Origin of the sequence: Pectobacterium sp. 1950-15 (assembly GCF_037136835.1) — a bacterium.
GTDB lineage: Bacteria > Pseudomonadota > Gammaproteobacteria > Enterobacterales > Enterobacteriaceae > Pectobacterium.
Genome location: NZ_JBBBQR010000004.1, coordinates 115344 through 230686, shown reverse-complemented (window position 1 = coordinate 230686; position 115343 = coordinate 115344). Strand labels below are relative to the sequence as shown.

Annotated in this window: 107 protein-coding genes, 2 tRNA genes, 1 other RNA gene and 1 riboswitch (2 of these 111 cut by a window edge); of the genes, 73 read left to right on the top strand and 37 right to left on the bottom strand. The window is 53.0% G+C overall.

The annotated features are described in order from the left end of the window. Window positions 1-1193, top strand: the 3' portion of a protein-coding gene (gene ppsA, locus WCT94_RS06820; protein WP_336868721.1) for a phosphoenolpyruvate synthase. The gene continues 1186 nt to the left of window position 1, outside the view; the window shows 1193 of its 2379 coding nt (coding positions 1187-2379); the start codon falls outside the window, past its left edge; it ends in the stop codon at window positions 1191-1193. A 431-nt stretch (window positions 1194-1624) separates the two neighbouring features. Here the strand turns inward: ppsA and apbE are convergent, their stop codons facing one another. The 3 genes from apbE to ydiK form a co-directional block, all read right to left on the bottom strand. Further along, entirely contained in the window at window positions 1625-2671 is a 1047-nt protein-coding gene (apbE, locus tag WCT94_RS06815) for an FAD:protein FMN transferase ApbE (protein WP_336868720.1), read from the bottom strand. Window positions 2672-2762: 91 nt separating this feature from the next. Continuing rightward, window positions 2763-2874: antisense sRNA RprA (gene rprA / locus WCT94_RS06810), an RNA gene on the bottom strand. A 290-nt stretch (window positions 2875-3164) separates the two neighbouring features. Next, entirely contained in the window at window positions 3165-4274 is a 1110-nt protein-coding gene (ydiK, locus tag WCT94_RS06805) for an AI-2E family transporter YdiK (protein WP_336868718.1), read from the bottom strand. A gap of 416 nt (window positions 4275-4690) precedes the next feature. On the opposite strand from ydiK, the gene ydiJ reads away from it, so the two are divergent. Both ydiJ and menI read left to right on the top strand, forming a co-directional pair. Next, a complete protein-coding gene (gene ydiJ / locus WCT94_RS06800; protein ID WP_336868717.1) occupies window positions 4691-7744 on the top strand; it encodes a D-2-hydroxyglutarate dehydrogenase YdiJ in 3054 nt (1017 codons plus the stop codon). After that, a complete protein-coding gene (gene menI, locus WCT94_RS06795) occupies window positions 7744-8160 on the top strand; it encodes a 1,4-dihydroxy-2-naphthoyl-CoA hydrolase (protein WP_010276356.1) in 417 nt (138 codons plus the stop codon). The genes ydiJ and menI overlap by 1 nt, the downstream gene beginning before the upstream one ends. Before the next feature lie 80 nt (window positions 8161-8240). Here menI and WCT94_RS06790 read toward each other — a convergent pair whose 3' ends face one another. Continuing rightward, the gene (locus tag WCT94_RS06790) at window positions 8241-8642 is read right to left on the bottom strand and encodes a hypothetical protein (RefSeq protein ID WP_225084974.1); all 402 of its coding nucleotides are present in this window, start codon (window positions 8640-8642) and stop codon (window positions 8241-8243) included. Between the two features lie 427 nt (window positions 8643-9069). On the opposite strand from WCT94_RS06790, the gene sufA reads away from it, so the two are divergent. From sufA to WCT94_RS06755, 7 genes are all read left to right on the top strand, one after another. After that, complete coding sequence (sufA, locus tag WCT94_RS06785) at window positions 9070-9441, top strand: Fe-S cluster assembly scaffold SufA (protein WP_015840661.1); 372 nt, start codon at window positions 9070-9072, stop codon at window positions 9439-9441. A gap of 13 nt (window positions 9442-9454) precedes the next feature. Beyond that, the gene (sufB, locus tag WCT94_RS06780; RefSeq protein WP_336868716.1) at window positions 9455-10954 is read left to right on the top strand and encodes a Fe-S cluster assembly protein SufB; all 1500 of its coding nucleotides are present in this window, start codon (window positions 9455-9457) and stop codon (window positions 10952-10954) included. A 97-nt stretch (window positions 10955-11051) separates the two neighbouring features. Next, window positions 11052-11798 (top strand): Fe-S cluster assembly ATPase SufC, encoded by a 747-nt coding sequence (gene sufC / locus WCT94_RS06775; RefSeq protein WP_014700368.1) that lies wholly within the window; start codon window positions 11052-11054, stop codon window positions 11796-11798. Further along, window positions 11773-13119, top strand: a complete 1347-nt coding sequence (sufD, locus tag WCT94_RS06770) for a Fe-S cluster assembly protein SufD (RefSeq protein ID WP_336868714.1) — start codon at window positions 11773-11775, stop codon at window positions 13117-13119. The genes sufC and sufD overlap by 26 nt, the downstream gene beginning before the upstream one ends. Next, complete coding sequence (sufS, locus tag WCT94_RS06765) at window positions 13119-14342, top strand: cysteine desulfurase SufS (protein ID WP_336868713.1); 1224 nt, start codon at window positions 13119-13121, stop codon at window positions 14340-14342. Before sufD ends, sufS begins: the two co-directional genes overlap by 1 nt. Before the next feature lie 32 nt (window positions 14343-14374). Next, window positions 14375-14791 (top strand): cysteine desulfuration protein SufE, encoded by a 417-nt coding sequence (gene sufE, locus WCT94_RS06760; RefSeq protein WP_336868712.1) that lies wholly within the window; start codon window positions 14375-14377, stop codon window positions 14789-14791. A 388-nt stretch (window positions 14792-15179) separates the two neighbouring features. Beyond that, a complete protein-coding gene (locus tag WCT94_RS06755; RefSeq protein ID WP_336868710.1) occupies window positions 15180-16202 on the top strand; it encodes a L,D-transpeptidase family protein in 1023 nt (340 codons plus the stop codon). Between the two features lie 180 nt (window positions 16203-16382). Here the strand turns inward: WCT94_RS06755 and WCT94_RS06750 are convergent, their stop codons facing one another. Then, window positions 16383-16619, bottom strand: a complete 237-nt coding sequence (locus tag WCT94_RS06750) for a major outer membrane lipoprotein (protein ID WP_005970385.1) — start codon at window positions 16617-16619, stop codon at window positions 16383-16385. Window positions 16620-16932: 313 nt separating this feature from the next. Beyond that, entirely contained in the window at window positions 16933-18345 is a 1413-nt protein-coding gene (pykF, locus tag WCT94_RS06745) for a pyruvate kinase PykF (protein ID WP_336868708.1), read from the bottom strand. A gap of 644 nt (window positions 18346-18989) precedes the next feature. Here pykF and licT point away from each other — a divergent pair. From licT to WCT94_RS06715, 6 genes are all read left to right on the top strand, one after another. Next, window positions 18990-19853 (top strand): BglG family transcription antiterminator LicT, encoded by an 864-nt coding sequence (gene licT, locus WCT94_RS06740; RefSeq protein WP_336868706.1) that lies wholly within the window; start codon window positions 18990-18992, stop codon window positions 19851-19853. 438 nt (window positions 19854-20291) lie between these two features. After that, a complete protein-coding gene (gene bglF / locus WCT94_RS06735) occupies window positions 20292-22193 on the top strand; it encodes a PTS beta-glucoside transporter subunit IIABC (protein WP_336868704.1) in 1902 nt (633 codons plus the stop codon). A gap of 35 nt (window positions 22194-22228) precedes the next feature. Beyond that, window positions 22229-23623 (top strand): glycoside hydrolase family 1 protein, encoded by a 1395-nt coding sequence (locus WCT94_RS06730; protein ID WP_336868702.1) that lies wholly within the window; start codon window positions 22229-22231, stop codon window positions 23621-23623. Window positions 23624-23899: 276 nt separating this feature from the next. Further along, the gene (locus WCT94_RS06725) at window positions 23900-25540 is read left to right on the top strand and encodes a carbohydrate porin (protein ID WP_336868701.1); all 1641 of its coding nucleotides are present in this window, start codon (window positions 23900-23902) and stop codon (window positions 25538-25540) included. Window positions 25541-25632: 92 nt separating this feature from the next. Continuing rightward, a complete protein-coding gene (locus WCT94_RS06720; RefSeq protein WP_442955482.1) occupies window positions 25633-26817 on the top strand; it encodes an alpha/beta hydrolase-fold protein in 1185 nt (394 codons plus the stop codon). A 112-nt stretch (window positions 26818-26929) separates the two neighbouring features. Then, on the top strand, window positions 26930-27937 hold the full coding sequence (locus tag WCT94_RS06715; protein ID WP_336868697.1) for a nucleoside hydrolase: 1008 nt from the start codon (window positions 26930-26932) through the stop codon (window positions 27935-27937). A gap of 257 nt (window positions 27938-28194) precedes the next feature. On the opposite strand, the gene WCT94_RS06710 is transcribed toward WCT94_RS06715, so the two are convergent. The 5 genes from WCT94_RS06710 to WCT94_RS06690 are packed head-to-tail and all read right to left on the bottom strand — an operon-like array spanning window position 28195 to window position 32343. Then, complete coding sequence (locus WCT94_RS06710) at window positions 28195-28821, bottom strand: tetratricopeptide repeat protein (RefSeq protein WP_336868696.1); 627 nt, start codon at window positions 28819-28821, stop codon at window positions 28195-28197. After that, window positions 28818-29633, bottom strand: a complete 816-nt coding sequence (locus tag WCT94_RS06705; RefSeq protein ID WP_336868694.1) for an SDR family oxidoreductase — start codon at window positions 29631-29633, stop codon at window positions 28818-28820. The genes WCT94_RS06710 and WCT94_RS06705 overlap by 4 nt, the downstream gene beginning before the upstream one ends. After that, window positions 29626-30276 carry a TenA family transcriptional regulator gene (locus tag WCT94_RS06700; protein ID WP_336868692.1) on the bottom strand — a complete coding sequence of 217 codons (651 nt, stop codon included), beginning with the start codon at window positions 30274-30276 and terminating at the stop codon, window positions 29626-29628. Before WCT94_RS06700 ends, WCT94_RS06705 begins: the two co-directional genes overlap by 8 nt. Next, window positions 30273-31715 carry an AMP-binding protein gene (locus WCT94_RS06695; protein WP_336868690.1) on the bottom strand — a complete coding sequence of 481 codons (1443 nt, stop codon included), beginning with the start codon at window positions 31713-31715 and terminating at the stop codon, window positions 30273-30275. Before WCT94_RS06695 ends, WCT94_RS06700 begins: the two co-directional genes overlap by 4 nt. After that, window positions 31696-32343, bottom strand: a complete 648-nt coding sequence (locus WCT94_RS06690) for a thermostable hemolysin (protein WP_336868688.1) — start codon at window positions 32341-32343, stop codon at window positions 31696-31698. The genes WCT94_RS06695 and WCT94_RS06690 overlap by 20 nt, the downstream gene beginning before the upstream one ends. 161 nt (window positions 32344-32504) lie before the next feature. Here WCT94_RS06690 and cybB point away from each other — a divergent pair, with 161 nt between their 5' ends. From cybB to ccmI, 17 genes are all read left to right on the top strand, one after another. Next, window positions 32505-33053 carry a cytochrome b561 gene (cybB, locus tag WCT94_RS06685; protein ID WP_336868687.1) on the top strand — a complete coding sequence of 183 codons (549 nt, stop codon included), beginning with the start codon at window positions 32505-32507 and terminating at the stop codon, window positions 33051-33053. 379 nt (window positions 33054-33432) lie between these two features. After that, complete coding sequence (nrfA, locus tag WCT94_RS06680) at window positions 33433-34809, top strand: ammonia-forming nitrite reductase cytochrome c552 subunit (RefSeq protein WP_336868861.1); 1377 nt, start codon at window positions 33433-33435, stop codon at window positions 34807-34809. 43 nt (window positions 34810-34852) lie between these two features. Continuing rightward, window positions 34853-35422, top strand: coding sequence for a cytochrome c nitrite reductase pentaheme subunit (gene nrfB / locus WCT94_RS06675; RefSeq protein WP_336868686.1), 570 nt, complete (start codon window positions 34853-34855; stop codon window positions 35420-35422). Beyond that, the gene (gene nrfC, locus WCT94_RS06670; protein WP_336868684.1) at window positions 35419-36090 is read left to right on the top strand and encodes a cytochrome c nitrite reductase Fe-S protein; all 672 of its coding nucleotides are present in this window, start codon (window positions 35419-35421) and stop codon (window positions 36088-36090) included. The genes nrfB and nrfC overlap by 4 nt, the downstream gene beginning before the upstream one ends. After that, a complete protein-coding gene (gene nrfD, locus WCT94_RS06665) occupies window positions 36087-37049 on the top strand; it encodes a cytochrome c nitrite reductase subunit NrfD (protein ID WP_336868683.1) in 963 nt (320 codons plus the stop codon). Before nrfC ends, nrfD begins: the two co-directional genes overlap by 4 nt. A 21-nt stretch (window positions 37050-37070) precedes the next feature. Next, on the top strand, window positions 37071-38945 hold the full coding sequence (locus WCT94_RS06660) for a heme lyase CcmF/NrfE family subunit (protein WP_336868681.1): 1875 nt from the start codon (window positions 37071-37073) through the stop codon (window positions 38943-38945). Continuing rightward, window positions 38938-39339 carry a heme lyase NrfEFG subunit NrfF gene (nrfF, locus tag WCT94_RS06655; RefSeq protein WP_336868680.1) on the top strand — a complete coding sequence of 134 codons (402 nt, stop codon included), beginning with the start codon at window positions 38938-38940 and terminating at the stop codon, window positions 39337-39339. Before WCT94_RS06660 ends, nrfF begins: the two co-directional genes overlap by 8 nt. Further along, entirely contained in the window at window positions 39336-40166 is an 831-nt protein-coding gene (nrfG, locus tag WCT94_RS06650) for a heme lyase NrfEFG subunit NrfG (RefSeq protein WP_336868679.1), read from the top strand. Before nrfF ends, nrfG begins: the two co-directional genes overlap by 4 nt. A gap of 507 nt (window positions 40167-40673) precedes the next feature. After that, window positions 40674-41306, top strand: coding sequence for a cytochrome c biogenesis heme-transporting ATPase CcmA (gene ccmA / locus WCT94_RS06645; protein WP_336868678.1), 633 nt, complete (start codon window positions 40674-40676; stop codon window positions 41304-41306). After that, window positions 41294-41950 (top strand): heme exporter protein CcmB, encoded by a 657-nt coding sequence (gene ccmB, locus WCT94_RS06640; RefSeq protein WP_336868676.1) that lies wholly within the window; start codon window positions 41294-41296, stop codon window positions 41948-41950. Before ccmA ends, ccmB begins: the two co-directional genes overlap by 13 nt. A gap of 67 nt (window positions 41951-42017) precedes the next feature. Further along, window positions 42018-42758, top strand: a complete 741-nt coding sequence (locus WCT94_RS06635) for a heme ABC transporter permease (protein WP_336868674.1) — start codon at window positions 42018-42020, stop codon at window positions 42756-42758. Further along, on the top strand, window positions 42755-42976 hold the full coding sequence (gene ccmD / locus WCT94_RS06630; RefSeq protein WP_336868673.1) for a heme exporter protein CcmD: 222 nt from the start codon (window positions 42755-42757) through the stop codon (window positions 42974-42976). The genes WCT94_RS06635 and ccmD overlap by 4 nt, the downstream gene beginning before the upstream one ends. Continuing rightward, window positions 42973-43455, top strand: coding sequence for a cytochrome c maturation protein CcmE (gene ccmE, locus WCT94_RS06625; RefSeq protein ID WP_336868672.1), 483 nt, complete (start codon window positions 42973-42975; stop codon window positions 43453-43455). The genes ccmD and ccmE overlap by 4 nt, the downstream gene beginning before the upstream one ends. Further along, on the top strand, window positions 43452-45407 hold the full coding sequence (locus WCT94_RS06620) for a heme lyase CcmF/NrfE family subunit (RefSeq protein ID WP_336868670.1): 1956 nt from the start codon (window positions 43452-43454) through the stop codon (window positions 45405-45407). The genes ccmE and WCT94_RS06620 overlap by 4 nt, the downstream gene beginning before the upstream one ends. Beyond that, window positions 45404-45961, top strand: a complete 558-nt coding sequence (locus WCT94_RS06615; RefSeq protein WP_336868668.1) for a DsbE family thiol:disulfide interchange protein — start codon at window positions 45404-45406, stop codon at window positions 45959-45961. The genes WCT94_RS06620 and WCT94_RS06615 overlap by 4 nt, the downstream gene beginning before the upstream one ends. Continuing rightward, window positions 45958-46416, top strand: coding sequence for a cytochrome c-type biogenesis protein (locus WCT94_RS06610; RefSeq protein ID WP_332409233.1), 459 nt, complete (start codon window positions 45958-45960; stop codon window positions 46414-46416). Before WCT94_RS06615 ends, WCT94_RS06610 begins: the two co-directional genes overlap by 4 nt. Continuing rightward, a complete protein-coding gene (gene ccmI / locus WCT94_RS06605) occupies window positions 46413-47282 on the top strand; it encodes a c-type cytochrome biogenesis protein CcmI (RefSeq protein WP_336868667.1) in 870 nt (289 codons plus the stop codon). The genes WCT94_RS06610 and ccmI overlap by 4 nt, the downstream gene beginning before the upstream one ends. A gap of 636 nt (window positions 47283-47918) precedes the next feature. Here ccmI and napC read toward each other — a convergent pair. From napC to napF, 7 genes are read right to left on the bottom strand one after another with little or no spacing between them, the layout of a single operon-like run. Further along, window positions 47919-48521, bottom strand: coding sequence for a cytochrome c-type protein NapC (napC, locus tag WCT94_RS06600; RefSeq protein ID WP_015840628.1), 603 nt, complete (start codon window positions 48519-48521; stop codon window positions 47919-47921). An 8-nt stretch (window positions 48522-48529) separates the two neighbouring features. Beyond that, window positions 48530-48967, bottom strand: coding sequence for a nitrate reductase cytochrome c-type subunit (napB, locus tag WCT94_RS06595; protein ID WP_336868665.1), 438 nt, complete (start codon window positions 48965-48967; stop codon window positions 48530-48532). Then, window positions 48964-49827, bottom strand: a complete 864-nt coding sequence (gene napH, locus WCT94_RS06590) for a quinol dehydrogenase ferredoxin subunit NapH (protein ID WP_336868663.1) — start codon at window positions 49825-49827, stop codon at window positions 48964-48966. The genes napB and napH overlap by 4 nt, the downstream gene beginning before the upstream one ends. Continuing rightward, complete coding sequence (gene napG / locus WCT94_RS06585; protein WP_336868661.1) at window positions 49814-50506, bottom strand: ferredoxin-type protein NapG; 693 nt, start codon at window positions 50504-50506, stop codon at window positions 49814-49816. Before napG ends, napH begins: the two co-directional genes overlap by 14 nt. A 5-nt stretch (window positions 50507-50511) precedes the next feature. Beyond that, the gene (gene napA / locus WCT94_RS06580) at window positions 50512-52998 is read right to left on the bottom strand and encodes a nitrate reductase catalytic subunit NapA (RefSeq protein WP_336868660.1); all 2487 of its coding nucleotides are present in this window, start codon (window positions 52996-52998) and stop codon (window positions 50512-50514) included. After that, on the bottom strand, window positions 52995-53315 hold the full coding sequence (napD, locus tag WCT94_RS06575; protein WP_332409240.1) for a chaperone NapD: 321 nt from the start codon (window positions 53313-53315) through the stop codon (window positions 52995-52997). Before napD ends, napA begins: the two co-directional genes overlap by 4 nt. Further along, window positions 53312-53848, bottom strand: coding sequence for a ferredoxin-type protein NapF (gene napF / locus WCT94_RS06570; RefSeq protein ID WP_336868659.1), 537 nt, complete (start codon window positions 53846-53848; stop codon window positions 53312-53314). The genes napD and napF overlap by 4 nt, the downstream gene beginning before the upstream one ends. Before the next feature lie 251 nt (window positions 53849-54099). Here napF and narQ point away from each other — a divergent pair, with 251 nt between their 5' ends. Both narQ and narP read left to right on the top strand, forming a co-directional pair. Continuing rightward, window positions 54100-55818, top strand: a complete 1719-nt coding sequence (gene narQ, locus WCT94_RS06565; protein ID WP_336868860.1) for a nitrate/nitrite two-component system sensor histidine kinase NarQ — start codon at window positions 54100-54102, stop codon at window positions 55816-55818. An 88-nt stretch (window positions 55819-55906) separates the two neighbouring features. Beyond that, window positions 55907-56539, top strand: coding sequence for a nitrate/nitrite response regulator protein NarP (gene narP / locus WCT94_RS06560; RefSeq protein WP_225084935.1), 633 nt, complete (start codon window positions 55907-55909; stop codon window positions 56537-56539). 163 nt (window positions 56540-56702) lie between these two features. Here the strand turns inward: narP and WCT94_RS06555 are convergent, their stop codons facing one another. Next, a complete protein-coding gene (locus WCT94_RS06555) occupies window positions 56703-57038 on the bottom strand; it encodes a DoxX family protein (RefSeq protein ID WP_336868657.1) in 336 nt (111 codons plus the stop codon). Window positions 57039-57294: 256 nt separating this feature from the next. Continuing rightward, window positions 57295-57900 carry a glutathione transferase GstA gene (gstA, locus tag WCT94_RS06550; protein WP_336868656.1) on the bottom strand — a complete coding sequence of 202 codons (606 nt, stop codon included), beginning with the start codon at window positions 57898-57900 and terminating at the stop codon, window positions 57295-57297. A 169-nt stretch (window positions 57901-58069) separates the two neighbouring features. Between gstA (WCT94_RS06550) and WCT94_RS06545 the strand changes: the two genes are divergently transcribed. Beyond that, a complete protein-coding gene (locus WCT94_RS06545; protein ID WP_336868654.1) occupies window positions 58070-59011 on the top strand; it encodes a LysR family transcriptional regulator in 942 nt (313 codons plus the stop codon). Between the two features lie 205 nt (window positions 59012-59216). On the opposite strand, the gene WCT94_RS06540 is transcribed toward WCT94_RS06545, so the two are convergent. Both WCT94_RS06540 and WCT94_RS06535 read right to left on the bottom strand, forming a co-directional pair. Then, window positions 59217-59293, bottom strand: a tRNA-Val gene (locus tag WCT94_RS06540). Window positions 59294-59537: 244 nt separating this feature from the next. Continuing rightward, window positions 59538-60833, bottom strand: a complete 1296-nt coding sequence (locus WCT94_RS06535; RefSeq protein WP_336868653.1) for a cation:dicarboxylate symporter family transporter — start codon at window positions 60831-60833, stop codon at window positions 59538-59540. 607 nt (window positions 60834-61440) lie between these two features. Here WCT94_RS06535 and WCT94_RS06530 point away from each other — a divergent pair. Continuing rightward, entirely contained in the window at window positions 61441-62232 is a 792-nt protein-coding gene (locus WCT94_RS06530) for an HAD-IIB family hydrolase (RefSeq protein ID WP_336868652.1), read from the top strand. Between the two features lie 47 nt (window positions 62233-62279). Here the strand turns inward: WCT94_RS06530 and WCT94_RS06525 are convergent, their stop codons facing one another. Further along, window positions 62280-63053: a DeoR/GlpR family DNA-binding transcription regulator gene (locus WCT94_RS06525; RefSeq protein WP_336868650.1), complete on the bottom strand. Its 774-nt coding sequence runs from the start codon at window positions 63051-63053 to the stop codon at window positions 62280-62282. A gap of 212 nt (window positions 63054-63265) precedes the next feature. Here WCT94_RS06525 and WCT94_RS06520 point away from each other — a divergent pair, with 212 nt between their 5' ends. Both WCT94_RS06520 and katG read left to right on the top strand, forming a co-directional pair. Next, window positions 63266-64396 carry a metallophosphoesterase gene (locus WCT94_RS06520; RefSeq protein WP_336868858.1) on the top strand — a complete coding sequence of 377 codons (1131 nt, stop codon included), beginning with the start codon at window positions 63266-63268 and terminating at the stop codon, window positions 64394-64396. Window positions 64397-64715: 319 nt separating this feature from the next. Further along, the gene (gene katG, locus WCT94_RS06515; protein ID WP_336868649.1) at window positions 64716-66890 is read left to right on the top strand and encodes a catalase/peroxidase HPI; all 2175 of its coding nucleotides are present in this window, start codon (window positions 64716-64718) and stop codon (window positions 66888-66890) included. A 51-nt stretch (window positions 66891-66941) separates the two neighbouring features. On the opposite strand, the gene WCT94_RS06510 is transcribed toward katG, so the two are convergent. Then, window positions 66942-67226, bottom strand: coding sequence for a DUF3861 domain-containing protein (locus WCT94_RS06510; RefSeq protein ID WP_336868647.1), 285 nt, complete (start codon window positions 67224-67226; stop codon window positions 66942-66944). An 81-nt stretch (window positions 67227-67307) separates the two neighbouring features. Between WCT94_RS06510 and WCT94_RS06505 the strand changes: the two genes are divergently transcribed. From WCT94_RS06505 to uca, 8 genes are all read left to right on the top strand, one after another. Then, on the top strand, window positions 67308-67721 hold the full coding sequence (locus tag WCT94_RS06505; protein ID WP_336868645.1) for a MarR family winged helix-turn-helix transcriptional regulator: 414 nt from the start codon (window positions 67308-67310) through the stop codon (window positions 67719-67721). Window positions 67722-67910: 189 nt separating this feature from the next. Further along, a riboswitch (guanidine-I (ykkC/yxkD leader) is annotated at window positions 67911-68012 on the top strand. Window positions 68013-68071: 59 nt separating this feature from the next. Further along, a complete protein-coding gene (locus WCT94_RS06500) occupies window positions 68072-69130 on the top strand; it encodes a putative urea ABC transporter substrate-binding protein (RefSeq protein WP_336868643.1) in 1059 nt (352 codons plus the stop codon). Between the two features lie 23 nt (window positions 69131-69153). Continuing rightward, on the top strand, window positions 69154-69969 hold the full coding sequence (locus WCT94_RS06495) for an ABC transporter permease (RefSeq protein ID WP_336868641.1): 816 nt from the start codon (window positions 69154-69156) through the stop codon (window positions 69967-69969). Continuing rightward, entirely contained in the window at window positions 69966-70757 is a 792-nt protein-coding gene (locus WCT94_RS06490) for an ABC transporter ATP-binding protein (RefSeq protein ID WP_336868640.1), read from the top strand. The genes WCT94_RS06495 and WCT94_RS06490 overlap by 4 nt, the downstream gene beginning before the upstream one ends. Window positions 70758-70770: 13 nt before the next feature. Further along, window positions 70771-71517 (top strand): urea amidolyase associated protein UAAP1, encoded by a 747-nt coding sequence (locus tag WCT94_RS06485; RefSeq protein WP_336868639.1) that lies wholly within the window; start codon window positions 70771-70773, stop codon window positions 71515-71517. Window positions 71518-71528: 11 nt separating this feature from the next. Beyond that, window positions 71529-72164: an urea amidolyase associated protein UAAP2 gene (locus WCT94_RS06480; protein WP_336868638.1), complete on the top strand. Its 636-nt coding sequence runs from the start codon at window positions 71529-71531 to the stop codon at window positions 72162-72164. Beyond that, on the top strand, window positions 72155-72295 hold the full coding sequence (locus WCT94_RS06475) for a hypothetical protein (RefSeq protein ID WP_336868636.1): 141 nt from the start codon (window positions 72155-72157) through the stop codon (window positions 72293-72295). Before WCT94_RS06480 ends, WCT94_RS06475 begins: the two co-directional genes overlap by 10 nt. A 109-nt stretch (window positions 72296-72404) precedes the next feature. Continuing rightward, window positions 72405-76010, top strand: coding sequence for an urea carboxylase (gene uca / locus WCT94_RS06470; RefSeq protein WP_336868635.1), 3606 nt, complete (start codon window positions 72405-72407; stop codon window positions 76008-76010). Between the two features lie 199 nt (window positions 76011-76209). On the opposite strand, the gene WCT94_RS06465 is transcribed toward uca, so the two are convergent. Beyond that, window positions 76210-76286 (bottom strand) — tRNA-Val (locus WCT94_RS06465). Between the two features lie 184 nt (window positions 76287-76470). Then, window positions 76471-77844, bottom strand: a complete 1374-nt coding sequence (locus WCT94_RS06460) for an MATE family efflux transporter (protein ID WP_336868633.1) — start codon at window positions 77842-77844, stop codon at window positions 76471-76473. Window positions 77845-78092: 248 nt separating this feature from the next. Between WCT94_RS06460 and WCT94_RS06455 the strand changes: the two genes are divergently transcribed. Further along, window positions 78093-78728, top strand: coding sequence for a riboflavin synthase subunit alpha (locus WCT94_RS06455; RefSeq protein ID WP_193407583.1), 636 nt, complete (start codon window positions 78093-78095; stop codon window positions 78726-78728). Between the two features lie 60 nt (window positions 78729-78788). Here WCT94_RS06455 and cfa read toward each other — a convergent pair whose 3' ends face one another. Both cfa and purR read right to left on the bottom strand, forming a co-directional pair. Continuing rightward, window positions 78789-79940, bottom strand: a complete 1152-nt coding sequence (cfa, locus tag WCT94_RS06450) for a cyclopropane fatty acyl phospholipid synthase (protein ID WP_336868631.1) — start codon at window positions 79938-79940, stop codon at window positions 78789-78791. A 199-nt stretch (window positions 79941-80139) separates the two neighbouring features. Continuing rightward, window positions 80140-81165: an HTH-type transcriptional repressor PurR gene (gene purR / locus WCT94_RS06445; protein ID WP_225084921.1), complete on the bottom strand. Its 1026-nt coding sequence runs from the start codon at window positions 81163-81165 to the stop codon at window positions 80140-80142. Window positions 81166-81568: 403 nt separating this feature from the next. Between purR and cydH the strand changes: the two genes are divergently transcribed. Then, entirely contained in the window at window positions 81569-81658 is a 90-nt protein-coding gene (gene cydH / locus WCT94_RS06440; protein WP_014915740.1) for a cytochrome bd-I oxidase subunit CydH, read from the top strand. A gap of 110 nt (window positions 81659-81768) precedes the next feature. On the opposite strand, the gene WCT94_RS06435 is transcribed toward cydH, so the two are convergent. Next, a complete protein-coding gene (locus WCT94_RS06435; protein ID WP_336868629.1) occupies window positions 81769-82620 on the bottom strand; it encodes a C40 family peptidase in 852 nt (283 codons plus the stop codon). 342 nt (window positions 82621-82962) lie between these two features. Between WCT94_RS06435 and WCT94_RS06430 the strand changes: the two genes are divergently transcribed. Beyond that, window positions 82963-83313, top strand: coding sequence for a Grx4 family monothiol glutaredoxin (locus WCT94_RS06430; RefSeq protein WP_010276591.1), 351 nt, complete (start codon window positions 82963-82965; stop codon window positions 83311-83313). A 111-nt stretch (window positions 83314-83424) separates the two neighbouring features. Here the strand turns inward: WCT94_RS06430 and rnt are convergent, their stop codons facing one another. Then, on the bottom strand, window positions 83425-84096 hold the full coding sequence (gene rnt / locus WCT94_RS06425) for a ribonuclease T (protein WP_319848008.1): 672 nt from the start codon (window positions 84094-84096) through the stop codon (window positions 83425-83427). Window positions 84097-84243: 147 nt separating this feature from the next. Continuing rightward, window positions 84244-84651 (bottom strand): lactoylglutathione lyase, encoded by a 408-nt coding sequence (gloA, locus tag WCT94_RS06420; RefSeq protein WP_180742737.1) that lies wholly within the window; start codon window positions 84649-84651, stop codon window positions 84244-84246. A gap of 289 nt (window positions 84652-84940) precedes the next feature. On the opposite strand from gloA, the gene WCT94_RS06415 reads away from it, so the two are divergent. Together WCT94_RS06415 and slyA are read left to right on the top strand one after the other, a co-directional pair. Next, window positions 84941-85180: a DUF1289 domain-containing protein gene (locus tag WCT94_RS06415; protein ID WP_180742738.1), complete on the top strand. Its 240-nt coding sequence runs from the start codon at window positions 84941-84943 to the stop codon at window positions 85178-85180. Between the two features lie 227 nt (window positions 85181-85407). After that, window positions 85408-85845, top strand: a complete 438-nt coding sequence (gene slyA, locus WCT94_RS06410; RefSeq protein ID WP_015840595.1) for a transcriptional regulator SlyA — start codon at window positions 85408-85410, stop codon at window positions 85843-85845. A 131-nt stretch (window positions 85846-85976) separates the two neighbouring features. Here slyA and WCT94_RS06405 read toward each other — a convergent pair whose 3' ends face one another. Further along, window positions 85977-86444 carry a glycine zipper 2TM domain-containing protein gene (locus WCT94_RS06405; RefSeq protein ID WP_336868627.1) on the bottom strand — a complete coding sequence of 156 codons (468 nt, stop codon included), beginning with the start codon at window positions 86442-86444 and terminating at the stop codon, window positions 85977-85979. Window positions 86445-86792: 348 nt separating this feature from the next. Here WCT94_RS06405 and anmK point away from each other — a divergent pair, with 348 nt between their 5' ends. The 5 genes from anmK (at window position 86793) to pdxY (ending at window position 91566) form a co-directional block, all read left to right on the top strand. Next, on the top strand, window positions 86793-87905 hold the full coding sequence (anmK, locus tag WCT94_RS06400; RefSeq protein ID WP_336868625.1) for an anhydro-N-acetylmuramic acid kinase: 1113 nt from the start codon (window positions 86793-86795) through the stop codon (window positions 87903-87905). Window positions 87906-88002: 97 nt separating this feature from the next. After that, window positions 88003-88320: an MliC family protein gene (locus tag WCT94_RS06395; RefSeq protein ID WP_336868624.1), complete on the top strand. Its 318-nt coding sequence runs from the start codon at window positions 88003-88005 to the stop codon at window positions 88318-88320. 106 nt (window positions 88321-88426) lie between these two features. After that, a complete protein-coding gene (pdxH, locus tag WCT94_RS06390) occupies window positions 88427-89107 on the top strand; it encodes a pyridoxamine 5'-phosphate oxidase (protein ID WP_336868856.1) in 681 nt (226 codons plus the stop codon). Window positions 89108-89343: 236 nt separating this feature from the next. After that, complete coding sequence (gene tyrS, locus WCT94_RS06385; RefSeq protein ID WP_336868622.1) at window positions 89344-90621, top strand: tyrosine--tRNA ligase; 1278 nt, start codon at window positions 89344-89346, stop codon at window positions 90619-90621. An 84-nt stretch (window positions 90622-90705) separates the two neighbouring features. Further along, the gene (gene pdxY / locus WCT94_RS06380; protein ID WP_336868621.1) at window positions 90706-91566 is read left to right on the top strand and encodes a pyridoxal kinase PdxY; all 861 of its coding nucleotides are present in this window, start codon (window positions 90706-90708) and stop codon (window positions 91564-91566) included. A 46-nt stretch (window positions 91567-91612) separates the two neighbouring features. Here the strand turns inward: pdxY and gstA (WCT94_RS06375) are convergent, their stop codons facing one another. Then, window positions 91613-92221, bottom strand: coding sequence for a glutathione transferase GstA (gstA, locus tag WCT94_RS06375; RefSeq protein WP_336868620.1), 609 nt, complete (start codon window positions 92219-92221; stop codon window positions 91613-91615). A gap of 915 nt (window positions 92222-93136) precedes the next feature. Here gstA (WCT94_RS06375) and WCT94_RS06370 point away from each other — a divergent pair. Continuing rightward, window positions 93137-94441 carry a dicarboxylate/amino acid:cation symporter gene (locus WCT94_RS06370; RefSeq protein ID WP_336868619.1) on the top strand — a complete coding sequence of 435 codons (1305 nt, stop codon included), beginning with the start codon at window positions 93137-93139 and terminating at the stop codon, window positions 94439-94441. Window positions 94442-94883: 442 nt separating this feature from the next. Further along, a complete protein-coding gene (gene acnA, locus WCT94_RS06365) occupies window positions 94884-97556 on the top strand; it encodes an aconitate hydratase AcnA (protein WP_336868618.1) in 2673 nt (890 codons plus the stop codon). Between the two features lie 70 nt (window positions 97557-97626). Here acnA and WCT94_RS06360 read toward each other — a convergent pair whose 3' ends face one another. After that, window positions 97627-98058: a putative T6SS immunity periplasmic lipoprotein gene (locus tag WCT94_RS06360; protein ID WP_336868617.1), complete on the bottom strand. Its 432-nt coding sequence runs from the start codon at window positions 98056-98058 to the stop codon at window positions 97627-97629. Window positions 98059-98060: 2 nt separating this feature from the next. Beyond that, window positions 98061-98591 (bottom strand): type IV secretion protein Rhs, encoded by a 531-nt coding sequence (locus WCT94_RS06355; RefSeq protein ID WP_336868616.1) that lies wholly within the window; start codon window positions 98589-98591, stop codon window positions 98061-98063. Window positions 98592-98884: 293 nt separating this feature from the next. On the opposite strand from WCT94_RS06355, the gene WCT94_RS06350 reads away from it, so the two are divergent. Beyond that, entirely contained in the window at window positions 98885-100519 is a 1635-nt protein-coding gene (locus tag WCT94_RS06350; RefSeq protein ID WP_336868614.1) for an ABC transporter substrate-binding protein, read from the top strand. Window positions 100520-100591: 72 nt separating this feature from the next. On the opposite strand, the gene ribA is transcribed toward WCT94_RS06350, so the two are convergent. Continuing rightward, a complete protein-coding gene (gene ribA / locus WCT94_RS06345; RefSeq protein WP_336868612.1) occupies window positions 100592-101185 on the bottom strand; it encodes a GTP cyclohydrolase II in 594 nt (197 codons plus the stop codon). Window positions 101186-101476: 291 nt separating this feature from the next. Between ribA and pgpB the strand changes: the two genes are divergently transcribed. From pgpB to WCT94_RS06300, 9 genes are all read left to right on the top strand, one after another. Further along, entirely contained in the window at window positions 101477-102253 is a 777-nt protein-coding gene (pgpB, locus tag WCT94_RS06340) for a phosphatidylglycerophosphatase B (RefSeq protein WP_336868610.1), read from the top strand. A 346-nt stretch (window positions 102254-102599) separates the two neighbouring features. After that, on the top strand, window positions 102600-103541 hold the full coding sequence (locus WCT94_RS06335; protein ID WP_010276654.1) for a D-ribose ABC transporter substrate-binding protein: 942 nt from the start codon (window positions 102600-102602) through the stop codon (window positions 103539-103541). A gap of 44 nt (window positions 103542-103585) precedes the next feature. Next, window positions 103586-104218: a DUF2291 family protein gene (locus tag WCT94_RS06330; protein ID WP_317177533.1), complete on the top strand. Its 633-nt coding sequence runs from the start codon at window positions 103586-103588 to the stop codon at window positions 104216-104218. Further along, the gene (locus WCT94_RS06325) at window positions 104218-105771 is read left to right on the top strand and encodes a sugar ABC transporter ATP-binding protein (RefSeq protein ID WP_336868855.1); all 1554 of its coding nucleotides are present in this window, start codon (window positions 104218-104220) and stop codon (window positions 105769-105771) included. The genes WCT94_RS06330 and WCT94_RS06325 overlap by 1 nt, the downstream gene beginning before the upstream one ends. Before the next feature lies 1 nt (window position 105772). Continuing rightward, window positions 105773-106870 (top strand): ABC transporter permease, encoded by a 1098-nt coding sequence (locus WCT94_RS06320; RefSeq protein WP_039481026.1) that lies wholly within the window; start codon window positions 105773-105775, stop codon window positions 106868-106870. A 176-nt stretch (window positions 106871-107046) separates the two neighbouring features. Next, window positions 107047-107877: a transketolase gene (locus WCT94_RS06315; protein ID WP_336868609.1), complete on the top strand. Its 831-nt coding sequence runs from the start codon at window positions 107047-107049 to the stop codon at window positions 107875-107877. After that, entirely contained in the window at window positions 107870-108814 is a 945-nt protein-coding gene (locus WCT94_RS06310) for a transketolase family protein (RefSeq protein ID WP_336868608.1), read from the top strand. The genes WCT94_RS06315 and WCT94_RS06310 overlap by 8 nt, the downstream gene beginning before the upstream one ends. A gap of 2 nt (window positions 108815-108816) precedes the next feature. Then, window positions 108817-110307 carry an FGGY-family carbohydrate kinase gene (locus WCT94_RS06305; protein ID WP_336868853.1) on the top strand — a complete coding sequence of 497 codons (1491 nt, stop codon included), beginning with the start codon at window positions 108817-108819 and terminating at the stop codon, window positions 110305-110307. 99 nt (window positions 110308-110406) lie between these two features. Next, window positions 110407-111405: a sugar phosphate isomerase/epimerase family protein gene (locus WCT94_RS06300; RefSeq protein ID WP_320695935.1), complete on the top strand. Its 999-nt coding sequence runs from the start codon at window positions 110407-110409 to the stop codon at window positions 111403-111405. Between the two features lie 86 nt (window positions 111406-111491). On the opposite strand, the gene WCT94_RS06295 is transcribed toward WCT94_RS06300, so the two are convergent. After that, complete coding sequence (locus WCT94_RS06295) at window positions 111492-112436, bottom strand: sugar-binding transcriptional regulator (protein WP_320695934.1); 945 nt, start codon at window positions 112434-112436, stop codon at window positions 111492-111494. Between the two features lie 251 nt (window positions 112437-112687). Between WCT94_RS06295 and WCT94_RS06290 the strand changes: the two genes are divergently transcribed. The 4 genes from WCT94_RS06290 to yciH form a co-directional block, all read left to right on the top strand. After that, the gene (locus WCT94_RS06290) at window positions 112688-112993 is read left to right on the top strand and encodes a LapA family protein (protein ID WP_320695933.1); all 306 of its coding nucleotides are present in this window, start codon (window positions 112688-112690) and stop codon (window positions 112991-112993) included. A 12-nt stretch (window positions 112994-113005) separates the two neighbouring features. Beyond that, the gene (lapB, locus tag WCT94_RS06285) at window positions 113006-114175 is read left to right on the top strand and encodes a lipopolysaccharide assembly protein LapB (protein WP_336868607.1); all 1170 of its coding nucleotides are present in this window, start codon (window positions 113006-113008) and stop codon (window positions 114173-114175) included. Between the two features lie 183 nt (window positions 114176-114358). Continuing rightward, complete coding sequence (gene pyrF / locus WCT94_RS06280; protein ID WP_336868605.1) at window positions 114359-115102, top strand: orotidine-5'-phosphate decarboxylase; 744 nt, start codon at window positions 114359-114361, stop codon at window positions 115100-115102. After that, window positions 115099-115343: the 5' portion of a stress response translation initiation inhibitor YciH gene (gene yciH, locus WCT94_RS06275; RefSeq protein WP_336868604.1), read on the top strand. It continues 91 nt past the right edge of the window; 245 of the gene's 336 nt are visible here — the first part of the coding sequence; the start codon lies at window positions 115099-115101; its stop codon lies off the right edge, out of view. Before pyrF ends, yciH begins: the two co-directional genes overlap by 4 nt.

Sequence of the window (115343 nt, the reverse complement as noted above, 5' to 3'; positions counted from 1 at the left end):
ACATGACCGACCCGGACTGGGAGCCGATCATGAAGAAGGCGGCGGCGATTGTGACCAATCGCGGCGGACGTACCTGCCATGCGGCGATTATCGCGCGTGAGCTGGGCATTCCTGCCGTTGTGGGCTGCGGCGATGCGACAGAGCGTTTGCGCAAAGGGCAGAAAGTGACCGTCTCCTGCGCGGAAGGCGACACGGGCTATGTGTATCAGGATCTGCTCGACTTCTCTGTGAAGAGTTCACAGATTGATGAAATGCCTGCGCTGCCGTTGAAAATCATGATGAACGTGGGTAACCCTGACCGCGCGTTTGATTTTGCCTGCTTGCCAAACGATGGCGTCGGTCTGGCGCGTCTGGAATTTATCATCAACCGCATGATTGGCGTGCACCCACGTGCGCTGCTGGAGTTCGACCAGCAAACCCCGGAACTGCAACGCGAGATCAAAGCGCTGATGCAGGGCTTCGACGATCCGGTCGAGTTCTACGTCGGTCGTCTGACGGAAGGGATCGCGACGCTGGCAGCGGCATTCGCGCCGAAGCGCGTCATCGTCCGTCTGTCCGATTTTAAATCCAACGAGTATGCCAATCTGGTCGGTGGCGAGCGCTATGAACCGGAAGAAGAGAACCCGATGCTGGGCTTCCGCGGTGCGGGTCGCTATGTGTCGCCGGACTTCAAAGCCTGCTTTGCGCTGGAATGTGAAGCGGTTAAACGTGTGCGTAACGTGATGGGCCTGAAGAACGTGGAAATCATGATCCCGTTTGTTCGTACCGTGGCGCAAGCAGAAGCGGTGATTGCAGAGCTGGCAAGTCAAGGTCTGCGTCGTGGCGAAGACGGCCTGAAAATCATCATGATGTGCGAAATTCCGTCTAACGCGCTGTTAGCCGATGAATTCCTGCAACACTTTGATGGTTTCTCTATCGGTTCAAACGACATGACGCAGCTGGCACTGGGTCTGGATCGCGACTCCGGCGTGGTATCGTCGCTGTTTGATGAACGTAACGAGGCGGTGAAGGCGCTGCTGTCGATGGCGATTAAAGCCGCCAAGAAGCAGGGTAAATACGTCGGTATTTGCGGGCAGGGTCCGTCAGATCACGAAGATTTCGCCCTCTGGCTGATGGAGCAGGGCATTGATAGCCTGTCTCTCAACCCGGACACTGTGGTGCAAACCTGGCTGAATCTGGCTGAGCACAACTAGTGCTGCGATGAATTTTTAGATACCAATGTATTGTTTTTAAAGTTTTTAGTCGCGTAATAATCGTGCTGAGGTGGGAGTGACAGCCGGGTGAGCGGCAAGGACGCCGCGAAAGCCAGTGCCGCGCAGGGAGCGCGTCAATGGCGACCCGAGTTGCGGTCACGAACGCTGAAGGTATCGCATAGCGACACGATTTCGCGAAAAGCCTGGGGTCATGGGGCGGTGGCGATTGAACCGCCCCATGTCGGGCGCGTGCTGCGACAGCTCTAAAAATTGACTGAAGTTAGTGCGCACGAAATTTTCACTGTGGTTACAGAAATTTATTTCCCGGATTTGTGGGGCAACCCTCAATTTATAGGGCTGTATTCACCGCGTCTTTACGATCTATCCATTACCACCGCTCGACCGCTGCTGATCGCAAGCCGTGCTGAAAATCACGGTGCCGCAATCAGGAAGGATTTAAACTGCGGCGTCATTACCGCGCTAAAGCCCTTATCCGTTTTGGTAATCAGATAAACCGCCAACCCCTGCTGTTCCGCCAGTTTCAACGCTTTCTCCGTTCCCAACACCATCAAACCGGTATCCCAGCCATCCGCTTCTAGTGCGGTCGGCGCAATCACGGTCGCAGAAACCAGTTGATGAGTAATCGGTCTGCCTGTCTCGGGATCGATAACGTGAGAGTAGCGCTTGTTGTCCTGCTCAAAATAATTCCGGTAGCTGCCGGAGGTGCTGATCGCGTAACCCTGCAAATTCACCGCTGCCTGTGCCGCGTTTTCCTGGTCGGTTGGCTTCTGAATCGCCACGCGCCACGGCGTTCCTTCTGCATTTACGCCACGGCTGGAAATGGCGCCACCGACGGAAACCAGATAATTGGTGATCCCTTTACGCGTCATTAACTGTGCGAGAACATCTGCGCCATACCCCTCACCCAGCGTGGAGAGATCGACATACAAATCAGGAAGATCTTTCTGAATCCATTCTCCTTTTTCGTCGCCGATCAGTTTCAGGTGACGCAACCCAACGTTTTGCCGCGCTACATCGATCTGCTGTTGGCTGGGAATCCGCGTCGGCTGCTTCTGCGGGCCGAATCCCCAGAGGTTAACCAACGGGCCGACGGTGATATCCATCGCGCCGTGCGTGGCTTTACCGATACGCAGCGCAGCCAGGACGATATCCGCCATGCCGTTGCTGATGGGCTGTGGATCCGTTCCCCGATACTGATTAAAACGCGACAGCACGGAATCGTCACGGTAGGTGGAAATGTCGTTATTGGCCTGTTCCAGCAGGGCATCGATTTCTCGTTGCAGCTGCGTTTTGTCTTCGGCGACGTCGCCGCTAATTTTTACGCTATAAAACGTCCCCATCGTTTTACCTTCAATGGTCAACAAGGGGCGCTGTGTCGTTGGGGCTGGATTATCGCAGGCGGTCAGAAGGCTGAATAAGCCACAGAGTAGTAATCTCTTCGCGGCGAGAGGCGTCATGAAAAACTCCTGAAAAACTGAACTGAGAGTAGGCTGACAGGAGAGTAACAAAAAAGGAATGACGCGTAATTGAATGGAAGAGAAATGAAAGGAAAAAAAAGGCCCATCTCAGGGGATGGGCAAAGACTACACACAGCAATTCGTTACTAACTCTGACGAGGAGGAAACCTCATTGACAAACAGTAGGTTAATACTAGCTCCGGTATTTATCCTATGGATTATGCGCTATTCAGTCATTAAGAATCATCCTAATAGTTAATTATCTTTTAAGAGTTGGTCTCTCAGAGTTTTTATATTGTCAATAATATTGATGCATTAGAGAAATGATATCAAAATTTTTAGGACTAATCCCTAAGAATAGAGGGTTAATCATTAGCTATTTTTACCTATTGAAAGAGTGGGGAAATACGTCGTCACAGAGAAATGATGCTGAGAGTGGGCAATACGTGGGCGGCGTACCGCCCACGGGAAGACGAGACGGTACTTACCGCCGTTATTCTTGATTTGGTTTGCTGGACGTATTAACGGAGAGGATGTTTTGCGGTTCGGGGATTTCACGCATCCAGGCAAACAGCAGACGATAGGAAACAGCGAGGACGACCGGGCCAATAAATATCCCTATCATGCCAAACGCCAGCAAGCCGCCAATCACGCCGGAAAGAATCAGCAACATAGGAAGATCGGCACCCATTTTGATTAATACCGGGCGGATAACGTTATCGATGGTGCCAACGACGCAGCTCCAGACCAGTAAAACGGTGCCCCAGGTGGCATCCCCCGTCCAATATAGCCAGATAATGGCAGGGATCAGTACGGGAAGTGGCCCCAATTGCGCCAGACAAGACAGAAACATCAGCACAGTAAGTAGCGTAGTATGAGGAATGCCAGACAACCCCAGCCCAATTCCGCCTAACACTGATTGCACGATAGCGGTAACCACCACGCCTAGTGCGACAGCTCGAATCGACTGTGCTGCCAGAATGACTGCGGCGTCGCCGCGCTCCTGTCCCAACCGGATAGCGAAATGCCGCACGGCTTTCGCCACCGCTTCCCCTTTGTAATACAACAGGGCACTGAAGATCAGCATCAGGGAGCAGTGCATCAGAAAGCGCCCGATATTGGCCGCTTGTGCCACCAGCCAAGTCGCCGTTTTACCAAAATAGGGTTGCACTTTGGCGAACAGACCGCTGCCACCGCTTTGCAACAGCGCCTGCCAGCTGTTGAATAATTTCTCTCCGACTAAAGGAACTGATGTCAGCCACTCCAGCGTGGGTGGTGAAAAGTTTTCCTGCCGGGCTCCCCAACTCATTAACGCCGAGCTGTTATCCACCACGCTACTGACAAGAACGGCAATCGGGACAATAAATAGCAGAATAAGCAGCAGCGTCATGACGATCACTGCCAGAGAACGCCGGCCCCACAATAGCGCCTGAAATTTAATCAACATCGGCCAGGTGGCAATGACCACCATACATGCCCAGGCGAATCCCAGAATAAAAGGCTGCACCACCCAAAAACAGGCAATAATCATGATGGTAATAAACACCAGACTGAACAGGATTCTGGCCAGATCAAATCGTGGTGGCTGAGAATATTTGCTCAATGAATCGTTCCTCAATAGCAAAAGAAAGGGCTGAAGGCGAGGTAGCTTGGGTGACAGCCTGTGGTCATCTGTCATCATGAGATATTTCCGGGTGTTTTGACAGCCTGTTGAACATTTTGTTGGTGAAACAGCGGTTCACCAACACGCTGTATGTTTTTGCCGATCCGGGAGCGCACACGATTGCGAAATGTGATAAAACGTGATGTCCCCGATGACAGAGCGGCTAATACAAGTGCTAGTCACTTAAGCATGGCTTTAGGGGAAGCACGGTGTGAGGTTCCCGCAGGGATGCCTCACACCGTGGTAGCCCCGGTATCTCTATCCTTAAGCGATCAAGATTAGGCTATATACCGCGCTTCACAGGCATATCACGACATATTGGCAAACACATCATGTACGGACAGGGTCAAAAAATAATGATCCCACAGATCACGCAATCTCCCGGGCTGGTTCAGCCGGTGCTTAATTTTCTGGAAGCATTGAAGAAAAATGGATTTACAGGCGATACGGCGACCAACTATGCCGATCGTCTGACGATGGCAACGGATAATAGCATCTATCAACTTTTGCCGGATGCGGTGGTTTTCCCGCGCTCAACCGCTGATGTCGCTATCTTATCCCGCCTGGCGGGTGAAGCGCGTTTTTCAGAGCTGACTTTTACTCCACGCGGCGGCGGTACGGGAACGAACGGACAGGCGCTGAATCGCGGCATCGTGGTCGATATGTCGCGTTATATGAACCGCATTCTGGAAATTAACCCTGAACAGGGGTGGGTGCGCGTCGAAGCGGGCGTTATTAAAGATCAGCTAAACCAGTACCTGAAGCCCTATGGTTACTTCTTTGCACCCGAGCTCTCGACCAGTAACCGGGCGACGCTGGGCGGCATGATCAACACCGATGCATCGGGGCAAGGCTCGCTGGTGTACGGAAAAACCTCAGACCATGTGCTGGGGCTACGTGCGATCCTGCTGGGCGGCGAGATGCTGGATACGCATGCGATGCCGGTAGAGCTGGCAGAGAAGCTGGCGTTAGAAGATTCTCCCATCGGCCGTATTTACCATACGGTGCTGCACCGCTGTCGCGAACAGCGCGCGTTGATCATCGACAAATTCCCCAAGCTGAATCGTTTTCTGACGGGTTACGACCTGCGCCATGTGTTCAGCGACGATCTCCATACCTTTGACCTGACGCGAATTTTGACCGGTGCTGAAGGCACGCTGGCGTTTATCACCGAAGCGAAGCTCGATATCACGCCGTTGCCAAAGATTCGCCGTCTGGTGAATATCAAGTATGACTCTTTTAATTCAGCGCTGCGCAATGCGCCGTTCATGGTAGAAGCGAAGGCGCTGTCGGTTGAAACCGTGGACTCTAAGGTATTAAACCTGGCCCGCGAAGACATCGTCTGGCACTCCGTTAGCGAACTGATTACCGATGTGCCTAATCAGGAAATGCTTGGTCTGAATATCGTTGAGTTCGCGGGTGATGATGAAACGCTGATTAACGGGCAGGTCGACGCGCTATGTCAGGGGCTAGATACGCTGCTGGCGAGCGGAGAAGGCGGGGTGATTGGCTATCAAACCTGTAACGATCTGGCCGGCATCGAACGTATTTATGCCATGAGGAAAAAAGCCGTAGGCCTGCTGGGCAACAGCAAGGGGCAGGCGAAGCCGATTCCGTTCGCGGAAGATACCTGCGTGCCGCCACAGCATCTGGCGGATTATATCGAAGAATTCCGCGCGCTGCTGGACAGCCATAACCTGACGTACGGTATGTTCGGTCACGTGGATGCCGGCGTGCTGCACGTGCGTCCGGCGCTGGATATGTGCGATCCGCAACAGGAAATGCTGATGAAACAGCTTTCCGACCAGATTGTCGCGCTGACGGCCAAATATGGTGGCCTGCTGTGGGGGGAACACGGTAAAGGTTTCCGCGCCGAGTATAGCCCTGAATTTTTTGGACCGGAACTGTATGCCGAACTGCGCCGCATCAAAGCGGCGTTCGATCCGGATAACCGACTTAATCCCGGGAAGATTTGCGCGCCGCTGGACGTGGATGCGCCGATGATGAAAGTCGATGCGGTCAAGCGCGGCACGTTCGACCGCACGATTCCACTGACGGTGCGTACGGCGTTCCGTGGCGCGATGGAATGTAACGGTAACGGGTTGTGCTTTAACTTTGATGCCCGTAGCCCAATGTGTCCGTCGATGAAAATCAGCGGCAACCGTATTCATTCGCCGAAAGGTCGTGCGACGCTGGTGCGTGAATGGTTACGTCTGCTGGCGGAGCAGGGCGTCGATCCGGTAGCGCTGGAGAAGGCACTGCCGCAGCAGAAGCTGAGCCTGCGTGCGTTTATCCAGAAAACCCGCAATACCTGGCAGGCGAAGCAGGGGGATTACGATTTCTCCCACGAAGTCAAAGACGCGATGTCGGGCTGTCTGGCGTGTAAAGCCTGTTCAACGCAGTGCCCGATCAAGATTGACGTGCCCGGTTTCCGCTCCCGCTTCCTACAGCTTTATCACACACGCTATCTGCGTCCGGTACGTGACTATCTGGTCGCCGGTGTTGAAAGCTATGCGCCGCTGATGGCGCGCAGCCCGAAGACGTTTAACTTCTTCCTGAAAATGCCGTTGCTGAATAACCTGAGCCGCAGCCAGATCGGCATGGTCGATTTACCGCTGCTGTCATCGCCGTCGCTGCGCCAACAGTTTGCCGGACACAGTGGCGTCAACACCACGCTGGAACAGTTGGAACAGTTGCCGGAAGCGGCGCGCCAGCAGTACGTGCTCATCGTACAGGATCCGTTTACCAGCTATTACGACGCGCAGGTGGTGGCAGATTTCGTCCATCTGATTGAAAAGCTGAAGCTGAAACCGGTGCTGTTGCCGTTCTCACCGAACGGGAAGGCGCAGCACATTAAAGGCTTCTTGCAGCGTTTTGCCAAAACGGCGTCGAAGACGGCAGATTTCCTGAACCGCGTCGCTAAACTGGGGATGCCGATGGTAGGCGTCGATCCGGCGTTGGTGCTGTGCTATCGCGACGAATACCGTGAAATTCTGGGTGAGAAGCGTGGTGATTTTCAGGTGCAACTGGTGCATGAATGGCTGGTGACGGCACTGGCAGACAGTACACCGCAGCCTGTCACTGGCGAATCCTGGTATCTGCTGGGACACTGTACGGAAACCACGGCGCTGCCGATCAGCACGAAACAGTGGTCCGATATCTTCTCGCGCTTTGGTGCCAAACTGGAGAATGTCAGCGTCGGGTGCTGTGGCATGGCGGGAACCTACGGCCATGAAACCAAAAACCTCGCAAATTCGCAGGGCATTTATGCACTATCCTGGCAACAGGTGTTGCAGAAGTTACCGCAGAAACGCTGCCTGACCACCGGTTATTCATGCCGCAGTCAGGTGAAACGTATGGAAGGCAGTGCACTACGCCATCCGCTACAGGCCCTGCTGGAGATTATCTGATGCTATGGAAACGACAGGTTACGCTTGAGCAACTTAACGAACCGAGCCAAACGTGCATGGTGGGTCATGTCGGTATCCGCTATACCCATATCGCGGAGGATTATCTGGAAGCCGTGATGCCAGTGGATTCTCGCACGCGCCAGCCGTTCGGCTTATTACACGGCGGCGCGTCCGTCGTGCTGGCGGAATCACTGGGTTCCGTCGCGGGCTATCTGTGTTCTGAGGGCGATCAGCAGGTGGTGGGCCTTGAAATCAATGCCAACCATCTGCGAGCCGTGCGCGAAGGTGAAGTGCGGGGCGTGTGCCGTGCGCTTCACGTTGGGCGCCGTAGCCAGGTGTGGCAGATTGAGATTTTTGATAATCAAAATCGCCTGTGCTGCATTTCACGTCTGACAACATCCGTCATTACGCCGTAAACATGAGGCGCTGAACCAGACTGCTAGCCGGTCTGGTTCTGTTTTTCTGGAATGGCATTATTTTGAAAAGACAGTGCTCTTCAGGGCAGAAAAGGCACACGCTTAACGAAATCGGTCTGAAACGCGGTGGCTTTATCCCATGAGCCTTGCATGCTTAGTTGATGGCAAATTGACTTCAGCGTGTTACGGGCAAAGTAGTAGCTTTGCACGCGAAAGAGATGGCAACGCCCTTCATTATTAATCTCTTTAATCAACCGATTGTGCAGCTTGACCAGCGCATGCAGATAGCTGTCGTCATCGCCATTTCTCAGACAGAGTTCAACCATATCCATGCAGGCGTTATGATAGCGACGTAAATGGTCAATATTGCTTCCAGGACGGTTCAGGCGAGCTTCCGCCATGTAAAAATCAACGGTGGCATCGCGAATCTGAAATTTATATTCGTCAATCTGGTGGTGCAGCCAGGCAGTCACGGAAAGCATGGTGATCGATCCTGAATATGAAATGATAATCATTATCATATTGATAAAAAAGGCCACGATCAATGGGCAAAATGTGCTTTAACGCCAAAAAGTACGATCGGAAGTCACATAAATTTTCATATACCTTCCCTGTTTTATAAATAGGTATCACCGATAAATGTTATAATAATGATAACGAGATGATAATTTTTACCTGACCGCAAGGGACAGGGGTGATGCTATTAATTCATTTATTATCAATTGTTTAGCTGGTTTTTTACTACGTTGTTTGGCGCGCCCGAGACGTGTAAAATGGTGCTATTGGCTTGCTAAAAACTGAAATGTTACGAATAGCCCTGCGAAACAAGAGGTTGAAGCTAGTTTCATTATCACTAACATTAGGGGAAACCAGCCTAAAACTGGTACCACACGTAATGAGGTATTCCATATGCAAGCGGAAAATGTAGGGACGTTTTCACTGGATGAAAATGTCTGGCAGGGATTGACGCTGACAGAAAGCGCCGTGAAGCAGATTAAGAATCTGATGAAGCAGGATGAGGCTGTGCAAGGACTGCGGCTCAGCGTTAAACAATCAGGCTGTGCGGGGTTTGGCTATGTGCTGGATCTGGTACAGGAGTTCGAAACCGACGATCTGGTATTCGAACGTGATGGTGCAAAACTGTATGTCCCACTGAAAGCGATGCCTTTCATTGACGGCACAGAACTTGATTTCGTCCGTGAAGGGCTGAATCAGATATTCAAGTTTAATAATCCCAGAGCGCAGCATGCTTGTGGATGTGGCGAAAGCTTTGGCATTTAAGTGATGAAAAATTATGGCACGTAGCACGGTAGATGTACCTGATGATGTCCAGATCTGGATGGGTGATGGACGCTATAAAGAAGGTTTCTTTACGCAATTGGAAACCGATGAGCTGGCGCGCGGCATCAATGAAGATGTCGTACGGGCGATCTCGGCGAAGCGTAATGAACCTGAGTGGATGCTGGAATTCCGCCTCAACGCCTACAAGGCGTGGCTGGAGATGGAAGAACCGCATTGGCTGAAAGCCCATTACGAAAAACTCGACTATCAGGACTATAGCTATTATTCCGCGCCTTCCTGCGGTAACTGCGACGACAGCTGCGGCTCTGAGCCCGGTGCCAAGCAGCAATCCGGGATTACGGACGTGAATAATTACCTGACCAGCGAAGTAGAGAATGCGTTTAATCAGTTGGGTGTTCCTGTCCGTGAAGGCAAGAAAGTGGCGGTCGATGCGATTTTCGACTCCGTATCTGTTGCGACCACGTATCGGCATGAGCTGGCTGAAAAAGGCATTATCTTCTGTTCATTCAGCGAGGCGATTCAGGAACATCCCGATCTGGTGCGTCAGTATCTCGGTACGGTCGTACCGGCGAACGATAACTTCTTTGCGGCGCTGAACTCGGCGGTCGCTTCTGACGGCACGTTTGTGTACATCCCGAAAGGCGTGCGCTGCCCGATGGAACTGTCGACGTATTTCCGCATCAACGCGGCGAAAACCGGCCAGTTCGAGCGTACGATCCTGATCGCCGATGATGACAGCTACGTCAGCTACATCGAAGGCTGCTCTGCACCCGTTCGTGATACCTACCAGCTGCACGCCGCCGTGGTGGAAGTCATCATCAACAAGAATGCCGAAGTGAAATACTCCACGGTGCAGAACTGGTTCTCCGGTAAAGATGACGCAGAAGGCGGGATTCTGAACTTCGTGACCAAGCGCGCGCTGTGTGCAGGCGAGCATTCAAAAATGTCATGGACGCAGTCGGAAACCGGTTCAGCGATCACCTGGAAATACCCGAGCGTCATTCTGCGTGGCGACTACTCCGTTGGCGAATTCTTCTCTGTTGCCCTGACCAATGGTCGTCAGCAGGCTGACACCGGCACGAAGATGATTCACATCGGTAAAAACACCCGTTCGACCATCATCTCCAAAGGGATTTCCGCCGGACGCAGTGAGAACACCTACCGTGGTCTGGTGAAGATCATGCCGAGTGCGGCCAACGCCCGTAACTTCACCCAGTGTGACTCTATGCTGATCGGCAGCGAGTGTGGCGCGCATACCTTCCCCTACGTGGAAGTGCGCAATAATACCGCGCAGTTGGAGCACGAAGCGACGACCTCGAAAATTGGCGAAGACCAGCTGTTCTACTGTCTGCAACGCGGTATCAGCGAAGATGACGCTATCTCGATGATCGTGAACGGATTCTGTAAGGACGTCTTCTCTGAATTGCCGCTGGAATTTGCGGTAGAAGCACAAAAGTTACTGGCGATTAGCCTGGAACACAGCGTGGGTTAATTCGGCGGTTACCGGGATTTTCACAGACGAATAATGAGAATCATCGGTCCCGGAATTCATTAAGCGCTCGTCGCATTGGGCGTTGGAAGGAATAAGCATGTTAAGCATCGAAAATTTAAAAGTCAGCGTAGAAGGCAAAGAGATCATCAAAGGGCTTAATCTCACCATTAAGCCAGGTGAAGTTCACGCGATTATGGGCCCGAATGGTTCAGGAAAAAGTACGCTCTCCGCGACGCTGGCTGGACGTGAAGAATACGAAGTGACTGACGGTTCGGTGAGCTTCAAAGGGAAAGATCTGCTGGAACTGTCCCCAGAAGATCGCGCGGGCGAGGGCGTCTTCATGGCGTTCCAGTACCCTGTCGAGATCCCCGGCGTCAGCAACCAGTTCTTCCTGCAAACCTCCGTTAACGCGGTGCGTAAATACCGCGAGCAAGAACCGCTGGATCGCTTTGACTTCGCCGACTTTATCGAAGAGAAGATCAAGCTGTTGAATATGCCGGAAGATCTGTTGACCCGTTCGGTCAACGTGGGCTTCTCCGGGGGGGAGAAGAAGCGTAACGACATTCTGCAAATGGCGGCGCTGGAGCCGGATCTGTGCATTTTGGATGAAACCGACTCCGGCCTGGACATCGATGCACTGAAAATCGTCTCTAACGGCGTGAACTCCCTGCGCGACGGCAAACGTTCGTTCATCATCGTTACGCACTACCAGCGTATTCTTGATTACATCAAACCGGATCACGTCCACGTTCTGTATCAAGGGCGCATTGTGAAATCCGGTGATTTCTCGCTGGTGAAACAGTTGGAGGAGCAAGGCTATGGCTGGCTTACCGACGGGCAATAATGTGACGAGCGAGAACGCGACGGGTAAAACTGGCATCGCACAGAAACAAGAGCAGGCGCTGCAGCAATGGCAAGGTCTGTTTGAACGCGATGTGTCGCGCCGTTCTGAAACGGCGAACCAACACTGGCAGGATGTGGTGCGTCTTGGCTTACCGCACCGTAAGCACGAGCACTGGAAATACACGCCGCTGGATGGTTTGCTGAGCAACGAATTTGTCGCACCGCAGGCACAGTCTCTCGATCGTGCGGCGGTGGAGGAACTGACCTTAGCGGTGGATAGCTGGCGTCTGGTGTTTGTTGATGGCGTATTTAATGCTGAACTCAGCGACAGCGCATGGGGACCTTATCAGGTTGATGTGCAGGCATCGCGTGCACAGGGCGTGTTGCCTACGGCTATTCAATCCGAGGTGTTCCTGCATTTGACCGAAAGTCTGGCTGGCGAAAGTACGCTGATTCGTCTGGCTGCCGGACAGCAGGCGGAAAAACCGCTTTACCTATTGCACATCAGCAGCAGCCAGGCGGCGGCATTGAACACGGTTCACCACCGCCATCATCTGAACGTTGAACGCGGCGCGAGTGCGGAAATTATTGAGCACTACGTCAGTCTGGATGAGCATGCCCACTTTACCGGCGCACGCCTGACGGTGAATGCGGCAGAAAATAGCCAGGTTAGCCACTATAAGTTGGCGTTTGAAGCGGCGGCGAGCTACCACTTCGCACATAACGATCTGGTGCTGGCACGCGACGCTCGGGTTCGCAGCCACAGTTTCCTGCTGGGAGCTGGGCTGACGCGCCACCATACCAGCGCTCAGTTGAACGGCGAAGGTACCAATTTATCCATGAATAGCCTGATTCTGCCCGTTGGCAGCGAAGTGTGTGATACGCGAACGTATCTGGAACACAATCAGGGTTATGGTGAAAGCCGTCAGTTGCATAAAGTCATCGTCAACGATCGCGCCAGAGCGGTGTTTAACGGCATGATCAAAGTTGCGCCTCACGCGCTGAAAACTGACGGACAGATGACCAACAATAACCTGCTGTTGGGCAGACTGGCTGAGGTCGACACCAAGCCGCAGTTGGAAATCTACGCGGATGACGTGAAATGTAGCCACGGTGCCACCATTGGCCGTATGGACGAAGAGCAACTGTTCTATCTGCGTTCTCGCGGTATTACGGAGCAAGATGCGCAGCAGATGATCATCTTCGCCTTTGCGGCGGAAGTCACAGAAGCGATTGAAAACGAACCTCTGCGAGATGTGGTTCTGCAACGTATCGCGCAGCGTTTGCCCAACGCGCTGGCGAATGCCGGCAAGGCGGTATGATGAGTTATCCTATTGAACGGGTTCGCGCCGATTTCCCGCTGCTGGCAAGCGAGGTTAACGGCCAGCCGTTAGCCTATCTTGATAGCGCCGCGAGTGCGCAAAAGCCGCAGTCGGTTATCGATCGCGAAGCCGAATTCTATAGCCATGAATATGCCGCGGTTCATCGCGGTATTCACACGCTGAGCGCGCAAGCGACCAGCGCGATGGAAGCTGTGCGCGAGAAGGTAGCCTCCTTTATCAATGCGGCTTCAGTAGAAGAGATTGTCTTTGTTCGCGGGACGACGGAGGCCATCAATCTGGTGGCTAACAGTTATGGTCGCACCTTCATTCAGCCGGGCGATAACCTGATCATCACCGAGATGGAGCACCATGCGAATATCGTTCCCTGGCAGATGCTGGCGGAAGCGCGTGGCGTTGAGGTTCGTGTATTGCCGCTTGCCGAAGATGGTTCACTGGACGTTGCGCAGCTTCCTGGATTACTGGATGAGCGAACTCGTCTGCTGGCAGTAACGCAAATCTCTAACGTACTCGGTGCCCTAAACCCAGTTAAGGCCATGATCGCACAGGCAAAAGCGGCTGGCGCGGTTACGCTGGTCGATGGTGCGCAGTCGATTATGCATCAGACTGTCGATGTGCAGGATCTGGACTGTGATTTCTTTGTCTTTTCAGGACATAAGATCTACGGCCCTTCGGGTATTGGCGTGCTGTACGGCAAGCGTGATCTGCTTCAGGCTATGCCGCCGTGGGAAGGGGGCGGGGCGATGATTCGTCAGGTTAGCCTGCGCACAGGCACCACCTATGCGGATTCGCCGTGGCGGTTTGAAGCCGGCTCGCCGAATACGGGCGGTATCATGGGATTAGGCGCTGCGTTGGACTACGTGACGGCGTTGGGGCGCGAAGAGATTCAACGTTATGAATCCTCGCTGATGAAGTATGCGCTGGAGGCACTAAAGCAAGTGCCCGATCTGACGTTGTACGGCCCTGCTGAGCGTCATGGCGTTATTGCGTTTAATCTTGGGCAGCACCACGCCTATGATGTCGGAAGTTTCCTCGATCGATATGGTATTGCGATTCGCACCGGCCACCATTGCGCGATGCCGCTGATGGAACACTACGGTGTTCCCAGTATGTGCCGCGCCTCGCTGGCCGTTTATACTACACGCGAAGAAATTGACCGGCTGGTTGCCGGATTGCAACGTATCCATCGATTACTGGGCAGTTAAGCGCCACGCGCATCCTGTTCGGGGAGGAAAACATGGCGAGTCTGCCAGAACCGCAGAAACTGGCGCGCAATTTTGCGCGCTGTAATGACTGGGAAGAGAAATATCTTTATATCATCGAGTTAGGGGAGCGTCTTGATCCACTGACTGATGAATGGCGTCATCCGGATAACCTGATTTCGGGATGCCAGAGTCAGGTTTGGATTGTGGCGCAGCCTGATGAGCAGGGGGTTATCGTTCTGCACGGCGACAGCGATGCTGCCATTGTGAAAGGGCTGATTGCGGTGGTTTTCAGCCTGTATCAGGGGCTGACAGCGCAGGAGATAGTTGAGCTGGATGTGCGGCCTTTCTTTGAATCGTTGGCGTTGAATCAACATTTGACGCCATCCCGCTCTCAGGGGCTTGAGGCCATGCTGCGCGCGATTCGTGCGCACGCCGCCGCACTGCTTTAATTCTCTTCCCTGTTTTCTGCTTTCCTGAAGTATAAAAAAAGCGCTGTGACGGAAAAAACGTCCAGCGTTTTTTTGTTTTTTTCATTTACGGTTTTTTACCAACGGTACGTTATTGTTTTCCGGCCTATTTATTAACTCGCTGATATTTCAGAATTCGTCCCGTATATTTATTTCCCGTTAAATTTTATGCTGACTCTGCTTTGTAAAGAATTGAATATCAATGCTTTGATTTTTAAATAAAATATTCTTTTGTTACAACAATGCTAATATATACCCACGTTCGGTGGAGAGTGGCAGTAATAGTCGCATTGACACCAGATCAAGAGGTATAGCCGGATACTGCACTCTGGGTACACAGCCAGATGTTATTGATTGTAGGGAATCTAATATGAAACGCGCGTTAACTTTACTTGGTATGGCTTTCGCGGCATACCTGACCAGCACCACCGCTAAAGCGACGGAATACCCGCTACCGCCACCAAATAGCCGCCTCATCGGCGAGAATATCGCTTATACGGTCCCCAATGATGGGCGTCCGCTGGAAGCTATTGCTGCGGATTTCAAGATTGGTTTATTGGGCATGATGGAAGCGAACCCTGGCGTGGATCCTTACCTGCCGAAAGCGGGTTCCACGCTCACCATCCCAACGCAAATGCTGCTTCCGGATACCCCGCGTGAAGGTATTGTGGTCAATCTGGCGGAGCTGCGCCTCTACTACTACCCGAAAGGGAAGAATACCGTCATTGTGTACCCGATCGGCATTGGTCAGTTGGGGCGCAATACGCCACTAATGACGACCAGCGTGAGTGAGAAGCGTGAGAACCCGACCTGGACGCCAACGGCAAACATCCGCAAGCATTATCTTGAAGAGCAGGGCATTAAGCTGCCAGCTGTCGTTCCGGCCGGCCCGGATAACCCGATGGGGTTACATGCGTTGCGTCTGTCTGCACACGGCGGCGTGTATCTGCTGCACGGTACGAACGCTGACTTCGGCATCGGCATGCGCGTGAGCTCTGGCTGTATTCGTCTGCGTCCGGATGACATTAAGGCGTTGTTCGACAACGTGCCAGTCGGTACGCGAGTGCAGATTGTTAACGATGCGATTAAAACCTCCGTTGAACCGGACGGCAAACGCTACGTTGAAGTGCATCAGCCTTTATCCAAGACCGATAAGGACGATCCGCAAACCATGCCAATTCCGCTGACGGCGAAGACGCAGACGTTTGTTAAAGATGCAGAGACGGACAGTAAAGCGGTTGCTGATGCGATTGTGCGTCGCTCAGGTATGCCAATCGTGGTGAGCGTAGGGCAAGATATCAATACTTATCAGCCACCGGTGGAATCAGCCCCAGAAGCGTCTGGAACGCATCAGGCTGCGCCGATCACGGCTATCAGTACCACCGCTCGGTAATAATGAAATAACGCGGCCAGATGCGTTCAGGCGCATCTGTGCTCGCTCAGGGATAGAGTGGAAGGATGAATAGGCTTGAACAGGCGAAAAAAGGGATTGAAAGGGAAAGCTGAAAGCGTAAAACGCAGGCAAAAAAAATGGCGCACAATGTGCGCCATTTTCACTACTTAACCAGTTCGATTACTTTTTGTAAGTACGAACTTGGTTGTCCAGACGCTGGTTAGCACGAGCTGCGTCGTCTTTAGCAGCTTGTACGTCAGAGCGGATTGCGTTCACGTCGTTGCTCAGTTGGTCAACTTTAGCGTTCAGAGTCTGAACGTCAGAAGACAGCTGATCAATTTTAGCGTTGCTTGAACAACCAGCAAGCAGAGTAGAACCCAGAATTACCGCGCCCAGTACCAGTTTAGTACGATTCATTATTAATACCCTCTAGATTGAGTTAATCTCCATGTAGCGTTACAAGTATTACACAAACTTTTTTCTAATGAGAATAAATTTTTGATGAGAACATGCTTAATTTTGATCGTTCGCTCAAAGAAACAGCGAGTTTTACATATTCATTAAAAAAGTAAGGAAAACAGTGCTATTTTTATCGGATAACTCCGAGGCTTTAGGCTATTAAATGGCATGTTACGCAAACGCATTAATTAGGTTATCGCACTGTAGGAAGTCGTTTCAGAATATAAAAAAAGCGCCATTAAGGCGCTTTTTACCGATCTGATGGTTGGGATCAGAGACGATGTACAGAAGAGGTGTTGGTGGTGCCGCTGGAAACCAGTGCGCCAGAGACCATCACCACAACGTCGCCAGCCTGCGCATAACCGCTGTTCAGCGCCGCTTCTTTACCGATGCGGTAGAAATCATCGGTAGACGCGATTTCTTTCACCAGCAGCGTATCAATGCCTTTGCTCAGCAGCAGCTGACGCGCGGTGACTTCGTTAGTTGTCAGCGCCAGAATACGGGCGTTCGGGAAGTATTTACGGATAGACTTGGCAGACTTACCGCCGCTGGTCGCAACTACAATCAGCGGAGCATCCAGTTTCTCTGCCGTTTCGACTGCACCACGGCAGACAGCTTCAGTGATACGCAGAACCGGAGGAGTCTTGATGGTATCCAGACGGCTTTTCATCACAGAGTCTGTACGCTGACAGATCGTTGCCATGATGGTAACGGATTCCAGCGGGTATTTACCTTTCGCACTTTCGCCAGATAGCATAACGGCATCGGTGCCGTCGATGATGGCGTTCGCCACGTCGCCAGCTTCAGCGCGCGTAGGGCGTGGGTTTTTGATCATGGAATCCAGCATTTGCGTCGCGGTGATCACCACTTTGCGTGCCAGGTTACATTTTTCGATCATCATTTTCTGTGCGAAGATCACTTCTTCAACCGGGATTTCAACGCCCAGGTCGCCACGAGCAACCATGATGCCGTCGGACGCTTCCAGAATTTCGTCGAAATTGTTCAGACCTTCCTGGTTTTCGATCTTGGAGATGATCTGGATGTGCTCGCCACCGTGTGCTTTCAGGTGAGCGCGAATCTCTTCAACGTCTGAACGCTTACGGATAAAGGAGGCTGCAACGAAATCGACGCCTTGTTCGCAACCGAAAATCAGGTCGCGTTTGTCTTTTTCAGCCAGTGCAGGCAGTTGGATAGAAACGCCAGGCAGGTTGACGCCTTTATTCTCGCCCAGATCGCCATTGTTCAGTACTTTACAGACAACGTCGTTACCGTTGATTGCCGTAACCTGCATACCGATCAGACCGTCATCAACCAGAACGGTGTTGCCGACGCTGAGGTCTTCAGTAAAGCCCGCGTACGTGACGGCGACGCGATCTTTGTTGCCCACGATGCTCTGATCGGTGGTGAACGTGAACGTTTGACCCGCGGTCAGTGTTACGTCAGCGCCGTTTTCCAGCTTCATGGTGCGGATTTCTGGGCCTTTGGTGTCAAGCAGGATAGCGGCTTTCTTGCCGGTTTTTTCCGTAACGGCACGCAGGTTCTTGATGCGTTGACCGTGTTCTGCGTAATCCCCGTGAGAGAAATTCAGGCGCATAACATTCATGCCGGCAGACAGCAGGTTGCCAAGCATTTCTTCTGACTCTGTTTTCGGCCCGATGGTACAAACAATTTTTGTCTTTTTCATACGATAGTTTCTACAAGTTGTGATGGATAAAAAAACGAGTGAACCAGTGGCGATGCGAGGCAAGCCGCTGGAAAGAATGTATGAGGAAACAGTATAGAAAAGGTAAGTATAGATGGTCGTAATGAATGGGTGATGAAGTGCGCAACCGCTCGTCGCATAAGATTTGCGGGAGTCGCGTTGGCGATGCCGTTGATAATAATGTTATTGATAGTGGCACGTTGTTTAGCTGAAACCATTCAATTGAAACGACGTTCCGTATTATAGTTATTAAGCGACGAGAAACAAGGTGGTAAAAGGTATGAAATTGAATATTTTGTCGCGTTTACGCAAAAAATTGATCGATTTGGTGTTTTTACCCAAATTTGTTGCGCAACTGCCTAACAAATCCGCGGTATGAATGCGGTATTACGGTGAACGAAGGCAAGTGGGCGATTCTTGTAACGGCTGGCAATAAATAAAGAAAATGCGTGTAAGCTGCACGCTTTTCTATCGATCCGTATCACGTTTTTGTGTCATGCTTCTTGAGAAGATAAAGGTAGATGGTAGTTTACCTGCTATTGCGGATTGTTACTGCGTAAGCAGGCAAAACCAGATGCTCGTTCTTGTTACGGGTGTCTGGTTTTTTTGTTTCCAGGGTTTGAAAAATGAAGATTGCCAAAATACTCAACAATAATGTCGTTACCGTAATCGACGAAAACAATAATGAGTCGGTTGTGATGGGACGCGGGCTGGGCTTCAAAAAGCACTCTGGCGATCTGCTGGACGAAACGCTGATTGAACGCGTGTTTGTGATGAAATCCGGGGAACTGACGTCACGCCTACAGGAGTTGCTGTCAGAGATTCCGATGGATGTCATTACGACAGCAGACAAGATCATCCTGTTGGCCAAAGATCGTTTGCCGGGGAAATTGCAAAACAGTGTCTATATCTCTTTAACGGATCACTGCCATTTTGCGATAGAACGCCATAAGCAAGGGGTGGATATCCGCAATGTGCTGTTATGGGAAATAAAGCGCCTGTATCCAAAAGAGTTCGCTGTCGGTCTGGAAGCGCTGGATATTATTGAGCAGCGCCTGGCCGTGCGCTTACCAGAAGATGAAGCCGGGTTTATTGCTCTGCATTTGGTGAACGCACAGCTCGACAGCGAAATGCCGGAAGTCCTGCAAATTACCAAAATCATGCAGGAAATACTGAATATTGTAAAATATCAGTTGAATCTGGATTATAACGAACAAGCATTAAGTTATCACCGTTTTGTGACGCATTTGAAGTTCTTCGCGCAGCGGCTAATAGGAAAAAGCACAGTATTTAGTGATGATGAATCATTACATGATGTCGTGAAACAACGGTATCAACTTTCTTATCGCTGTGCGGAAAAAATACAGGCGCACATCATTCAAAAATATCACTACACGTTAACGAAAGAAGAGTTGATGTTCTTAACGATTCATATTGAACGCGTGCGAACAGAAGGTCAGGATAAAATAGAATCAGGTGATGGAGAATAATTTCTGCTAATTTGCTTTTCGTCACAAAATAGCCGTGTGATAAGGTAAATATCCTTGCACACGGTGAAAGTGAAAGCATAAAGTATGTGGAAAGCAAATTATCAGATGAAGTACGTTTTTATTGTTAGTGCGTAAGTCGCGCTGACAAACAAGTAGGATTGTTACTGTCAGGCTGGTCTCGGCGGGCAGGCAAAACCTAAATCGTTTTCTCAATGTGTATTGGGAAAAACGATTTAGGTTTTTTTTTGTCTCAAACAGAACTGGCAATCTTAAATTATTGATATTTAAGTCTGTTTATATCCTAAATAATTCGATTTACAGGCAGGCGGCAAGCAAGTGAATCCCGATGAGCTTACTCGGGTAAGTGATTTGGGTGAGCGAACGCAGCCAACGCACATGTAGCTTGAAGTATGACGGATATAGCATTAAGGATAGACGATGGAATACAAAGCATTAGCAAGTGAGATACTCGATGGTGTCGGTGGTCGCGGCAACATCATTAGCGTCATGCACTGCGCAACCCGATTACGTTTTAAATTAAAAGACGACAAAAAAGCGGATGCCGCGGCGCTGAAAGATAACTCAGGCGTGATCATGGTCGTTGAAAGCGGCGGGCAATTTCAGGTCGTCGTAGGTAATCATGTTAGTGATGTCTATAACAGCTTGTTGGATATTTCTGGATTGACCGACAGGACTGATTCCGCGAATCATGAAGACGGCGATGAGAAAGACGGAAATATCTTCTCGCGCTTCATTGATGTTATTTCTGGAATATTCACCCCGTTAATTGGGGTGATGGCCGCATCGGGTATTTTAAAAGGTTTTCTGGCGCTCAGTCTGGCGTGTGGTTGGATGGTTGAAACCAGCGGAACCTATAAAGTGCTGTTTGCGGCAAGCGATGCGTTATTCTTTTTCTTCCCGGTAGTATTAGGCTATACCGCAGGGAAAAAATTTGGTGGCAATCCATTTGTTACCATGGTAATTGGCGCCACGCTGGTGCATCCATCGATGATTGCTGAATTTGGTGCTATGCAAAATGCAGGTTACCAGCAGCTGTATTTCCTGGGCATTCCAATTACCTTCATCAATTATGCCTCTTCCGTTATTCCGATTATTTTCTCGGCCTGGCTTGCTTCACGTCTGGAAAAGCCGCTGAATGCCATATTGCATATCAATATCCGCAATTTCTTCACGCCGCTGCTGTGCCTCTGCATCACGGTCCCCGTCACGTTCCTGCTGATTGGACCGGCGGCAACCTGGCTTGGACATATGCTGGCTAGCGGCTATCAGCTGATTTATGGGCTGAACTCCATGATTGCGGGCGCGTTGATGGGGGCGCTGTGGCAGGTGTTCGTGATCTTTGGTCTGCATTGGGGGCTAACGCCGCTGATGATCAATAACCTCAGCGTATTAGGGCATGACACTATGATGCCGCTACTGGTTCCTGCGGTATTAGGGCAGGCGGGAGCGGTACTGGGCGTGCTGCTGCGTACGCGTGATATGAAGCTGAAAGGAATTTCCGGTTCGGCTTTCTCGGCTGCGATCTTTGGTATTACGGAACCGGCGGTGTATGGCGTCACGCTGCCGCTGAAACGTCCCTTCATTTTTGGCTGTGTTGGTGGCGCGATGGGTGCTGCCATTTTGGGATATTTCCATACCACTATCTATTCCTTCGGCTTCCCGAGCATCTTTACCTTTACCCAGGTTATCCCACCGACAGGTGTCGATAACACGGTCTGGGCCGCCATTATCGGTACGGTGATTGCTTTTACCTTTGCCGCCGCCGCGAGTTGGGCCTTCGGAATTCCGGCGCAGGAGAAGACGACAGAAGCAAATGTTCCTGCGTCAGCAGCACAAGCTACACCGCGCCAGAGCGATGTGACGCGTAAGCAAGAGATAAGCAGTCCAATCGAGGGCTCGGTGCTGCCGCTTGAGCAGGTTGGTGATGAAACGTTCGCCAGTGGGTTAATGGGAAAAGGCATTGCGATTAAACCGCAGACCGGGCGCGTGGTTTCACCGGTGAATGGCACGGTCGCCTCGCTGTTCAAAACTAACCATGCCATTGGGCTTGAATCGGAAGAGGGTGCCGAGGTGCTCATTCACGTCGGCATCGATACGGTGAAATTGGATGGTCAATATTTCACTGCACACATTAAGACCGGCGATGTCGTGAAGCAGGGCGATCTTCTGGTGGAGTTTGATTATCAGGCGATTGAAAAAGCTGGCTATGACACGACAACGCCCGTCATTATCACCAATAGCGAAGATTACGTTGATGTTCTGCCTACCGCCGGAAACACCGTGCAGGAACAGGGCACTTTACTGACGTTAATCCGCTGACATTGAAATTTACGACCCAATTGGGAGGAGAAAAGATGAGCCATCAGTTTCCGAAAGAATTTTTGTGGGGCGGCGCGATCGCAGCCAATCAGGTTGAAGGCGCGTATTTGACGGGCGGCAAAGGGTTATCGACGTCTGATTTACAGCCGCAGGGTATTTTTGGCGAGATCGTCACGCGTACGCCGGGCGACAGCGGAATTAAAGATATCGCGATCGATTTTTATCATCGTTATCCCGAAGATATCGCGCTCTTTGCAGAAATGGGCTTCAAATGCCTGAGAACCTCGATTGCCTGGACGCGTATTTTCCCGCAGGGTGATGAAACCCAGCCGAATGAGGCAGGGTTGGCATTTTACGATCGCCTGTTTGATGAAATGGCAAAGTACGGCATTCAGCCTTTGGTGACGCTCTCCCACTATGAAATGCCTTATGGTCTGGTGAAGAATTATGGCGGCTGGGGAAGCCGTGAAACGATTACATTCTTCGAGCGTTACGCCCGCACGGTATTCCAGCGCTATAAAGACAAAGTGAAATATTGGCTGACGTTCAACGAAATTAACTGCGCATTACATGCACCATTTACAGGAATTGGTTTACCTACCGAGAGTAGTAAGCAGGATATCTATCAGGCGATTCATCACCAGCTTGTTGCGAGTGCCAAAGCGGTGAAGGCGTGTCATGACATCATCCCTGATGCCAAAATCGGCAATATGATGTTGGGTTCCATGTTCTATCCATTAACCTGCAAACCTGCGGATGTCATGGAAACGATGCAGCAGAACCGCGACTGGCTGTTCTTCGGCGATGTTCAAAGCCGAGGATACTACCCGGCGTACATGAAGCGTTTCTTTAAACAGAACGAGATTACGCTGACGGTAACGGAAGACGATCGTCAGTCGTTGAAAGAAACTATCGATTTCATTTCTTTCAGCTATTACATGACGGGCTGCGTGACCACTGATGAAGAAGTGAACCTGAAAGCGCGCGGCAATATTTTGAACATGGTGCCGAACCCGCATCTGGAAAGCTCCGAGTGGGGCTGGCAGATCGACCCGGAAGGGCTGCGCTATTTGCTGAACTACCTGTATGACCGCTACCAAAAACCGCTGTTCATTGTGGAAAACGGTTTGGGTGCCAAAGATAAACTTGAAAGTGATGGCAGCATTAACGATGACTATCGCATCAAATACCTGAACGATCACCTGTATCAAGTAGGTGAAGCGCTGGAAGATGGTGTTGAGGTGATGGGTTATACCTGCTGGGGGCCGATTGATCTGGTGAGTGCATCAAAAGCCGAAATGTCGAAACGCTACGGCTTCATTTATGTCGATCGTGATGATCAAGGGAACGGCACATTAGAACGTCGGCGTAAGAAAAGTTTCTACTGGTATAAAGAAGTCATTTCCTCTAACGGTGAAACGTTGAAATAAACCATCGCATCGATGAGTCATTTACGCATTCATTCTCAGAGCAATAAGATCTGGAATGAATGCGAACTCTATTTTTTTACTATCCATGGGAAAGATGGCAGGGGAATAAAATGAAACGGGAGGGAATGAACTAGCCATTAAATCATATAAACGGTCATGTAGATTTTACAAAAATTTTTATAAATAGGCGGACTTGCGGCTAGCGTCGCGAGAGGGTTGTCTCAACTTAAAACCGCTGTTTCCAATGTTAAAATGTACCCTACTCGGATAATAATCATGCGTAAAAAATTCCCTGTAAAGATGATGGTATTACTGATGTCTTCCGTGTTTTTGTCTAATGGTGCTATGGCCGCAAAATTGACCGTAGAAGAAAGACTGGAACTATTGGAGAAAGAGCTGGCGGCAAATAAAGCTGAATTGCAGTCAACGAAGAAAGAACTGCGCGAATATAAGACGAACGCGGAGAATAAAGCACGTCTTGCAGCAAACTCTGCGGCAAAAGATAAACCGCTGGTTGTTGCTTCTTCTGGCACGTCATCGGCTAATCAGGTGGTTCTTGCACCTGTTGTCCAACCCGCCACAAATACGACTGATGCCGCGACAAGTGCACAACAGAAGCCATTAACGTTAGCTGAAGTGAGTAAATTCGTTAAGGATGATATTGGCTTTAGCTATACGGGGTACTTCCGTTCGGGATGGGCAACGGCCGATCATGGGGCACCAAAATCGTATGCGATTGGTTCATTAGGGCGTTTTGGTAATGAGCACAGTGGTTGGTTCGATCTCATACTGAGCCAAAAAGTGTATGCAGAAGGGAATAAACGTGTTGATGCCGTCATCCAATTGGATGGTAACGTGGGGATGCAGTACAACAGCGCCTGGTTTGGCGAAGACGCCGATAATGAAAATAAACTGCAATTCTCCCAGATGTACGTCAATACGAAAGGGTTTTTACCATTCGCCCCAGAGGCTGATTTTTGGGTAGGTAAAAATACCCTGCCAGTCTATGAAATTCAGATGCTGGACTGGAAAAGCCACCGTTCTGAAGCAGCGGGCGGTGTAGGTATTGAGAACTGGCAGTTGGGCGTGGGTAAACTTGATGTCTCTTTGAACCGTGAAGACGTTAACGCGCGGCGATTCGTATATAATGACCCGAAAAAAGATAAAAATCAGGTTAATACCAATGCGGTTGATATTCGCTATAAAGGTATTCCGTTGTGGGATGATGCAACATTGTCTCTGATTGGTAAATATGCGCAAGCCAATAAGAGCAATGTGCAGAATAATAATGAAATCGATGGTTTATCGTATAAATTGAAAGACGCCTGGACCGCTGGTGTCATTTTACGTCAAGGATTATATAACGGCGGGTTTAATGAATTCACCGTTCAAGGTGCGAGTAATTCTATTGCCAGCGGTTTTGCTAATATCTCTGATGCGAACCCAACGTATAGCCGAAATGGTGATTATTACGGCAACCATTCAGGAAATGCATTTCGTGTGATCTCACAAGGAGAAATGTATCTGCGTGATGATATTATTATGGCGAATGCGTTGGTCTATTCAAAAGGTAATGACATCTATAGTTATGATACGGGTGCAAATACCGATTTCGATAGTATTCGTGCCGTACTTCGCCCTGCTTATATTTGGGATAAGTTCAATCAGACGGGGGTGGAATTGGCGTACTTTAATCAGACCAATAAGGCCAATGGTATGAATTATCATGAGTCAGGTTATAAGACCACGCTGTACCATGCGCTTAAAGTCGACACGAGTATCTTGAATTCTCGTCCAGAGATTCGATTCTATGGTTCTTACCTGAAAATTGAAGATAACGATATCAGCAAGGCCACCTTTAACGACAGTAAGAGCGATCAATTCTCCGTGGGTGTTCAAGCGGAAGTCTGGTGGTAATACCTGTCACCACGTCGGCACCGCTTCGGCGGTGCCGCTACATTTAGCAAAAACAGACTCGATGACGTGATAGTCGGGATGGGATTATGCGAATGAACATGAAGAAAATATCTTTATCATTATTGACTCTGGGTGCATTAACAGGGATTTCTGTCAACGCTTCTGCGCTACCTGCCGATTTTCCTGTTATGCCAGCGGCCACAGTCCCTGTGAGCCAGTATGTCACGGCGGTAAATGCGGACAGCAGCATTACCTTCCGCCTGTTTGCGCCAACGGCGAAACAGGTCAGTGTTTTTACCGGTTCGACGCCCGATAGCATCGTGTCCCATGCGATGATGAAAGATGGCTCTGGCGTGTGGTCGTTCAAGACGCCCGCGCTGGCACCGAACCTGTATGAATATTTCTTCAGCGTGGACGGTTTTCGCACCATTGATACCGGCACGGCGTTGACTAAACCGCAGCGTCAGGTCAATACCAGCCTGATTCTGGTGCCGGGAAGCATTCTGGATGTGCGTCAGGTGCCACACGGCGAGCTGAGAACGCTGACCTATCACTCCAACGCGTTGAAATCTGAGCGTCAGGTGTATGTCTGGACGCCACCGGGCTATAGCGAATCGTCAAAACCATTGCCGGTACTCTACTTCTATCATGGTTTCGGCGATACGGGGGCATCGGCCGTGGTACAGGGGCGGATACCGCAGATGATGGATAACCTGCTGGCAGAGAAAAAGATTGAGCCAATGCTGGTTGTCATTCCTGATACGGAAACGGACGTTCCCGGCATCATCCCGGAAGAATATCCCCCGCAGGAGCGCCGTAAGGTGTTCTATCCGCGCAATGCGCTGGCGGCGGACAGAGAACTTATTCATGACATCATCCCCGAGATCGGCAAACGCTTTAACGTCCGTCAGGATGCAAACGGCCGGGCGCTGGCCGGGCTGTCTCAAGGCGGCTATCAGGCGCTGGTATCCGGCATGAGCCACCTGGATCACTTCGGCTGGCTGGCAACGTTCAGCGGCGTTACCACTGAAACGGTGCCAAACACGGCCGTTGCCGCGCAGCTTGAGCGGCCTGAGCAGATTAATCAGCAACTGAATAACTTTACGGTCGTGATTGGCGGAACCGACAACATCACCGGTAAGGATATTGCGGGTCTGAAAACGACACTGGAGCAGAAGAATATCCGGTTTGACTACCACCATTATCCGAATCTCGGCCATGAAATGGACGTCTGGCGACCGGCGTACAGCGAGTTTGTTCAGAAGCTTTTTAAATAGCGTCTTCGTGCTGCGGGCAGCGTTGTCGTATGCCCGCGTTCTTTGATGGCAGCCTGCATTGTCAGGCTGCCATACCAATGACTGCCAAGCCCCGTTAAGGATAATTACCTCTATGCGCAGATATTTTTCCCGTTTCGCCATGTTGATCGTGGCATTGCCTTTCCTCAGCGCGTTCACCGCGCAGGCGCAAACCTCACCTTTTGACGTGGCCGATCATAAACAGATCCGCGTCATCATCAGCGCCGATGCGAAAAACGAGGCTGATGATGATTTTGCCGTTGCCCATGCGGTGCTGACGCCGACGATGCAGGTGAAAGGGTTGATTGCCGCCCACTACTCCCGTACTGCGCCGTTAATGAAACGCGATGGAGAAAACAGCATGATGGAGAGCTACCACGAGCTCCAGCGGCTGATGAACGTAATGGGAAAAACGGACATTCCCGTTTATCGCGGTGCGACGCAAGCGCTGAAAGCCGACGGTGGCGCGCCTGCGTTGAGTGAAGGGGCGCAAATGCTGATCAAAGAAGCATTAAAAGACGATTCGCATCCGCTGTTTGTGTTAGTCATGGGGCCGATTACGGATATCGCCGCTGCATTGCAGGCTGAACCGACGATTGCCAGCAAAATGACGGTGGTGTGGATTGGCGGCATGCCTTATCCGAAAGGGGGCTGGGAGTACAATATGTTCAACGATCCGGTTGCGGCGAACAGCGTATTCAAGTCTCAGGTGCCTTTGTGGCAGGTTCCACATAATGTCTATATGTCCGTGCGCGTCTCGCTGTCTGAGCTTGCCGTACGCGTGAAGCCGCAAGGGAAGGTCGGAGAGTACCTGTGGCAACAGCTGATCGAGTTTAATCGTGCGATTTCTGAAACCATTAAGGATGTTCCCTGGCCGAAAAGCGAAGTGTGGGTCTTGGGCGATAACCCCTCGGTATCTCTGTTGCTGGATGACCACGAATACCATTACACGCTGGTCAATGCGCCACAGTTAAACGACGATCTAACCTATGCGCCTCAGGAAAATGCTCGTCAAATTCGGGTATATAACGCCGTCGATGCCCGCTTCACGCTGGAAGATTTCTACGCCAAGCTGGCGTTGGCCTATGGAAATAAGCACTGAATCCTGAACGGGAGTGGGTCTGCCTTGCTATAGTGACAAGCAGGCGAGGGGGATTACCTGACGTACATGACACGGTGGTGTGACCATCGAAACGGGGCAAAACTTGTTCAGAGGCTATGTTAAATAGCGTCTTCGGAAGCGGGCTTGAGAAATCATGCCCGCTTCCAATCAGCCCCTGAAGAGAACCAACCGTTCCCTTTACCACAGAAAATGGTTGGTACGGACTCGTGGTTTAACGCTATCTGCCAGCAGGGGCGTTATTGAATGCTTGCCAGCGCGTTTCCTATCTCTCGGCGACGACCATTATCGGCAATGTCACGCCCTTGCCGAGCCGGAGCGTGAAGTGCTTTTTCCAGATAACGTTTCGCCTCACCGACTTTTCCTTCTTTCAGCAGAAAGTCACCATAAAAATAATTGGCATCAATGCCATCAGGACTGAGCGTCAGCGCTTTTTTTAGCATCTCGTCGGCTTTTTTCTTGTCACCAAAACCGACGGGCCAACCGGGAACCTGATAGTAAAGTACCCCGAGGCTCGTCCAGGCCGAACCATCAAGCGCATTGGGGTCAATAGCGATCGCTTTTTCAAGCGATGTGCGAGCCTGTTTAACCAGACTGAGAGCACCCAAGCCGCCTTTTGCGCCAGCCCAACTGCTATCGATAATACCTGACCAAATTAACAGCGTTGCATCGTTATCGTTTTTGGCACGGCTCGCGTCATGCGCTTGCTGGCTTAGTGTGCTAAAACATCCTTCTTTCTGTGCTTCCAGAGTCTGATACTGACAAACGGACCACGTGTTTTGTAATGCACTCAGGGATGTATTTGCTTGCACAGACACTGACACCGCGCTTGCGAATGTGATCACCAGCATATTGCGTGTTCTCATTTATTTCCTCCTCTGACTTTGCCTCGAGCGAACGCCTGAATGACCGGTAATTTTTTGTTCAGTGCTCGGTCAACGAGCGCCGGAAACCAGGCATTCATTTTGACAAACAGCCGTTCCATGACGCCAAAACGGTATCGTTTTTGTTCTGTTTCAAGGAGACGGACAATTTGGGTAGCAACCAAGGCTGGGGAATCGTGACGGTTACCGAGCTTGTGATTCAGTGCATAGACCTCTTCGCTGTTGAGTGCGGTTTCTGTTGCCCGAGGGGCGACATACAGTACAGAAATTCCGCTACCCTGTAACTCGCGGCTTAGGGCTTCGGAAAAACGATGCATAGCGGCTTTTGTGGCACAGTAGACGCTCCATGCGGGATACCCAATTTCCCCAAAGATAGAACCGATATTGAGGACAATGCTTTGTTGACTCAATTTCTTTAACAATGTGCGAGTGAGTAATGTGGGAATTTCAATATTGGTCTGGATTTGTTCACGAATATCATCGAAAGATTGCTGTTCAAACAACGCAAAATGGCTGCATCCTGCATTATTAATGAGGATGTCCAACTTATGGTTTTCATTAAATCTGGCTGCAAGGGTAATGATTTCAATCTCTGAATAGGTTTTCATCAGAGCGATGCAGTGCTGTTCTGGACGGGGCAACTGCTGTTGCAGACGCTGCATCGCCTGTTCATTACGTCCTACAAGGTAGAGGTTTGCCCCTTTTTCCGCTAAGGCGTGTGCGAGTGCCTGACCAATTCCGCCACTCGCGCCTGTCAGCAGTATTGTCTTATTATGCAGGTTCACTTTAGCCATTCCCCAGTTGATTGAGCATCTGTGTGTACAGGTGATAAACGCGGTGAGCCGTGTGAACAATGGCATCATGATCTCGCTTATCCGTGACGGTATTCATCAGCAAGGCAAAAAATTTCAGGTGATCTTGGTCTAGCTCGCCGTGAGAACGCAGATAGGTGGTTGCCTCTTTTGGTAGCCTCAGTGCCTGTTCCACTCGTGTAGCAATGGCGGACGCAATAGACACGCTGGTGCCTTCCAGCACCCACACCATGCCAAAGATGCTCATGGGGTTGACACGTTCAATGCGGTGATAAAGAAAGGCAATCATCATTTCAATGGGCAAGCCGGGCGTCCCTAATCTGACCTTTTCTGCATCTCCGCCACAGGCGCGGATATCATTCAGAATCCACTCCTGATGGCCGTATTCTTCCTCGATATATTCAGAAATTGCACCGCGCATAGATTCATGCGATGGAGGGAGGCGGCTACCTGCACACATCAATAATGGGACGGTATGGCTGACGTGGTAGTACGCTTGAGTCAAAAACTCGATATACATCTCGCGTGAAATGTTGCCATCGAGGCAACGGGCGATAGTCGGAGACGAAAGCAACTGTTGACGTTCAGTCGTTGTTTTATTTTGTAATTGTTGATAGAAGTTCATTGTTGTTCCTCCTCACTACGGGTGAGTATCTGATGTTGTAGGGTTTGCCATATGGCATTGCGGCGAGGACGGCCATTGGCCGTTAACATATCGGGTGATGAAATCGTATGGGTAAACAGTAATCGGTGCAGTTGCGCGTAATCTGGCAACTGTGCAGAAAGAGCCATCAGTTGTTCCCGTGCGAGCTCCTGTTGTCCGTCAAATGCGTCGACCAGTGCCACATTACGCACTAATCCTTCACCGAAAATCACAATGCGGCGGACTGCGGGACAGGCCATGGCCTCCGCTTCTGGCCATTCAGGGGAAAAATTGCGGCCAAAGGCGTTGATTTGCACGTTTTTCATGCGGCCCTGAATATAGATGAAGCCATCATCATCGACGCTGCCGAGATCGCCTGTCGCTACCGTCAATGAAGGTGAGGGCCCCCCCAGATAACCTAGCGCATTGGCTGGACTGGACACGAGCAGTTGCCTGTCACCATCAACCGCCAGTTGGATGCTCGGCAAGGCTTTGCCGACGCTACCCTGCCGTGTGGCGCCAGGTCGATTCAGCGCCACGACGGAACCGCATTCTGACAGTCCATAGCCTTCAAAAATGGGAAGTCCACTCTGGGCTGCAAGTCCCAGTAGTTGGGTTGAGATTTTGCCGCCACCTGCGGCAATGAAGCGCAATGACTGTGTGCTTTCCTGAGCCTGCTGATGCAACTGTAGCAGTACACGCAGTAGTTCTGGCACCAGTACCAGACTCTCAGGGCGCCAGCGTAGTAGCGCCTGTAAAAATTGCGTCGCATTGAACCGACTGGAGCCTTCAAAACCGATGTGTGACGGTGGCAGCACCACGGTTTCAGCCCCCAGCAGCAGCGGGATGTAAATACCACATAGATTCTCAAGCAGAATACTGAGCGGTAATGTCACCAAATGCTTTTGTAAGTGGAGTGAGCGCAATTCACTCGCAAGGGTTTGAGCTGTCCACTCCATGCCGCTTAGGCTTAAGCACACCCCTTTCGGTTCCCCTGTAGTGCCAGAGGTATAGGTGATTTTGGCTGTACCAAAAGGCAGAGAAATCGGTTCATCGACGATTCGGGTTTGCAGTTGCCCTAGAGGGAAATCACAGGTCTGCCACTCTGCCAGGGGCGCGCTACCGATCCGTGCATCAATAGACGCGGACGACATTACCCACGTCTTTTGTCCGACGGTGAAGAAAGGGGGAATGGGGACGATCACAATCCCGCTAACAAGACAAGCCAGATCGATCATGGCCCACTCTGGACTATTTTCTAGTTCAAGTGCTAAGCGCTTTATACCGAGTGACGTTAAGCGCTCTGCAATCGCCATAACGGTTTCATGGTATTGCTTCCAACTCCATGTCCGACCGTCACCTTGTAAAGCGACGGCATCAGGGCACTGTTGGGCGAGTTGTTCAAGCCTGTCCAGAAACATAGGATTCTCCTGCCGTGGTTATCCAAGGAGCATCAGGTAACGTGGTAAACAGGTTAAGCAACATGCTTGTCTGTCTTAACGTGGTTTTTCCGTTTGTGAGTTCTCCGGCCATAACTTGCGGATCATGTTGGTAGTATTCACCCCATTCTTGTGCCGTATCGCCCAGCCGTGCTGCGCTGGCAGGCGTCAGTAGCATGGGGTGCAGATGGAGTCGATGAAAAATGTTGCGAATTTTCCTGGTGCCGGTGAAGACAATCCACGAGTAGTGATATTGGTTGAGTAATAAACAGATGGCGGCATACATAACGCGTGCTGAAGCGCCGTCATGTGCGGTGAAGTTTCCTATTTCGACGATTTTTTCCCGCGAAACGGGGAGGTTAATACGAGCGGACAACATCGTTTCAACGGGAGCATCAAGATATTGCTCCAGGTAAAATACACCTTGTGAAGCCGTCTGGACGCCACAGGCTGCTCTCAGTTCGCCACGGGCATCGTACATGCCGAGAAGCCAGGGCATACAGCGGGAAAGTGAGGCGTTGTAAATCTGATGATAGCTTTCACGTATTGACGTTGAAATATCATTCTGTTCGTATCCGCCATGTAACCATTTTAATGTATAGGGTGACATTATTCGCATAATAGGAGCCTCTGCTGAAAATAAGGTCATCCTGGCAGTGAATTATTATGTCAACCTTAAGAATTTTTTCGGAAATGAAAATTTTTATATTAATGTACGCTTAAGGTTTAGATTCTATAAATGACTTACTGTTAATCGACGGGTATTTGAAAATGAAAAAAACCTATGCGACTAGCCAAATTATTTTTCATTGGCTTGTTTTTATCATGGTAGTGATTACCTATGCTGCGATGGAGCTTAAAGGATTTACGCCAAAAAACAGTCCTGAGCGAGCAACCATGGCGCTGACGCATTATACAGCAGGTTTATGTGTGTTATTCCTTATGTTAATCAGAGTGTTGCTGAAAATGAGGCATAGCGATCCTGCTATTGTCCCACCGCTGCCGCGCTGGCAGCATATAGCGGCGAAAATAACGCACGGCGTGTTATACCTCATGTTTATTTTATTACCGGTTTTTGGGATAGCTTCGCTTTATTACGGGCAGGTGGAATGGTCTTTCTTTGGAATAGCAATGCCTATTACGCACGTTTTGAATGAAAATATTCAGCACAATCTGAAATCGTTACATGAATTGATAGCCAATGCCGGCTATTTTATTATTGGTCTTCATGCTGCGGCGGCGTTATTTCATCATTATATTGTGCGTGATAATACGCTGGACAGAATGTTACCCCTTCGCAAGGGCAGAATGTCCGAGTAGCGTTAGGCGTTTGTCCGGCACCCAGTGGGTGACTATAAGCTTCTGTTTCTGCCACGGGGTATCAGAAAGGAGTCTGGAAGCACCCGTGGCAACCTCTGTTCGCGTTTCACCGTGTACGCCATCCTGCCGTGACTGAGACAATCCTCATATAACTTTCGATACGATTCATTACTTTTCTTTACCTTTGATCAAAAACAATATTTTGAATGCATCTTTTTGTTATTCATAAGGCGAGTAATGTCACGACAGTTGTTGTGGTTTCTGTCAAATGGATAACTAAAATGACCGCCAGTAGGCGGCTTAAATTGGACACAAACGCATGGTCAGGATAAGCACGTCAATCTCCTATCTGTGGGGCATGGTAGCCAGTCTTTTTCTTATGATGCCAGCCTATTCCGCTGAGGCTCCGGCGGCCCCCCCTCCCGCTCCAATAGAAGCAAGAAATTCAGTCTTCACCGCTCAACACCCCGATCAATTCAACTCGTGGAAAGCGACCAGCGAGCAGTCTGAGCGTCACGACGCGTTGGCAGAAGACCCGATGATGGTAGTCCTCTGGGCGGGTTATCCCTTCTCCAGAGACTATAACAAGCCGCGCGGCCATGCCTATGCCATCACAGACGTACGTGAAACGCTGCGTACCGGCGCACCAAAGACGGCAGAAGATGGCCCTCTGCCGATGGCGTGCTGGAGTTGTAAAAGCCCGGATGTCGCCCGCTTGATTCAACAAGAAGGTGAGGACGGTTACTTCAAAGGCAAGTGGGCACGAGGCGGGCCGGAGATTACTAACGATCTCGGCTGTGCGGACTGCCATGAGACCGCACAGCCGGATTTTGCTCAGGGCAAACCGGCGTTGACGCTCTCCCGTCCTTACGCTGAGCGCGCAATGGAAGCGATTGGTAAGCCGTTTGATCAAGCCAGTCGATTCGGGCAGCAGTCAATGGTCTGTGGACAATGCCACGTTGAGTATTATTTTTCTGGTAAAGACAAAGCGGTGAAATTTCCATGGGATAACGGCACGAAAGTCGAAGACATGGAAAAATACTATGACGCCATTTCTTTCTCCGACTGGACTAACACCCTTTCCCGCGCACCGATGTTGAAAGCCCAGCATCCAGAATATGAAACCTGGAGCGTCGGTATCCACGGTAAAAACAACGTGACCTGTATCGACTGTCATATGCCGAAAGTGAAAAACGCAGACGGCAAGCTGTACACCGATCACAAAATTGGTAACCCCTTCGATAATTACGGCGAAACCTGTACCAATTGCCACACGCAGGATAAAGCGGCGATGCAGGCGGTTGTCGCCGAACGTAAAACGGCTATTCATGAATTAAAACTGAAAGCAGAAGAACAGCTGGTTCATGCGCATTTTGAGGCCAAGGCGGCCTGGGATGCCGGTGCAACCGAAGCGGAAATGCAGCCGATTTTGATGGATATCCGTCATGCGCAATGGCGCTGGGATCTGGCGGTTGCCTCTCATGGTATTCACATGCATGCGCCAGATGAAGGCTTACGAATGCTAGGCACGTCGCTGAGTAAATCCGCTGAGGCGAGAACCAAACTGGTACGCCTATTGGCACAAAAAGGCGTGACAGGAGAAGTCAAGCTGCCGGATATCTCGACAAAAGAGAAAGCGCAGCAGGCGATTGGGCTCAACATGCAGCAAATCAAAGCCGAAAAACAGGATTTCCTGAATACGGTGGTGCCGCAGTGGGACGAGCAAGCGCGTAAAGCTGGACGACTGAGCCAATAACCCCATCGCCCGTGGACGCGGGCGAACATAGAGTGGAGTGGATATGAGCGTATTACGTTCGTTATTGACTGCCGGGGTGCTGGTATCAGGCATGCTTTGGGCATTGCCAGGGCTGACGCAGCCCGCACCTCAGGCGGAAAAAGGAGAGCGGTGGGAGGTTATGCCACAGCGCAATCCTGATGAGGCTTGTCTACAGTGTCATAAACCGGAAGAGGATGGCATGCAGGGTAAACATGCTTCCGCCATCAACCCGCATAATCAAAAACAGCTGACCTGTACTAACTGTCACGGCAAGCCGTCACTGCTGCATCGCGAAGGCGTGAAAGATGTCATGCGTTTTAACTTCCCGATGTACAAGGTGGAAGAGCAAAACGGTGTCTGTATGTCATGCCATGCGCCGGAACAGTTGCAGAAAGCGTTCTGGCCACACGATATGCATGTGACGAAAGTAGCGTGTGCCAGCTGTCATCAGTTGCACCCCACGCAGGATAGTATGCAGACGCTGAACGACAAGAGCCGCATCAAGCTGTGTGTGGATTGCCACAGCGACCAGCGTAATAACCCCGATTTTAACCCAGCCTCAGTGCATCTGGGTAATAAGAGGCAGCCATGAGTTGCTCTCGTCGTCAATTTCTTGCCCGTATGGGAGGGCTGATTGCCCTCACCAGCACGGCGGGGCAGGTTGTCGCACAGACGCTGAATATCAACGGCGTCCGCTACGGCATGATCCACGATGAATCGCTCTGTATCGGCTGTACGGCGTGCATGGATGCCTGTCGAGAGGTCAATCAGGTGCCGGAGGGCGTATCGCGCCTGACGATCGTCCGCAGCGAACCAATCGGGACCTTCCCGGACGTGAAATACCGTTTTTTCCGTCATTCCTGCCAGCACTGCGATCATGCACCTTGTGTTGACGTGTGTCCTACCGGCGCGTCATACCGTGATGCGGCAAACGGCATTGTAGATGTGAATCCCGATCTGTGCGTAGGGTGTCAATATTGCATTGCCGCCTGTCCTTATCGGGTGCGCTTTATTCATCCGAAGACGAAAACGGCGGATAAGTGCGATTTTTGCCGCAAGACCAACCTGAAGGCCGGAAAACTGCCTGCCTGTGTGTTGTCTTGTCCGACGAAGGCGCTGACGTTCGGTAACCTTGACGACCCTGACAGCGAGATTTCCCGCCTGCTTCGTCAACAGCCGACGTATCGCTACAAAATCGCGCTCGGCACTCGTCCTAAGGTTTATCGCGTACCGTTTAAATACGGGGAGGTTCATCAATGACGCCCGTGTCTTCAAGCGCATTCCATTTTGATTCGTTGGTCTGGGATTGGCCGATTGCGATTTACCTGTTTCTGGTGGGCATTTCTGCGGGGCTGGTGACGCTGGCGGCCCTGCTGCGGCGCTACCACCCCGAGCAGGCAACTGCCGACAGTACGCTTATGCGCACCACGCTGATTCTCGCACCGTGCACCATCATTTTTGGATTGCTGATTCTGATCTTCCACCTGACGCGCCCCTGGACGTTCTGGAAGCTCATGTTCCATTACAGCTTTACTTCGGTGATGTCGGTCGGGGTCATGCTGTTTCAGGTATACATGGCGGCGCTGGCGGTCTGGCTCGCCAATATTTTCAGCGAGCAGGTTATCGTGCTGCAACAGCGCTGGCTACCGAAGCTGACTCTTGTTCCGAGGGTGCTCGGCTGGCTGGCGCCGCTGCAGAAATCGCTGGATATCGTAATGCTGCTGCTGGCCGTGATGTTAGGGGCTTACACCGGGTTTTTACTGTCCGCGCTGAAGACTTATCCGCTGCTGAATAACCCGATCTTACCCGTGCTGTTCCTGTTTTCCGGGGTATCCTCCGGTGCTGCGGTGGCGCTGATCGCCATGGCCTGCCGCCATCGCAGCAATCCGCATAGCGAAGAAGCGCACTTTGTACACCGTGTTGAAACACCGGTCGTGTGGCTGGAGATCTTCTTGCTGTTCGCGTTCTTTATCGGCTTGGCCTTAGGGGACGATGGGAAGCAGCGCGCGCTGGTGGCCGCACTGGCTGGGGGATTCTGGGCCGTGTGGTTTTGGCTGGGCGTGGTCGGGATTGGACTCGTTATTCCCTTGCTGCTCAAGTCATGGGCTAGCCGACAGCATTCACCTTATGGCGTGTTGGCGGTGTGCGGCCTGAGTCTGGTGGGCGTTTTGCTACTGCGTTTCTTTATCCTCTATGCGGGGCAGTTAACCGTTGTCTAATTCCCAGCAAGAGGCCTGTTGATGTTGTTATTGCCAGAATGTGGGTATGTGGCGCTGTTGCTGGCGATTTGCGTCGGTGTGGCGACGGCGTTGCTGACATTTTCAGGTTACACCCTACGCTGGTCGGGCACGTACCGACTGGCGCGGTGCTGGACGTTGGTGCTGTTTGGTCTGGTGCTGTTCGCGTTTGTCGCGCTGACGCTGAGCGTGGTGCAGGATGATTTTTCTGTTAATTACGTCGCTCAGCATAGCCACCGTGATTTACCGCTGGGGCTAAAAATGGCGGCGGTATGGGGCGGGCATGAAGGGTCGCTGCTGCTGTGGCTGTTATGTTTAACCGGCTGGAGTGCCGCGTTCGCTTGCCGCTACCGTAAGGCGACAAGCGACCTGTTCCCGCTGACGCTGGCGGTTCTGGCCGTGATAGCAACCGCGTTGCTGGTATTCATTGTCTTTTTTTCCGATCCCTTTGTACGTCTCTTCCCGCCAGCGGTGGCGGGGAGGGATCTCAATCCCATGTTGCAACACATTGGCCTCATCCTCCATCCGCCGTTGCTCTATCTGGGCTATGGCGGGTTAACCGTGAGTGCGGCACTGGCGCTAGCCGCCCTGATTCACGGTGAGTTTACGGCACCAGCCGCCTGGATTTGCTGGCGCTGGACGCTGCCCGCCTGGAGCCTGCTAACGCTGGGCATTATCCTCGGATCGTGGTGGGCCTATAACGAACTCGGCTGGGGAGGATGGTGGTTCTGGGATCCGGTAGAAAATGCCTCGCTGCTTCCGTGGCTTACGGCCAGCGCGTTACTGCACAGCCTGTCTGTCACCCGCATGCGCGGTATATTCCGCCATTGGTCGCTGATATTGGCGCTGCTGACGTTCATTTTATGTCTGCTGGGCACGCTGATCGTGCGCTCCGGGATACTGGTTTCCGTTCATGCTTTTGCCCTCGAACATGGCCGCGCGGTGCCTTTATTTATTCTGTTTGCCTGCTTAAGTATGGCGGCGCTGGCGGTTTACGGCTGGCGCGCTCAGCTTGTCCGTTCCGCTGCCCGCTTCTCCGGCTGGTCGCGGGAAATCGTGCTACTGCTGGTGCTGCTGTTATTCAGCGCCGTCGCGCTGGTGGTGCTGCTTGGCACGCTTTACCCGATGATTTACGGGCTGGCGGGGTGGGGAAAGATCTCCGTGGGCGCGCCCTATTTTAACCGTGTGCTCTTGCCCTTCGGCGGGTTGATGCTGTTGCTCATTGGGGTAGCGGCAGGTGGTTATTGGAAACGCAGCGCGCGATGGCCTGTCCGGCGTGTAGTCGTAACGCTGACGGTCGGTGTCGTCACCGCGCTGGTCTTATGGACACATGGGGTCGCCGTCGCACTGGCTGCGGGGCTGATCGGCTGGATGATGGCCGCGCAGTGGTTGCAGCCGCTATCGGCGGTACGTCAGCAGCTTCCTGCACTGCTGGCGCATACGGGCGTGGCGCTGTTTGCCTTGGGGATTGTGTTCTCTGCGGGCAGCAAACAGGAAATCAGCGCCAATGTCGGTCAGAGAGAACAGGTCACGCTGGGCGACTACCATTTTCGCTTTTTACAGCTGGATTTAGTGGCGGCGCAGAATTATACCGCAGAGCAGGCCGTGATTGCGATTTATCGCGGCGATTCGCCAATCGCCCGCGTCATGCCGGAACGTCGTTATTACAACGCACGCAAGCAGCAGATGATTGAACCGGGTATTGCCTGGGGGCCGATCAGGGAATGGTATGCCGTGATGGGAGAGAAAACCGGCGAAAACCGCTACGCCATGCGTTTCTATGTGCAAACCGGCGTCCGCTGGGTGTGGGGCGGCGGCCTGTTGATGGTCGTGGGCGCACTGCTGGGGTGGTTCAGAGGAAGAAAAGCCTATGACTAAACACATTGCGTTTCTTCTTATGCTGCTGACTTTTTCTGTGCAGGCTCAGGTGGTGGATACCTGGGCGTTTTCCAGTCAGGCACAGCGGCAGGAAGCGATGGCGATTGCCGGCGAATTACGCTGCCCACAATGTCAGAACCAGAGCCTGCTGGAATCGAATTCGCCCGTGGCGGTCAGCATGCGCCATGAGGTTTTTTCCATGGTGGAGCAGGGCAAAAATAAGCCAGAAATCATTGCGTTTATGAATCAGCGCTATGGTGATTTTGTTCAGTACAACCCGCCGATGAAAATGCAAACGGGCATTCTCTGGCTCACGCCGCTGTTTTTGCTGTTAGCGATTGCGGTTATCGCGTGGCGGGTGATACGGCGACAGAACCGTGGGGCAAGCCTATGAACCTGTTAAATCTCGTATTCATTGCTGTCGCGACTACGGTTCTGGCTGCCGGGCTGTTATGGCCGCTGTTGCCCCAGCGCAAGCCGGAGGGGGAGGACAAGCTAGCGCGTTTAGCCGAGCGCATCTGGCAGTTTCAGTGCGAGCAGGCAGGGAGGCACCTTTCTGAACATGAAGCCAGAATGCTGGGCCGCGAACTGTCTCACGACCTGCCGTTAACGTCATCCTCTTCTTCTGCACCGCGCCCGATGCCTGTCATCGCCGTAGCGGTCGCGATCGTCGCTATCCTGTTGGGCAGTGCGACGTTCTACATGCTCAGCCAGCGCGCCGAGCTCGTTCAGGTGGAACGCCAGCGGCTGGCCGATCCGCTACACGATTTTAGCGACGCACAGCAGCAGGAAAAACAGCTCGCCACCTTGCAGAGCAACATTCGTAAAACGCCGAGCGACAGCGTCCTCTGGGCTGAGCTGGGTGAATATTATCTTTACCGCAACGCGTATGACAACGCGCTGCGCGCTTATCGGCAGGCGATTGTGCTGAAGGGCGACAGCGCGGAGCTGTATTCGGCACTGGCGACGGTGCTGTATTACCAGGCGGGTCAGGTCGTCACGCCGCCTATGCAGGAAATGGTCGATAAAGCGCTGGCACTGGATGCCAATGAAGTGACGGCGCTGATGCTGCTGGCGTCGGACGCGTTCCTGAAAGCGGACTATGCGCGCGCGATTGCGATTTGGCAGCGCTTGCTGGATACCTATAGCCCGCGGGTTAATCGTGTCCAGTTGATCGAAGCAATCAACACCGCAACGCTGCTGAAGAACAGCCAGAAATAGTAGGTGATAAGTTTCGCTTTAGTGCCTTTGGGGAGTGCTTGTTGTCCGGCGTGAGAAATTATGCTGAGGAGGTAGCTGGCTTAGGATGAGCCGCAGGACGCGGCGAAAGCTTGCGTCACGCCGGGAGCGTGTCGCAAACGGTCCGTAAAGCCAGATACCGACGAAGGCACCGCGCAGCGGCATAATTTAGCCGGAAGCCAGGGTTCGCAGGGCGACGGCGATTGAGCCGCCCTGCGTCGGGCGCGTGCTAAGCGGTAGCATGAAATGAAGGTCTTGTGGCGCACGAAATAGTCTCGGCGGCTGCATAAAAATATGACCAAGAGGCTGTGCTCCAGCACGACTTTTTGCACCGTCATAATGACGAGAATAACCGGAATCACCGGTTTTATTGATCTCAATAAAACAGATTAACTCTTTATGGTTAGGGTCCCCGAGAGGGGGGAGTAAGGGCACCATGTTATTCTATATCCAAGGGTATATGGCATTAGAAAGCAGGAGTACACCCCGATGTTAGAAGCGCGCGATGTGGTTTGCATACGCGATGAGCATGTGCTGTTCAGCGCGTTGTCGTTTACGGCGAGCCCCGGTGAAATGGTACAGATTGCCGGTGCCAACGGCGTGGGAAAAACGTCGCTGTTGCGCATTTTAAGCGGTCTGGCGACGCCTGAATCGGGGGAAATCTGCTGGCAAGGGCAGCGCATCAACCGCATGCGCGAGCAGTTTACTCAGCAGCTTCTGTGGCTAGGTCATCAGGCGGGTATCAAGAGTGTCCTGACCGGTGAAGAAAACCTGCGTTTTTTCTATCCGCACCAGCAGCAGGATGCACTTTGGCAGGCGCTGGCCGCTGTCGGACTGGCAGGATATGAAGACGTACCCGTGGCGCGTCTTTCGGCAGGGCAACAGCGACGTGTCGCGCTGGCGCGTTTGTGGCTTACCGACGTCCCGCTGTGGATTCTGGATGAACCGCTGACCGCGCTTGATGTGGCGGGCGTCGACATGTTGACGCAGCGTATGGAACACCATATTGCGCGCGGCGGCATCATCATTTTAACCACCCATCAGCCGCTGCGTCCGTTCGCCCAGAGCATTCGCTGTATCTCGCTTATTCCAAGTGAGGGAACCCCATCATGCGGCGTCTGATTGCCCGAGAACTGCGCGTCGCGTTGCGCAATAACGCGGAAATTCTCAACCCGCTGTGGTTCTTCCTGATCGTCATCATTTTGTTCCCTTTGGCTATTGGACCGGAGCCGCAGCTATTGATGCGCGTGGCGCCGGGCGTGGTGTGGGTCGCGGCACTGCTCGCGTCTCTGCTGGGGATGGATCGGCTTTTCCGCGACGACTATCAGGACGGATCGCTGGAACAGCTGACGCTGCTGCCGTTGCCGCTGCCGCTAGTGGTGCTGGCGAAAGTTATGGTGCATTGGATGGTCAGCGGGCTGCCGCTGTTACTGCTTTCCCCGCTGGCTGCGCTGCTGTTTGGGCTGGACAGTCACGGCTGGTGGGTGATGGCGTTAACGCTGTTGCTCTGCACGCCCACGCTCAGTTTTCTGGGGGCTATTGGGGCGGGATTAACGGTCGGGCTGCGCCGCAGCGGCGTGCTGTTAAGCCTGCTGGTCTTGCCGCTCACCATACCGCTGTTGATTTTTGCGACGGCGGCGGTCGAGGCCGCCATGATGCAACTGCCGGTGGGCGGGTATCTGGCGATCCTCGGTGCCTTTCTGGCGGGCAGCGCCACCCTGAGCCCGTTTGCCACGGCGGCGGCGTTGCGGGTGAGCATACAATAATTTTCCGATCTCAGGATCGCCTTCATCGTCCCGTTGGGATGAGTTTTACGCAGAGTGAGCACACGTTATGTTGAAAAAGCACTATCAGCTTACGCAGCCGGATCGCCTTTATGGCCTTTGCGGCAGGCTTATCCCCTGGTTTGCCTTGCTTAGCGCGGCGCTGTTGATCGGCGGTTGCCTGCTGGGATTTGGATTTGCCCCCGCGGATTATCAGCAAGGGCAAGGGTATCGCATTATGTACCTGCACGTGCCCGCGGCCGTGTGGTCGATGGGCGTTTATGCCGTGATGGCGATGTTTGCGCTTATCGGACTGATTCGGCAGTCAAAAACGGCAGAGCTTACCGTCGCGGCGATGGCGCCGGTCGGGGCAGTCTTTACCTTCATTGCGCTGACCACGGGATCCACCTGGGGAAAACCGATGTGGGGGACCTGGTGGGTCTGGGATGCGCGCCTGACATCGGAACTCGTTCTGCTGTTTCTGTACGTGGGCATCATCGCGCTCTACAACGCGTTTGACGATCGCCGTCTTGCTGGTCGTGCGGCGGCGATTCTGGTGCTGGTTGGCGTGGTGAATTTACCCATCATCCATTTCTCGGTGGAGTGGTGGAATACCCTGCATCAAGGATCGACAAAAATGCAAAAAACTATCGATCCCGCTATGCGTCTTCCGCTGCGCATCATGATGTTAGGATTTATGAGTCTTTTTGTGACGTTGTCACTCATGCGCTTGCGTAATTTGATACTGGTGCAGCAGCGTCGTGCGCCCTGGGTTGCGGCGTTGCTCAATAAAGGAGGAGTCGCACGATGAACATCGCTTTCACAAGCTGGCAGGATTTCTTTGCGATGGGCGGCTATGCCTTTTACGTCTGGCTGGCCGCGGTGCTCACGCTGTTACCGCTGAGTGCGTTGGTCGGTCATACCCTCTGGCATCGTCGTACATTGATGAACGACATCCGTCGCCAGCAGGCGCGCGAGCAGCGCAAGAGCACGGCCCGTCAGTCGGAAACGATGGAGGTGGTGCAATGAGTGCTCCGCGTAAAACCCGCCTCTATGCCATTCTGGCCGTCATTTGCGGCGCGGTGTTGACGATTGCGCTGACGCTCTATGCGCTGAGTTCTAATATCGACCTCTTTTATACGCCCAGTGAAATTCTGTACGGCAAGAACGAAACGCAGGAAAAACCGGCGATCGGGCAGCGCTTGCGCGTCGGCGGCATGGTGATGCCGGGCAGCGTGCGACGCGACAGCCAAAGTCTGGAAGTCCGCTTCACCGTCTATGATGCGCAGGGTTCCGTCGAGGTGACCTATAACGGGATGCTGCCGGATCTGTTCCGCGAGGGACAAGGTGTGGTAGCACAGGGCATTCTGGACACCGACGATCACATCATGGCGAAAGAAGTGCTTGCCCGACATGATGAAAACTACACGCCACCAGAAATCAAGGCGGCGATGGAAGGACAGCACGGCCATGCACCGGCGGCGGCCACAGAGGGTAAACGGTTATGATGCCTGAAGTGGGCAATTATCTGCTCTGTTTGGCGCTGGGCGTTGCGCTGTTGCTCAGCGTGTATCCGCTGTGGGGCGCGGCGCGTCAGGATACCCGCCTGATGGCATTGGCGCGTCCACTTGCCTGGGCGCTATTTGCATGCATTTTGGCGTCTTTCCTCGTGTTGGTGCATGCGCTGGTGATCAATGATTTCACCGTTCTTTATGTAGCCAACAACTCGAACCGTGCGCTGCCGGTCTGGTATCGCGTGGCGGCAGCGTGGGGCGCGCATGAAGGGTCGCTGCTGCTCTGGGTGCTGCTGATGAGCGGCTGGACCTTCGCCGTGGCGGTATTCAGCCGGGGGATGTCGCTGGATGCGGTTGCCCGCGTGCTGGCTGTCATGGGGATGATTAATGTCGGTTTTTTGCTATTCATCATCCTGACGTCGAATCCCTTTACGCGCACGTTGCCGGATTACCCGATTGACGGGCGCGATCTCAATCCGCTGTTGCAGGATGTCGGGTTAATCTTCCATCCGCCATTGCTCTACATGGGCTATGTCGGGTTTTCCGTGGCATTTGCCTTTGCGGTCGCTTCGCTGCTGGCGGAACGACTGGACAGCGCGTGGGCGCGTTGGTCCCGACCGTGGACGCAGGCGGCGTGGTCGTTTCTGACGCTGGGTATCGTGCTCGGTTCGGGCTGGGCGTATTACGAGCTTGGCTGGGGCGGCTGGTGGTTCTGGGATCCGGTCGAGAATGCGTCATTGATGCCGTGGCTGGTGGGCACGGCGCTGCTGCATTCGCTGTCGGTTACCGAAAAACGCGGCAGCTTCAAGGCCTGGACGGTACTGCTGGCTATCGGCGCGTTCTCACTTTGCCTGCTGGGGACGTTTCTGGTGCGTTCCGGCGTATTGGTATCGGTGCACGCGTTTGCCTCCGATCCGGCGCGCGGCATGTTTATTCTCGCGTTTCTGGTCATTGTCATCGGCGGTTCTTTACTGCTGTTTGCTATCAAAGGCAACCGGGTACGGGCGCGGGTCACGAACTCGCTCTGGTCGCGGGAAACGTTCCTGCTCGGTAATAACCTGATCCTGATGGCGGCGACGCTCGTGGTGCTGCTGGGAACGCTGCTGCCGCTGGTGCATAAGCAGCTGGGCTTAGGCAGCATCTCGATTGGCGCACCGTTCTTCAACACCATGTTTACCTTATTAATGGCACCGTTTGCCTTACTGCTGGGCGTAGGGCCGCTGGTTCGCTGGCGACGCGATGAGCCGCAAAAGCTGCGTAAGCTACTGCTGATTGCGCTGGCCGTGACTGCGGCATTGTCGTTGCTGCTGCCGTGGCTGTTACAGGATTCGCTGGTTGCCATGACGGTGGTCGGTCTGTCGATGGCGCTGTGGGTGTTCTTCTTAACGGTATACGAGCTGCATAGCAATTCCACTCGGCGTCATGGTCTGCTGCGCGGTTTGACCAAGCTCTCACTGAGCCAGTGGGGCATGGTGTGCGGCCATATTGGGCTGGCGGTGACGGTGGTAGGCATCGCTTTCAGCCAGAATTATAGCGTCGAGCGGGATGTGCGGATGCGGGCTGGCGACAGCATCGCGATCCACGATTACCGTTTTACGTTTCAAGGCGTGCGTGATGTCGTGGGGCCTAACTGGCAAAGCGCAAAAGGGACGATTGAAGTGACGCGCAACGGCAAACCGGAAGCGACGCTGAAAGCGGAAAAGCGCTTCTACAACACCAGCGGCGCGATCATGACGGAAGCCGCCATTGATGCGGGTGTGACGCGCGATCTCTATGCGGCCTTGGGTGAAAAGCTGGATGACGGTAGCTGGGCGGTGCGGCTGTATTACAAACCGTTTATCCGCTGGATTTGGTACGGCGGGGGGCTGATGGCGTTAGGGGGCATCCTGTGCATGTTTGACCCGCGCTATCGCCTGCGTCGCGCCGTTCGGGAGACAGCATCATGAGTCGCAAAATTTTGTTAATTCCGCTCGCCCTGTTTTTACTGCTGGCCGTTGCCTTGCTGTGGCAACTGGTGCGCAACAGCGACGGCGATGATCCCATGCGGTTGGAATCTGCTCTGATTGGTAAACCGGTTCCCGCATTTCGTCTTGAATCGCTGGATCAACCGGGAAAGGTTTATAACCAATCTGAGCTGAGTGATGGCAAACCGCTGCTGCTGAACGTCTGGGCGACCTGGTGCCCGACGTGCCGCGCGGAGCACCAGTTTCTCAACACGCTGGCGGCGCAGGGGATTCGCGTCGTGGGCATGAATTATAAAGATGAACGCCCCAAAGCGGTGGAGTGGCTGAAAACGTTAGGCAATCCCTATGCGATGAGCCTGTTTGATGGTGACGGCATGTTGGGGCTGGATCTGGGCGTGTATGGCGCACCGGAAACCTTCCTGATCGACGGGAAAGGCATCATTCGCTATCGCCATGCGGGCGATCTCAATATGCAGGTGTGGCAAGAAACGCTGCAACCGCTGTGGGAGAAATACAGCAAGGAGGGCGGCGCATGAGAGTGCTGAGTTTCCTTGGTGCATTACTGCTGTCGTTCAGCGTGCTGGCGTCCTCCGAGGTATTGCACTTTGACAACGACACGCAGGAGCAACAGTTTCGTGAGTTGACCATGCAACTGCGCTGCCCGAAATGCCAGAACAACAGTATTGCCGATTCCAATTCGATGATTGCGTCGGATATGCGGCAGAAGGTGTACGAGCTGATGCAGCAGGGGCAAACGAAAGAGCAGGTTGTCGATTATATGGTGGATCGTTACGGCTACTTTGTGACGTATGAACCGCCGATCACGCCTTTTACCATACTGCTATGGCTGCTGCCGGCACTGTTTCTGGCGGCGGGCGCATGGATGATTATTCGGCGTGCGCACCGCATCAGAAGTACCAAAGAACCGATGAGCGAACAGGATAAAAAGCGCTTGCAGACGCTGTTGGGACGTGAGGAGAAATCGGAATGATGCTACTGACAGCAACCATTGTGCTATCGCTGATTGCGCTTTCTGCGCTGCTGCTTGCACCGTGGTCGTCACGGGGCGAATATGATCGTGATGCGATCAATCAGGCGCTGTACCGCGACCGTCTGCGTGAGCTTACTGCGGATGTTGCCAATGTGCAGGAGCGCGATCAACTGGTTGAAGAACTCCAGCATACGCTGTTGCAGGATATTCCCGGCGGCGCGAAGGCACAACAGCGCCCGCTAAACCGCTGGGTTTTGCTGCCAGGAGTGCTGTTGCTGGTCATCTTCAGCCTCGGCGTGTTTTGGAAGACGTCTGCGGTTAATCGGGTGCAGGAGTTACAGCAGGTCGTGGCGTTAACGCCGGATCTGATGAAGAGGGCATTGGATCCCGACGCTGAACCACTGACTATTGAAGAGGTCGCGCGTCTCGGTCTGGGGCTGCGTAGCCAACTGGAAGCTCAGCCAGATAATCCACAAGACTGGTGGATGCTGGGGCGCATTGCGGGCTTGCTGAACAACTACGACATGTCCGTGCAGGCGTTTGCCAGGGCGTACCAGCTCGATCCGAAAAATACGGATCTGGCACTGGATTATGCCGATCTGCTGTCGCGTTCCACCGACCCGCGTGATAGCCAGCGCGGTGGAGACATGCTGCGTGAACTGATGAATTCCGGCTCGACCAATGTACGCGTGCTGAGCCTGCTGGCTTTCAATGCCTATGAAGCCCAGCGCTATCAGGACGCGATTGACGCCTGGCAAACGATGCTGATGCTGCTCCCGCAAAACGACACACGCCGTGCGGTCATTGAGCGCAGCGTCGCGCAGGCGAAAGCATCACTGTCGGTGCAGGCGGTCACTGGGAAGTAAATCCTCTTATATCCTCATCATCAATAGCAGAGGGGCGAGATATCGCCCTTTTGTTATCCGACAATTTATCTCTTCCAACTTCGTTGTTTCCGTTCAGACTCGGATGGTTTATCACGGATATGGATTTGGAATCTCAGCCGTTTCTGTCATTAGCGTGGAAGTTTCGTGCGCATTACCTACGGTTTTTTCTGCAACCGTTGCAGCACGCGCCCGACAAGGGGCGGCTAAGGCCGCTCTCAGCACAGACGGAAACATCCGCTTTAAAATGACAATGTACTAAGTTCAATCTTTTGATTTTATGGGGTAAGTTCGCGTAAAGAATTGCGCTGAGGTGAGCGTAGCCGCCGGATGAGCGGCATGGACGCCGCGAAAGTCTGCGCCGTGCCGGGAGCACGTCGCAGGCGGTCCGATCAGCGGATACGAGCGCCGAAGGCACCGCGAAGCGGCGTAATTCCCCGCGAAAAGCCAGGGGGCGCGGGGCGACGGCGATTGAGCCGCCCCGCGTCGGGCGCGTGCGACGCGAGTTGCAAAAAGTCACGGGCTTACTGCGCACGAAACCCTCACGGATTCAAAAAAGTAAAATAACCAGATGTGTCGAGGACGGCATACGCCGTCCCGAGTGTTACGAAGGGGGGGTTATAACCCGCTTTTGACGCCGTGCATGTCCGGCAGTTTGTGGGCGATGCCTTTATGGCAGTCGATACAGGTTTGACCGAGTTTTATTGCTTCGCTGTGTTTTTCCGCCGCGACCGTTTTTTGCCCTGAGAAGTCCATATAGTCAAAGTTGTGGCAGTTGCGGCATTCCTGAGAATTGTTGTTTTTCATGCGCCGCCATTCGTTTTGCGCCATCGTCAGCCGATGAGCTTCAAATTTTTGTGGCGTATCAATCGTGCCCATTATTTTGCCGTACAGCTCTTTACTGGCCTGAATCTTACGTACCATTTTCGGCACAAACTCATGCGGAACGTGGCAATCGGGGCAGGTGGCGCGTACGCCGCTGCGGTTGCTGTAGTGCGCGGTTTCCATATATTCCTGATAGACGGTATTGCGCATTTCATGACAGCTGATGCAGAACGCTTCGCTGTTGCTCATTTCCATGCCTTTCTGGGATGTCGCCAGAAAGAAAATACCGCCCGCGAAGCCGATAATGAGCAACGTTCCCAGCGCCAGCCGACTCGGGCGACGCCACCATTGCCACAGCTGGCGCAACAACCGTCCCACTTTTCCTGGCTGTTTCATAGCAAACCTCACTGTCCAAAGCCTTTAGAAGGGGCGAACGTGTTGCCGGTAATCGGTGAACTGTCCGCTTGCGGCACGTGGCATTGCAGGCAGAAATGGCGCGAAGGGGCGACATTGCTCAGCACTTTGCCGTCTCTGTCGACAAAATGGGTTGGGCTGACGCGGGGGGCGCTGGTGGAACGGTAGCTCTCCACGCCGTGACACTGTAGGCAACGGTTAAAGGTCGGGGTGACCTGATAGCCATCCACGCTATGCGGGATCATCGGTGGCTGGTTGACATAGTTGAGCGCCATACGTTCCTGCTGCTTCGGCATCCGGCTATTGCCCGGCTGCGTCGCAGCGACTTCTGGCGATTGGCTTAAATCGACCTGTGCAGTGGCTATCGCACTGCCCAGTATCGCCAAGGCAGTGATCCAGCGAAACCATCCCATTCTCAGGCTTTTCATGACTTTGCTCCCGATTTCCATCTAAGGGTTATTTTAAAAACGTCTTCAGCGCAGACATCAATACAACGTCCGCATGTTATGCAGTCTCGGTCAGTAACCTGTGCCGGACTGTGTTTATCGAGTAAAGGGGCGCGCAACACCTGTGGCTCTGGACAGACATGAAAGCAGTCCATGCAGCGCGTACAGCGTTCACGCTCAGTGGCATCCACAGCCAGCGCGCCTTTACCGCCAAGCGCACTATACAGCGCGCCGGTTGGGCACAGGTGTCCGCACCAGCCGTGCTCCACGACCCACAAATCAAACAGAAATAGCGCCAGCAGCAGCCAGATACCTGCACCAAACCCGAAAATCAGCCCGCGACCCATCAGTGAAACCGGGTTGACCCATTCCCACAGCAGCCCGCCCGTCAGTGCGCTTCCTGCCAGAATAAGCATCAGCAGCAGATAGCGCAGATTACGAGGGATCGTCGCCGAGGCAGTGATGCCGAAACGACGACGTAGCCAGGCAGCTAAATCGGTGAGCGGATTAACCGGGCAGACCCAGCTACAGAACAGGCGCTTGCCTGCCAGCGCATAGCCCAGCGCGATAATCAGCGCACCGACCAGCGCAAGCGTGGCGGGTAGATGACCGCTAGCCAGACTTTGCAGCACCATCAGCGGATCGCTGAGCGGCACGGTGTCGAGCAAGCGGCTGGCGCTGTAGTTACCGTGCAGGATCCAAAATCCGAAGAGTGGACCGCTGAGGAACATGAGCAGCACCAGAGACTGGGTCAGACGGCGTAAGACCAGCCAGCGGTGGCTGCGCCACCAGCCTTTTTTCGCCCGGGCTTCTCGTCCGGCGTCCTGCTTACGATTTGCCATCGCGTGCCTCCAGCCAACTGAAACGGTAGTGATGTCCGAGTTCGCCTTTTGCCAGCGCGCGCGGTAAGACCTTGATCGCAGGCTGTTCCAGCACGCAGGCTTTTTCACATTTGCCACAGCCGGTACAGACATCGCTGTGCACCGTAGGCAGAAAACGGGCATGTTTTCCGGTGCGGGTATTGCGCTCTGGCTCCAGTGTGATGGCGCTATCGATGAGAGGACAGACGCGATAGCACACATCGCAACGCAGCCCCTGATAGTTCAGGCAGTTTTCTTGGTCGAGCAGCACCGCTAATCCCATGCGGGCGTCATCAATGGTGTCCAGCGGTTGTAACGCCCCGCTGGGGCAGGCGACGATGCAGGGGATGTCCTCACACATCTCGCACGGGATATCGCGTGCGACAAAGTAAGGGCTTCCGGCGGCGGAACCGGAGACCAGCGTTGCCAGTTTCAGTGTGTCGTACGGGCAGGCCTGAACACATTGGCCACAGCGGATGCAGGCACCGGAAAACGCCGCTTCCGACAGCGCACCCGGCGGCCGTAGCCGGATCGCGTCGGCCTGAGCGCGTCGCTGCTGAATGCCGAGTATCGTGACCGCGGCGGATAAACCCGCAACGGCACGGACGGCATCACGCAGAAAGCGACGGCGAGCGGGTGGTGAATGTTCCGGGCGTGCCATGTGCGCTACACCTTAGCCAGCTTGACGGCGCATTTCTTAAAGTCCGTTTCTTTCGACAGCGGATCGGTCGCATCCAGCGTCAGGACGTTGGTCATCTGCGCGGCGTCGAAGAACGGCATATACACCAGTCCACGCGGTGGTTTATTACGGCCGCGTGTTTCAACCACGGAGACGACTTCACCACGGCGCGAGATAATGCGAACTTTCTCACCGCGACGCAGATCGCGCGCTTTGGCATCCTGTGGGTGGATAAACAGCACGGCCTCGGGGAAGGCACGGTGCAGTTCCGGTACGCGACGCGTCATGCTGCCAGTGTGCCAATGCTCCAGCACGCGACCAGTGGAGAGCCAGAGATCGTACTCGTCGTCCGGCGCTTCGGCGGCAGGTTCGTACGGCAGTGCGAAAATCACCGCTTTGCCATCCGGTTTACCGTAAAAACGGTAGGCTTCTCCCGCTTTGACGTAAGGATCGTGCCCTTCGCTATAGCGCCACTGCGTTTCCTTACCGTTAACCACCGGCCAGCGTAGCCCACGAACCTTGTGGTAGTCATCGAACGGCGCCAGGTCGTGACCGTGCCCACGGCCAAACGCGGCGTATTCTTCAAACAGGCCTTTTTGCAGGTAAAAACCGAAGTCTCGGGACTCGTCGTTCAACTGATTTTCCGCTAATTCACTGAGTGGGAAGCGCGTGGTGACATCGTTCGCAAATAGCACGTCGTAGAGCGTCTTGCCACGATAGGCCGGTTTCTGCGCCAGAAGTTCTTCCGGCCATACTTCTTCTACGGTGAAGCGCTTGGCAAAGCTCACCACTTGCCACAGATCCGATTTTGACTCGCCCGGCGCTTTCACCTGCTGACGCCAAAACTGCGTCCGGCGCTCGGCGTTGCCGTAGGCACCTTCTTTTTCCACCCACATTGCGGTAGGCAAAATCAGGTCAGCGGACAAGGCGCTGACGGTCGGGTAAGGGTCGGATACGACGATAAAGTTACGCGGATCGCGCCAGCCCGGCATACGTTCCTGATTGATGTTCGGGCCGGCCTGCATGTTGTTGTTACACATCACCCAATAGGCATTCAGCGTGCCGTCTTTCAGTGCCCTGTCTTGTGCGACGGCGTGCAGGCCGATCTTTTCAGGAATGGTACCGGCCGGTAGCTGCCACAGTTTTTCCGCAATCGCGCGGTGTTTCTCGTTAGTGACGACCATGTCTGCAGGCAGACGGTGGGCGAACGTGCCGACTTCACGCGCGGTGCCGCAGGCAGAAGGTTGACCGGTTAATGAGAACGGTCCGCAGCCCGGCTGAGAGATCTTGCCCGTCAGCAGGTGGATGTTATAAACCAGATTGTTCGCCCAGACGCCGCGCGTGTGCTGGTTAAAGCCCATTGTCCAGTAGGAGATCACTTTCTTCTTCGGATCGGCGTAGAGTTTTGCCAGCGCTTCTAACTGATCGGCGGGAACGCCGCTAATCGCGACCGTTTTTTCCAGCGTATAGTCGGCGACAAAGGCTTTGTATTCTTCAAAACTCATCGGCTCAGACGCATCGGAACCCGGGTTTTTCGCCGCTTTCTCCAACGGGTGTGTCGGACGCAGTCCGTAGCCAATATCGGTCACGCCTCGGCGCAGGTTTACGTGGCGGGTAAAGAAGGCCTCGTTCACCGCATTGTTTTGAATAATGTAGTTGGCGATGTAATTGAGAATTGCCAGATCGGTTTGCGGTGTAAACACCATACCGTTATCCGCCAGCTCAAAACTGCGGTGCTGATAGGTGGATAGCACGGCGACCGTAACATTGCTGTTCGACAGGCGGCGATCGGTGATGCGCGACCAGAGAATCGGGTGCATCTCCGCCATGTTGGAGCCCCACAGCACAAACGCATCGGTCTGCTCGATATCGTCGTAGCAGCCCATCGGTTCATCCATACCGAAGGTACGCATAAAGCCGACGACCGCCGATGCCATACAGTGGCGCGCGTTGGGGTCAATATTGTTGGAGCGGAAACCGGCTTTGAACAATTTGGCGGCCGCATAGCCTTCCCAAATCGTCGATTGCCCGGAGCCAAACATCCCTATCGCGTTCGGACCTTTCTCTTTCAGGGCGGTTTTGAATTTCTCCGCCATGATGTCAAAGGCTTTGTCCCAAGAGATCGGGGTAAATTCGCCTTCCTTATCGAATTTGCCGTCGCGCATCCGCAGCAAAGGCTGTGTCAGGCGATCCTGTCCGTACATGATTTTTGGCAGGAAATAGCCCTTGATGCAGTTTAATCCTCGGTTAACCGGCGCATCGGGATCGCCCTGACTGGCGACGATGCGGCCGTTTTGCGTCCCGACCAGCACACCACACCCTACGCCACAGAAGCGGCAGGGGGCTTTATCCCAGTGGATGGCTTCTGACTGCTCGGTCGCGGAGCGGACCGCGATAGGAATGGTGATGCCCGCGACCGCAGCGGCCGCTGCGACAGCGTTCGCCTTCATAAAGTGTCGTCGACTGAGTTTCATGGTATTTCCTCACCCTGAGCTTGTTGATCAAGAGGTTGTTCATCGAAAGTAAAAGACTGTTCATCACAAGACGGCTCATCAAGCTGGTGATAAACCAGCGAAACCGCCAGTACGCCCGTAAGGTCACGTATTGATGCTATTTGTTTTAACAGCGTGTCTTCTGAATCTGACTCCAGCACCACGGCCATTTTTCCGGTATCGCTATCGCTGGCACCCACCTCGACATTGGGCAGCGTCGCTAATACCTCGCCCACGGCCGCCATCTGTGCCGTATTGACGTGAACCACTACACTGCAAACATGCCAGACTGTGCTCATCGGTTTTCCTGTTGCGTCAGGAGACGCGTTGGTGCGGTGTGATGTCCCGCGGTGATCTTTTTCATCGATAGAGCGCCGACAGGGCACCCGGAAATACAGGCCCCACAGGTGGTACAGGCGTCGTTGTCGATGGTCGGTGCGGCAACGCGCCCAATGGCGGGATGAAACCGTATCGCCCCGGCGTCACACGCATCCTGACAGCTGCGGCATTCCACCTGATGCAGCGATAAACAGGCGTCCTGAATTGTCAGGTGGTATTCCCACGGCGGGGTGTGGCTCTCCGCGAACAGCGCTTGTGGACAGGCTCGCGCGCAGTCGTAACAGAACGTGCATTCGCCGCGCTGAAAATCGATGGTGGGAAAACCGCCCGAACCGCGTTGAATGATCCCCGAATCGCAGGCATCAATGCAGGCGTTACAGCGTATGCACTGGCTCAGAAACAGACTTTCTACGCCGCTCCACGGCGGACGCAACGCGTTGTCTGCCCGCTGTAGGCCACCAGTCAGTAGGGAACGCCGGGAGAGGTTAGTCATGGCAGTTTGTCGCTCTGGCACGCAATGAAATATCCAATAAAAAACACGCTGTTTTTGTAGGGGTTACACTATTCCTCTTAGGCTGTATGCGATAATCACCCTTTAGAGGTAAATGGTGGTGCCGGATCAAGCTTATGTGGGATTCGCGTCTCATTGGCTTGCCTGTTCGGATGGGGATCGCGATAGTGGCGCTGAGATGCTGCTCTACTTATTTAGAGTAGGTATGACGTTAAAGGGGATTGCTCGTTGTGATGGTTAAACGTCCTGTTTCTACCAGCCTGGCTCGCGCGTTTTTTTATATCGCGCTGCTTTCATTCTTGACGACCGGCATTGCACTACTAACGTTGGCCAGCGGTTTACGCGATGCTGAGGCGATCAACGTTGCTGGCTCCATGCGTATGCAAAGCTATCGTATGGGGTATGACCTACAGGGCGATCGCGCAGAATTAGCATCGCATCGCCGCCTTTATGCGCAAACGCTGGATTCCCCGGTTTTTCACCTGTTAGATCGCTGGTATGTGCCGCGCGATGTGCGCGATCGCTACGCTGCGCTGTTGCAAAGCTGGAAAACGATGGATGAGCGCCTGAACGCGGGGGATCGGGCGTGGTATCAGGACAACATTGTTCGCTATGTCACGCAGATCGATCTCTTTGTGCTGGCGTTGCAGCACTATTCTGAACGCAAGATGATGATAGTTGTTGTGACATCAATAATTGGTTCGATCACTATCTATATACTGATCTTCTTTACGCTGCGCCGCATCCGTCGTCAGGTGGTGGTGCCGTTGAATAAGCTCATGGCGGCCTGTGCGTCTATTGAAAAGGGACGTTTTACTCATTCGCGACTGGACGTCAATCTGCCTAACGAACTGGGCTTACTGGCGCAAACCTTCAGTAGCATGACGGATGAACTGCAAAAGCTTTATCGTTCTCTGGAAGACAAGGTACGGCAGAAAACGCTGCGTTTGCAGGAAGTGAACCGCATGCTGAAGGTGCTGTACAACTGCTCTCAGGCGATGAATGTCAGCACCATCGACAGGCATTGCTTTCAGCAGATTCTGCAAATTGTGCGCCGCTATGAAACGGTCGGCTGTCTGGAAATGCGGGTAGGAGAGAATTGGCTGTTATGTGAAGGCCAGCCGGATGAACAGGCTGCGTGGCAGACCTTGCCCATCCGTTTGCAAGAGGTTGAGTTTGGTCAACTGCGCTGGCAGGCATCAACGCAGCAGCCGTCGGCGCAGCTGATGGAAAGCGTTGCCAATATGCTGGGTCGCGGCCTCTATTTTAATCAGGCGCAGAAGCACTACCAGCAGCTATTACTGATGGAAGAACGCGCCACCATCGCGCGTGAACTGCATGACTCTCTGGCTCAGGTGCTTTCTTATCTGAATATCCAGATGACGCTGTTAAAGCGTGCGGTCGCGGAAGAAAATGCGCAGGCTCGACAGATTATCACCGATTTTGAACAGGCGCTCAGTGATGCTTATCGCCAACTGCGGGAACTGCTGGGTACGTTCCGACTGACGCTGCAACAGGCCGATTTGCCTGCGGCAATGCAGGAAATGATTGCGCCGCTGCGTGCGCAGACTCCGGCGGCAATCACGATTGATTGCCGGATTCCTACGCAAGCGCTGGATGCCTCACAGCAGGTTCACTTGCTGCAAATCATCCGTGAAGCGGTGCTGAACGCCATTAAACACGCGCAGGCGACGGCAATTACCGTTAACTGTCGGACACAGCCTGATGGCCGTCATTGTGTGGATATTCGTGATAACGGCTGTGGCATTATCAATCAGGAGGAACCGGCAGGACACTACGGTTTAAATATTATGCAGGAGCGTGCCGAACGGTTAGGTGGAAAGCTCTCTATCGGCCTCCATCCTGAAGGGGGAACGCAGGTTAGCGTCTGTTTTTCGACGCCAACGGCAGCGCGTGAACGCGAGAACACGAACACTCTCTACCCGGAATAAGTCGAGTGGAAAGCACGCTTGAAGTATGACGGGGATAAATCATAGATATAAATAAAATAATAAGATCCATATTACATTGGGGCTGGGCATGTCAGAAAAACCATCTTATCGTGTGCTGATCGTCGACGATCATCCGCTTATGCGCCGGGGAATCCGTCAGCTACTGGCAACCGATGCCATCTTTGACGTGATAGGGGAAGCCAGTAACGGCATGGAGGCGTTGAGCCTCGCGAACCGGGATTCTCCCGATATCATCTTGCTCGATCTCAACATGAAAGGATTGAGCGGGCTGGATACGCTTCACGCGCTGCGGCGCGATGGGATTTGCGCCCGCGTCATCGTGCTGACGGTCTCCGATGCGCCCAGCGATATTTATGCGCTGATGGACGCGGGGGCCGATGGCTATCTGCTTAAGGACAGTGCCCCGGAACACTTATTGGATGCCATTCGCAGCAGTGATGCTTTCAGCGAGCAAGTCAGGGACGTGCTACGCCACCGTATCGCCATACAGGAAACACCGTCGCCTTTTACCGTATTGACGGAGCGCGAACTGGATGTGCTGCAGGAAGTGGCGTCAGGATTATCCAACAAGCAAATCGCAAGTGTGCTGTATATCTCAGAAGAGACGGTAAAAGTGCATATCCGCAACATGCTGCGCAAGCTAAACGTACGCTCCCGCGTCGCCGCCACGGTGTTGTATCTGGAAACGCGCGGCCAGTAGGGCGCTATTCAGATTTGCAGGTTAGTGCCCAAAAAGCCTGTCCCAGTCTGAAATGACGCCCAACGCCACGCTCCAAGGCAGGAACTTGTCGACGGACGTGTACCATTCTGGTGTCGGGCTATTCGTGTTCTCTTTTTAGCATGACAATTTTCTTGAGAAGAGGTCAGTATATGGCCCAGGCCGTGCAAGCGAGCAGTGCCAAGATCACGGCAGGTGCTCCAACACGTGTAATCTCTCGATGCCATAGCACTGTTGCAAGCGCTGCCACCATAACTACGACACCCAAAGCCAAACCTGCCCAACGCGTGGACGAAAAACCAATAAACGCGGCGGCAAGCAGTTCGAGCACCCCAGTGATGCGGTGAAACCAAGCCGGGTAACCCCAGCGGGCGTAATCATCGTGGATGGATGGCGGGCATCGGAAATTGACGATGGCACCAACCAGAAAGAAAGCGGTCAATCCCCATACTAAGACGTTGGCAATACTTACTACACTCATGAACGAATCTCCTGTCAGACGATACAGGGAAGCGCTGGGGAGAGTGGAATATTGCCCCAGGCCATCCCTGGAACAATATTCCCAAAGAGGCCGAGGCTTTATGTAGAATCTGACCGAGCGGAGCGGCCAGACGCAGGAGACACCACCCTGCTACTCTATTTTCGACGCCGCACTTATATCATGCGAAATCCCTGATAGCTAGATGCTTGTGAAGCGTTTTCCTGATACGGTTTCTAAAGGGGGAAGTCCCTGATCCTTACAGAAGGCCTTCTGTGCGCAGTGCGCGCTCTACCGCTGGTCGCTTGGTGACACGCGTCATGAACGCTTGTAACGGATCAAGACCAGAGAGATCCAGATTAACCCAGGCAGCCCAGCGGGTGACAGCGTACAGGTAGGCATCTGCAATGGTAAAAGTGTTACCTGTCAGATATTCTTGAGCACTCAGGTTTTCGGAAATCCACTTGAATTTCTTGAGCAATGATTCAGCAAAAATGTTCTTGCTACTGACGTCTACCTCAGGATGGAACAATGGGATGAATGATTTGTGGATCTCGGATGAGATGTAGCTTTGCCATTCCAGGACGCGATAGCGTGCAAGCGATCCATCAACAGGTAACAGACTGGAGTCAGGGGCCAAATTGGCCAGATATTGGCAAATCACCGGCCCTTCGGAAAGCGTTTCACCATTTTCCATTTCAAGCAAAGGCACATAACCTTTGGGATTGATGAGGAAAAAATCTGCGCCATTGACCAGTTTATGACTGTGGGTATCCACCTGAACCAGATCAAGATGAAGGCCAATTTCCTGAGAAATGATATGTGGAGCGAGTGAGCAAGCTCCGGGTGAATAGTAGAGTTTCATATTAAATGAATCCTATTTATTGGTTTTTTGAAAGTGCAATGGAAAAACCTTGCGAAGGGCTTTCAAGATTTAAAAATTACCGAATCCAGTTTGCCTAAGAATTATCTGCTCATGAGGATTCAATTTGTACTATTCACCGTGAATTTCACTTTTTACATTATGGGTGGTAATGAACAGATCGCTTGATGACATCAGCATTGGCACTATCGGCGTTTTTTGCCTGGTCGCTGAAAGGAATGGCTTTACTCAAGCTGCCAAGATAGCAGGTTTGACCCCAGCAGCAGTGAGTCGTGCGATGAGCCGCCTTGAGGAAAAACTTGGTGCTTCGCTATTTGTACGCTCTACTCGCCATGTGCGTCTCACTGAGAGTGGGCAAAGGTATTACCAACAGTGCAGGATCGCAATGGACAGCCTGGCGTCGGGGGAACTTGCTCTTCATGGCGAGCTGGAATCATTGAAAGGACGAATCTCGTTGAGTATGCCAACGTCGTACGGGCATTATCGAATCATTCCTCTCATCGCTGAGTTCCAGGAGAAAAATCCAGATGTTGAAATAGTGGCTCACATAGAGAACGATAATGCTGATCTCATCGCTAGAGATTTTGATTTTGTGATAAGAAGTGGGGAAGCGCCCGACTCTGGATTAATCGCGCGGCCGTTGGAAAGGCCGGAGTTAGTTGTCGTCGCAACGCCAAGATATCTCCAGAAATTTGGGATGCCGCAGTCATTGGATGATTTGGAAAAACATCAATGTCTATCATTCTCTCTACCCAGAACGGGACGTATTGTGCCCTGGAGATTTCGTCTGGAAGGCAAGGATGTAGAGATGTCCCTGTCTGGTCGTACTCATTGTCATGGCGATGTTCTTGGTCCGGTATCTCTGGCCCGGCAAGGCGCAGGAATAACCCAAACGTATTTCTATGTTGTGGAACGTGACTTGCAGGAAGGGAGCCTGAAGGTTGTTTTAAAAGACTATGGTGGCAGGCGTGGGTTGATGTCAGTGATGTACCCAGCTCATCGTCACATGCCAGTTCGAGTGCGAAAATTCATTGATTTTCTGATAGAAAAATTATTGCTTAATAAGCCTTTTATAAAAAAAGAATCAAATTAATGAAATGATATTTCTCTTATGGGAAAACTCAATGAGTTCGATTGGTGAGAGGAACGTTACTTGACAGTGAAAATCGTGAAATTAAGCCAATTGTGTTCAAATGAACCCAAATATTTACTTGAGCATTATTGGATTTGAATAATTCTTCGCTATTTTTTACTGCAGGAGACGAATAGATATAAAAACATATCTATATAGCATGAATTGGTACGACCGAGTGGACTCGAACCACCGACCCCCACCATGTCAAGGTGGTGCTCTAACCAACTGAGCTACGGTCGTACAGTAGATAACATTTTAATCAGTAACATTTTGATTAGAATGCTTTTCTTCATTCCAGCGTTTGGAATGGGCGCTATTATGGACGGCTCCGACGCTGGTGGCAAGCGCTTTGTTTATCATCTTCTTCCAAGTGTCGAATGTTTAGCCGGATTTGCGTCCTGAGGTTAACTATTCAGCCAGAATCCCTGTGAGTCGTCCTGGCTGATACCTGTGATGCTCCATTCTTGCCGCGTTTGGCTTGCTATTAGCGAGCGGGGCGGGTCTCCTGAGTGAGGCGTGTATTGTCCAGTGCATTGTCAGGCTGAGGTGAATATTCACCGCACCATTTTGCAACAACGATAGTGGCCACGCTGTTTCCGATCGTGTTGCACAACGCAATCGCCATAGACATAAAGCGATAGACACCGAAAATTAACGCCAGTCCTTCTATCGGCAGATTACCCACCGTTGCCACCGTTGCCGCGAACACCACGAAGCTGCCACCAGAGACGGCTGCGGCGCCTTTTGATGTCACTAGCATGATGAGCAAGATGCCCATTTGCTGTTGCCAGCTCAGGTCGACGCCATAGGCATTGGCGATAAACAGCGTACACATCGACATGTAAATACTCGTGCCGTCGAGGTTAAATGCGTAGCCTGTCGGGAGAATCAGCCCCACACTTTGGCGTGAACAACCAAAACGTTCCAGTTTCTGTAACAGCCGAGGTAAGGCACTTTCGGACGAGGCCGTACCCAGCACGATGACGATCTCATCGCGGATGTATTTAAGAAAGCGAGTCAGGCTGAACCCGGCAAATCGGCAGATAGCGCCCAGGATAACAATGATGAAAAAGGCGACGGCGGCATAAAACATCAATACCAGATTCAGTAACGAAAGCAGCACGCTACTGCCGTTACTTCCTACGGCGTACGCTACGGAACCGAAAGCACCAATCGGGGCTAATTTCATGATTAAATTGATGAACTCGAAGAAGCACTCTGAGATACGGTTCATGCCATTTTCAATCACGCTGCGTTTTTCGTGAGGGAGCGCAAGTAAAGCGAAACCGAAAATCAGTGAGACCACCAGTACCTGTAAGAGCTGCCCGCCAGCAAAGGCGCCGATGAAGTTATCAGGGAAAATACCGTAGATAAAATCCATGGTGGTGGTAGGCATGTGGCCTTTTGCTATCGCAGAGTCAACGGCGGCATTAGCTGTCTGACTGATACTCCCGGCATGAATGCCTGAACCGATATCAATGATGTTTGCCCAGCCGAGACCGAGTGCGAGTGCGAAGGTAGACACCAGCTCAAAATAGATCAGCGCACGCACGCCGATTTTTCCTACTTTCTTGATATCCCCAGCGGAGGCGATGCCGTGTACCACCGTAAAAAAGATGAGCGGTGCGACGGCGGTTTTGATGAGTTTTAGAAAGATGTCACCGAGGATTTTAAACTTTGCGGCCAATTCCGGCGCGGCAAAACCGAGGGCAATGCCCAGAGCCATCGCGGCCAGAACCTGAAATGTCAGACCTTTCCAGATAGGTGTTTTTGTCGACATAGTGTTGATCTCTTGTAGGTTGAACAGTACGGATAAAGGCTGAACCAGCAAAACTCGCCATCATGCAGTGAATGTCCCTAACGACATGAACTAACAAGATTTTTTTATTTTTAGCGATACAACCCGCGTGATGAGTCATGTGTCGTAGCCGCTGCCATATTCATATGTACGGACATTTTAACTTGTACGTACATATGAATATGGCGTTACAGTAATATTGTCAACGGTGGGATTTAATGAAATGTGAATAACATGATCTCGGTTGGATATTTAACTGTTGCGAAGATCGTTAGCGGTTCTGCCACGGTTTTATTCCTTTTGTGCTCATTATTGATTGATTTTGCTTCTTGTTGCTTGTTGTCAATAAGTGCTATGCTAATCCTCGCGTAATATCTCAATGAATCTGGCGTAACGTGATCCTCATCGTGCGCTACGTGCTCTTTTGGGTGTGTTTTACTTTTTATCGAGCTAGATCGAGCATTGGCGTTGCATCACCGCGTCAATCGCCTAACACACCGCACAAAATCGATATTTTCTTGGTTCAGGCAGGCTGTTACAGCCTGACTCACGGCTATCTGTATACGTACAATCTGAAAGGGGGAGTGGAATGATCAAGTTGGTAATTACCGATCTGGACGGCACGTTTCTTCACAGCGATGGCGATTACAACAGGACCCTGTTTGCTGAGGTTTATGCGTTAATGAAAAACAAGGGCGTGCAGTTTGCTGCCTGCACGGGTAAGCAGTGCGAGCGGGTCGAAGCGCTTTTTGGTGATGCTGCAAAAGACATCTGGATTCTGGGAGATAGCGCGACGCGCATCAAATATCAGGGAGAGTACGTTTACCAATCGCTTATCAAAAATCGTCTGGCCTTGAGCCTGATTGGCGTGCTGGAAAGTGTAGACGATCGGCACGTGGTCATCGGTTGTACCCCACATGGCGCAATGGTCAAGGAAACGATCGACTCGGCTTTACTGGAAAAGGTAAAGAAGTCGTACACCAACGTAACGCTGATCCCCAGTTTTGCCGCCGTGACCGATGATTTTGTGAAAATCACGGTTTATGACCCGGAAGGGCACTGTCATGAGACGGCGAAGTATCTCGATGCCTTTCACGACCATGTCTATATTGTGGTCTCTGAAGCGGCCTGGATCGATATTGCTAATGTCGGCGTGCACAAAGGGCACACCGTAGACATCCTGCAGGACAAATTGGCGGTGACGGCAGAGGAAACGATGGTGTTCGGCGACGGCTATAATGATATTGAGTTAATGGGTCGCGGGGCTTACAGCTTTGCGATGCGCAATGCGTTTGAGGAAACCAAAGCCGCGGCGAACTTTGTTGCCCGTAGCAATGACGACGATGGGGTACTCAATACGATAAAGCTGCTACTTTCATGAATCGAGCCGCATGAAACGGGTCGGCAGCCGTTGAGGCTACCGTCGTGCTATCTGGCAATAATCAGGTCCAGGTTTTTTTCGCTTAATGCGTCCTGACAGGCAGGGGCGATTTCATCATCGGTCACCAGTGCGGTAATATCCTCACACCCAGCGACGCGATAGCGAGCCAAAGTGGAGATCTTATTGGCGGTCAGCGCGACGATCACTTCGCTGCTGCGGGTGACCAGGCACTTTTTGAACTCTGCATCGTCATATTCAAAAACGGTCAGGCCTTCATTGGCGTCAAAGGCACAGCCTCCCAACAGGCATTGATCGAAATACATCTTCTCTAGCTGCCTGAGCGTATCGATACCAATCGCGCCGCCGACCTCTCTCTGGATCCTTCCGCCAAGAAAGATCACTTCTACATCCTGATGTTGCATCAGTTCTGTCGCGATAATGGGCGAATTGCACACGGCGGTAAACTTCAGTCCCTGCGGGAGCTGCTTCGCCACGGCCAGATTGGTGGTACCGGTGTCAAAGAAGACGCAGCCATTAGGTTTTATCAGCGGGATAACGGCCTGAGCGATGCGGTCTTTCTGAACAGCATCAATACTCGCTCGGCTGGCAAAATCGATGGCCTCTGGCGGCATGATGACCGCACCGCCGTAGACGCGTTTGCAGGCACCGGATTGCGCCAGCTCCTTCAGATCGCGCCGTATGGTGTGCTCGGATACGTTCAATTCGCGTGAGAGTTGGGCGCAGACGACTTTGCCTTCCTCGCTGAGGATCTGCCGGATTTTGGCTTGCCGTTGTTCGGGAAAGTCGGTGTAATCGAACATAAATGTCCTTTGTTAATCAAAATCATGCACCAGCAGCCGCAGATGGCTGGCTTCACTGTTGTCAATGCCGTGTACCCAGGGAATCGCGCCATGTTAATCCGCCACTTCTGGCAACACAACCTCTCTGCCGCGTTGCTCTGCAATGTGTGAGTCATAGTGTAAAATTTACGCGTTACTATACCAATATCACCGATAAAGAGAGAAAAATAGCCGTGTTTCATGTCATTACCGGGCTCATCGCCCTCTATGTTATCTGGCGTCTTGTTTGGCGACTGCGTGTTGGTGTGCCTGTAAAGCGCACGCTGGCGGTGCTAGTGCTGCTGGCTTCACAGCATCATCTGATTACGCGCACCTTTTTTGGCACGATGGCGTCGCCGGAAGTGCCCGCATTTGTCCTGATGTTTCTGGGATGGGCGTTTGGTGCGCTGCTGATAGCCGCATTTCTGCTGTTGGCGATCGATCTGCTCGGCGTTGTGGGGCGTTTTTTATCCCGGCCGGCGGGGAATGTTTTGCTGAACAATATGGCGCTGCGTGGCGGCATTGCCGTCGTCGCGCTGGGGTTAGCGGCTATCGGCGTGTGGGAGGCAGTGCGTGTTCCTGAAGTACGTACGGTAGAAGTTGAACTGAAACAGCTACCGCCCGAATTGGATGGTTTCCGGCTGGTGCAGCTAACCGATTTACATGCCAGCCGTCTGTTACAGCGTCCGTGGATGGCGACGGTGGTAGCTAAAACCAATGCGCTTAAGCCCGATCTGACGGTGATTACGGGCGATCTGGCCGATGGCACCGTTAGCGCCCGCTATGAGGATATGGAGCCGCTGCGTAACCTGAGCGCGCCACATGGCGTGTTTGCCATCGTGGGCAACCATGAATATTACGTGGAATATACGCAATGGGTGCAGCGGTTGAGTGCGCTGGGTTTACGCCTGTTGCTTAATGAACATGTGTCGATTGGTCGTGATAATGCCACGTTTGTACTGGCGGGCATTACCGATCGCACCGCCGCTGATTTTCAACAGCCGCTGCCAGATACGGGCGCTGCGCTCAACGGAATATCGCCGGATAGCGCCGTTGTTCTGCTCAGCCATCGGCCAACGGGAGCGAAAGAAAATGCGCGTGCTGGAGCGGATTTACAGCTCTCCGGCCATACGCACGGCGGCCAGATATTGGGTATGCACTGGGTGACACAACTGGCGAATGAAGGCTATGTGTCCGGCAGCTATGACGTGGATGGCATGCATCTGTACGTGAGCAATGGCGCGGGCCTGTGGAACGGCTTTCCGATCCGCTTAGGGAAACGCGCCGAAATTACCCAGTTCATACTCCGTTCCTCTTCGCTGTAGGTTGTTTGTTGGGTGCTAACAGAATCTGCGGCTTCCCCAAAGAGGCCGCAATGATAATCAGGCGCATTATCGCTAGCGGTTCTGGCGGCGAGATTATTGATGCAGATAGGAAAAATGTGCGATTAAGCCGCTTTTCATCAGCTTAAACTATCGCAGAAGTTAGCATATACAATTATAAATTATAGGGAGACTCTGGCACTGTCTTGCATCAAGAAGAGGGAATAGGTGAAGGCTCCGTTGCCACATGGCAAGGCTATCGGAGGACGACTCTGCCTTCTTGCGCAGCGATTAAGGCAATGCAACATACTGGGAGATAATGATGGACGAGAATAAAACGAAACCAGCCGGCAAGTGTCCGGTTATGCACGGCGGAAATACTGCTACTGGCTCATCAAACACGGACTGGTGGCCAAATGCCCTCAATCTCGACATTCTTCATCAGCATGACACCAAGACCAACCCGTTAGGCAGCGATTTCAGCTACCGCGACGCCCTCAAAACCCTCGATGTCGATGCCCTCAAGAAAGACCTGCATGCACTGATGACCGACAGCCAGGAGTGGTGGCCGGCGGACTGGGGTCACTATGGCGGGCTGATGATTCGTATGGCCTGGCACTCGGCGGGGACGTACCGCACAGCAGACGGTCGCGGCGGCGGTGGAACCGGTAACCAGCGTTTTGCACCGCTCAACTCCTGGCCAGATAACGTCAGCCTTGATAAAGCGCGCCGTTTACTGTGGCCAATCAAGAAAAAATACGGCAATAAACTCAGTTGGGCGGACCTGATTATTCTGGCGGGTAATATCGCGTACGAATCTATGGGGCTGAAAACATTCGGCTTCGCCTTTGGACGTGAAGATATCTGGCATCCAGAAAAAGACATCTACTGGGGTTCCGAAAAAGAGTGGCTGGCGAAGAGCACCGGGCGCTACGGCAGCGACGATCGTACCACGCTGGAAAACCCGCTTGCTGCCGTACAGATGGGGTTGATTTACGTTAACCCGGAAGGCGTCGACGGCAATCCCGATCCGCTGCGTACCGCACAGGATATGCGCGTGACGTTTTCCCGCATGGCGATGAATGATGAAGAAACCGTTGCTCTGACAGCGGGTGGACACACGGTAGGTAAAACCCACGGTAATGGCGATGCCAGCCTGCTGGGGGCGGCACCGGAAGGGGCAGATGTTGGAGAACAGGGCCTCGGCTGGCATAACCCGACAGGATCGGGCAAAGGGCGTTATACCGTCACCAGCGGGTTGGAAGGTGCCTGGACAACGCATCCGACGCAGTGGGATAACGGCTTCTTCCATATGCTGCTGAATCACGAATGGGAACTGAAAAAGAGCCCGGCGGGCGCGTGGCAGTGGGAACCTGTCAGCATTAAAGAAGAAGACAAACCGGTGGATGTTGAAGACCCGTCTATCCGTTACAACCCGATGATGACCGATGCCGACATGGCGCTGAAAGTTGACCCGGAATATCGCAAGATTTCCGAGCGCTTCTATCAGGATCAGGCTTATTTCTCCGAAGTGTTTGCCCGCGCGTGGTTCAAACTGACGCACCGCGATATGGGGCCGAAAACGCGCTACCTTGGCCCGGATGTACCGCAGGAAGATTTACTGTGGCAGGATCCGGTTCCGGCAGGCCGTACCGACTATGATGTCGATGTTGTCAAAGCACGCATTGCGGAAAGTAGCCTCTCCATTAGCGAACTGGTGGCCACCGCGTGGGATAGCGCCCGTACGTTCCGTGGCTCCGATATGCGCGGCGGTGCCAACGGTGCGCGTATTCGTCTCGCCCCGCAGAAAGAGTGGGTCGGGAACGAACCAGAGCGTCTGGCGCGTGTGTTAGTCGTGTTGGAAAATATTGCCGCGGCAACCGGGGCCAGCGTGGCCGATACCATTGTGCTGGCAGGTAATGTCGGGATTGAGAAAGCGGCGAAAGCGGCAGGCGTGAATATTACCGTGCCGTTTGCACCGGGACGCGGCGACACCACCGATGCCCTGACCGATGCAGAGTCTTTCGATGTCCTCGAACCAATCCACGATGGCTATCGCAACTGGTTGAAGAAAGATTATGCTGTGAGCCCGGAAGAGCTGATGCTCGATCGTACCCAACTGATGGGGTTAACGGCGAAAGAGATGACGGTGCTGGTTGGTGGGCTGCGTGTGTTGGGAACCAACTACGGCGGCACGAAGCACGGCGTATTTACCCATTGTGAAGGGGCGCTGACGAATGATTTCTTCGCCAACCTGACCGACATGAAATACACCTGGAAGCCATACCGTAAAGACCTGTATGAAATTCGCGATCGTAAAACGGGTGAAGTTAAATGGACGGCGACGCGTCTGGATCTGGTCTTTGGTTCCAACTCCATTCTGCGTTCCTACGCTGAGGTTTACGCACAGGATGACAATAAAGAGAAGTTTGTGAATGACTTTGTTGCTGCTTGGGTGAAAGTGATGAACGCGGATCGCTTCGATCTGGCAGAGTAAGGCGCAACGCTCTCCGTGCTGGCGCTTATAGAGCACGGGGAGCATCATTTTTTACTGCGGCCCCTTTGCGGATCCCTGCTTCTTGAGATTCAGCATAAATTCTTTGAACGGGGTGGCGAATTCCTTAAACAACGGATGCTTTCTATTTTGCATCATCACTTCACTAAATAGCTTCAGCCCCACCAGAAAAGCCTGCGTCTGTTCCGGCGTCATGTCCAGCTTGCCATCGACTTTCTCCAGTATTTTGAACAGGTCATCGTGAATCGAGCATTCAAACGACAGCGTGCGCTGCGGTTCTGCTTTTTCTTCCACCGTAATCTGATAGACGTTTCCCATCGTAGCCTCGGTAAATTGAACTCATGATAGATAGTTGATAAAATCAACTATATGATCATTGGTTGACTGAGTCAATAAAACATGATGAAAGCTCTTTTTGCCTTACTGGAAAGCTATAAGGCACAGATGCAGGAACAGATGAAAGCGCACGACATTAGTCTGGATGTGGTGCACATCCGGCTATGTAAGATCATCGCGCTGGAAGGGCGCATTACGCCCCAGTCGCTGGCGAAAACGGTGGGGCGGGATAAGGCGCAGATCACCCGTATGGTCGCGGAGTTGGTCAAACGCGATTATGTCCGCAAGATCGATAACCCGGATGACGGCCGCAGCGTGTGGCTCAGTCTGTCCGATAAGGGCGTCGCGTTTACGCAGGTTTTTCTGCATCAGGAAAAACAGATTGAGGCGCAGATGCTTCAGACGCTCTCCCGTGATGAACAAGCCACGTTCAGCGCGCTGCTGGAAAAAATAGCGGCGAACCGTTCTGCACGCTAAGCCTCGCATCCGTTAACCTGCACTGCCGTGAAGCGCACTCGCTGTGCTACTGCACCGAGATGGCGCGAGAGCGGCATGCTTCTCCCTATCATTCTCCCTATAAACTACCGCCGTACCGGCATTTTTGGTGCTGGCACGCATCTTGCAATTCTCTATTCGGGACAGCACCACATAGGGCGCTGAACAACCTGAATAGCTGGCTAGGGTTCCGATCCATGCAATATGGATGTCTGGTCCGAGAGCTGGCGACCTCCAGTTGAGGTTACACGGCGGGACAAAAGCCCGGGAGACAGCAACACCCATGGTGTCGCGCTGTTCCCGCTTTTTTCCTACTCAACCGGAGGTCTGGCATGAACCTATCTCGTTTACTGGGCGTTTGCGTCCTCAGTCTCTCAGCGCTGCTGAGCTTCCCTTCTCAGGCGGCGCCTAAAACGCAATTTAACGTGTGCTGGACGATCTATGCCGGATGGATGCCGTGGGGGTTCATCGGCACGCAGGGCATTATCGATAAATGGGCCGACAAGTACGGCATCAAGATTAAGGTCACACAGCTTAACGACTACGTCGAGTCGATCAACCAATACACCGCCGGACAGTTTGACGGCTGCACGATGACCAACATGGATGCGCTGACTATTCCGGCCGCGGGCGGTGTGGATACCACGGCGCTGCTGCTCGGCAGTTTCTCTGCTGGCAACGATGGCATTGTGCTCAAAGGCAAAGGGAAAACACTGAGCGATTTGCGTGGGATGAAGGTCAACCTGCCTGAACTCTCCGTCTCGCATTATCTGCTGGTGCGCGGTCTGGAAACCGCCGGATTACGGGAACGGGACGTCACGGTCGTCAACACGTCGGATGCCGACATTGTCGCCGCTTTTGCCACCCGCAGCGTGCAGGCGGCTGTCGCCTGGAACCCACAGCTTTCCGCGATTAAAAGCCAGCCGGACACCACGGAAGTCTTTCAGTCCGGTCAGATCCCCGGTGAGCTGATCGACATGATGGTCGTGAACACGCAGACGCTACAGGACAATCCGGCGTTGGGCAAAGCGCTGGCTGGGGCCTGGTTTGAAATGATGGCGCTAATGAAAGCGGGCGACAAACCGGCGCTGGAATCAATGGCTGCGGCTTCCGGTACGGATTTAGCCGGCTATCAGGCCCAGTTAAAAACCACCCATCTGTTTTATTCCGCGCAGGACAATCTGGCGTTTCTGACCAGTTCGGATCTTCCTAACACCATGAAGCGCGTGGCGGATTTCTCCTTTGATAAAGGGCTGCTCGGTGCAGGCGCACAGAGTGCGGATTTTATCGGCATGACGTTCCCCGGGCTGGTCACACAGGGTGACAGCGCCAATGTGAAACTGCGCTTTGACGATACTTTCGTGCGTCTGGCCGCAGAGCACAAACTCTGATCCCACAGACTGGAGAGACTACCGTGCGCTTGATCAATCGCTCCCCCAGTCGGGGCGGACGGCTGTTGCTGGTTCTGCTGCCGTTTGTCGCGCTGCTGGTGCTGTACCTCATCGGGTCGGCGCTGCGGCTGGAAGCTAACCCGAATGACAAACTCCTGCCGAGTCTCGGGCAAATGGCCGAGGCGATGCAGCGCATGGCATTGACCGAGGACAAACGCAGTGGTGATTACCTGTTCTGGTTGGATACGCAGGCCAGTCTGGTGCGTCTTGCGCTGGGGCTGGGGATCGCCAGCCTGTTGAGCCTGCTGTTCGGGGTTGCGGCAGGAGCCTTTCCGCTGTTCCGCGCGTCGCTCTCGCCGCTGATGACCGTGCTGTCGATGATCCCGCCGCTGGCGATTTTGCCCATCCTGTTCATCGTCTTCGGGCTGGATGAGCTCTCGAAAGTGATGCTGATCGTCATTGGCGTTACGCCGATGCTGGCGCGGGATCTCGAACAGCGTGCCCGCAACATACCACAGGAAACGTTGATTAAAGCTCAGACATTGGGGGCGAACAGCTGGGTTGTGGTACTGCGCGTCATTCTGCCGCAACTGCTGTCGCGACTGCTGATTTCACTGCGGCTGCTGCTGGGCGCGGCGTGGCTATTTCTGATTTCTGCCGAAGCGATTTCAGCAACGGCCGGGCTGGGCTACCGCATCTTTCTGGTTCGCCGCTATTTGGCGATGGATGTGATTCTGCCGTATGTCGTGTGGATCACACTGCTGGCATGGCTCATGGATATGGCGCTGCGCTGGCTGCATCGCCGCTGGTTCCCGTGGTCAGAGGAAAGCAAAGCATGAGTTTTATCGAAATCGATAACATCTGGCAGGAATACGGCGACCACGTCGTGCTGGAACGGCTCAACCTGAACGTTGAGGAAGGGGAATTCTGCACGATGGTTGGCGCATCCGGCTGCGGTAAATCCACCTTTCTGCGTCTGCTGCTGGGGCAGGAAACGCCCAGCCGTGGCGAAGTGCGGCTCGAAGGGAAGCGGCTGCCCGCTGAACCGGATGCCAGCCGCGGCGTGGTGTTTCAACGCTATTCGGTTTTCCCACATTTAACCGTGCTGGAAAACGTGGTGATTGGGCTGGAGATTCCGCATTCCCCCTGGTTCGGCAGGCTGTTTGGGGCGCGCAAGCAGGCGGCGCGAAATGACGCTGCGCGGATGCTGGCGCGCGTCGGGCTTGGGCATGCGATGCACAAATACCCCAACCAGCTTTCCGGCGGCATGCAGCAACGGCTTGCCATTGCTCAGGCGTTTATTGTCCAGCCGCGCATCCTGCTGCTCGATGAACCGTTTGGGGCACTGGATCCCGGTATTCGCGGCGATATGCATACGCTGCTGCTGGAGCTGTGGCGGGAAACCCGCTTAACGGTCTTTATGGTCACCCACGATTTGCCGGAAGGTTTCCACCTCGGTACGCGTTTGCTGGTATTCGACAAAGTGCGTGTCGATCCGCATGCGCCGGAAGCCTATGGCGCACGCATTACCTATGACATCCCGCTAAATCAGGAGCGTCTCGCCACGCGACAGCGTGCGCTTACGCTGGTGCCTCCTGTCGTCAGTGCGGCGATATCCCCTCTTTAAGGAGCTTTCGGTTATGACAGCGATACAGACATCGACAAACACGTCGACAGATCGAACGACGTTTGATGAAGAAATAGTGCCGGGCGGAGGACATACCTCTTTCATCCTCAAGCGTGGACAGATTCTGCGTATCGAAGATGTGGAAGGCGGCGGCAATGTTGGCTTGTTGTTGTTCAACGCGCACCAGACCAGTGAACGTTTGAACCTGCCGGATACCCTGAAAGGGCAACATACCGCCAGGCTGACGGTCGGGCACTGCCTCTATTCCGATATGGGACGCGTGCTGGCAGCAATCATTGCCGACACGTGCGGTTGGCACGACAGCTTTGGCGGCGTGCTCAATGCGCAGGAAGTGCAGGAGAAATACGGGCAGGGGCGCTATCAGGAACGGCGCAACGGCTTTTTTCGTAACGGCATGGATAACCTGCTGGTCGAGATGGGGAAATGGAACCTCAATCTGCAAGATCTGCTGATGACGATCAACCTGTTCAGCAAAGTCACCGTGGATGGACAGGGGCAATTTCATTTTCACGCCAATCATTCTCAGGCGGGGGACTACATCGAGCTGTATGCGCCGATGGATACGCTGGTGGTGCTGACCGCCTTGCAACACCCGATGGATCCTAACCCAGCGTATGCACCGCGCCCGATTGCGCTCACCTGGAGCCGAGCGGAAGGCGAGGATGTTGCCGCGTACTGCCGTGCGTTCCGTGAGGAAAATGCGCGTGCGTTTCACAATACCGAACGCTTTTGCCTGTAAGGAGGCCGGACATGACGTTAATTGCCAGCAATAAAACGGCCGAGGACGCGGTATTCCGCCATGTGATCCCTGCCGGAGAACCCTATCTGTTTGAGGTCAAGCAGGGGCAGACGCTGCGGCTGCTGGATCTGGAAGGCAATCAGGCGGTGGATACGCTGTTCTATCGCGTCGATGATCCGCGTGAACGCTACGACCCGCAACGCACGCTGCGTCGCCAGAATAGCGTCTACCTGACGACGGGCAGCGTACTGTATTCCAACCTTGGCAACCCGCTGCTGACCATTGTCGCCGACACCTGCGGTCGCCATGACACGCTGGGTGGTGCCTGTGCGCAGGAGAGCAACACCGTGCGCTATGCGCTCGACCGACGCTACATGCATAGCTGTCGCGACAATTTTCTCTGCGCCTGTCTGCACGATGGCCGCCTGAATAAAAAGGACATTGGCGCGAACATCAATTTCTTTATGAACGTGCCGGTGACGGCAGAAGGCGGGCTGACCTTCGAGGACGGCATTTCTGCACCGGGGAAATACGTGGAGCTGCGCGCCGAAACGGACGTCATCGTGCTGATTTCCAACTGTCCGCAGTTGAATAATCCGTGCAACGGTTGGAACCCGACGCCAGCGGAGGTGCTGGTATGGAACTGACGCCGGATCGCGGCGGTGAAAAACGTACGCGCTGGCAGCGGGTGAAAATGTGGCTGGTGAGCGCGCTGGAGGCAAGGGCAAACCGGTATTTTCTGCCGTCGACGAGCCGTTCTCCGTCTGACGAAACCTGATGATTTCGGGGGTAGCATGCCGCTACATCCTTTGACCGTTACCGTGATGGACGACCATCATGCGGATCGCATTCTGGCGGGACGACCTGCCCTTGCATGAGTCTAGCGTATGTTCGACAAACTTCTGATTGCCAACCGTGGCGCGATTGCGTGCCGTATTCTGCGTTCGCTGCGCGAGATGAACGTCCGTGGCGTCGCGGTCTATTCCGATGCCGATATCAGTAGCCTGCATATTCAGGACGCCGATGAAGCCATGAGCCTGGGCGAGGGCGCGGCGGCGCACACCTATCTGGATGTAGACAAAATTCTCTCTGCGGCTCGGCGTAGCGGCGCGCAGGCCATTCACCCCGGCTATGGTTTTCTGTCCGAGAATGCCGCGTTTGCCGAAGCCTGCGAAGCGGCGCAGATCGCCTTTGTCGGGCCGACACCGCAGCAGCTACGGGTATTTGGTTTAAAGCACACGGCGCGCGCGCTGGCAAAACAGCACAACGTACCGCTGCTGGAAGGCACCGAGCTGCTGGAAAATATTGATGCGGCACTCGGTGCGGCGGCGGCAATCGGCTACCCGGTCATGCTTAAAAGCACGGCAGGTGGTGGCGGGATCGGAATGCGCGTCTGTTATAGCGCGACAGAGTTGTCCGACGCGTTTGAAACGGTAAAACGTCTTGGGCAGAACAATTTCAGCGATGCAGGCGTATTCATCGAAAAGTATATCGAGCGCGCCCGGCATCTGGAGGTACAGATTTTTGGCGATGGGCAGGGCGGCGTGCTGGCGTTGGGCGTTCGGGACTGCTCGGTACAGCGTCGTAACCAGAAAGTGATTGAAGAAACGCCCGCGCCCAACCTGCCGGACGGGGTCGCCGATGCGCTGTGTGCGGCGGCGATCAGTTTGGCGCAGGCGGTGAATTACCGCAGTGCCGGAACGGTGGAATTCGTTTATGACAGCGCGACGGACCGTTTTTACTTTCTGGAAGTGAATACGCGTCTGCAAGTGGAACACGGTGTCACGGAACAGGTCTGGGGCGTGGATCTGGTGCGTTGGATGATCGAACTGGCTGCGGGGGATTTACCACCGCTGCACGAGCTGTCTGCCGGATTGAAGCCGCAGGGGCATGCGATACAGGCGCGTCTGTACGCGGAAGATCCGGGCAAGCAGTTCCAGCCGTCGCCGGGGTTACTGACGGAAGTTGCGTTTCCTGCCGCAGAAGGACAGAGCCTGCGTATCGATACCTGGGTGACGGCCGGGTGCGAGATCCCGCCATTTTTCGACCCGATGCTGGCTAAGATTATCGCCTATGAACCTACCCGCGAGCAGGCGATGGCTGGGCTGGATCGGGCGCTGGCGGACACGCGACTCTACGGCGTGGAACACAACCGTGACTATCTGCGTCAGATTTTGGCGGCAGAGCCGTTTGCCAGCGGCCAGCCGTGGACGCGCTGTCTGGATGCGCTGGTCTATCAGGCGACAACCTGCGAAGTGGTGATCGCCGGAACGCAGACCACCATACAGGATTATCCCGGACGCCTCGGGTACTGGGCGGTCGGCGTGCCGCCATCGGGGCCGATGGACGATCGCGCACTGCGTTTAGGCAACCGTCTGGTAGGGAATCCGGCGGGCACGGCTGCGCTGGAGATCACGATGAATGGGCCGACGTTGCGTTTTAATACGGATGCGGTGGCGGCGGTCACCGGTGCGGCTATCGCTATCGAATTAGACGGCAAACCTGTCCTGATGGATAGCGTATTTGCGATCCCGGCGGGTGCCACGCTGCGGTTAGGTGCGATGAATGCGCAGGGAGTACGCAGCTATCTTTGCCTGCGCGGTGGTCTCGACGTGCCGGATTATCTCGGCAGTAAAAGCACCTTCACACTGGGGCAATTTGGTGGTCACGCGGGCAGAGCGCTGCGGGTGGGCGATGTATTGCACCTCACGCCGTTGGCTGATCGACGTATCGGCGACAGCCTGCCGGATGCGTTGCGTACTGCGTTGTCTACGGTACGCGAACTGCGTGTGATTTACGGCCCGCATGCGGCACCGGACTATTTCACGCCTGCCTATATGGAAACGTTCCTTACCACCGAGTGGGAAGTCCATTTTAACTCCAGCCGCACGGGCGTTCGCCTGATTGGGCCAAAACCGGAGTGGGTGCGCGACAGCGGCGGAGAGGCAGGGTTGCACCCGTCGAATATTCACGATAACCCGTATGCTATTGGCGCGGTGGATTTCACCGGCGATATGCCGGTGATTCTGGGGCCGGATGGCCCGAGTCTGGGAGGCTTCGTTTGCCCGGTGACGGTGATTGAGGCCGATCTGTGGGCGCTGGGGCAGCTCAACGCCGGTGACCGCGTACGCTTTATTCCTGTCGATCTCCCCACGGCGCGCGCGCTGGCGCTGGCACGTCAGGCGGAGGTGGATCAGCTTGCCCCGATCGCAGTCGACTGGTCGCCTGCCGCACTGATTTCCCCGGTGGTGTTGGATACCGGTGACGCGGATAAACGCTTGGTTGCACGGCTGTCCGGTGATACCCATTTACTGCTGGAAGTGGGGGCGGCGGAACTGGATGTCGCGCTGCGTTTCCGCGTCCATGCGCTGATGCTGGCGCTGGAACAACTGACGCTCGATGGCATCGTTGACGTGACGCCGGGTATCCGCTCGTTGCAGGTACATTATCGCCCTGAGGCGCTTTCGCTGTCGCACCTGCTGGACGTGCTGTCCACGCTATGGCAGGACGTTTGCACCCAACAGAACCTGACCGTGCCGTCGCGGGTGGTTTATCTGCCGCTATCCTGGGACGATCCCGCTTGCCAACTGGCGATCCAAAAATACATGACCACGGTACGCAGCGATGCGCCCTGGTGCCCGAGCAATCTTGAATTTATCCGGCGTATTAACGAGCTGGATAATCTCGATGAGGTTTACCGCACGGTTTTTGACGCCAGTTATCTGGTGATGGGGCTGGGTGATGTTTATCTCGGTGCACCGGTGGCAACGCCGCTGGATCCGCGCCATCGGTTAGTCACCACCAAATATAATCCGGCGCGCACCTGGACGGCGGAAAACTCGGTGGGTATCGGCGGCGCGTACTTGTGCGTTTACGGTATGGAAGGGCCAGGAGGCTACCAGTTTGTCGGACGTACGCTGCAAATGTGGGATCGCTACCGCGGTGTTGACGCGTTTGACGGTAAACCGTGGCTGCTACGCTTCTTTGACCAAATTCGCTTCTATCCGGTGTCGGCCGACGAATTGTTATCTATCCGACGGGATTTCCCGCTCGGGCGTTATCCGCTGCGGATTGAGCAAAGCGAATTGGCGTTAAGCGCCTATCAGGATTTTCTGTCACGGGAAGCGGAGGGCATCGAGGCATTCCGCGTGCGTCAGCGGGCAGCGTTTGAGGCGGAGCGCGAGCGCTGGCGTATTGCCGGTCAATCGGTGACGGATAGCGTCGACGTGGTGATTGAGGAGACGGACGACGCGCCGATCCTGCCGGGACAGGTCGGCGTAGAAAGCCCGATTTCCGGTAATCTCTGGCAGGTGACGACGGAAATCGGCAAGACGGTAGCCGAGGGAGAAACGCTGATGATTCTTGAATCCATGAAAATGGAAATCCCGATTGTGTCGCCACAGCGTGGCACGGTGCGGGATATTCGCTGTCAGCCCGGTGCATCCGTGCGCGCTGGGCAGTGCGTGGTGGTGATCGAACCGCTAACGGAATAACGGTGCCTGTCGTTTGATTCATCAATGAGCGGATTCGTTAATCACCCATGCTGAACACTCAGGTTGGAGGAATAAATAGCCTCTGACCTGTGAACAAGACGACAATGCTAATTGGGTGATAGTCGCTACGGAGAATATTGTAGTTTGAACCAAACACAAGAGAAGATAAAAAAGAAGAATACATGGAGAAGCGAGATAATGGTGCGTTCAATTGGACTCGAACCAACGACCCCCACCATGTCAAGGTGGTGCTCTAACCAACTGAGCTATGAACGCATTGAGATACCGGGCTGCCTGTCTGACAGCGAGGCGAATAGTAGCGAGCGAGGGGAAAGCTGGCAAGAGGAAAAATGCAATTTTGTGCTCTTGCCAGCGCGATTGCTGGGGTTGTATCCATTCCGTCGCTTTTTTCGACGATACCGCCTCACGCCACAGGGTATAACGCAGGGTAAAATGTTATCTAGCGAGCGGCCCGCGCTAAAATCTGTGCAGCAGGCTGACGCTGAAGAAAACGGATCCGCGTCACCATCATCACTGCCGCTGCTGTCAGGCCAATGATGAAGCCACACCAGAAACCCGCAGGCCCCATGCGTGGCACGATGATATCCGTCAACGCCAGCAGGTAGCCGCTCGGTAACCCCAGCACCCAGTACGCGGTGAACGTAATATAGAAAATTGACCGGGTATCTTTATAGCCGCGCAATACGCCACTGCCGATGGCCTGAACGGCATCGGAGATTTGATAAACGGCAGCCAACAGCATGAGCTGAGAAGCCATTGCCACCACCAGCGGATCCTGATTGTAGAGCAGGGCGATAGGCTCGCGCAGCAGCGTGGTGAAAATGGCTGTACAGCTGGCTAAGGCCACGCCGGCCATAATGCCGGTATGGGCGGCAATGCGGGCGTTCTCAACTGAACCTTCGCCTAAGCGATGCCCGACTCGAATGGTGGTGGCAACGCCAACCGAGAGCGGAAGGACGAACATCAGCGAACTGAAGTTCAGGGCAATCTGGTGACCAGCCACATCGACGACGCCTAGCGGTAATACCAACAGTGCCACCACGGCAAACAAGGTGACCTCGAAAAGCAGTGCCAGTGCGATAGGTAAACCAAGACCAAACAAACGCTTTAATACGGAAAAATCCGGGCGGAATGTAGGACGATGCCGGCGGATATCGCGTAGCCAGGAAGCGTGTCGGGTATAGAACATCATCAACAGCATCATGATCCAGTAAACTGACGCGGTCGCGACGCCGCAGCCTACGCCGCCCAGTTCGGGCATGCCAAATTTACCGTGGATAAAGATATAGTTGATCGGGATATTGATTAATAACCCGATGAATCCAATCATCATGCCGGGGTAGGTTTTGGACAACCCTTCGCACTGGCAGCGCAAAACCTGATAGAACAAATAGCCAGGTACGCCCCACAGCAGCGCATGCAGGTAGCCAATCGCCTTCGCGGCCAGTTCAGGTGAATCGTCGCTCATCAGATTGATAGCATATTCCCCCTGATACAGCGCCAGCATCGTAAATACAGAAATAATGGCGGCCAGGAAAAAGGATTGTCGCACCTGATGCGAGATGCGATCGCGTCGGCCGGAACCGTTGAGCTGTGCGACAACGGGCGTCAGCGCCAACAGCAGACCGTGACCAAAAAGAATGGCGGGTAGCCAGATAGAGGTCCCTACGGCGACAGCGGCCATATCGGTGGCGCTATAAGCGCCTGCCATGATGGTGTCAACGACACCCATCGACGTTTGAGACACTTGCGCAATAATGACAGGAACAGCAAGCGCCGATAATTTACGCGCTTCTGTCAGATACTGTTGCACGGATACCTTCCTTGAATGACTTAATTTTGCTAGCGGGATGAATAGTCTGGATATGAAAAACGTCAAGAATAAAACGAGAACGTTATTGTAACGACTTAATAAAAGTAAACCAGCTTGAAAGAGAATATATTCTTTTTGTTACGCTGCGGTTTCGATAATGTCTGACGCACCGTATTCCGGTTTGGTTTTCCGCGGAATATCGGGCACACTGCACAACGTCATTTCTTTGTTTTTAAGAGGCAAACCGCATGTTTACCGGTATTGTTCAGGGCACCGCGCCGGTGGTGTCGATTGAAGAAAAATCCAATTTCCGCACGCACGTTGTCCAACTCCCGCCTGACCTGCTGCCTGGACTTGTGCCCGGTGCCTCGGTGGCGCACAACGGCTGTTGCCTGACAGTAACTGCCATTGATGGCGATCGTGTCAGCTTCGATCTCATGAAAGAAACGCTGCGACTAACGAATCTGGGCGATATTCATGAAGGCGATGTTGTGAATATTGAACGTGCCGCGAAATTCGGTGACGAGATTGGTGGACACGTCATGTCGGGCCACATCATGTGTACGGCGGAAGTGGTGAAGATTCAGGTTTCAGAGAATAACCATCAGATTTGGTTCCGTCTGGCAGACGAAGCGCTGATGAAATACGTGCTGCATAAAGGCTTCGTCGGGATTGATGGCATCAGCCTGACGGTAGGGGAAGTGACCCGCGGACGTTTCTGCGTACATTTAATTCCCGAAACGCTGAACCGCACTACGCTAGGGCAGAAACGTCTGGGCAATCGCATCAATATTGAAATCGATCCGCAGACACAGGCCGTAGTGGATACGGTCGAGCGCGTGTTGGCGAGTAAGCAGGCGAGTGACCTGGGCAAAGAAGAGTAGTTTTCGCGTTGCCTGTACTTGTAAACCGGACGAATAGCCTCGTCCGGTTTTTCTTTTCTGTCAGCGTGAAACGCGTAATCCACCCTCGATCCCATTCAGGCTGAACACGACTTGCCAGAGCTGGAGCGTTCTTGCTCTGAAAGCGCCGGCACAAAGGTTGAGATAGTAGCTGAACATCCGGCGGAAACGGACAGGGTAGCGTGTAGAAAGCTGTGGCCAGCTTTGCTGAAAGCGCGTATGCCACGCCATTAATGTGCGATCGTAATCGGCCCCGAAATTGTGCCAGTCCTCCATCACCATGTAAGGCTCACTCGCCTTCGCAATGTGCTGTATGGAGGGGATGCAGCCGTTGGGGAAGATGTATTTATGAATCCAGGGATCGACATGCGGATCGGTCTTATTGGCCCCGATGGTATGTAGCAGAAACAGCCCGTTAGGCTTTAGGTTACGCCGTACGACGCGAAAATAGCGGTCATAGTTGCGCGGCCCGACGTGTTCAAACATGCCAACCGATACCACGCGGTCAAATTGCCGATCGAGATCGCGGTAATCCTGTCGTTCAATGGTGACGTTCAGATTCTGACAGCGCTGCTGTGCCAGCACTTGCTGCTCTTTGGAAATGGTGATGCCATAAACCGAAACGCCGTAGTGACGCGCCGCGAACTCGGCAAGCCCACCCCAGCCGCAGCCGATATCCAGCAGCGTCATCTCCGATGTGAGCTGGAGCTTTTCGCAGATCATGGCGAGTTTATCTTCCTGCGCCTGTTCCAGCGTTTGTGCCTGTTTCCAATAAGCGCAGGAATATTGCATATAAGGATCCAGCATCAGGGTAAAGAGGTCATTACCTAAGTCGTAATGGGCTTTACCGACAACCTGAGCACGCCTGCGGGATTGCAAATTCGTGACGCGGGAGAGGGCGACCCTCGTGAGATCGTGCAGGCGACGGGGTAATTTAGCCTCCAGCCCCGCCCGCAGGACGCGATGGGAAAACATATCCAGCCGTTCACACTCCCACCAGCTATCCATGTAACTTTCTCCCAGTCCCAGCGATCCCTCGCGCATAACGCGTTTAAAAAAATCGGGATGGGTCACGCGGATGTCAAAAGGGCGGGGGCCGTTGATGGTGATATCCGCTGCATCCAACATGTCTTGCACGATGTGGAACCAGGGCGCGATATCGTCATCCCATTCTTCTGTATAAGGTAAACCCATCATGTCTCCTTAACTTTATGTAAAAGTATCGTAAAACATACTGGACAGCACTTATCGCAGCCGACGTATCGACTATCACCAGAGAAAATGAAACGCGGTATTAAATTTAGAACTACTTCAGCCAGCATACAAGGGAATTGGCTGAAGCAGGGAGGGAAAGCAGACAGGAATAAGAAAATTGTCTGTACAGAATTTGTGGCTAGCGGCGATAGTCGAGGTAAGGGCCGTCTGCGACCGAGCGGCGCTCAATCAGCGTCGGGTGTACTTCGATGACGTGCGCATCTTCCCGCTTACTGGTAATACGATCCAGCAACATCGCAAAGGCGGACTGCCCCAGACGCTCTTTCGGCTGATGGATGGTGGTCAACGCAGGCGTAAAGAAACGCGCGTGGCGCACATTGTCATAACCGATCACCGAAATATCTTGCGGCACGCGCAGACCCAGTTCGTCTGCCGCACAGATGGCGCCCATCGCCATAATGTCGCCACCGCAGAATACGGCCGTTGGCCGCTGTTTCTGCGCGAGAATTTGATGCATGGCTTTATAACCGGATTCCGGCTCAAAATCGCCCTGAACAACCCACTCTTCACGCACGGTGATATCGGCTTCTTTCAGCGCTTTTAAAAAGCCGAGGTAGCGTCCGCTGCCGGTGTTACGTTCTTGAATACCGGGAATGGCACCAATATCCCGATGGCCGCGTTCGATCAGGTAGCGGCCTGCCATATAACCGCCTTCAAAGGCGTTATCGATAATCGTATCGGTAAAATCGCTGTGCATCTGGCCCCAGTCCATCACGACCATTGGGATGCTGCGATAATCTTCCAGCATAGCCAACAGCTCAGGTGGATATTCGGCGCACATTACCAGCAGGCCGTCGACGCGTTTTTGCGCCAGCATGGAGAGATAAGCGCGCTGTTTACCGATGTCGTTATGCGAATTACACAGTACCAGCGTGTAGCCTTTGGCATAGCAGCTGTTTTCGACGGCTTCGATGATCTCAGCGAAATAGGGGGCTTCGCTGGATGTGGCCAGCAAACCGATTGATTTGGTGTGATTAACTTTGAGGCTGCGGGCGACGGCGCTGGGCGAATAGTGCAACTCTTTGATTGCCGCCCTGACGGCTGCCTTAGTCTCTTCGGCGACGAAACGTGTTTTATTGATCACGTGCGATACGGTTGTGGTAGAAACGCCAGCACGCTTTGCCACATCTTTAATCGTTGCCATCTAAAAATGACTCCTGAACTTACCTGTTACAGACGTAAGTATATTGTTAATCGTTTGCCTACGTTTAATGTTCTTCTTCTAAGCTAAAAAACAGGATTTCAGAAGGAGAATGCCGAATGTTATACCGAAGGGATCTGGGTTGACGTTTTTCGACTGATACGCAGCGCTTTCATAAACAGCGGATTGTGTCCGATTTATCATGAAAGGGAAAGGGCTAATTTATACTATTAGTGATGCATTCGTCCGAGATTTTTCACTGGAATTATGAAAGAATCGTAATAACCCTATTATTTGTAGATTTAATTGCCTAAATGGGTTCGGCTGTGAATGGCGGTGTCTTTTTTCAGATGACGCTTTCAGGTGAAATTTTCAGCTAAATTTATTCGCTAATAAGGAGTGGTTTATGGATACAGATCTGAAGATGTCTTTGCTGACAACCGTTGGCTCGTTGGCTGTCATCATCGCGTTTAGTTTTATTGCGGTGCTGAACTAACCGAACGGTGTCTTTGCACCGGTGAGGTATTCGGACACGTTTATGCTGCATAAACGTGTCCGAGTCGCTGTTCTTCACATCGTTTTTCTTTACTACGTACAACCTGTCTTTTAACGAATTGTCTGCGGTGTGACCACGCGACGCGCGCCAACGTAGTGTTCCTGCCAATAATCTTCACTCAGCTTGCTGATTCGAATATCTGAACCTGTACGCGGAGACTGGATAAATTTCCCTTCTCCCAGATAAACCCCGACGTGATCGGCCGCGCCACGATTATTGATGCGGAAGAACACCAGATCGCCGCTTTCCAGTTCGCTCTTTTTAATCGGAGCGGCATCACGTAGGTGATACATTTCGTTAGCAGTGCGTGGAATTTGGATCTTAACGACATCTTTATACGCATAATAGACCAGTCCACTGCAGTCGAATCCGGTAAAAGGAGATGAGCCGCCCCAGTGGTAAGGCTTGCCTATTTGGCTCATCAGCTTATTCATTGCTGTCGTTTTGGCATGTTGATAACGTTTTTTATGCGCTGCGCTCAGTGCCATTCCTTTTTCAGTGGGCGCTGGATTTTTATCCGTTTTTCCCTTGAGCGCGGTTTTCTTCAGCCCGGTTTTGACTCTGGCCTGTGCCGTTGTCTGTTTATCTTCTTCAGGCTTCAGCTTTTTGAGATTTTTTTTCACTAGCGCGGGCGTGCTACTTTGCGTCCGGGACGGCTTTTTTTCTGTTGATTTGTTCGCGCTGCGGGGTTTGGTTTTGGTGCTAGCTGCGGTAGGTTCTGGTTTTTTGCTTTTGATCGGTGTTGGTGATTTGGCATTACCCTTTGTCTGACGGCTTTTCTTATTGGTTTCTTCAGCGGTGCTTTTCTTCGGCGCTGAATGCGGGGTATGCGGCGCAGCCTGAACGACATTCAGGGATAGATTGCTGAAAAATAATATAAAAAGAGTAATAAACAAGCGCATAATAAAAGTGACCGAACATAATCCTTAACTCGCTCAATCCGCACAGTATTCCTGAAAACGGCGGCATAAAAAAGTGGGCATGGCCGCTTTATTCATACAGAATAGTGAAAAAACGTTAATAGTTGTTTTTTTGATTGATTTATCAACGCTTTCTGGTGTTGATTTCATCAAGGGCGAATAACTTGCAGGGAAAATACCCTTACAAAAAATGGCGTTTTTTTGTGGCTAGTGGCATCGGTACAATATCACTGAGTCAATGTCGCTGTCGTAGTATCTCTGACGGCGGCTCATGGCTAGCGTTTTGGGCGTTAGCCATCCTATAAGATTTAAGGAAGCAAGAAGATGACGACACCGACAATTGAAAAAATTCAGCGCCAAATTGCTGAAAACCCGATTCTGCTGTACATGAAAGGCTCCCCGAAATTGCCAAGCTGCGGTTTTTCCGCACAAACGGTTCAGGCGTTGTCTGCATGCGGCGAGCGTTTTGCGTATGTTGATATTTTACAGAACCCGGATATTCGCGCTGAGCTGCCAAAATACGCGAACTGGCCGACATTCCCGCAGCTGTGGGTTGACGGTGAGCTGATTGGCGGTTGTGATATCGTGGTTGAAATGTTTCAGCGTGGCGAACTGCAACCGCTGATCAAAGAAACGGCCGACAAATACAAAGCGCAGCAGGCCGATCAAGAGTAATGCTTTCTTTTGACGTAATGACGATGCCAAATGTTGTTACGATGCGAGCGTAAATCCTTCCAGCGGGTGCCTTATGGCACCCGTTTTTTGATCTCTGGCTTTCCCGTTTTTTCAGTCTTCAGCTGACGCGTCTTCCAGCGAATTTTCTTCCAGCGCAATCGGCCACCCACCCAGACGTTTCCAGCGGTTAACCAGCTCACAGAACAGCAATGCTGTCTGATTGGTATCATACAGCGCGGAGTGTGCCTGGCTGGAGTCAAACGCAATACCCGCAGTAATACAGGCTTTAGCAAGGACGGTTTGGCCTAACACCAGCCCGCTGAGTGCCGCGGTATCGAAGGTGGCGAAAGGGTGGAATGGGTTGCGTTTTAGGCTACAGCGCTCCGCTGCCGCCATCATGAAACTGTGATCGAAGGTGGCATTATGCGCCACGATAATGGCGCGGTTGCAGCCTTGATCCTTGATCCCTTTACGCACGACTTTGAAAATTTCATGCAGCGCATCGTATTCGCTCACGGCGCCGCGCAGCGGGTTGGTGGGATCAATGCCGTTAAACGCCAGCGCGGCGGGTTCGAGGATCGCGCCTTCGAATGGTTCAACATGAAAATGTAGCGTTTCATCTGGCTGTAACCAACCGTCTTGATCCATTTTTAATGTTACCGCCGCAACTTCCAGCAAGGCATCGGTTTTCGCATTAAATCCGGCGGTTTCAACATCAATCACTACCGGGTAAAACCCACGAAAACGGCCGCTCAGGGCGTTCAGATCACTTTTATCAGCCATTTGTCTCTTAGTTGTTAGCAAAACGCAGCGCGCATTATTGCAAATTTTGACTGGAGATGCAGCATGCTGTTGCCGTTCAAACGGCGGAGGTGGCAGAAGAAAGGGAGAGAACAGGTGCCGATGCAGCACCTGTGGAATGACCAGAGATTAGTGGCCGATGCCGTTACCCGCGTGGGCGTTTTCGATCAGTTCGATTTTATAGCCGTCTGGATCTTCAATGAACGCGATGACGGTTGTGCCGCCTTTGACCGGGCCAGCTTCGCGCGTGACATTGCCACCCGCTTTGCGGATACGCTCACAGGTTGCGGCAACATCGTCGACGCCCAGTGCGATGTGACCATAGGCGTTGCCCAGATCATAGCTGTCGACGCCCCAGTTGTAGGTCAGTTCGATAACTGCACCTTCGCTCTCTTCGGTATAACCGACAAAAGCCAGCGTGTATTTGTATTCGGTATTCTCGCTGGTGCGCAGCACGCGCATTCCCAGAACCTGAGTATAGAAATCGATAGAACGTTGTAAATCGCCAACACGCAGCATGGTGTGAAGTAAACGCATAGTGTCCTCGTTAAAAAGTGCAACAAAAGGGAAGTATAGCGTTGTGGCTCTGTCGAGTCCAAGCTGTTGGGATGATGCTAAAAATGCGACACTATGGTGAGGTTTGTGTTAAAACGTACTAACAGGAGGGGTAAATAGCGCGTTGGGTCATTTTTAGACCGCCTGGCGTGTAAAAAAAATCGTCAGTTATTACAATGGTTACCTAATTATTTTCATTGTGACTGTCCGTTTGGGCTTGCCAGCGGTAAAGAACAGGGCTTCAATAAATAGAGTTGTAGCGGGAGGTGTTGTGCCAGAGCAACTTGAACTCTTTGTTGTCCCTAATCCATGCCGTGGTATTTGTCAGGCGGATGAAGGCGGGTATTGTCGCGGTTGCTTTCGCAGTCGTCATGAGCGCTTTAGTTGGGGCCAAATGAGTGATGCGCAGAAACAGGATGTACTGCGTTTGTGTCGGCAGAGAATGAAACGCTCACAGCGTTCAGAGAAAACCGATACGCCAGCAGAATCCCGTCAGCCATCGTTGTTTTAAGTCATCTTGTCTTAGATGATCTATTTACGTGGAATTTTGTTTAAGCAACGCAGGAGCGTTCGATTGAATAAAATAAGCCCGAGATCATTTTTAAAAGACTTTTATTTGATAGAATCTATTCTTTGATGGTTCTATTTTTACAACAATAAAGTCGTTTCTTATTTTATAAATCAGAGTTGATTGCAATCCAGGGATATAACTTAGCGTGCTAACAATAAGGAGAGGTGATGGAATTGCCATTAGGATCTGATTTAGCCCGTCTGGTGCGCGTGTGGCGTGCGCTGGTCGATCATCGATTAAAACCACTTGAGCTGACCCAGACGCATTGGGTTACGCTGCATAACATATACCATTTACCCCCTGGTCAATCGCAGATTCAATTGGCCAAAGCGATAGGCATTGAGCAACCCTCATTAGTCCGAACGCTGGATCAGCTTGAGGAGAAAGGGTTAATCACTCGCCATGTTTGTGCGCACGATCGTCGGGCAAAACGTATTATGCTGACCGAATCAGCAGAGCCGATCATACAGGCAGTCAATGGCGTAATTAGTCATACACGTAATGAAGTATTATTTGGAATTACGCCGGAGCAGGTTGATGAATTAGCGCTGCTGGTTGCGCGCCTTGAGAAAAATATATTGGCATTACATGAAAATCAAGCGTAGCTAAATTTGGGTTACGCAGAGGGAGAATTAAATCCCGGTAATATTACCAGTATCTGTTATTGGTTATTCATTCCGGGAATTGATTATTCGTTGTGACGCTCGCCACAGACCGTGGCGAGCGTCACACAGCATCACCGTGGGGAAACGGTGATATTGCGGCCGTTGCTGGCCATAGCAACGCGTTGACCTACGCTGAATTTCGTATCGCCTTGTTTCTGTACCACCATAATGGTACTGCCGTCATCACGACGAATTTCCAGTTCTACGCCTTGCGTGCGGTTCAGTGCGCCTGTGGCGCTTTGACCTGCTACACCGCCGGCTACTGCGCCCGCTGCTGTTGCCAGACTACGACCGGAACCGCCGCCGATAGTGTTACCCAGGAAACCACCCAGAACAGCACCGCCGAGCGCGCCGATCACGTTGGAATCTTCTCCCGCCTGAATCTGAACCGGGCGCGTGGAAACAATTGTACCGTAGGTCACGGTCTGCACCTGTTTAGCTTCAGACGCACTGTAAACATCACCTGAAAGTGTACTGGTATTAGCACAACCAGCCAGCGTGATACCTGCAAGGGTAACCACAAGTAAACGCTTCATCATATACAAACTCCTTAATCGCGAATATGTCGGGCTGGCACAGCCGCGGCCGACGCAGTGTTATACCAATAAATTATGGTCTGGCTAAGTGTAGCATGCCACTCTTTTTACTCTTTTTTTCAGAATATAATAGTGCGCTTAAATTGCGTATAAACAGAGGAGTAAATAGCACGAGAAGTGGCTTTTTTTGTAGCAAATATTATCAAAAACCCTCATTTGGTTAAAACCTAGCCCGTGTGGCAAAAACGCAAAAAATTTAATAATTCAGCGTGTTAACGTGCTACTTTTATTCTCGATGTAACGGTTGTTATCGGTGTTCTCTTTTTATCCCACAGGGGCAAAGGCTAGATAATGAGATCAGGCAGATATATTGGCGTAATGTCCGGCACCAGTCTGGATGGTGTGGATGTTGTGCTAGCCGCGATTGACGAACATACGGTTGCTCAGCAGGCCAGCTACTGTCACCCGATCCCGCAGGACATCAAAATGGCCATCCTGGGGATGTGTCAGGGACAGGCGGTGACGCTGTCGGCGCTGGGGCAGTTGGATACGCGTCTGGGTATCTTGTTTGCCGAAGCGGTACTGGCGCTGCTTAAAGAGACGGAATTGGGGGCTCAGGATATTACAGCGATTGGCTGCCACGGGCAGACTGTCTGGCATGAGCCCACGGGTGAGGCGCCCTGCACGTTGCAGATCGGTGATAATAATCGTGTCGCCGCATTGACGGGTATTACGACCGTAGGGGATTTTCGTCGCCGGGATTTGGCTTATGGCGGGCAAGGCGCGCCGCTGGTGCCATCGTTCCACCATGCGTTGCTGTTACATCCTGTCGAACGGCGTATCGTGCTCAACGTTGGGGGGATCGCCAATCTGTCGCTGTTGGTACCGGGTGCGCCCGTACGCGGTTACGACACTGGCCCCGGCAATATGTTGCTGGATGCCTGGATCTGGCGGCACTGCGCACAACCGTATGATAAAGACGCCGCGTGGGCGATGAGCGGGCAGGTTAACCCGTTATTACTTCGTCGGATGTTGACCGATCCTTATTTTGCGTTACGGGCGCCAAAAAGCACCGGACGTGAATATTTCAACCTGGGTTGGTTGGAAAGAATGCTGGCTGGCCTGCCGCCGATGGCACCGCAGGATGTTCAGGCAACGCTGGCTGAGTTAACCGCGATGAGCATCGCAGAACAGGTGCTGCTGGTCGGCGGATGCGAACGTTTACTGGTTTGTGGCGGCGGGGCGCGCAATCCGCTCATCATGTCACGTCTCTCGGCGCTGCTGCCGGGTATCGAAGTCAGCACGACGGATGAATGTGGCGTGAGTGGTGATGATATGGAAGCGCTGGCATTCGCCTGGCTGGCTTCACGCACGCTGTCGGGACTGTCGGGCAATCTGCCGTCTGTTACGGGAGCAAGTCAGGAAACGGTGTTAGGCGCGATTTATCCAGTCAACGCGGATTAATCAGATTTTGCCGAGAGGTTCAGGTTTATCCTCTTGTTAAACTTCAAGGTGCGGCAGCGTCAGTTGTCGCCATTGACAAGAATGACAGGAGAAAAGAATGAAACGATTGCTGACGGGGACAGCGCTGATTCTGCTGAGCGGATGCAGCTATTTTGGTCATAAACAAACGGTGGAAACGCTGCATTATCAATGTGGCACCTTACCGCTCACTGTGACATTACAGCAGGGCGGCGAAACGCCTTCGCAGGTGAGTTTCCTGCTGGACGGCGAACGTCTGGCTCTCCCTCAGGTGGTGTCCGCTTCTGGCGTCCGATACAGCAATGGCACCTACACATTCTGGAGCAAAGGCGATCGCGCATTTATCCAACGTGGTGAACGGGTTATCGTAGACGACTGTGTGTTGGCACCGATGTAACTACGTCGCACGGTCGCGGTGTTACTGCTGATTGCGATTTTTCGGGTACGGGAGCAAAATGGGATTTTCGCCCGCTTCTGGCCCGACATTGCGACAGCAGGACATTATGACTCAGGAACGTTCCCCCTCTGATAGTACTCCTCTTCAACACGCCGATATCGCCGACATCCGCCGTGAATACACGCGTGGTGGGCTTCGTCGTAGCGATCTTCCGGCTAACCCGCTGGATTTATTTGAACGCTGGTTGAAGCAGGCCTGCGACGCGAAACTAGTGGATCCTACCGCGATGTCCGTCGCGACCGTTGATGAGCACGGGCAACCATACCAGCGTATCGTTTTGCTGAAGCACTATGATGAGAAAGGCATGGTGTTTTATACCAATATGGGCAGCCGCAAAGCCCATCATCTGGAAAATAACCCACGCATTAGCCTGTTGTTCCCTTGGCATATTCTGGAACGACAGGTGATGGTTTTGGGACGGGTGGAGAAGCTCCCTGCGCTTGAGGTACTGAAATATTTCCACAGCCGCCCGAAAGACAGCCAGATTGGCGCGTGGGTATCCAAGCAGTCCAGCCGGATTTCAGCGCGCGGCGTACTGGAAAGCAAATTTTTGGAATTGAAGCAAAAATTCCAGAATGGCGAGGTGCCTTTGCCGAGCTTCTGGGGGGGCTTCCGCGTTGTTATCGACTCTGTTGAATTTTGGCAGGGCGGTGAGCACCGCTTGCACGATCGATTTTTCTATCAGCGGCAGGAAGAAGGCTGGCAGATTGATCGTTTAGCGCCTTAATCGCGAAATATCCGTGTTAAACGCTGGCGCTCCTATCATCAGCACTTTATCCTATGAAGTTTCGTGTTGACTGGGCATTGCACAGCGATATGGCGTTTATAGCGTGTTGCGTAAGGTAATACGACAGCGAAATCATCATGCGACAGCAGGCAGGTATGCTGCGCATTTCTCACGGCGTTGTACGTGCCCTAAATAAGGGGCGTAACAGCCTGTTTTTTATAAAAATGGAGTTATCGATGGCGAGTAGTAACCTGATTAAACAATTGCAAGAGCGGGGCTTGATTGCCCAGGTGACGGATGAGGGTGCGTTAGCAGAGCGGCTGGCGCAAGGGCCAATTGCACTGTATTGCGGCTTTGATCCCACCGCTGACAGCTTGCATTTGGGGCATCTGGTGCCGCTGCTCTGCCTGAAACGCTTCCAGTTGGCCGGCCACAAACCGGTGGCACTGGTAGGCGGCGCCACGGGGTTGATCGGTGACCCTAGCTTTAAAGCCACGGAGCGTAAGCTGAACACGGCTGACACCGTGGGTGAATGGGTCGAGAAGATCCGTCGTCAGGTGTCTCCATTCCTGGATTTTGACTGCGGTAAAAACAGTGCCATCGCGGCCAATAACTACGATTGGTTCGGCAGTATGAACGTGCTGGATTTCCTGCGTGACATCGGCAAACATTTCTCCGTTAATCAGATGATTAACAAAGAAGCCGTCAAACAGCGTTTAAACCGTGATGACGTCGGTATTTCGTTCACCGAATTTTCTTACAACCTGCTGCAGGGATATGACTTTGCCTCGCTGAACAAGCAGCATGACGTCGAACTGCAAATCGGTGGTTCTGACCAGTGGGGTAACATCACCTCCGGTATCGATTTGACGCGCCGTATGAACCAGAAACAGGTTTACGGTTTGACTGTGCCGCTGATCACCAAATCTGACGGAACGAAATTCGGTAAAACGGAAGGTGGCGCGATCTGGCTGGATGCCAGCAAGACCAGCCCTTACAAATTCTACCAGTTCTGGATCAACACGGCGGATGCCGATGTGTACCGCTTCCTGAAATTCTTCACGTTTATGAGCCTCGAAGACATCGACGCGCTGGAAGAAGAAGACAAAAACAGCGGCAAAGCTCCACGTGCTCAGTATGTTCTGGCGGAAGAAGTGACCCGTATGGTGCATGGCGAAGCGGGCCTGGAAGCCGCTCGTCGTATTACGCAAAGCCTGTTCTCTGGCGCGTTGCAGGATATGACGCAGGACGATTTTGCCCAACTGGCGCAGGATGGTATGCCGATTATTGAACTGGAAAACGGCGCTGATTTGCAACAGGCGCTGGTGAGTGCCGAGCTGGTGCCGTCACGCGGCCAGGCTCGTACGATGATCTCCTCGAATGCGGTAACGATTAACGGCGAAAAACAGGCCGATCCTGAGTACACCTTCAGTGCTTCTGACCGTCTGTTCGATCGCTACACCTTGCTGCGTCGCGGTAAAAAACACTACTGCCTGATCTGCTGGAAAGCATAAGCATTACCGATAAGGGAGCCTTAGCTCCCTTTCTTCTTGTAAGTTGAGGCGCACAGGCGCTGGCAAGGATTTGAGTTGTATCTAATGAAAAATATACTTTCCATCCAATCCCATGTCGTTTTTGGTCATGCTGGTAACAGCGCGGCAGAGTTTCCAATGCGTCGGATGGGCGCAAACGTTTGGCCGTTGAATACGGTGCAATTCTCGAACCACACCCAATACGGTCACTGGACGGGATGTGTCATGCCTGCCAGCCACCTGACCGAAGTGGTGCAGGGGATTGCGAATATCGACAAGCTGAAGACCTGTAATGCCGTGCTGAGTGGCTATATTGGCTCTGCCGAGCAAGGGGAGCATATTCTGGGTATTGTGCGTCAGGTGAAAGCGGCTAACCCTGATGCGCTGTACTTCTGCGATCCGGTGATGGGTACGCCGGAGAAAGGCTGTATCGTCGCGCCCGGCGTGTCTGATTTCCACTGCCAGCAGTCGCTGCTCGCGGCCGATATTATCGCGCCGAATCTGCCTGAACTGGAACTACTCGGTGGCCGTACCGTACACAGCGTGGCGGAAGCCGTCGAAACTGCGCGCGCACTGTGTGAAAAAGGGCCGAAAATCGTTCTGGTCAAACACCTTAGCCGCGCGGCTGCGCGTGAAGACAGCTTTGAAATGCTGCTGGTCACGCCGACAGATGCCTGGCATATCAGCCGTCCGCTGGTGGAATTTGAGCGTCAACCTGTCGGCGTGGGCGATTTAACCAGTGGATTGCTGCTGGTTAACTTGCTGAAGGGCGTAGCGTTGGATAAAGCGTTGGAACACACCACGGCGGCCGTCTATGAAGTCATGCTGGTGACGAAAGAGATGAATGAATATGAGCTGCAACTGGTGGCTGCTCAGGATGGAATTGCCAATCCGCGTCATCATTTCCAGGCGATTCGCCTGTCGTAAAACGTATAACGCCCCACGTGTCGGGGCGTTATTGCGTATTATTTTTTCAACCTTTCAACCTTTCAACCTTAAGCGCGGTCACGACGGAAGGGCGTTCGGCAATATGGTCGAGGTAAGCCGCCAGCGCAGGGTAGCGGAACATATCCAGTTTTAGCGACTGCGCCCAGCGCATTACGGTAAACAGATACGCATCGGCGATACCGAAACGGTTGGCGACCAGATAGTTCTGTTCACTCAGCACCAGATTGATATAACGGAACTTAACCTGCAGATATTCCATCAGCAGCTCTTTATACGTTTCCGGCGTGCCGGGGCGAAAAATTGGTGTAAACGTTTTGTGTAGCTCAGCAGAAATGTAGTTCAGCCATTCGACCGTATGGTAGCGAGCTATACCCCCGGTAGGAGCAATAAGGTTACAGTGCGGAACCAGATCGGCGATGTATATGGCGATAGCGACACCTTCGGTCAGGATAGATCCATCATCCAGCTCTAGTGCCGGCACCATCCCTTTTGGGTTGATGAGTGTATAGTCGGTTCCATGTTCGGTCTTTTTCGTGCGTAGGTTGACCTTCTCCAGCTTGAATTCCAGTTTGGATTCGACCAAGACGATGTGTGTAAATAGGGAACTGCTTTCAGCTTTGTAAAACAGTTTCATGGAAACCCCTTTCTATTATTATTTTTCCATCAACACATGCGCTGATGATTGTTGAATGGCTACATGTCGTTTTTTTACAACAAAACGTAACGGGAGAGTGTGAGGCTTCTTGCAAAATACTCCTTATGTGTGACTGCAGCATGAAATTTAGGCGATTTTGACGGTTCAGCGTCAAATTTTCATACGTCATTCCGAGGCTGCTTTACTGGTGTAAACGGCGAAGGTAAGCAGAACGATGTAGCGGCACCCTATACCGCTTTTGGCTGGGGTTGAAGCATCGGTGTGGCGGATCGTAAGGGGGATTTCTGGGGGGAGCGAGATCGCGATAGCCTGGAGAAGAGCTGGAATGTGCTAAATAAAATGGCGCTGTTGTTTTTTTAAGCGCATGCGGTTAAATCAGCGGCGTGAGTGATATTTTTCGACGCGAAGCTTATAGATGTTAATTAATGATTACTAAATCTCTTGATAAGAAAAATTTCATTAGTGACAGGTTTCGTATTTTTCATGATACCGTCAATTTAAGTTATTTCCCCAAGGCTAGTGCCTCATGGATATTTAAAAATGAAAATAGGAGGGGAGATGAAGGGACGCAGTTTATTGTTATGTCGATTAAATTACCCCTTTATTTTTCTCATGTAACAAAAGAGGAGTAGTTATGTTGAGTGACACTTGTAGAGAAAGAATAAAATGAGTTAGCCATGAGGTTCTCAGTGATATCCTCCGTGTTACTGCTCGATTTCTATTATTGATGGGAAGGTAATAATATTCCCGGTTAACTAGTATTCTGCATCAAGATACAGACAATATTACGACAAAAATGGGATAAACCGTAGGGTGATAGCGAGAATGCATCGAGCGGCGAATTCTTAAGAATAATGCGTATTGTCTGACGCTATTCATTACCATGAGGTTACTATGAAAAAGAACAGCTTATTGTTTTTTATCGCCTTAGCTATTGTTCTCGGAATTATTGTCGGTGGGGTTTGTCATTCTGTATTAACTGAGCAGCAAACCAAAGAAGTCGTTTCCTACTTTAATTTAGTGACCGATGTCTTTCTTCGCCTGATAAAAATGATTATTGCGCCATTGGTATTCGCAACATTGGTCTCTGGTCTTGCCAGTATGGGGAATTCTTCTTCCGTCGGCAGAATAGGGCTAAAGGCCATGGTATGGTTTATTTGTTCTTCAGTCGTTTCCCTTTTTATTGGCATGCTATTGGCAAATATCTTCGAACCTGGCGTTGGCATGAATCTCGCCGTTCCGAGTACGCCAATAGCGGTAGATACCGGCGTAAGCACTGGCGGATTTACGCTGAAAAGCTTCATTGCTCATATATTTCCACGCAGTATCGTCGAAGCCATGGCGAATAACGAAATATTGCAGATTCTGGTGTTCTCAATGTTCTTCGGTTCTGCATTGGCTTTTGTTAAAGGCCAAAACAAGCATGCCGTTACCATGGAGACGATGGTAGAAGAACTGGCGAAAGTGATGTTTCGGGTGACGGACTACGTCATGCGATTAGCGCCTTTGGCCGTATTTTCCTCGCTGGCGTCGTCTATTACCACCGAAGGACTGGGGCTTCTCCTCGACTTTGGCAAAGTCATCGGCGAGTTCTACCTTGGGCTGGCGCTGCTATGGGGGCTAATGTTCGGTGCCGGGACGCTGTTCCTCGGTAAGAAAGCAACCTGGGGCCTGATCAAACTGCTGCGCGAGCCCAGTATGCTGGCGTTTGCCACGGCCAGTAGCGAAGCGGCCTATCCGAAAACAATGGAAGCGCTGAGCGAATTCGGCGTTCCTAAAAAAATTACCAGCTTCGTACTCCCGTTGGGGTATTCCTTTAACCTTGTCGGCTCCATGATATATCAGGCTTTTGCCATTCTGTTTATCGCGCAGGCTTACAACATCCACTTAAGTTTGACGGAGCAGACCCTGATTCTGCTGACGCTGATGATCACCAGTAAAGGTATGGCTGGCGTAGCGCGTGCCGCAGTCGTTGTGGTAGCAGCGACACTGCCGATGTTCAGCTTACCCGAAGCGGGCATTTTGCTGATTATTGGTATCGATCAATTTCTGGATATGGGCCGTACGGCAACCAATGTCATTGGTAACGGCATGGCGACCGCGGTTGTGGCCAAGCTGGAGCGAAACCACGATCTGGAAGAACCCGATCATGAGCATGCCGACGAAGAAACACCGGTGATGGCATCCGGGAATGTCTAAATTCGCTTCAGGTTAATACATTGAGACAGACGGCCTTCGGGCCGTTTTTCTCTTTTGTCTTCGCCATCCTTTGGTCGCGGTTCTCACTGTCTTCTATCCTCTTCACGTTCCCATTGACGCTTATTCCGACTTGCCTCTTTTCAATAGCTAACGACTATCGCAGCGTTCATATCGCATATCGCATATCGCATATCGCATTGTTGCAAAAACGTTATTTTTTGTTTGTGTTATCTTTAAATAAGACCGCAAGATCAGGCTGGTTATTCATTAATCGCCCGATGCAGAATAACGAATATCCCCTAAATAATTCGAGTTTCAGGAAGGCGGCAAGTGAGGGAATCCCGATGAGCTTACTCAAGTAAGTGATTCGGGTGACCGAATGAAGCCAACGCACATGCAACTTGAAGTATGACGGGTATAGCGAGTTAATTTGGGAGGAAGCATGTCATCACACCTTCGCGACACTTGTCTGGACACACTGACGGTACAACAGCAGATTTACCATTACTACAGCCTGCCAAAGGCGGCAAAAACGCTCGGCAGCATCGATAAATTGCCGAAATCACTCAAAGTGCTGCTGGAGAATTTATTACGCCATCAGGACGGCGACACGGTCGAGCAGGACGATCTTCAGGCGGTGGTGGACTGGCTGAAGACCGGCCATGTTGATCGGGAAATTGCCTATCGTCCTGCGCGTGTATTAATGCAGGATTTTACCGGCGTGCCTGCCGTGGTCGATCTGGCGGCAATGCGAGCGGCGGTGAAACGACTGGGCGGCGATGTGAATAAGGTTAACCCACTGTCGCCAGTCGATTTGGTTATCGACCACTCGGTGACGGTGGATCACTTCGGCGATCGTCAGGCGCTCACGGATAACACACAACTGGAAATGGCACGTAACCGTGAACGTTATGAATTTCTGCGCTGGGGGCAAAATGCCTTTAGCCACTTTAGCGTTGTGCCGCCGGGAACCGGGATTTGCCATCAGGTGAATCTGGAGTATCTGGCTAAGGCCATCTGGTATGAAAAACAGGGCGACAAACAGTTTGCCTACCCTGATACGCTAGTGGGGACAGACTCACACACCACAATGATTAACGGTCTGGGTGTGCTCGGCTGGGGCGTCGGCGGGATAGAGGCTGAAGCAGCGATGCTGGGGCAGCCTGTTTCGATGCTGATCCCTGATGTCGTCGGCGTCAAGCTAAGTGGCAAGATGCGCGAAGGGATCACGGCAACCGATCTGGTGCTGACGGTTACGCAGATGCTGCGTAAACACGGCGTGGTCGGCAAGTTTGTGGAGTTTTACGGCGATGGGTTGGATTCGCTGCCGCTGGCGGATCGCGCGACCATCGCCAACATGGCACCGGAATATGGTGCGACCTGCGGTTTTTTCCCTATCGATCAAATCACGCTGGATTACATGCGGTTGACCAACCGTGCGGAAGAGCAGATTGCGCTGGTGGAAGCTTACAGTAAGCAGCAAGGGCTGTGGCGTAATACCGGGGACGAACCGGTATTTACCAGCCAGCTTGCGTTGGATTTGGCGACGGTGGAAACCAGTCTGGCAGGGCCAAAACGTCCGCAGGATCGCGTGCCCTTAGCGGGCGTACCGGAGGCTTTCAACGCCAGTCGGGAACTGGACGTCAGCACGGTGAAAAATCGCTCTGACTATGAAGAATTCACGTTGGAAGGCGAAACGCACCGTTTACAGCAGGGGGCCGTCGTGATTGCTGCGATCACCTCCTGTACTAATACCTCCAACCCGAGCGTGCTGATGACGGCCGGACTGCTGGCAAAAAATGCCGTAGAGCGCGGTCTGAAAACCAAACCGTGGGTGAAAACCTCACTGGCGCCCGGTTCGCGGGTCGTAACCGATTACTATGCTAAAGCAGGATTGACGCCGTTCCTTGATGCGCTGGGGTTCAATCTGGTGGGTTACGGCTGTACCACCTGTATCGGTAACTCCGGGCCGCTGCCGGATGCGATTGAAGCCGCGATAAAAGCCGGCGATCTGACGGTTGGCGCGGTGCTGTCAGGCAACCGTAATTTTGAAGGTCGTATTCATCCGCTGGTGAAGACGAACTGGCTGGCATCACCGCCGCTGGTCGTCGCGTACGCGCTGGCGGGGAATATGAACGTCGATCTGACGCAAGAACCGCTGGGGGAAGATCGTGACGGAAAAGCCGTCTTCCTGAAAGATATCTGGCCGTCGACCAAAGCGGTGGCAGACGCGGTATTGAATGTCAGCGCGGGCATGTTCCATAAACAGTATGCGGCGGTGTTTGAAGGAACACAGGAGTGGCAGGACATTGAGGTCGATGACAATCCCACCTATCAATGGCCGGAAGAATCGACCTACATTCGCCAGACGCCTTTCTTCCTAGATATGGGGAAAGAACCTGAACCGGTTCAGGATATCCACAACGCGCGTATTCTGGCGATGCTGGGCGATTCGGTCACCACCGACCATATCTCACCAGCAGGCAACATCAAGCGCGATAGCCCGGCAGGGAAATATTTGCTGGATCGCGGCGTCGAAACGGCGGAGTTCAATTCTTACGGTTCACGGCGCGGTAACCACGAAGTGATGATGCGCGGGACGTTTGCCAACATCCGTATTCGTAATGAGATGGTGCCGGGTAAAGAGGGCGGCTATACCCGCCACATCCCGTCGCAGAATGAGATGACAATCTATGACGCGGCGATGCGCTACAAGGACGAGAATGTCCCGCTGGCGCTGTTTGCCGGGAAAGAGTACGGTTCCGGTTCCAGCCGGGACTGGGCAGCGAAAGGCCCGCGCTTACTGGGCGTTCGCGTGGTGATTGCCGAATCGTTCGAACGTATTCACCGTTCTAACCTGATCGGAATGGGGATTCTGCCGCTGGAATTTCCTGACGGGGTGACACGTAAGACACTACAGCTCACCGGAGACGAACAGATTTCGATTACGGGATTAAATCAGCTGACGCCGGGGGCCACGGTTGAGGTCAACATCACGGATGGCAGCGGTAGCACGCAGACCATCAGCACCCGCTGCCGTATCGATACCCGCAACGAACTGACCTACTACCAGAACGACGGTATCCTGCACTACGTTATCCGCAATATGTTGTAATTGTATGTCTGGGCACCGAGGGCAGAAAACTTGCTCTCGGTGGATTCGTTCAACTTGAAGAACGAGTGCATCAATAATAAGCGGCTTCATCCTTCCTCAGCGGTACGTTTCGTACGCTGCCGTTCGTAAAGGCTATCGCAGATACGACACTTCTTCTTGAATCGCTGTTTTTTTTCGATTGCAGGATATACCTGACAACGTATGTCCTGTCGTCTGAAAATCGGTAAAAAGAAGAAGGAATGCACAGTTCGCCTTGTATAACGGCGATGTTGGGATTTTCATACAGCGTCCATTCCTGTGGCGGGGCGGCTCTTGCGCTAATCGTAATAAGAGTTGGTTGGTAATCCTGAGCATTACTCACTAAAAAACAGAGATCGCTTCCTGTTTGTCTGACTGACGTCAGTTCATCTGGCTGCAGATGATCGCCTGAACTGGGGCAACCAACAAGAAGAACGCTCGCCGCGATAAGCAGAAACGTAGACAATTTTGCAGTAAGTGTCATCGCTAATTCCAGGGAAAGAATTGCATGGTTTTTTGATATTGTTGCCGTATGACGGCCTCAGAAATATCGCCATCAAGGGTGACATCCCCTCGCGCCCTCAACATTTTCCACGCTTGATAGCCGTAGGTTTTTAAAACGAAATAATCAGCGATTATCTGTGCCTGCTGTTCCATTGCGTAGGAGCGTAATGTGCGGTTACCAAACTGGTAGCGATAACTGACGGCCCAGCTTACTAAACCTCTAAATATGACATTCATACCTCGTTCACGTTGCCAGACATGGCTCATTTCATGAATAAAGAGGTGTTGGTTGGAGATACTCGTGAAGGAAAAATCGTTGCTATACCATGCCCGAAAGTACAGTTCACCATTCGGGCTCATCGCCGTATTTTTATCCTGAAGGCCGAACGGAAGGTAACTGTCGTGATGAATCCAGACTTTGTGGTAGTGGATAGAATCGCCAAAAATAGATCTCACTAGCCTGATTTCACCAGACGTAAGCAATCGTAAGCTTCCTTCTTTTGAATTATCCATAACAATCTCCATTTGTTATAGCCATGCGGGCTTATAGCTTGGACTATCGACGCTTAAAAATGAAGCATTAATCAAAACCGCGTCGCTTTGATTTCTGGCGGCTAGGCATGACATATCCATCATGATGCACCGGCGCACGTTTTCCCACATTAAATGCTCGAATCCTCAGGTGAATTGTGGTTAGGTTGTGGTGACGCTAACTACATGGGGAATAAGTAAAAATTATTGCCCAGCCATACCCCGGATACAGCGTAAATACCGCTAAGAATGACGGGGATATAACAGGAGGTTATATGAATGAGTTGATTAAAAAACGCTTCAAACACTCGCTTCTGCTGATCACGCTGTGTACCGCAGGGGCGATGACATCGGTCTTTGCTGCTCAGGTTCCTGCCGGGACAGTGCTGGCGGATAAACAAGAACTGGTGCGAGGCAACGGCTCAGAGCCTGCATCGTTGGATCCGCATAAGGTGGAAAGCGATGTAGAAGGCCACATTATCAATGATTTCTTCGATAATCTGGTTCGTGTGGGCGATGACGGTACCATTGAACCGCGACTGGCGGAGCGCTGGGAGAATAAAGACAATACGGTATGGACCTTTCACCTGCGGCCTGATGCCAAATGGTCTGATGGTTCGCCGATTACCGCTGACGATGTGGTTTACAGCTGGCGACGCCTTGGCGACCCGAAAACGCTGTCGCCTTACGGTAGCTATGTCGCCAGTATGTATGTGAAGAATGCGGCAGATATTCTGGCTGGCAAAAAAGCGCCGGATTCTCTGGGCATTAAAGCGTTGGATAGCCACACGCTCGAAGTCACGCTGGAGCACCCGCTTTCTTATTTCCTGGAAATGTCGGCTTACCATGTTCTGGTGCCGCTGCCGAAAGCGGTGCTTGAAAAGCATCCTGATAACTGGACGCAGGTCGGCAATTTTGTCAGCAGCGGTCCCTATACGCTGAGCGAGTGGGTCGTTAATGAACGTATCGTCGGCAAGCGCAATAGCCAGTATTGGGATGATGCGCATACCGTCATTAACAAAGTCACTTACCTGCCGATCAGCTCGCAAGCGGCGGAGTTAAATCGCTATAAATCCGGTGAAATTGATGTCACGGGTATCTTGTCGCCAATTCAGTTTGCGTCACTGCAAAAAGAGTATCCGCAGGAGGTGAAAGTATCTCCGCTGCTCTCTACCTACTTCTACCAGTTCAATACTCAGAAACCACCGTTTAATGATGCGCGAGTGCGTCGTGCGTTAGATCTCAGCCTGGATAAAACGGTGATTGCGGAAAAAGTCATGGGCATGGGGCAGAAACCAGCATATAGCCTGATTCCTCAAAATACCGGTGGCTATACGCGGCAGGAGCCTGAATGGGCGGGCTGGACGCAGGAACAGCGCAATGAGGAAGCGAAAAAACTGCTGGCAGAGGCTGGTTTCAACGCGAAAAATCCGCTGCGTTTTAACCTGCTCTACAACACGTCTGAATCCCATCTGCGCGTTGCGATTGCAGCCAGTTCCATGTGGAAGAAGAACCTCGGTGTCGAAGCCACGTTACAGAATCAGGAATGGAAAACCATGCTGGACACGATCCGCTCTGGCAACTATGAAGTTGTTCGATATTCATGGAATGGTGATTACAACGAACCAAGTACCTTCCTGGAGATTCTGCAATCGGGTAACAGCAACAATAACTCCAAATTCACTAGCCCGGAATATGATGCCCTGTTGCAAAAAGCGCTAACGGTAAACAGCAGGCAGGAAAGGCAGGAGATTTATCAGCAGGCAATGACGATTCTGAATCAACAGATGCCGCTGTTGCCGATTTACTACTATGTTCAACCGCAGATGGTGAAGCCGTACATTGGTGGTTTTTTGCCGGATATCCGTGGCAACTACTACACGCAGGATATGTACGTCACTAAACATTAAGCAAAAAGATACAGCCGGTTAAAAACCGGCTGTAGGCATAGAAAGAAACGATCCTGACGCGACGTGGGATCGTTATTTCATATCCAGCAGGTGCCCCATTTTGGCGGCTTTGGTCGCCAGATAGTTCTCATTCTTCGGGTTACGCCCAACGAGTAATGGCACGCGCTCAACGATATTGATCCCTGCTTCGTTGAGTATTTTCACTTTCTGCGGGTTATTAGTCAGCAGGCGAACTTCATCAACGTCCAGCAGCTTGAACATGTCGGCACACAGTGTGAAATCACGCTCGTCGGCGGCGAATCCAAGCTGATGGTTGGCTTCCACCGTATCGGCTCCCAAATCCTGCAACGCATAGGCGCGGATCTTATTGAGCAGCCCAATGTTACGGCCTTCCTGACGGTGGTATAACAGCACGCCACGGCCTTCTTCGGCGATGTGGCTCAGTGCCGCTTCAAGCTGGAAACCGCAGTCACAGCGCAGGCTAAATAACGCATCCCCTGTCAGACATTCGGAATGCACGCGGGCAAGTACGGGAACTGAACCGGAAATATCACCATAAACCAGAGCAAGGTGATCGTGGCCTGTGGCAATCTCTTCAAAACCGACCATCAGGAAATCGCCCCACGGGGTGGGTAACTTGGCTTCCGCCACCCGTTTTAGCTGCATACTTTTCTCCAAAAATGCTGTATCCAAAAAGCTGTGTCCAAAAGACTGCCTCCAAAAAACAAGAGTGCTGGGGCGAATCCTACTGCGACCCATCACGCTTGACCAGCAAAAAAGCCTGTCTAAGAACGTCACAAAAATTGAATTACAACGTCACCAGACTGCCATCTGGTTTCAGGTTCGTTGACAGAACTGAGCGCTATTTTACGCCATACTGACAGTTCGTGTCGGATTTTCTGATAGAATTGTGAAAGTTTTGTTGCAAAGCATCATGCTGAATTATGGGAAGAAATTATGTACGAAATTGCCAAACGAACAACCATTGGTGCTGCGCTACTACTGATTATGCCAATGATTATCTGGATGAGCGGTTGGCAGTGGCAACCGGAGTATGACGGGCTCTGGTTACGCGTACTTTTCTGGATTACAGAAACGGTGACGTCGCCGTGGGGCATTCTGACCAGCATCGTGCTGAGCATCTGGTTTCTCTGGTGCCTGCGTTTTCGTCTGAAGCCCGCACTCGGTCTGTTAGTCATCATGGCGATTACGGTACTGATTGGGCAGGGCATTAAATCGGTCATTAAAGAGTGGGTGCAGGAATCTCGGCCTTATGTCGTCTGGTTGGAGAAAAATCATCAGGTGGACGACAGCTATTTCTATTCGCTGCCACGCAAGGAACGTTCGGAACTGGTGAAAACGCAGTTGCAGGATCAAACACAGATTCCACAATGGCTGCGCAGCCACTGGCAGTTTGAAACCGGCTTCGCTTTCCCTTCTGGGCATACCCTATTTGCTGCGACTTGGGCACTGCTGGGTGTTGGGCTGCTGTGGGCGCGTCGGCATTACAAAACGGTGGTGATCCTGATGCTGTGGGCCAGCGGCGTCATGGGTAGCCGTCTGGTGCTCGGCATGCATTGGCCGCAGGATCTGGTGGTGGCGACATTAATTAGCTGGTTGCTGGTGGTGGTCGCCAGCTGGTTGGCGCAGCGCTGGTGCGGCCCGCTCTCGCTCCAGTATGAAGAAATTAAAGAACAGGCGGAGGAGGACGCCGCCGAAAATAAATCCTCGTAGACCTTGAGTTGTTGTTCCTGCTGTCTGTCATACCCCGTAGATATTCCCCTGTAGCGTGTACCCTGCGGATGGCATGAGTCATCCGCATTTTTTATGACGGATCGCCTTATCCATCACCCTGTGTGCCGTTGCTGACGCAACGTTAAAAATGTCTCCCGGTAATTTTTATCTCTCTTGTTTCTGTTTTTCTCCGACGCTTACCGCTATCGCCTCGCGCAAAATGTAAACAATTTGTGAGCTGCTTCGCTATTCCTGTTTTTGCTGTTGGACAATTTTTCGGTTGGTTGTAAAACTTCATTTGAATGTTAATTCAGTATTGAATATATATTCAAACAGGAGAATAACAATGAAACCTTACCGTCTGAAATCCTCCCTGCTGGCCGTCATGTTTTCCTTCTCTGCCGGTGCGTTTGCCGCAGATAACGGGTTGATCGCCATTATTACCCCTTCACACGACAACCCGTTCTTTAAAGCGGAAGCCGAAGGTGCCAGAACCAAAGCCATTGAACTGGGTTACACCACGCTGGTGGCGTCGCATGACGATGACGTCAGCAAACAAAATCAGCTGATTGAAACCGCCATTGCCCGCAAGGCGAAGGCCATCATTCTGGATAATGCCGGGGCCGATGCCACCATTGGCCCCTTGAAGAAAGCGAAAGCCGCCGGTATTCCCGCTTTCCTGATCGATCGTGAAATCAATGAAACCGGCGTGGCCGTGGCGCAGATCGTTTCCAATAACTATCAGGGCGCGCAGCTCGGTGCGGAGAAATTTGTCGAGCTGATGGGGCAGAAAGGCAAGTACGTCGAGCTGATTGGCCGCGAGTCAGACACCAATGCGCACGTCCGTTCGCAGGGTTACCACGATGTGATCGATCAATATAGCGATATGAAGCGCGTCGCCAGACAAACGGCGAACTGGAGCCAGACGGAAGCCTTTACCCGCATGGAAGCCATCTTGCAGGCAAACCCGGATATTACCGGTGTGATTTCCGGCAACGACACGATGGCGTTGGGGGCGGAAGCGGCGCTGAAAGCGGCGGGGCGTCACGACGTGATTGTGGTGGGCTTTGACGGCAGCGACTACGTGCGCGATTCCATCATCAATAAAGGCAATATCAAGGCTACGGTACTGCAACCCGGCTGGCAGCAGGCGCAGATGGCGGTCGAACAGGCGGATTACTACCTGAAGAACGGCAAAGCACAGCATGAAGAGAAACAGCTGATGGACTGCATTCTGATCGATGAGTCTAACGCGACCAAACTCAACACCTTTGCGTTGAAACCGTAATTAAGGCGACAGGAGCGTCAGCTCCTGCTGATAAAGGAGTCGTTATGCTGTTCGATGAACGATACCGTGCCTGCTGGGTTGGGATCGGTGCCTTGCTGCTGTCGGCCTGCACGGTGGTCGATCTGGATGAAAACGGTAAACCCATCATTCCGGTCGACCCAGCCTCCACGCCGGGCTATAGCACCATGACGCCAGAGAACATCGCGACAGCGCTGTGGCAGCCAACGCTGCTCCCAACTGCGCAGCAGCAGGCGTTGTCTTGGGATGACGTGAAGAAAACGCAGGCAACGCTGGAGGGTTCAGCGCGTAAAACCGTCTACGCCCGGTTTCAGGGCACGGTCAGCGGGATTGATCGGGAAAGTCGTGAAGGGAAATTGATGCTTGATGTGCAAGGTGACGCCGTCACGCTTCAGCTCGGGCCGATCGTCAAAGGCAATGCCATCCGCGATGCGGCTGGGTTTATCCGCTTTGAGGATTTCAAAAATCAGGTGCAGTTTGCCCAATTGGCTCGTGCGCTGAATAACAAAGCCCTCGCGTCGTTGCCGGCGCTGGAGGCGGGCGTGCAGGGTAAACCGGTCAATGTTCTGGCGGCACTGGTGATAACGAAACAGGGTGTCAGCGATGCGGTGCCGATGATGCTAAACCTGACCGAAACGAGCGGCGGAGGGGCGCAATGATGGAAAAACCAGACGTTTCTCTGCAATCAAACGCGGTGAGCCGACCCGATATCGTCATGGCGACCCGTGGCATCACCATGCTGTTTCCCGGTACCAAAGCGCTGGATAACGTCGATTACAACGTGTATCGCGGCAAGGTTAACGTGATTATCGGTGAAAACGGCGCGGGTAAATCGACACTGATGAAGATTCTGGCCGGCGTGCAGCAGCCGACGTCCGGCCAGATTCTGCTGAATGGCGAAGTGGTACGTATCGCGGATACGCGTGATGCGGCGGCAAAAGGCATCGGCATGGTGCATCAGGAACTCAACCTGTCCGAGAACCTGAGCGTGGCGGAGAACATCTTTCTGGGGCGGGAGCTGCAAAAGGGTGTTGCACCTATCGATTATCTGGCGCAGGAGCGGATTGCGGCGGAACTGATGGCGCGTCTCGATCAGGATATTTCGCCGCGTACCGAGGTCGCCAGCCTGAAAGTCGGCCAGCAGCAATTGGTGGAAATCGCCAAGGCGCTGGCGGATCAGGCCGACATTCTGATTCTGGACGAACCCACCTCCGCGCTGAGCAAAACTGAGGTAGAGATTCTGTTTCGCGTGATCCGCGAACTGACGCGCCAGAATGTTTCCATTATCTACATTTCACACCGGCTGGAAGAGCTGATGGCGATTGGTGACTACATCACCATCCTGCGCGACGGGTGTTTTCAGGCGGAAGCCGCCGTCAGTGACATCGACGTACCGTGGATCGTGCGGGAAATGCTCGGCGGTGACCCTGTCACCAGCTTCCTGCATCCGGGCAGAACGTTTGGTGCACCCGTGTTGGAAGCGGAGCACCTTACCTGCCTCAATGATGCTGGGCATCAGGTGGTCAACGATGTGTCGCTGATGGTGCGCGAAGGGGAAATCGTCGGCATTTATGGGCTGATGGGGGCGGGTCGTACCGAACTCTTCGAGTGTCTGCTCGGTATTCAGAATGATTATCTGGGCAAGATTTATCTCGATAGCAAACCGGTTAATCCGCGGCTTTCTACCGCACAGCGCATTCGTATGGGCATGAGTCTGGTGCCGGAAGATCGCAAGAAAACCGGCATCTTTCCGCTGTCGTCGGTGGCCTCCAATCTCACTATCGCCAGCCTGTGGAGACGGCTGAAATACGGCATGGCGATCTTCCAGCGGCAGGAGCAGGAGGTGGTTGCCAGCACGATTGGGCAACTGGCGATCAAAGTCTCTTCGCCCGAGGTGGAAATTCAGGCGCTCAGCGGCGGCAACCAGCAAAAAGTGGTGATTGGCCGCTCGTTGCTGACCAGCCCCAAGGTACTGCTGCTCGACGAGCCGACCCGGGGCATCGATGTAGGTGCCAAAGCCGACGTATTTGAAATGATGGTCGGGCTGTCCGAACAGGGCATCGGTGTGCTGTTTTCCACCTCGGATCTGAAAGAGATTATGGCGGTATCGGACCGTATTTTGGTGATGTCGAATGGCAAGCTGACGGCGAATATCGTGCGTCAGTCGGCCAGCGAGTCGGCATTGGTTTCGGCAAGTGCACAAGGGTTCTGACATGAAAACGACTCACCTTCCGGCGGCGTCAGGCGCGCTCTCACCGGGTAAGTTTGTACGCTCACGAGAGAGCATCCTGCTGTTGATTCTCAGGCTGCGCACGTTTATCGCGCTGTTCCTGATTCTCGGGTTTTTTGCCTTCACGGTGCCCGGATTTTTGGCCACTGGCAGCCTGATCATCATGGTGAAGCACATTGCCATCAATGCGTTTCTGGCGCTGGGGATCACGTTTGTCATCATTACCGCCGGAATTGACCTGTCAATCGGTGCCACGTTAGGGCTGTGCGGCATGGTGGCGGGCTACATGATTACTCAGGGAATCGTGCTGCCGATGTTCGGCGTCGCGATTTTCCCCAGCGTGTGGGTCATTGTCCCCGTTGTGCTGCTGATAGGCGCGCTCATCGGTGCCATTAACGGCTGGATCATCACGCGGTATAACGTTGCGCCCTTTATCTGCACGCTCGGAACGATGTACATCGTGCGTGGGGCATCGATGCTGATTTCCGGTGGGGAGACGTTCCCCGGCTTGGGCGGTAACCCGCAGTTGGGCAACACGGGTTTTGAGCTGATTGGCTCTGCCACGATCCTGGGGTTACCGCTGGCCATCTGGTTGATGCTGGTGCTGGCCGTGGTGATTGCCTACGTGGCGCGTCGCCTGCCGTTTGGCCGTCATGTCTATGCGATTGGCGACAACGAACGGGCCGCTGAACTTTCCGGCGTCAAAGTGCGTCAGGTTAAAGTCTGGGTTTACACCATTTCCGGTTTCTGTGCGGCTATCGCGGGCATCGTGGTGTCCTCTCAACTGGTCGCCAGCCATCCGGCAACGGGCACCGCTTTTGAAATGAATGCGATCGCTGCCGTTGTGCTTGGAGGAACGTCGCTGGCTGGCGGACGCGGTACGATTTTGGGCACGCTGATTGGCGCGTTTGTTATCGGGATTCTTGCCGACGGGCTGGTGATGATGGGCGTGAGTGAGTTCTGGCAGATGGTGATTAAAGGCATCGTCATCATTGTGGCGGTCATTATCGACCAGATGCAAAACCGTATGCAGCACAAGGCCGCCATTGTGTCACAGAAGGCCGCAGCGGAAGGGACATAAGCTAAGGGTAGATAACCGTTAAGTGTAAGTAGCCGTCAATAGTAAACAGCAAGGGGCGTTGAGTCGCGGTGGGAATGCTATCGGTAGGTATACCGAGGCCCGATTTGAGCGCAATTTTTTTTGATTCAATATGAATAAATATTCGTTTTTGAGTAAAAATTCAAGTGAGGTGAGGTATGAATCCGTACTCCTTGTCGGTGGAGGCGCTGACGCAAAAAGCTCGCGCCATTCGTCGCCGCATTATTCATCTGAATGCCAATAGCCCGGCTGGCGGGCACACGGGGGCAGACCTGTCACAGGTTGAGATGCTGACGGCACTGTATTTTCGCATTCTGAACTGTGCGCCGGATCGGCTACAGGACCCGCAGCGGGATATTTACATCCAGTCAAAAGGTCATGCAGTCGGCGGCTATTACTGCTGTTTGGCGGAAGCGGGCTATTTCCCGGAATCGTGGCTGGCGACCTATCAGCACCCTGATTCACATTTGCCAGGGCATCCGGTCAAACACAAAACGCCAGGGATTGAACTGAACACCGGCGCGCTAGGGCATGGGTTGCCGGTTGCCGTCGGCATTGCGCTGGCGGCGAAGCGCGATAACAGCCCGCGTCGGGTGTTTGTCCTGACGGGCGATGGCGAGCTGGCAGAAGGCAGCAACTGGGAAGCGGCGCTGGCGGCGGCGCATTACCAACTGGATAACCTGATCATCATCAATGACAAGAACAAGCTACAGCTGGCCGGGCCGACGCGTTCCATCATGAACACCGATCCGCTGGCGGAAAAGTGGCAGGCCTTTGGCTTACAGGTCACGGAGTGTGCGGGGAATGACATGCGCTCGGTAGTGGAAACGCTGGAGAACCTGCCGCGCACCGGCAAGCCGAATGTGGTGATTGCAAATACGGAAAAAGGCGCTGGCGTGTCGTTTATTCAGGGACGGGCTGAGTGGCATCACCGCGTGCCGAAAGGCGAGGAAATTGCACTGGCGTTGGAGGAATTAAAAGATGAGTAACGCAGAGCATTTGGCAACCGTCATGGTCGAGCAGTTCATCAAGGCCGTCGAACAGGGAATTGATGTCGTCCCGGTCTTGGCGGATTCAAGCTCAACGGCGAAGATTTCGCCTTTCATACAGCGTTTCCCCGACCGCATCGTCAACGTGGGAATTGCAGAGCAGAGCATGGTGGGGACGGCGGTGGGCTTATCCATCGGCGGCAAGATTGCCGTGACCTGTAACGCGGCGCCGTTTTTGATCTCCCGTGCGAATGAGCAGCTCAAGGTCGACGTCTGTTACAACAACAGCAACGTTAAGCTATTCGGGCTGAATGCCGGCTGTAGCTACGGTCCACTCGCCAGCACGCATCACAGTATTGACGACATCGCCGTGCTGAGAGGGTTTGGCAATATTGAGATCTACGCGCCGTCCAGCCCGGAAGAGTGCCGCCAGATTATCGATTATGCGTTTGAACATCAGGGGCCGGTCTATATCCGCCTCGATGGTAAACCGTTGCCTGCCTTGCATGATGAGCAGTATCGCTTTGTGCCGGGGCAGATCGATGTGCGGCGCAAAGGCCGCGATATTGCGTTGGTCGGGTTGGGGTCGACCGTGCATGAAATTGTGACGGCGGCTGAATTATTAGCAGAAAAAGGACTTTCCGCTACGGTGGTTAATCTTTCCTCTATCCGCCCATGCAATACTCAGCAATTGCTTGAAATTCTGAGTGAAACACCTCGAGTCATCACAGTCGAGGAACATAACGTCAACGGCGGTGCAGGCAGTCTGGTAGCGGAAGTGCTGGCGGAAGCGGGCTGCGGAATTCCTCTTGTACGGTTGGGGATTCCCGATGGTCAATACGCGATTGCCGCCGATCGGAGCGCGATGCGAGCGCATCACGGGCTGGACGCGACGGGCATTGTCAACGCAGCACTGCGTCTTTGCCTGGGAGGCTGATGATGTTTACGCCGGTTATTTTGGCAATCGATGAAGGGACGACGAACGCCAAGGCGATTGCCGTCGATGAGCGAGGGCGCATTCTGGCTAAAGCGGCCATCGCTTTACAGGTGATGCACCCGCAGCCGGGCAGAGCCGAGCAGGATGCGATGGCGATTTGGCGTGCGGTTTGTCAGGCGGCAGAAACCTGCCTGTCGTCATTACACCGGGCTCAAGTGGTGGGTGTGGCGATCAGTAACCAGCGTGAGTCGGTGCTGATTTGGGACCGGCGAACCGGAAAACCGCTGACGCCGCTGGTCAGCTGGCAGGATCGCCGCGCCGAGAAATTCTGTCAGGCATTGCAGGGCAGTGCAGAGGCGCGTCTGATCGAATCCCATACCGGGCTACAGGTCGATCCACTTTTTCCCGCCGCCAAGCTGCACGCCATGCTGGCGGAATTACCGGATGGTGCCGCCCGGGCGATGCAGGGGGAGCTGTGCATCGGAACGGTGGATTGCTGGCTTAACTGGCAGTTTAGCGGTGGACGAGCGTATTCCACCGACTATTCCAACGCGGCAAGAACCCAACTGTTCAATATCCACCGCGGCTGCTGGGATGAGGATCTACTGGCGCTGTTCGGGATTCCCAGCGTGTGCCTGCCGGCCGTCACGCCGTCCTCGGCGCTGCATGGCCACACGGGTGTGACGGGCATCAGCGGGCTTGCTGCTGGCGTACCGATTGTGGCGCTGATTGGCGATTCACATGCGGCGCTGTACGGTCAGGGCATTACTCAAAGCGGTGAAATCAAGGCGACATACGGCACCGGCTCGTCGCTGATGACCACTATCAACACGCCGCATCAACATGCTGCGGGGCTGAGTACCACGATTGCCTGGCACGATGGTGAATTGCGCTACGCGCTGGAAGGCAACATTACCCACACGGGATCGGGATTTGCCTGGATTGGTCAGATGCTGGGCATCCCTTCTGTTACGCAACTTACCGAGCTGGCGCTCAGCGCCGAGTCTAATCAGGGCGTCTTTTTTGTTCCGGCCCTATCCGGGCTGGGCGCGCCCTATTGGGATGTGCAAGCGCGCGGCCTGTTGTGCGGCTTATGCGATGCCACCACGCCTGCCATTATCGCCCGTGCGGGGCTGGAAGCCATTGCGTACCAGATTGCTGATGTCTTTTTCGCGATGGAACAGGCGTCGCAGGCTGCGTTACCCGCGCTGCGTGTGGACGGCGGTGCGACGCAAAACCGCTGGCTGATGCAGTTTCAGGCTGACCTCTTGCAGCGCCCGTTAATTCGCAACCATAACGCAGAAGTATCCGCGCTGGGCGCGGCGTATCTGGGCGGAAAAATGTTGGGGTGGTGGGAGCACAACGAACAGATCGCCGCGCTACCCAGAGAAGTGGAGGTCATCGAGCCCTCGACGACCAACCACGGGGTTTTGGAGAGCTATCAACAGTGGCGAATGGCGGTGGCGCGTGCGCGTCTGCGGCCCGAGTCATAAGCATTTTTAACCATAAGCATTTTTAGCAGTAAGAACCTATCCGATACGAAAGAAAAGATAAGCAGCTCAATACCATCAGAAATCAATGAGGTGACTTTTATGGCAACGTATACCTACCCTGAATTTGGTGCCGGTTTGTGGCATTTCGCGAATTATATCGACCGCTACGCGGTAGACGGCTATGGCCCAGCATTGAGCACGATCGATCAGATCAAAGCGGCGAAAGAGGTCGGCGAGCTTTCCTACGTCGACTTGCCTTATCCCTTCACGCCGGGCGTGACGCTCAGCGAAGTGAAGGATGCGCTGAAGGATGCAGGGCTGAAGGCGATTGGCATCACGCCTGAAATTTATCTGCAAAAATGGTCGCGCGGTGCCTTTACCAACCCCGATCCGGCGGCACGAGCGGCGGCGTTTGAATTAATGCACGAATCTGCTGGCATTGTGCGTGAGCTCGGCGCGAATTACGTCAAAGTCTGGCCAGGTCAGGATGGCTGGGATTATCCGTTCCAGGTCAGCCATAAAAACCTGTGGAAGCTGGCGGTTGACGGCATGCGCGATCTGGCGGGAGCTAACCCCGATGTGAAATTCGCTATTGAGTACAAGCCGCGTGAACCGCGCGTGAAAATGACCTGGGATTCTGCCGCGCGAACGCTGCTGGGGATCGAAGATATCGGGCTGGATAACGTCGGTGTGCTGCTGGACTTCGGGCATGCGCTGTATGGCGGTGAATCACCGGCCGACTCGGCCCAGTTGATTATCGATCGCGGTCGGCTGTTCGGCATGGATGTAAATGACAACCTGCGCGGCTGGGATGACGACCTGGTGGTTGGCACGGTGCATATGACCGAGATCTTTGAATTCTTCTACGTACTGAAAATCAATAATTGGCAGGGCGTCTGGCAGCTCGATCAGTTCCCGTTCCGCGAGAATCACGTTGAAGCCGCGAAGCTGTCCATTCGTTTCCTGAAACACATCTATCGCGCGCTGGACAAGCTGGACATCCCGGCGCTTCAGGCGGCGCAGGAAGCACAGAATCCGTTACAGGCGCAGCGGATTGTGCAGGATGCGCTGCTGTCATCCATTAACGTTAACGAGTAATCACGCCACGATTCGTCAGGCGCGGAGCAGGGGAGGCATTCCACGCCTGACGTTACTCTTATTGCTCACCACGAGTGGTGAGTACGTTAGATCAACGTCTCAGCGGTTAATCGATCGGTAATCAATACATCAACGTAGTGCCCGGTTAATGCACCGCGAATCGCGGCACTTTTCTCGACGCCGCCCGCTAACGCCACCACGCGCGGACACTGACGCAGCTGTGGCAGCGCCATACCAATCACCGGATCTTCATCGTCCTGCAACACCGGTTCGCCTTCCGCATTGTAGTAATGCAGGCACAAATCGCCTACGGCACCGCGTTCCGCCAGCTGTTGCAGCATCGCTTCGTGATAGTAGTTACCGGAATTTTTCAGCAGTTGCGACGGTTCCAGTACGCCAATACCCACAAGCGCCAGACTCACCTCGCTGAATTTATCGACCACGTTAGAAACCTCATCGCTGGTCACCAAGCGGGCGCGATCTTCTACCGACCGCTCGATGCTCTGCGCGGGTAAAAGGTAAGCGGGACAGCTGAGCTGATTGGCTAAGGTTTGCGTCAGAATCGTCGCCTGCACGTTGCCGTTCGGCCCCACGCCACCTAACAGCTGGATGACGCCCTGAGCCTTGACGCTCTGCGGATGCAGGCTGTCCACCATCGCCCGCAGCGTGCTGCTCCAGGATGAGATACCCACCAGATCGTCAGGACGGATACTGGTTTGGACATAGTGCGCGGCCGCAGAGCCAATTGCCTGCTTGATTTGCGTCAGCGTGGCGTTATCGGCGACATCCACCACGATAGCCTGATCGATGCCGTAGCGTTTCTGAATTGCCGCTTCTAACCCCATGAACATGTTCGGGGGTTGAATTACGCTGATTTTGACCACACCTTCTTTAACACAGCGCGTAATGGCGCGGGAGACAAAAGACTGTGACAAATGGAGTGAGGCAGCAATTTCTGCTTGTTTCATCCCTTCGCTATAATAGAGCGTAGCGATCTTGACCAATAATCGCTGTTCGTCCTGCTTTGACATGACTTTTCCCCTTGCTGGCATGCTACTGTCATTTTTATTCAGCACAGAATAAATAACAAGCGTAGACGGCAGTGGAGCGCGGTTCTTGTTTTTGGTTTTTTGTACAGTGGAAGTGTGGTGATAAGTGCGGCGACAAAAATCGGGCTGACGCCGTGATTTCCCTGTCCATGCCGGACATGGTAATTTAATGGGGTTTGTCGCCAAAATTTGGCATAATTCATCCGGTTAATGGATATCACAGGAAGGACAATGTGAAATATTTGCTGATTTTTTTACTCGTGCTGGCGATATTCATCATTTCTGTCACACTGGGTTCGCACAACGATCAGGTTGTGACATTTAACTACCTGCTGGCACAGGGGGAGTATCGTATCTCCACACTGCTTGCCACGCTGTTTGCTCTGGGCTTTGTCCTTGGCTGGGTTATCTGTGGTCTGTTTTATCTGCGTCAGCGCATTGCGCTTGGCCGTGCACAACGTAAAATCAAGCGTCTGGAACAACAACTTTCTACCTCCACCGAGGAGAACGTGGCGCCAGTGCAGACGGTCACCCACTAAGGAATTCTCTCTATGTTAGAACTGCTGTTTCTGTTGCTGCCCGTGGCCGCCGCGTACGGCTGGTACATGGGTCGCAGAAGTGCGCAGCAGGACAAAGAGCAGGAGTCCAACCGCCTGTCCCGTGAGTATGTCACCGGGGTTAACTTCCTGTTGTCGAATCAGCAGGATAAGGCGGTTGAGCTGTTCCTCGACATGCTCAAGGATGACAGCAACACCTTTGAAGCCCACCTCACGCTCGGTAACCTGTTCCGTTCGCGCGGCGAAGTGGACCGTGCGATTCGCATCCATCAGGCGCTGACCGAAAGCGCATCCTTAACCTTTGAACAACGTCTGCTGGCGGTGCAACAGCTGGGCCGTGACTACATGGCCGCCGGGCTGTACGACCGTGCCGAAGAAAGTTTCAACCAGTTGGTGGATGAAGAAGATTTTCGGCGTAGCGCCTTGCAGCAGCTTTTGCAGATTTATCAGGCGACCAGCGACTGGCCAGCGGCGATTGATGTCGCGGAAAAATTGGTCAAGATGGGAAAAGATCAGCTCCGCGTGGACATCGCCCATTTTTATTGCGAATTAGCGCTCTTGGCGATGGGCAGCGACGATCTGGATAAAGCATTAACGCTCCTGAAAAAAGGCGCGGCGGCGGATAATCAGTGTGCCCGCGCGTCTATCATGATGGGGCGCATTTATATGGCACAGCAGGATTATGCGCGCGCTGTGGAAGCGCTGCGACAGGTTCTCGATCAGGATAAAGAACTGGTCAGTGAAACGCTGCCGATGCTACAGGAATGCTATCAGCACTTAGATAAGCCCTTGGATTGGGCGAATTTCCTCAAACGCTGTGTAGAAGAAAATACCGGTGCGACGGCGGAATTGATGCTGGCTGACATCCTCGAAAGAGAAGAGGGCGCAGAGGTTGCACAGGCTTATATTAACCGTCAGTTGCAACGTCACCCGACAATGCGCGTGTTCCATCGCCTGATGGATTTTCACCTGCATGAAGCGGAAGACGGACGAACAAAAGAAAATCTTCAGGGGTTGCGCGACATGGTGGGCGAACAGATTCGCACCAAACCCCGCTACAGCTGTCGCAAATGTGGCTTCACATCGCAATCACTCTATTGGCAATGTCCTTCTTGTCGCACCTGGGCCAGCATAAAGCCGATCCGTGGGCTCGACGGCCAGTAACGTTTCACGATATCGCGCGAATGTTATTTAATGCAATTTAGTTACAACATACTAATGGTGTTCGCTGATTTCCGTTCCAGCCCGCCGCTTTAACCGCATTGGTCTACAGGCGGCTGGGATTTCAGGGGCGGGACATGTAGAATGCGGCGGGAATTTTTGGCTTCGCAAGAGACTGGGTGACGAATGAAAAACGAGAATCTACAGCAAAAGCATCAAACGGTATCCTCCCCGATTGTGGTCGCGCTGGACTATGCCAGTCAGCAGGCGGCGCTGTCGTTTGTTGACCGTATCGATCCGCAGGATTGCCGTTTGAAGGTAGGCAAAGAGATGTTTACCTTATTCGGCCCACAGTTCGTGCAGACGCTACAACAGCGCGGCTTTGATGTATTTCTCGATCTGAAATTCCACGATATTCCAAACACCGTCGCTCACGCCGTTGCGGCAGCGGCCGATCTTGGCGTGTGGATGGTGAATGTCCACGCCAGCGGTGGCTCACGCATGATGGCGGCGGCGAAAGAAGCGCTGGTGCCGTTTGGTAACGATGCGCCGTTGCTGATTGCCGTAACCGTGTTAACCAGTATGGATGAAGACGATCTGCGCGGGCTTGGCATTACCGTCAGCCCTGCTGAGCAGGCGGAAAGGTTGGCGGTGTTAACGCATAACAGCGGGCTGGATGGCGTGGTGTGTTCTGCGCATGAAGCCCAGCGATTGAAGCAGGTATGCGGTCAAGCATTTAAGTTGGTCACGCCGGGTATTCGTCCGGCTGGCAGCGATGTTGGCGATCAGCGCCGCATCATGACGCCGGTTCAGGCGCAGCAGGTTGGCGTAGATTATATGGTGATTGGGCGTCCGATCACCCAATCGGCAGACCCGGCACAGACGCTGAGCGAGATTCGCGCTTCACTGTTAAACGGTGCAGCCTCATGAACCTGCGTCGTGACGAAAATAGCCAGCTGGTTTACTCCACGGAAACCGGGCGTATTAAGCCGGAAGAAGAAAAAGCGGTTCGGCCAAAAGGTGATGGCATCGTGCGTATCCAGCGTCAGACCAGTGGACGCAAAGGAAAGGGCGTATGCCTGATCAGCGGTCTCGATCTTGACGATGCGGCTTTGGATAAGTTGGCGGCTGAATTGAAGAAAAAATGCGGCTGCGGCGGTTCAGTGAAAGA

What these genes read in the sequence shown, in the direction of transcription:
- apbE (WP_336868720.1), bottom strand. Translation starts at nt 2,671, where the DNA reads ATGACGCCTCTCGCCGCGAAGAGATTACTACTCTGTGGCTTATTCAGC.
- ydiJ (WP_336868717.1), top strand. Translation starts at nt 4,691, where the DNA reads ATGATCCCACAGATCACGCAATCTCCCGGGCTGGTTCAGCCGGTGCTT.
- menI (WP_010276356.1), top strand. Translation starts at nt 7,744, where the DNA reads ATGCTATGGAAACGACAGGTTACGCTTGAGCAACTTAACGAACCGAGC.
- WCT94_RS06790 (WP_225084974.1), bottom strand. Translation starts at nt 8,642, where the DNA reads ATGCTTTCCGTGACTGCCTGGCTGCACCACCAGATTGACGAATATAAA.
- sufA (WP_015840661.1), top strand. Translation starts at nt 9,070, where the DNA reads ATGCAAGCGGAAAATGTAGGGACGTTTTCACTGGATGAAAATGTCTGG.
- sufB (WP_336868716.1), top strand. Translation starts at nt 9,455, where the DNA reads ATGGCACGTAGCACGGTAGATGTACCTGATGATGTCCAGATCTGGATG.
- sufC (WP_014700368.1), top strand. Translation starts at nt 11,052, where the DNA reads ATGTTAAGCATCGAAAATTTAAAAGTCAGCGTAGAAGGCAAAGAGATC.
- sufD (WP_336868714.1), top strand. Translation starts at nt 11,773, where the DNA reads ATGGCTGGCTTACCGACGGGCAATAATGTGACGAGCGAGAACGCGACG.
- sufS (WP_336868713.1), top strand. Translation starts at nt 13,119, where the DNA reads ATGAGTTATCCTATTGAACGGGTTCGCGCCGATTTCCCGCTGCTGGCA.
- sufE (WP_336868712.1), top strand. Translation starts at nt 14,375, where the DNA reads ATGGCGAGTCTGCCAGAACCGCAGAAACTGGCGCGCAATTTTGCGCGC.
- WCT94_RS06755 (WP_336868710.1), top strand. Translation starts at nt 15,180, where the DNA reads ATGAAACGCGCGTTAACTTTACTTGGTATGGCTTTCGCGGCATACCTG.
- WCT94_RS06750 (WP_005970385.1), bottom strand. Translation starts at nt 16,619, where the DNA reads ATGAATCGTACTAAACTGGTACTGGGCGCGGTAATTCTGGGTTCTACT.
- pykF (WP_336868708.1), bottom strand. Translation starts at nt 18,345, where the DNA reads ATGAAAAAGACAAAAATTGTTTGTACCATCGGGCCGAAAACAGAGTCA.
- licT (WP_336868706.1), top strand. Translation starts at nt 18,990, where the DNA reads ATGAAGATTGCCAAAATACTCAACAATAATGTCGTTACCGTAATCGAC.
- bglF (WP_336868704.1), top strand. Translation starts at nt 20,292, where the DNA reads ATGGAATACAAAGCATTAGCAAGTGAGATACTCGATGGTGTCGGTGGT.
- WCT94_RS06730 (WP_336868702.1), top strand. Translation starts at nt 22,229, where the DNA reads ATGAGCCATCAGTTTCCGAAAGAATTTTTGTGGGGCGGCGCGATCGCA.
- WCT94_RS06725 (WP_336868701.1), top strand. Translation starts at nt 23,900, where the DNA reads ATGCGTAAAAAATTCCCTGTAAAGATGATGGTATTACTGATGTCTTCC.
- WCT94_RS06720 (WP_442955482.1), top strand. Translation starts at nt 25,633, where the DNA reads ATGAACATGAAGAAAATATCTTTATCATTATTGACTCTGGGTGCATTA.
- WCT94_RS06715 (WP_336868697.1), top strand. Translation starts at nt 26,930, where the DNA reads ATGCGCAGATATTTTTCCCGTTTCGCCATGTTGATCGTGGCATTGCCT.
- WCT94_RS06710 (WP_336868696.1), bottom strand. Translation starts at nt 28,821, where the DNA reads ATGAGAACACGCAATATGCTGGTGATCACATTCGCAAGCGCGGTGTCA.
- WCT94_RS06705 (WP_336868694.1), bottom strand. Translation starts at nt 29,633, where the DNA reads ATGGCTAAAGTGAACCTGCATAATAAGACAATACTGCTGACAGGCGCG.
- WCT94_RS06700 (WP_336868692.1), bottom strand. Translation starts at nt 30,276, where the DNA reads ATGAACTTCTATCAACAATTACAAAATAAAACAACGACTGAACGTCAA.
- WCT94_RS06695 (WP_336868690.1), bottom strand. Translation starts at nt 31,715, where the DNA reads ATGTTTCTGGACAGGCTTGAACAACTCGCCCAACAGTGCCCTGATGCC.
- WCT94_RS06690 (WP_336868688.1), bottom strand. Translation starts at nt 32,343, where the DNA reads ATGTCACCCTATACATTAAAATGGTTACATGGCGGATACGAACAGAAT.
- cybB (WP_336868687.1), top strand. Translation starts at nt 32,505, where the DNA reads ATGAAAAAAACCTATGCGACTAGCCAAATTATTTTTCATTGGCTTGTT.
- nrfA (WP_336868861.1), top strand. Translation starts at nt 33,433, where the DNA reads ATGATGCCAGCCTATTCCGCTGAGGCTCCGGCGGCCCCCCCTCCCGCT.
- nrfB (WP_336868686.1), top strand. Translation starts at nt 34,853, where the DNA reads ATGAGCGTATTACGTTCGTTATTGACTGCCGGGGTGCTGGTATCAGGC.
- nrfC (WP_336868684.1), top strand. Translation starts at nt 35,419, where the DNA reads ATGAGTTGCTCTCGTCGTCAATTTCTTGCCCGTATGGGAGGGCTGATT.
- nrfD (WP_336868683.1), top strand. Translation starts at nt 36,087, where the DNA reads ATGACGCCCGTGTCTTCAAGCGCATTCCATTTTGATTCGTTGGTCTGG.
- WCT94_RS06660 (WP_336868681.1), top strand. Translation starts at nt 37,071, where the DNA reads ATGTTGTTATTGCCAGAATGTGGGTATGTGGCGCTGTTGCTGGCGATT.
- nrfF (WP_336868680.1), top strand. Translation starts at nt 38,938, where the DNA reads ATGACTAAACACATTGCGTTTCTTCTTATGCTGCTGACTTTTTCTGTG.
- nrfG (WP_336868679.1), top strand. Translation starts at nt 39,336, where the DNA reads ATGAACCTGTTAAATCTCGTATTCATTGCTGTCGCGACTACGGTTCTG.
- ccmA (WP_336868678.1), top strand. Translation starts at nt 40,674, where the DNA reads ATGTTAGAAGCGCGCGATGTGGTTTGCATACGCGATGAGCATGTGCTG.
- ccmB (WP_336868676.1), top strand. Translation starts at nt 41,294, where the DNA reads ATGCGGCGTCTGATTGCCCGAGAACTGCGCGTCGCGTTGCGCAATAAC.
- WCT94_RS06635 (WP_336868674.1), top strand. Translation starts at nt 42,018, where the DNA reads ATGTTGAAAAAGCACTATCAGCTTACGCAGCCGGATCGCCTTTATGGC.
- ccmD (WP_336868673.1), top strand. Translation starts at nt 42,755, where the DNA reads ATGAACATCGCTTTCACAAGCTGGCAGGATTTCTTTGCGATGGGCGGC.
- ccmE (WP_336868672.1), top strand. Translation starts at nt 42,973, where the DNA reads ATGAGTGCTCCGCGTAAAACCCGCCTCTATGCCATTCTGGCCGTCATT.
- WCT94_RS06620 (WP_336868670.1), top strand. Translation starts at nt 43,452, where the DNA reads ATGATGCCTGAAGTGGGCAATTATCTGCTCTGTTTGGCGCTGGGCGTT.
- WCT94_RS06615 (WP_336868668.1), top strand. Translation starts at nt 45,404, where the DNA reads ATGAGTCGCAAAATTTTGTTAATTCCGCTCGCCCTGTTTTTACTGCTG.
- WCT94_RS06610 (WP_332409233.1), top strand. Translation starts at nt 45,958, where the DNA reads ATGAGAGTGCTGAGTTTCCTTGGTGCATTACTGCTGTCGTTCAGCGTG.
- ccmI (WP_336868667.1), top strand. Translation starts at nt 46,413, where the DNA reads ATGATGCTACTGACAGCAACCATTGTGCTATCGCTGATTGCGCTTTCT.
- napC (WP_015840628.1), bottom strand. Translation starts at nt 48,521, where the DNA reads ATGAAACAGCCAGGAAAAGTGGGACGGTTGTTGCGCCAGCTGTGGCAA.
- napB (WP_336868665.1), bottom strand. Translation starts at nt 48,967, where the DNA reads ATGAAAAGCCTGAGAATGGGATGGTTTCGCTGGATCACTGCCTTGGCG.
- napH (WP_336868663.1), bottom strand. Translation starts at nt 49,827, where the DNA reads ATGGCAAATCGTAAGCAGGACGCCGGACGAGAAGCCCGGGCGAAAAAA.
- napG (WP_336868661.1), bottom strand. Translation starts at nt 50,506, where the DNA reads ATGGCACGCCCGGAACATTCACCACCCGCTCGCCGTCGCTTTCTGCGT.
- napA (WP_336868660.1), bottom strand. Translation starts at nt 52,998, where the DNA reads ATGAAACTCAGTCGACGACACTTTATGAAGGCGAACGCTGTCGCAGCG.
- napD (WP_332409240.1), bottom strand. Translation starts at nt 53,315, where the DNA reads ATGAGCACAGTCTGGCATGTTTGCAGTGTAGTGGTTCACGTCAATACG.
- napF (WP_336868659.1), bottom strand. Translation starts at nt 53,848, where the DNA reads ATGACTAACCTCTCCCGGCGTTCCCTACTGACTGGTGGCCTACAGCGG.
- narQ (WP_336868860.1), top strand. Translation starts at nt 54,100, where the DNA reads ATGGTTAAACGTCCTGTTTCTACCAGCCTGGCTCGCGCGTTTTTTTAT.
- narP (WP_225084935.1), top strand. Translation starts at nt 55,907, where the DNA reads ATGTCAGAAAAACCATCTTATCGTGTGCTGATCGTCGACGATCATCCG.
- WCT94_RS06555 (WP_336868657.1), bottom strand. Translation starts at nt 57,038, where the DNA reads ATGAGTGTAGTAAGTATTGCCAACGTCTTAGTATGGGGATTGACCGCT.
- gstA (WP_336868656.1), bottom strand. Translation starts at nt 57,900, where the DNA reads ATGAAACTCTACTATTCACCCGGAGCTTGCTCACTCGCTCCACATATC.
- WCT94_RS06545 (WP_336868654.1), top strand. Translation starts at nt 58,070, where the DNA reads ATGAACAGATCGCTTGATGACATCAGCATTGGCACTATCGGCGTTTTT.
- WCT94_RS06535 (WP_336868653.1), bottom strand. Translation starts at nt 60,833, where the DNA reads ATGTCGACAAAAACACCTATCTGGAAAGGTCTGACATTTCAGGTTCTG.
- WCT94_RS06530 (WP_336868652.1), top strand. Translation starts at nt 61,441, where the DNA reads ATGATCAAGTTGGTAATTACCGATCTGGACGGCACGTTTCTTCACAGC.
- WCT94_RS06525 (WP_336868650.1), bottom strand. Translation starts at nt 63,053, where the DNA reads ATGTTCGATTACACCGACTTTCCCGAACAACGGCAAGCCAAAATCCGG.
- katG (WP_336868649.1), top strand. Translation starts at nt 64,716, where the DNA reads ATGGACGAGAATAAAACGAAACCAGCCGGCAAGTGTCCGGTTATGCAC.
- WCT94_RS06510 (WP_336868647.1), bottom strand. Translation starts at nt 67,226, where the DNA reads ATGGGAAACGTCTATCAGATTACGGTGGAAGAAAAAGCAGAACCGCAG.
- WCT94_RS06505 (WP_336868645.1), top strand. Translation starts at nt 67,308, where the DNA reads ATGATGAAAGCTCTTTTTGCCTTACTGGAAAGCTATAAGGCACAGATG.
- WCT94_RS06500 (WP_336868643.1), top strand. Translation starts at nt 68,072, where the DNA reads ATGAACCTATCTCGTTTACTGGGCGTTTGCGTCCTCAGTCTCTCAGCG.
- WCT94_RS06490 (WP_336868640.1), top strand. Translation starts at nt 69,966, where the DNA reads ATGAGTTTTATCGAAATCGATAACATCTGGCAGGAATACGGCGACCAC.
- WCT94_RS06485 (WP_336868639.1), top strand. Translation starts at nt 70,771, where the DNA reads ATGACAGCGATACAGACATCGACAAACACGTCGACAGATCGAACGACG.
- WCT94_RS06480 (WP_336868638.1), top strand. Translation starts at nt 71,529, where the DNA reads ATGACGTTAATTGCCAGCAATAAAACGGCCGAGGACGCGGTATTCCGC.
- WCT94_RS06475 (WP_336868636.1), top strand. Translation starts at nt 72,155, where the DNA reads ATGGAACTGACGCCGGATCGCGGCGGTGAAAAACGTACGCGCTGGCAG.
- uca (WP_336868635.1), top strand. Translation starts at nt 72,405, where the DNA reads ATGTTCGACAAACTTCTGATTGCCAACCGTGGCGCGATTGCGTGCCGT.
- WCT94_RS06455 (WP_193407583.1), top strand. Translation starts at nt 78,093, where the DNA reads ATGTTTACCGGTATTGTTCAGGGCACCGCGCCGGTGGTGTCGATTGAA.
- cfa (WP_336868631.1), bottom strand. Translation starts at nt 79,940, where the DNA reads ATGGGTTTACCTTATACAGAAGAATGGGATGACGATATCGCGCCCTGG.
- purR (WP_225084921.1), bottom strand. Translation starts at nt 81,165, where the DNA reads ATGGCAACGATTAAAGATGTGGCAAAGCGTGCTGGCGTTTCTACCACA.
- cydH (WP_014915740.1), top strand. Translation starts at nt 81,569, where the DNA reads ATGGATACAGATCTGAAGATGTCTTTGCTGACAACCGTTGGCTCGTTG.
- WCT94_RS06435 (WP_336868629.1), bottom strand. Translation starts at nt 82,620, where the DNA reads ATGCGCTTGTTTATTACTCTTTTTATATTATTTTTCAGCAATCTATCC.
- WCT94_RS06430 (WP_010276591.1), top strand. Translation starts at nt 82,963, where the DNA reads ATGACGACACCGACAATTGAAAAAATTCAGCGCCAAATTGCTGAAAAC.
- rnt (WP_319848008.1), bottom strand. Translation starts at nt 84,096, where the DNA reads ATGGCTGATAAAAGTGATCTGAACGCCCTGAGCGGCCGTTTTCGTGGG.
- gloA (WP_180742737.1), bottom strand. Translation starts at nt 84,651, where the DNA reads ATGCGTTTACTTCACACCATGCTGCGTGTTGGCGATTTACAACGTTCT.
- slyA (WP_015840595.1), top strand. Translation starts at nt 85,408, where the DNA reads ATGGAATTGCCATTAGGATCTGATTTAGCCCGTCTGGTGCGCGTGTGG.
- WCT94_RS06405 (WP_336868627.1), bottom strand. Translation starts at nt 86,444, where the DNA reads ATGATGAAGCGTTTACTTGTGGTTACCCTTGCAGGTATCACGCTGGCT.
- anmK (WP_336868625.1), top strand. Translation starts at nt 86,793, where the DNA reads ATGAGATCAGGCAGATATATTGGCGTAATGTCCGGCACCAGTCTGGAT.
- WCT94_RS06395 (WP_336868624.1), top strand. Translation starts at nt 88,003, where the DNA reads ATGAAACGATTGCTGACGGGGACAGCGCTGATTCTGCTGAGCGGATGC.
- pdxH (WP_336868856.1), top strand. Translation starts at nt 88,427, where the DNA reads ATGACTCAGGAACGTTCCCCCTCTGATAGTACTCCTCTTCAACACGCC.
- tyrS (WP_336868622.1), top strand. Translation starts at nt 89,344, where the DNA reads ATGGCGAGTAGTAACCTGATTAAACAATTGCAAGAGCGGGGCTTGATT.
- pdxY (WP_336868621.1), top strand. Translation starts at nt 90,706, where the DNA reads ATGAAAAATATACTTTCCATCCAATCCCATGTCGTTTTTGGTCATGCT.
- gstA (WP_336868620.1), bottom strand. Translation starts at nt 92,221, where the DNA reads ATGAAACTGTTTTACAAAGCTGAAAGCAGTTCCCTATTTACACACATC.
- WCT94_RS06370 (WP_336868619.1), top strand. Translation starts at nt 93,137, where the DNA reads ATGAAAAAGAACAGCTTATTGTTTTTTATCGCCTTAGCTATTGTTCTC.
- acnA (WP_336868618.1), top strand. Translation starts at nt 94,884, where the DNA reads ATGTCATCACACCTTCGCGACACTTGTCTGGACACACTGACGGTACAA.
- WCT94_RS06360 (WP_336868617.1), bottom strand. Translation starts at nt 98,058, where the DNA reads ATGACACTTACTGCAAAATTGTCTACGTTTCTGCTTATCGCGGCGAGC.
- WCT94_RS06355 (WP_336868616.1), bottom strand. Translation starts at nt 98,591, where the DNA reads ATGGATAATTCAAAAGAAGGAAGCTTACGATTGCTTACGTCTGGTGAA.
- WCT94_RS06350 (WP_336868614.1), top strand. Translation starts at nt 98,885, where the DNA reads ATGAATGAGTTGATTAAAAAACGCTTCAAACACTCGCTTCTGCTGATC.
- ribA (WP_336868612.1), bottom strand. Translation starts at nt 101,185, where the DNA reads ATGCAGCTAAAACGGGTGGCGGAAGCCAAGTTACCCACCCCGTGGGGC.
- pgpB (WP_336868610.1), top strand. Translation starts at nt 101,477, where the DNA reads ATGTACGAAATTGCCAAACGAACAACCATTGGTGCTGCGCTACTACTG.
- WCT94_RS06335 (WP_010276654.1), top strand. Translation starts at nt 102,600, where the DNA reads ATGAAACCTTACCGTCTGAAATCCTCCCTGCTGGCCGTCATGTTTTCC.
- WCT94_RS06330 (WP_317177533.1), top strand. Translation starts at nt 103,586, where the DNA reads ATGCTGTTCGATGAACGATACCGTGCCTGCTGGGTTGGGATCGGTGCC.
- WCT94_RS06325 (WP_336868855.1), top strand. Translation starts at nt 104,218, where the DNA reads ATGGAAAAACCAGACGTTTCTCTGCAATCAAACGCGGTGAGCCGACCC.
- WCT94_RS06320 (WP_039481026.1), top strand. Translation starts at nt 105,773, where the DNA reads ATGAAAACGACTCACCTTCCGGCGGCGTCAGGCGCGCTCTCACCGGGT.
- WCT94_RS06315 (WP_336868609.1), top strand. Translation starts at nt 107,047, where the DNA reads ATGAATCCGTACTCCTTGTCGGTGGAGGCGCTGACGCAAAAAGCTCGC.
- WCT94_RS06310 (WP_336868608.1), top strand. Translation starts at nt 107,870, where the DNA reads ATGAGTAACGCAGAGCATTTGGCAACCGTCATGGTCGAGCAGTTCATC.
- WCT94_RS06305 (WP_336868853.1), top strand. Translation starts at nt 108,817, where the DNA reads ATGTTTACGCCGGTTATTTTGGCAATCGATGAAGGGACGACGAACGCC.
- WCT94_RS06300 (WP_320695935.1), top strand. Translation starts at nt 110,407, where the DNA reads ATGGCAACGTATACCTACCCTGAATTTGGTGCCGGTTTGTGGCATTTC.
- WCT94_RS06295 (WP_320695934.1), bottom strand. Translation starts at nt 112,436, where the DNA reads ATGTCAAAGCAGGACGAACAGCGATTATTGGTCAAGATCGCTACGCTC.
- lapB (WP_336868607.1), top strand. Translation starts at nt 113,006, where the DNA reads ATGTTAGAACTGCTGTTTCTGTTGCTGCCCGTGGCCGCCGCGTACGGC.
- pyrF (WP_336868605.1), top strand. Translation starts at nt 114,359, where the DNA reads ATGAAAAACGAGAATCTACAGCAAAAGCATCAAACGGTATCCTCCCCG.